Annotated in this window: 102 protein-coding genes, 1 tRNA gene, 2 pseudogenes, 1 riboswitch and 3 other annotated features (2 of these 109 cut by a window edge); of the genes and pseudogenes, 13 read left to right on the forward strand and 92 right to left on the reverse strand. The window is 43.4% G+C overall.

Annotated features, from left to right (window positions below):
* The 17 genes from mreC to AC4E8A_RS17360 all read right to left on the reverse strand — a co-directional run.
* Positions 1-68 carry the 5' end (the start) of a rod shape-determining protein MreC gene (mreC, locus tag AC4E8A_RS17280; protein WP_490194762.1) on the reverse strand. Its footprint begins 811 nt before the window's first position, so only the first 68 of its 879 coding nucleotides appear in the window; the start codon lies at positions 66-68; its stop codon lies off the left edge, out of view.
* Positions 69-305: 237 nt separating this feature from the next.
* Positions 306-1,310 carry a rod shape-determining protein gene (locus tag AC4E8A_RS17285; protein ID WP_490194764.1) on the reverse strand — a complete coding sequence of 335 codons (1,005 nt, stop codon included), beginning with the start codon at positions 1,308-1,310 and terminating at the stop codon, positions 306-308.
* Positions 1,311-1,436: 126 nt separating this feature from the next.
* On the reverse strand, positions 1,437-2,108 hold the full coding sequence (gene radC / locus AC4E8A_RS17290) for a RadC family protein (protein WP_490198923.1): 672 nt from the start codon (positions 2,106-2,108) through the stop codon (positions 1,437-1,439).
* Positions 2,109-2,180: 72 nt separating this feature from the next.
* The gene (locus tag AC4E8A_RS17295; RefSeq protein WP_490198924.1) at positions 2,181-2,747 is read right to left on the reverse strand and encodes a Maf family protein; all 567 of its coding nucleotides are present in this window, start codon (positions 2,745-2,747) and stop codon (positions 2,181-2,183) included.
* Positions 2,748-3,424: 677 nt separating this feature from the next.
* Entirely contained in the window at positions 3,425-4,426 is a 1,002-nt protein-coding gene (locus tag AC4E8A_RS17300) for a hypothetical protein (RefSeq protein WP_490194766.1), read from the reverse strand.
* A 97-nt stretch (positions 4,427-4,523) separates the two neighbouring features.
* Entirely contained in the window at positions 4,524-4,964 is a 441-nt protein-coding gene (locus tag AC4E8A_RS17305) for a prepilin-type N-terminal cleavage/methylation domain-containing protein (RefSeq protein ID WP_490194768.1), read from the reverse strand.
* Between the two features lie 29 nt (positions 4,965-4,993).
* Positions 4,994-5,785 carry a type II secretion system protein M gene (locus tag AC4E8A_RS17310; RefSeq protein ID WP_490194770.1) on the reverse strand — a complete coding sequence of 264 codons (792 nt, stop codon included), beginning with the start codon at positions 5,783-5,785 and terminating at the stop codon, positions 4,994-4,996.
* On the reverse strand, positions 5,785-6,402 hold the full coding sequence (locus AC4E8A_RS17315; RefSeq protein WP_490194772.1) for a PilN domain-containing protein: 618 nt from the start codon (positions 6,400-6,402) through the stop codon (positions 5,785-5,787). The genes AC4E8A_RS17310 and AC4E8A_RS17315 overlap by 1 nt, the downstream gene beginning before the upstream one ends.
* On the reverse strand, positions 6,402-7,361 hold the full coding sequence (gene pilM, locus AC4E8A_RS17320) for a type IV pilus biogenesis protein PilM (RefSeq protein ID WP_490194774.1): 960 nt from the start codon (positions 7,359-7,361) through the stop codon (positions 6,402-6,404). The genes AC4E8A_RS17315 and pilM overlap by 1 nt, the downstream gene beginning before the upstream one ends.
* 18 nt (positions 7,362-7,379) lie before the next feature.
* Positions 7,380-8,129 carry a prepilin peptidase gene (locus tag AC4E8A_RS17325; protein WP_490194776.1) on the reverse strand — a complete coding sequence of 250 codons (750 nt, stop codon included), beginning with the start codon at positions 8,127-8,129 and terminating at the stop codon, positions 7,380-7,382.
* A gap of 19 nt (positions 8,130-8,148) precedes the next feature.
* A complete protein-coding gene (locus AC4E8A_RS17330; RefSeq protein WP_490194778.1) occupies positions 8,149-8,631 on the reverse strand; it encodes a prepilin-type N-terminal cleavage/methylation domain-containing protein in 483 nt (160 codons plus the stop codon).
* Between the two features lie 114 nt (positions 8,632-8,745).
* The gene (locus AC4E8A_RS17335) at positions 8,746-9,957 is read right to left on the reverse strand and encodes a type II secretion system F family protein (protein ID WP_490194780.1); all 1,212 of its coding nucleotides are present in this window, start codon (positions 9,955-9,957) and stop codon (positions 8,746-8,748) included.
* The gene (locus AC4E8A_RS17340) at positions 9,957-11,000 is read right to left on the reverse strand and encodes a type IV pilus twitching motility protein PilT (protein ID WP_490194782.1); all 1,044 of its coding nucleotides are present in this window, start codon (positions 10,998-11,000) and stop codon (positions 9,957-9,959) included. Before AC4E8A_RS17340 ends, AC4E8A_RS17335 begins: the two co-directional genes overlap by 1 nt.
* A 9-nt stretch (positions 11,001-11,009) precedes the next feature.
* Entirely contained in the window at positions 11,010-12,671 is a 1,662-nt protein-coding gene (locus tag AC4E8A_RS17345; RefSeq protein ID WP_490194784.1) for a GspE/PulE family protein, read from the reverse strand.
* A 26-nt stretch (positions 12,672-12,697) separates the two neighbouring features.
* Positions 12,698-14,065, reverse strand: a complete 1,368-nt coding sequence (locus AC4E8A_RS17350; RefSeq protein WP_490194786.1) for a VanW family protein — start codon at positions 14,063-14,065, stop codon at positions 12,698-12,700.
* A gap of 19 nt (positions 14,066-14,084) precedes the next feature.
* Entirely contained in the window at positions 14,085-14,822 is a 738-nt protein-coding gene (locus tag AC4E8A_RS17355; RefSeq protein ID WP_490194788.1) for a PRC-barrel domain-containing protein, read from the reverse strand.
* A gap of 10 nt (positions 14,823-14,832) precedes the next feature.
* Positions 14,833-16,416, reverse strand: coding sequence for an SdpI family protein (locus tag AC4E8A_RS17360; protein ID WP_490194790.1), 1,584 nt, complete (start codon positions 16,414-16,416; stop codon positions 14,833-14,835).
* Positions 16,417-16,530: 114 nt separating this feature from the next.
* Here AC4E8A_RS17360 and AC4E8A_RS17365 point away from each other — a divergent pair, with 114 nt between their 5' ends.
* The 3 genes from AC4E8A_RS17365 to AC4E8A_RS17375 are packed head-to-tail and all read left to right on the forward strand — an operon-like array spanning position 16,531 to position 19,569.
* The gene (locus AC4E8A_RS17365) at positions 16,531-17,049 is read left to right on the forward strand and encodes a type IV pilus modification PilV family protein (protein ID WP_490194792.1); all 519 of its coding nucleotides are present in this window, start codon (positions 16,531-16,533) and stop codon (positions 17,047-17,049) included.
* On the forward strand, positions 16,991-17,584 hold the full coding sequence (locus AC4E8A_RS17370; protein ID WP_490194793.1) for a prepilin-type N-terminal cleavage/methylation domain-containing protein: 594 nt from the start codon (positions 16,991-16,993) through the stop codon (positions 17,582-17,584). The genes AC4E8A_RS17365 and AC4E8A_RS17370 overlap by 59 nt, the downstream gene beginning before the upstream one ends.
* Positions 17,585-17,598: 14 nt before the next feature.
* Positions 17,599-19,569 (forward strand): hypothetical protein, encoded by a 1,971-nt coding sequence (locus tag AC4E8A_RS17375; protein WP_490194795.1) that lies wholly within the window; start codon positions 17,599-17,601, stop codon positions 19,567-19,569.
* A 37-nt stretch (positions 19,570-19,606) separates the two neighbouring features.
* Here the strand turns inward: AC4E8A_RS17375 and AC4E8A_RS17380 are convergent, their stop codons facing one another.
* The 4 genes from AC4E8A_RS17380 to AC4E8A_RS17395 all read right to left on the reverse strand — a co-directional run bounded on the left by AC4E8A_RS17380 (position 19,607) and on the right by AC4E8A_RS17395 (position 28,415).
* Complete coding sequence (locus AC4E8A_RS17380; RefSeq protein WP_490194797.1) at positions 19,607-22,405, reverse strand: vWA domain-containing protein; 2,799 nt, start codon at positions 22,403-22,405, stop codon at positions 19,607-19,609.
* 155 nt (positions 22,406-22,560) lie between these two features.
* Positions 22,561-24,270, reverse strand: a complete 1,710-nt coding sequence (locus AC4E8A_RS17385) for a sensor domain-containing diguanylate cyclase (RefSeq protein ID WP_490194799.1) — start codon at positions 24,268-24,270, stop codon at positions 22,561-22,563.
* 122 nt (positions 24,271-24,392) lie between these two features.
* Positions 24,393-25,688 (reverse strand): bifunctional folylpolyglutamate synthase/dihydrofolate synthase, encoded by a 1,296-nt coding sequence (locus AC4E8A_RS17390; RefSeq protein ID WP_490194801.1) that lies wholly within the window; start codon positions 25,686-25,688, stop codon positions 24,393-24,395.
* A gap of 81 nt (positions 25,689-25,769) precedes the next feature.
* Positions 25,770-28,415, reverse strand: a complete 2,646-nt coding sequence (locus AC4E8A_RS17395; RefSeq protein WP_490194803.1) for a valine--tRNA ligase — start codon at positions 28,413-28,415, stop codon at positions 25,770-25,772.
* Positions 28,416-28,485: 70 nt separating this feature from the next.
* Positions 28,486-28,709: a binding site (T-box leader), on the reverse strand.
* A 163-nt stretch (positions 28,710-28,872) separates the two neighbouring features.
* Between AC4E8A_RS17395 and AC4E8A_RS17400 the strand changes: the two genes are divergently transcribed.
* Positions 28,873-29,064 carry a hypothetical protein gene (locus AC4E8A_RS17400; RefSeq protein ID WP_490194805.1) on the forward strand — a complete coding sequence of 64 codons (192 nt, stop codon included), beginning with the start codon at positions 28,873-28,875 and terminating at the stop codon, positions 29,062-29,064.
* Between the two features lie 15 nt (positions 29,065-29,079).
* On the opposite strand, the gene ysxE is transcribed toward AC4E8A_RS17400, so the two are convergent.
* A complete protein-coding gene (gene ysxE / locus AC4E8A_RS17405; protein ID WP_490194806.1) occupies positions 29,080-30,123 on the reverse strand; it encodes a spore coat protein YsxE in 1,044 nt (347 codons plus the stop codon).
* Positions 30,124-30,423: 300 nt separating this feature from the next.
* Positions 30,424-31,614: a stage VI sporulation protein D gene (gene spoVID, locus AC4E8A_RS17410; protein ID WP_490194808.1), complete on the reverse strand. Its 1,191-nt coding sequence runs from the start codon at positions 31,612-31,614 to the stop codon at positions 30,424-30,426.
* 136 nt (positions 31,615-31,750) lie between these two features.
* Between spoVID and AC4E8A_RS17415 the strand changes: the two are divergent.
* A pseudogene (locus AC4E8A_RS17415) lies at positions 31,751-31,928 on the forward strand (IS5/IS1182 family transposase); the annotation flags it as partial.
* 220 nt (positions 31,929-32,148) lie between these two features.
* On the opposite strand, the gene hemL reads toward AC4E8A_RS17415, so the two are convergent.
* From hemL to hemA, 6 genes are read right to left on the reverse strand one after another with little or no spacing between them, the layout of a single operon-like run.
* Positions 32,149-33,438, reverse strand: a complete 1,290-nt coding sequence (hemL, locus tag AC4E8A_RS17420) for a glutamate-1-semialdehyde 2,1-aminomutase (protein WP_490194810.1) — start codon at positions 33,436-33,438, stop codon at positions 32,149-32,151.
* Positions 33,439-33,489: 51 nt separating this feature from the next.
* On the reverse strand, positions 33,490-34,470 hold the full coding sequence (gene hemB / locus AC4E8A_RS17425; RefSeq protein WP_490194812.1) for a porphobilinogen synthase: 981 nt from the start codon (positions 34,468-34,470) through the stop codon (positions 33,490-33,492).
* Between the two features lie 12 nt (positions 34,471-34,482).
* Positions 34,483-35,235, reverse strand: coding sequence for a uroporphyrinogen-III synthase (locus AC4E8A_RS17430; protein WP_490194814.1), 753 nt, complete (start codon positions 35,233-35,235; stop codon positions 34,483-34,485).
* Between the two features lie 38 nt (positions 35,236-35,273).
* On the reverse strand, positions 35,274-36,206 hold the full coding sequence (gene hemC / locus AC4E8A_RS17435; RefSeq protein WP_490194816.1) for a hydroxymethylbilane synthase: 933 nt from the start codon (positions 36,204-36,206) through the stop codon (positions 35,274-35,276).
* 16 nt (positions 36,207-36,222) lie between these two features.
* Positions 36,223-37,056: a cytochrome c biogenesis protein gene (locus tag AC4E8A_RS17440; RefSeq protein WP_490194818.1), complete on the reverse strand. Its 834-nt coding sequence runs from the start codon at positions 37,054-37,056 to the stop codon at positions 36,223-36,225.
* A 16-nt stretch (positions 37,057-37,072) separates the two neighbouring features.
* Positions 37,073-38,428, reverse strand: a complete 1,356-nt coding sequence (hemA, locus tag AC4E8A_RS17445; protein WP_490194820.1) for a glutamyl-tRNA reductase — start codon at positions 38,426-38,428, stop codon at positions 37,073-37,075.
* 444 nt (positions 38,429-38,872) lie between these two features.
* Between hemA and AC4E8A_RS17450 the strand changes: the two genes are divergently transcribed.
* Positions 38,873-39,358 (forward strand): LiaI-LiaF-like domain-containing protein, encoded by a 486-nt coding sequence (locus AC4E8A_RS17450; protein ID WP_490194822.1) that lies wholly within the window; start codon positions 38,873-38,875, stop codon positions 39,356-39,358.
* Positions 39,359-39,392: 34 nt separating this feature from the next.
* Here the strand turns inward: AC4E8A_RS17450 and AC4E8A_RS17455 are convergent, their stop codons facing one another.
* The 21 genes from AC4E8A_RS17455 to AC4E8A_RS17555 form a co-directional block, all read right to left on the reverse strand.
* A complete protein-coding gene (locus AC4E8A_RS17455) occupies positions 39,393-40,115 on the reverse strand; it encodes an amino acid ABC transporter ATP-binding protein (protein WP_490198925.1) in 723 nt (240 codons plus the stop codon).
* A gap of 45 nt (positions 40,116-40,160) precedes the next feature.
* Positions 40,161-40,808 (reverse strand): amino acid ABC transporter permease, encoded by a 648-nt coding sequence (locus tag AC4E8A_RS17460; protein WP_490194824.1) that lies wholly within the window; start codon positions 40,806-40,808, stop codon positions 40,161-40,163.
* 113 nt (positions 40,809-40,921) lie between these two features.
* Positions 40,922-41,698, reverse strand: coding sequence for a transporter substrate-binding domain-containing protein (locus AC4E8A_RS17465; RefSeq protein WP_490194826.1), 777 nt, complete (start codon positions 41,696-41,698; stop codon positions 40,922-40,924).
* 526 nt (positions 41,699-42,224) lie between these two features.
* Positions 42,225-42,623 carry a hypothetical protein gene (locus AC4E8A_RS17470; RefSeq protein WP_490194828.1) on the reverse strand — a complete coding sequence of 133 codons (399 nt, stop codon included), beginning with the start codon at positions 42,621-42,623 and terminating at the stop codon, positions 42,225-42,227.
* A 126-nt stretch (positions 42,624-42,749) separates the two neighbouring features.
* On the reverse strand, positions 42,750-43,331 hold the full coding sequence (yihA, locus tag AC4E8A_RS17475; RefSeq protein WP_490194830.1) for a ribosome biogenesis GTP-binding protein YihA/YsxC: 582 nt from the start codon (positions 43,329-43,331) through the stop codon (positions 42,750-42,752).
* Positions 43,318-45,651: an endopeptidase La gene (lon, locus tag AC4E8A_RS17480; protein WP_490194832.1), complete on the reverse strand. Its 2,334-nt coding sequence runs from the start codon at positions 45,649-45,651 to the stop codon at positions 43,318-43,320. The genes yihA and lon overlap by 14 nt, the downstream gene beginning before the upstream one ends.
* 278 nt (positions 45,652-45,929) lie before the next feature.
* Complete coding sequence (gene lonB / locus AC4E8A_RS17485) at positions 45,930-47,591, reverse strand: ATP-dependent protease LonB (RefSeq protein ID WP_490194834.1); 1,662 nt, start codon at positions 47,589-47,591, stop codon at positions 45,930-45,932.
* Positions 47,592-48,050: 459 nt separating this feature from the next.
* On the reverse strand, positions 48,051-49,325 hold the full coding sequence (gene clpX / locus AC4E8A_RS17490; RefSeq protein WP_490194836.1) for an ATP-dependent protease ATP-binding subunit ClpX: 1,275 nt from the start codon (positions 49,323-49,325) through the stop codon (positions 48,051-48,053).
* A gap of 277 nt (positions 49,326-49,602) precedes the next feature.
* Positions 49,603-50,889: a trigger factor gene (gene tig / locus AC4E8A_RS17495; protein WP_490194838.1), complete on the reverse strand. Its 1,287-nt coding sequence runs from the start codon at positions 50,887-50,889 to the stop codon at positions 49,603-49,605.
* A gap of 187 nt (positions 50,890-51,076) precedes the next feature.
* Positions 51,077-52,087, reverse strand: coding sequence for a tetratricopeptide repeat protein (locus AC4E8A_RS17500; protein ID WP_490194840.1), 1,011 nt, complete (start codon positions 52,085-52,087; stop codon positions 51,077-51,079).
* A 133-nt stretch (positions 52,088-52,220) separates the two neighbouring features.
* Positions 52,221-52,297: transfer RNA gene (locus tag AC4E8A_RS17505), tRNA-Arg, on the reverse strand.
* 119 nt (positions 52,298-52,416) lie between these two features.
* Positions 52,417-52,926: a metallophosphoesterase gene (locus tag AC4E8A_RS17510; protein ID WP_490194842.1), complete on the reverse strand. Its 510-nt coding sequence runs from the start codon at positions 52,924-52,926 to the stop codon at positions 52,417-52,419.
* The gene (locus tag AC4E8A_RS17515) at positions 52,923-53,531 is read right to left on the reverse strand and encodes an XTP/dITP diphosphatase (protein WP_490194844.1); all 609 of its coding nucleotides are present in this window, start codon (positions 53,529-53,531) and stop codon (positions 52,923-52,925) included. Before AC4E8A_RS17515 ends, AC4E8A_RS17510 begins: the two co-directional genes overlap by 4 nt.
* 225 nt (positions 53,532-53,756) lie before the next feature.
* A complete protein-coding gene (locus AC4E8A_RS17520; protein WP_490194846.1) occupies positions 53,757-54,842 on the reverse strand; it encodes a GerMN domain-containing protein in 1,086 nt (361 codons plus the stop codon).
* Between the two features lie 432 nt (positions 54,843-55,274).
* Positions 55,275-56,081, reverse strand: coding sequence for a glutamate racemase (gene racE / locus AC4E8A_RS17525; RefSeq protein ID WP_490194847.1), 807 nt, complete (start codon positions 56,079-56,081; stop codon positions 55,275-55,277).
* 15 nt (positions 56,082-56,096) lie between these two features.
* Positions 56,097-56,537, reverse strand: a complete 441-nt coding sequence (locus AC4E8A_RS17530) for a MarR family winged helix-turn-helix transcriptional regulator (RefSeq protein WP_490194849.1) — start codon at positions 56,535-56,537, stop codon at positions 56,097-56,099.
* 347 nt (positions 56,538-56,884) lie between these two features.
* Complete coding sequence (locus AC4E8A_RS17535; RefSeq protein ID WP_006838260.1) at positions 56,885-57,109, reverse strand: helix-turn-helix domain-containing protein; 225 nt, start codon at positions 57,107-57,109, stop codon at positions 56,885-56,887.
* 197 nt (positions 57,110-57,306) lie between these two features.
* Entirely contained in the window at positions 57,307-57,777 is a 471-nt protein-coding gene (locus tag AC4E8A_RS17540) for an acyl-CoA thioesterase (protein ID WP_490198926.1), read from the reverse strand.
* A 216-nt stretch (positions 57,778-57,993) separates the two neighbouring features.
* Positions 57,994-58,758, reverse strand: a complete 765-nt coding sequence (sdhB, locus tag AC4E8A_RS17545) for a succinate dehydrogenase iron-sulfur subunit (RefSeq protein WP_490194851.1) — start codon at positions 58,756-58,758, stop codon at positions 57,994-57,996.
* Between the two features lie 2 nt (positions 58,759-58,760).
* Entirely contained in the window at positions 58,761-60,521 is a 1,761-nt protein-coding gene (gene sdhA / locus AC4E8A_RS17550; RefSeq protein WP_490194853.1) for a succinate dehydrogenase flavoprotein subunit, read from the reverse strand.
* Between the two features lie 67 nt (positions 60,522-60,588).
* Positions 60,589-61,197, reverse strand: coding sequence for a succinate dehydrogenase cytochrome b558 subunit (locus AC4E8A_RS17555; RefSeq protein ID WP_490194855.1), 609 nt, complete (start codon positions 61,195-61,197; stop codon positions 60,589-60,591).
* Between the two features lie 501 nt (positions 61,198-61,698).
* Here AC4E8A_RS17555 and AC4E8A_RS17560 point away from each other — a divergent pair.
* Positions 61,699-62,142 carry a YslB family protein gene (locus AC4E8A_RS17560; protein ID WP_490194857.1) on the forward strand — a complete coding sequence of 148 codons (444 nt, stop codon included), beginning with the start codon at positions 61,699-61,701 and terminating at the stop codon, positions 62,140-62,142.
* Between the two features lie 70 nt (positions 62,143-62,212).
* On the opposite strand, the gene AC4E8A_RS17565 is transcribed toward AC4E8A_RS17560, so the two are convergent.
* Positions 62,213-63,457, reverse strand: a complete 1,245-nt coding sequence (locus AC4E8A_RS17565; protein WP_490194858.1) for an aspartate kinase — start codon at positions 63,455-63,457, stop codon at positions 62,213-62,215.
* Positions 63,458-63,721: 264 nt separating this feature from the next.
* A riboswitch (Lysine riboswitch) is annotated at positions 63,722-63,900 on the reverse strand.
* A 243-nt stretch (positions 63,901-64,143) separates the two neighbouring features.
* On the opposite strand from AC4E8A_RS17565, the gene AC4E8A_RS17570 reads away from it, so the two are divergent.
* Positions 64,144-64,293 carry a hypothetical protein gene (locus tag AC4E8A_RS17570; protein ID WP_490194860.1) on the forward strand — a complete coding sequence of 50 codons (150 nt, stop codon included), beginning with the start codon at positions 64,144-64,146 and terminating at the stop codon, positions 64,291-64,293.
* A 71-nt stretch (positions 64,294-64,364) separates the two neighbouring features.
* Here the strand turns inward: AC4E8A_RS17570 and uvrC are convergent, their stop codons facing one another.
* The 12 genes from uvrC to zapA all read right to left on the reverse strand — a co-directional run bounded on the left by uvrC (position 64,365) and on the right by zapA (position 79,283).
* Positions 64,365-66,137: an excinuclease ABC subunit UvrC gene (gene uvrC, locus AC4E8A_RS17575; RefSeq protein WP_490194862.1), complete on the reverse strand. Its 1,773-nt coding sequence runs from the start codon at positions 66,135-66,137 to the stop codon at positions 64,365-64,367.
* A gap of 816 nt (positions 66,138-66,953) precedes the next feature.
* On the reverse strand, positions 66,954-67,268 hold the full coding sequence (gene trxA / locus AC4E8A_RS17580; RefSeq protein ID WP_490194864.1) for a thioredoxin: 315 nt from the start codon (positions 67,266-67,268) through the stop codon (positions 66,954-66,956).
* A gap of 533 nt (positions 67,269-67,801) precedes the next feature.
* On the reverse strand, positions 67,802-68,782 hold the full coding sequence (locus AC4E8A_RS17585; protein WP_490194866.1) for an electron transfer flavoprotein subunit alpha/FixB family protein: 981 nt from the start codon (positions 68,780-68,782) through the stop codon (positions 67,802-67,804).
* Between the two features lie 44 nt (positions 68,783-68,826).
* Positions 68,827-69,600: an electron transfer flavoprotein subunit beta/FixA family protein gene (locus tag AC4E8A_RS17590; RefSeq protein WP_490194868.1), complete on the reverse strand. Its 774-nt coding sequence runs from the start codon at positions 69,598-69,600 to the stop codon at positions 68,827-68,829.
* Positions 69,601-69,708: 108 nt separating this feature from the next.
* On the reverse strand, positions 69,709-70,482 hold the full coding sequence (locus tag AC4E8A_RS17595) for an enoyl-CoA hydratase (RefSeq protein WP_490194870.1): 774 nt from the start codon (positions 70,480-70,482) through the stop codon (positions 69,709-69,711).
* A gap of 25 nt (positions 70,483-70,507) precedes the next feature.
* Positions 70,508-71,095, reverse strand: coding sequence for a fatty acid metabolism transcriptional regulator FadR (gene fadR / locus AC4E8A_RS17600; RefSeq protein ID WP_490194872.1), 588 nt, complete (start codon positions 71,093-71,095; stop codon positions 70,508-70,510).
* 188 nt (positions 71,096-71,283) lie between these two features.
* Positions 71,284-72,981, reverse strand: a complete 1,698-nt coding sequence (locus tag AC4E8A_RS17605; protein WP_490194873.1) for a long-chain-fatty-acid--CoA ligase — start codon at positions 72,979-72,981, stop codon at positions 71,284-71,286.
* Between the two features lie 253 nt (positions 72,982-73,234).
* On the reverse strand, positions 73,235-73,642 hold the full coding sequence (locus AC4E8A_RS17610) for a DUF350 domain-containing protein (RefSeq protein ID WP_490194875.1): 408 nt from the start codon (positions 73,640-73,642) through the stop codon (positions 73,235-73,237).
* 52 nt (positions 73,643-73,694) lie between these two features.
* The gene (locus tag AC4E8A_RS17615; RefSeq protein WP_490194877.1) at positions 73,695-76,052 is read right to left on the reverse strand and encodes an endonuclease MutS2; all 2,358 of its coding nucleotides are present in this window, start codon (positions 76,050-76,052) and stop codon (positions 73,695-73,697) included.
* A gap of 22 nt (positions 76,053-76,074) precedes the next feature.
* Positions 76,075-77,793: a DNA polymerase/3'-5' exonuclease PolX gene (gene polX / locus AC4E8A_RS17620; RefSeq protein ID WP_490194879.1), complete on the reverse strand. Its 1,719-nt coding sequence runs from the start codon at positions 77,791-77,793 to the stop codon at positions 76,075-76,077.
* A gap of 679 nt (positions 77,794-78,472) precedes the next feature.
* Complete coding sequence (locus AC4E8A_RS17625; RefSeq protein WP_490194881.1) at positions 78,473-79,015, reverse strand: CvpA family protein; 543 nt, start codon at positions 79,013-79,015, stop codon at positions 78,473-78,475.
* 7 nt (positions 79,016-79,022) lie between these two features.
* Positions 79,023-79,283: a cell division protein ZapA gene (gene zapA, locus AC4E8A_RS17630; RefSeq protein WP_421385505.1), complete on the reverse strand. Its 261-nt coding sequence runs from the start codon at positions 79,281-79,283 to the stop codon at positions 79,023-79,025.
* 179 nt (positions 79,284-79,462) lie between these two features.
* On the opposite strand from zapA, the gene rnhC reads away from it, so the two are divergent.
* On the forward strand, positions 79,463-80,392 hold the full coding sequence (gene rnhC, locus AC4E8A_RS17635) for a ribonuclease HIII (RefSeq protein ID WP_490194883.1): 930 nt from the start codon (positions 79,463-79,465) through the stop codon (positions 80,390-80,392).
* A gap of 190 nt (positions 80,393-80,582) precedes the next feature.
* On the opposite strand, the gene pheT is transcribed toward rnhC, so the two are convergent.
* The 3 genes from pheT to AC4E8A_RS17650 all read right to left on the reverse strand — a co-directional run bounded on the left by pheT (position 80,583) and on the right by AC4E8A_RS17650 (position 85,181).
* A complete protein-coding gene (pheT, locus tag AC4E8A_RS17640) occupies positions 80,583-82,997 on the reverse strand; it encodes a phenylalanine--tRNA ligase subunit beta (RefSeq protein ID WP_490194885.1) in 2,415 nt (804 codons plus the stop codon).
* Between the two features lie 22 nt (positions 82,998-83,019).
* On the reverse strand, positions 83,020-84,057 hold the full coding sequence (gene pheS / locus AC4E8A_RS17645) for a phenylalanine--tRNA ligase subunit alpha (RefSeq protein WP_490194887.1): 1,038 nt from the start codon (positions 84,055-84,057) through the stop codon (positions 83,020-83,022).
* Between the two features lie 64 nt (positions 84,058-84,121).
* Positions 84,122-84,362: a binding site (T-box leader), on the reverse strand.
* Positions 84,363-84,419: 57 nt separating this feature from the next.
* Positions 84,420-85,181: a TrmH family RNA methyltransferase gene (locus tag AC4E8A_RS17650; RefSeq protein ID WP_490194889.1), complete on the reverse strand. Its 762-nt coding sequence runs from the start codon at positions 85,179-85,181 to the stop codon at positions 84,420-84,422.
* Between the two features lie 152 nt (positions 85,182-85,333).
* Here AC4E8A_RS17650 and sspI point away from each other — a divergent pair, with 152 nt between their 5' ends.
* Complete coding sequence (gene sspI, locus AC4E8A_RS17655; RefSeq protein WP_490194891.1) at positions 85,334-85,543, forward strand: small acid-soluble spore protein SspI; 210 nt, start codon at positions 85,334-85,336, stop codon at positions 85,541-85,543.
* A 696-nt stretch (positions 85,544-86,239) separates the two neighbouring features.
* Here sspI and AC4E8A_RS17660 read toward each other — a convergent pair.
* Positions 86,240-87,325 (reverse strand): M42 family metallopeptidase, encoded by a 1,086-nt coding sequence (locus AC4E8A_RS17660; protein WP_490194893.1) that lies wholly within the window; start codon positions 87,323-87,325, stop codon positions 86,240-86,242.
* Positions 87,326-87,452: 127 nt separating this feature from the next.
* Positions 87,453-87,941: a dUTP diphosphatase gene (locus AC4E8A_RS17665; protein ID WP_490194894.1), complete on the reverse strand. Its 489-nt coding sequence runs from the start codon at positions 87,939-87,941 to the stop codon at positions 87,453-87,455.
* 195 nt (positions 87,942-88,136) lie between these two features.
* On the opposite strand from AC4E8A_RS17665, the gene AC4E8A_RS17670 reads away from it, so the two are divergent.
* Positions 88,137-88,538, forward strand: a complete 402-nt coding sequence (locus AC4E8A_RS17670) for a sigma-w pathway protein ysdB (RefSeq protein ID WP_490194896.1) — start codon at positions 88,137-88,139, stop codon at positions 88,536-88,538.
* A 13-nt stretch (positions 88,539-88,551) separates the two neighbouring features.
* Here AC4E8A_RS17670 and AC4E8A_RS17675 read toward each other — a convergent pair whose 3' ends face one another.
* From AC4E8A_RS17675 to infC, 5 genes are all read right to left on the reverse strand, one after another.
* The gene (locus tag AC4E8A_RS17675; RefSeq protein WP_490194898.1) at positions 88,552-89,124 is read right to left on the reverse strand and encodes a TVP38/TMEM64 family protein; all 573 of its coding nucleotides are present in this window, start codon (positions 89,122-89,124) and stop codon (positions 88,552-88,554) included.
* 52 nt (positions 89,125-89,176) lie between these two features.
* Positions 89,177-89,476: a DUF1294 domain-containing protein gene (locus tag AC4E8A_RS17680; protein WP_490194900.1), complete on the reverse strand. Its 300-nt coding sequence runs from the start codon at positions 89,474-89,476 to the stop codon at positions 89,177-89,179.
* Between the two features lie 402 nt (positions 89,477-89,878).
* Complete coding sequence (gene rplT / locus AC4E8A_RS17685; RefSeq protein ID WP_119548763.1) at positions 89,879-90,238, reverse strand: 50S ribosomal protein L20; 360 nt, start codon at positions 90,236-90,238, stop codon at positions 89,879-89,881.
* A gap of 36 nt (positions 90,239-90,274) precedes the next feature.
* The gene (gene rpmI, locus AC4E8A_RS17690; RefSeq protein ID WP_119548762.1) at positions 90,275-90,472 is read right to left on the reverse strand and encodes a 50S ribosomal protein L35; all 198 of its coding nucleotides are present in this window, start codon (positions 90,470-90,472) and stop codon (positions 90,275-90,277) included.
* A gap of 21 nt (positions 90,473-90,493) precedes the next feature.
* Positions 90,494-90,997: a translation initiation factor IF-3 gene (infC, locus tag AC4E8A_RS17695; protein ID WP_113928485.1), complete on the reverse strand. Its 504-nt coding sequence runs from the start codon at positions 90,995-90,997 to the stop codon at positions 90,494-90,496.
* A 105-nt stretch (positions 90,998-91,102) separates the two neighbouring features.
* Positions 91,103-91,236, reverse strand: a sequence feature (ribosomal protein L20 leader region).
* Positions 91,237-91,427: 191 nt separating this feature from the next.
* Between infC and AC4E8A_RS17700 the strand changes: the two genes are divergently transcribed.
* Positions 91,428-91,913: a YusW family protein gene (locus AC4E8A_RS17700; protein ID WP_490194902.1), complete on the forward strand. Its 486-nt coding sequence runs from the start codon at positions 91,428-91,430 to the stop codon at positions 91,911-91,913.
* Between the two features lie 162 nt (positions 91,914-92,075).
* On the opposite strand, the pseudogene AC4E8A_RS17705 reads toward AC4E8A_RS17700, so the two are convergent.
* The 18 genes and pseudogenes from AC4E8A_RS17705 to AC4E8A_RS17790 all read right to left on the reverse strand — a co-directional run.
* A pseudogene (locus AC4E8A_RS17705) lies at positions 92,076-93,125 on the reverse strand (transposase); the annotation flags it as partial.
* A 468-nt stretch (positions 93,126-93,593) separates the two neighbouring features.
* Positions 93,594-95,525 carry a threonine--tRNA ligase gene (gene thrS, locus AC4E8A_RS17710; protein WP_490194904.1) on the reverse strand — a complete coding sequence of 644 codons (1,932 nt, stop codon included), beginning with the start codon at positions 95,523-95,525 and terminating at the stop codon, positions 93,594-93,596.
* 893 nt (positions 95,526-96,418) lie between these two features.
* Positions 96,419-97,270: a putative sporulation protein YtxC gene (locus AC4E8A_RS17715; RefSeq protein ID WP_490198927.1), complete on the reverse strand. Its 852-nt coding sequence runs from the start codon at positions 97,268-97,270 to the stop codon at positions 96,419-96,421.
* Positions 97,271-97,588: 318 nt separating this feature from the next.
* Positions 97,589-98,521, reverse strand: coding sequence for a primosomal protein DnaI (gene dnaI, locus AC4E8A_RS17720; protein WP_490194906.1), 933 nt, complete (start codon positions 98,519-98,521; stop codon positions 97,589-97,591).
* A gap of 10 nt (positions 98,522-98,531) precedes the next feature.
* Entirely contained in the window at positions 98,532-99,923 is a 1,392-nt protein-coding gene (locus AC4E8A_RS17725) for a replication initiation and membrane attachment family protein (protein WP_490194908.1), read from the reverse strand.
* A gap of 81 nt (positions 99,924-100,004) precedes the next feature.
* The gene (gene nrdR / locus AC4E8A_RS17730; protein ID WP_490194910.1) at positions 100,005-100,460 is read right to left on the reverse strand and encodes a transcriptional regulator NrdR; all 456 of its coding nucleotides are present in this window, start codon (positions 100,458-100,460) and stop codon (positions 100,005-100,007) included.
* Between the two features lie 96 nt (positions 100,461-100,556).
* Positions 100,557-100,910, reverse strand: coding sequence for a cytosolic protein (locus AC4E8A_RS17735; RefSeq protein WP_490194912.1), 354 nt, complete (start codon positions 100,908-100,910; stop codon positions 100,557-100,559).
* A 593-nt stretch (positions 100,911-101,503) separates the two neighbouring features.
* Positions 101,504-101,884 (reverse strand): adenosylmethionine decarboxylase, encoded by a 381-nt coding sequence (gene speD, locus AC4E8A_RS17740; RefSeq protein WP_490194913.1) that lies wholly within the window; start codon positions 101,882-101,884, stop codon positions 101,504-101,506.
* 590 nt (positions 101,885-102,474) lie between these two features.
* Positions 102,475-103,497: a glyceraldehyde-3-phosphate dehydrogenase gene (locus AC4E8A_RS17745; RefSeq protein WP_490194915.1), complete on the reverse strand. Its 1,023-nt coding sequence runs from the start codon at positions 103,495-103,497 to the stop codon at positions 102,475-102,477.
* 164 nt (positions 103,498-103,661) lie between these two features.
* A complete protein-coding gene (coaE, locus tag AC4E8A_RS17750) occupies positions 103,662-104,264 on the reverse strand; it encodes a dephospho-CoA kinase (RefSeq protein ID WP_490194917.1) in 603 nt (200 codons plus the stop codon).
* A gap of 23 nt (positions 104,265-104,287) precedes the next feature.
* Complete coding sequence (ytaF, locus tag AC4E8A_RS17755; RefSeq protein WP_490194918.1) at positions 104,288-104,920, reverse strand: sporulation membrane protein YtaF; 633 nt, start codon at positions 104,918-104,920, stop codon at positions 104,288-104,290.
* A 332-nt stretch (positions 104,921-105,252) separates the two neighbouring features.
* A complete protein-coding gene (mutM, locus tag AC4E8A_RS17760; protein ID WP_490194920.1) occupies positions 105,253-106,077 on the reverse strand; it encodes a DNA-formamidopyrimidine glycosylase in 825 nt (274 codons plus the stop codon).
* Between the two features lie 23 nt (positions 106,078-106,100).
* On the reverse strand, positions 106,101-108,728 hold the full coding sequence (gene polA / locus AC4E8A_RS17765) for a DNA polymerase I (protein ID WP_490194921.1): 2,628 nt from the start codon (positions 108,726-108,728) through the stop codon (positions 106,101-106,103).
* Between the two features lie 150 nt (positions 108,729-108,878).
* On the reverse strand, positions 108,879-109,814 hold the full coding sequence (gene hflC, locus AC4E8A_RS17770; RefSeq protein ID WP_490194923.1) for a protease modulator HflC: 936 nt from the start codon (positions 109,812-109,814) through the stop codon (positions 108,879-108,881).
* Positions 109,807-110,769: an FtsH protease activity modulator HflK gene (hflK, locus tag AC4E8A_RS17775; protein WP_490194925.1), complete on the reverse strand. Its 963-nt coding sequence runs from the start codon at positions 110,767-110,769 to the stop codon at positions 109,807-109,809. The genes hflC and hflK overlap by 8 nt, the downstream gene beginning before the upstream one ends.
* A 460-nt stretch (positions 110,770-111,229) precedes the next feature.
* On the reverse strand, positions 111,230-113,011 hold the full coding sequence (gene pnpS / locus AC4E8A_RS17780; RefSeq protein WP_490194927.1) for a two-component system histidine kinase PnpS: 1,782 nt from the start codon (positions 113,009-113,011) through the stop codon (positions 111,230-111,232).
* Positions 113,008-113,727 carry a response regulator transcription factor gene (locus AC4E8A_RS17785; protein ID WP_490194929.1) on the reverse strand — a complete coding sequence of 240 codons (720 nt, stop codon included), beginning with the start codon at positions 113,725-113,727 and terminating at the stop codon, positions 113,008-113,010. Before AC4E8A_RS17785 ends, pnpS begins: the two co-directional genes overlap by 4 nt.
* 190 nt (positions 113,728-113,917) lie before the next feature.
* Positions 113,918-114,394 (reverse strand): MaoC/PaaZ C-terminal domain-containing protein, encoded by a 477-nt coding sequence (locus AC4E8A_RS17790; RefSeq protein WP_490194930.1) that lies wholly within the window; start codon positions 114,392-114,394, stop codon positions 113,918-113,920.
* Between the two features lie 268 nt (positions 114,395-114,662).
* Here AC4E8A_RS17790 and AC4E8A_RS17795 point away from each other — a divergent pair, with 268 nt between their 5' ends.
* The gene (locus tag AC4E8A_RS17795; protein ID WP_490194932.1) at positions 114,663-114,791 is read left to right on the forward strand and encodes a hypothetical protein; all 129 of its coding nucleotides are present in this window, start codon (positions 114,663-114,665) and stop codon (positions 114,789-114,791) included.
* Between the two features lie 290 nt (positions 114,792-115,081).
* Here the strand turns inward: AC4E8A_RS17795 and mdh are convergent, their stop codons facing one another.
* Positions 115,082-115,343, reverse strand: the 3' end of a protein-coding gene (mdh, locus tag AC4E8A_RS17800) for a malate dehydrogenase (RefSeq protein ID WP_490194934.1). The gene runs 677 nt beyond the window's last position; only the last 262 of its 939 coding nucleotides appear in the window; its start codon lies off the right edge, out of view — the gene reads right to left on this strand; the stop codon is at positions 115,082-115,084.

Consider the following 115,343-nt stretch of genomic DNA (forward strand, 5'->3'; position numbering starts at 1 on the left):
AATGCCACAAGCACGATGATGCTGACAAGTAGGATGATCAATCGTTTATTCAAAAAAAAGCGGGGCATGTAAGACACCTCTATCTTTTACACTTATTTTCTCTCCTGTTGTGATAAAAAATCATTCGACATTTCACTTCTTAATCTACCATTTTTCTCAAAAAGGAAAAAGAGGCATTTTCAAAAAGACCGCAGCATGTCCTCTTCTGAATTCACGGATACATTTACCAATTCACACAAACAAGAAGGGACTGCCCACGATACCGTTCAATGAGTGCAGCCCCATCTGTTGTCAATCAACTACTATTATTTTTTGTTTTTGAAGAGGTCGATATGGTCAAGAGCTTTTCCTGTGCCGATTGCCACACAATCGAGCGGGTTCTCTGCAATCAGGACAGGCATTTTGGTTTCATCACTGATGATCTTATCAAGGTTTCGAAGCAATGCTCCTCCACCTGTGAGAACAATTCCTCTGTCCATGATATCCGCCGCCAGTTCCGGTGGAGTCTTTTCAAGCGTGCTCTTCACTGCATCAACTATGGAATACACAGTATCCCTTAACGCAGCGGCAATTTCTTCTGCCGTTATTTCAATTGTTTTCGGAAGCCCAGTCAAGAGATCACGTCCGCGGATATCAAGTGTATCGACACCATCAGAGTCTCCTGCAGAGCCAATTTCGACTTTTATCGTCTCAGCCGTACGGTCACCGATCATAAGGTTGTACGTTTTGCGGATATAATTGATAATCGCATCGTCCATTTCATCCCCGGCAACACGGATAGACTGGCTGGTCACGATGCCTCCAAGGGATATGATCGCAACTTCTGTCGTTCCGCCTCCAATATCAACAACCATGCTTCCTGTCGGTTCCCATACAGGAAGGTTGGCACCTATCGCAGCAGCAAACGGCTCCTCAATGGTGTAGGCATCCCTTGCGCCTGCCTGGCGGGTTGCGTCGATTACCGCACGCTCTTCAACTGCTGTAATGCCGGATGGAACACAAATCATCACATAAGGCTTGCGGGAAAACGCCCCTTTTCCATTGGTTGCCTGCTTTATGTAATATTTCATCATTGTTGCTGTCGTTTCATAGTCAGCAATGACACCGTCTTTCATAGGGCGCAGTGCCACTACATTTCCAGGTGTCCTTCCGATCATATTCTTAGCGTCATTCCCTACAGCGACGATTTGCTTCGAGTCCGTCTGCAAGGCGACCACTGAAGGTTCACGAACGACAATTCCTTTTCCTTTAACATATACAAGTGTGTTAGCCGTTCCTAAATCTATTCCAAGATCCTTTGTACCAAACATTAATTGTATCTCCCTTTCTAATACGGAATGGGTTCATTCCAATCTATATAAGATCTTTCCCTATATGTCTAATCTTCCAAAAATCACAAACAATATTATAGCCTAACCATCACGAAAAACAAAGCCTCATAAGTATCCTTTTTCCTTTAAGCTCACATATTTCTTCTCACCGATTATCAAATGGTCCAGCACTTCGATGCCAATAATTTTCCCGCACTCGACCAGCCTCTTTGTCACCTCTATATCCTCACGGCTCGGAGTCGGGTCTCCTGATGGGTGATTATGGATACAAATGATGGAGGCCGCGGATCTGCGGAAAGCCTCCTTGAACACTTCACGCGGATGGACTATTGAGGCATTCAAGCTGCCGATAAAGATGGTTTGCTTATGAAGGACCTGATTCTTTGTGTTCAGGTACAGACAAACGAAATGCTCCTGTGACAGAAATCTCATATCATTCATCACATAGTTAGCCCCGTCTTCCGGAGACCGGATGGAATAACGGTCATCAAATGCGAGATTGCTGATCCGGCGGCCGATTTCCACTGCAGCCATGATCTGAACTGCTTTGGCAAGGCCAATTCCATTGATATCAGTGATTTCTTCCAAGGAAGCTTCTTTCAAAAGCCTGAAGCCTTCGAAGGTTGTCAGGACCCTGTTGGATAATTGCAGGACAGATTCGGATTTCGTGCCTGTCCTAAGAATAATGGCCAGAAGCTCCTGATTCGAAAGGCTTGAAGCACCATTTTGAACCATACGTTCACGCGGCCGCTCATCTGTTGGATAATCTCTGATCATCAGTTTCGTTTCAGTCAAATATGCTTACCTCCCAATTATAACGCATGGGAGGAAAAAGAGTTGAAATATATGCTATGGATGGTAGCCCATCTCTTTCAAGCTGCGGTATACCTGGGAAATCGGCAGTCCCACAACGGAAAAGTAATCACCTTGGATTTCTTTCACAAGGAATGCGCCCAATCCCTGTATCCCGTAACCGCCTGCTTTATCGAGCGGCTCACCTGAAGCCGCATACATATCTATTTCCTCTTCTGTCAGCTCCCAAAACGTTACTTCCGTTTTTTTGTAAAACATTTTTTCAGATTGATCTTTTACGATGGATACACCTGTATAGACGGAATGTGTTCTGCCTGAAAGCATTCGGAGCATTTCTTTTGCGTGCTCTGGATCTGAAGGTTTTCCGAGGATTTCACCGTTGTAGACAACAACGGTATCCGACCCAATGACAAATGACCCCGGATGTTTTGCAGCAATGGATACGGCTTTGCGTCTGGCCAGTTCCATTACGACATCATCGGGTGTTTGGCCTTGTGAAAAAGATTCATCGGCATTGCTGATTTCAATAGAAAAAGATAGATGGATTTGTTGTAGAAGTTCTTTTCTGCGGGGGGAACCTGAAGCTAGAATGAGGTTTGACAATTCATACACCTTTCCCTTCTTCCGTAAGATTGGGAGATACATTTCAATCGTACCAAATAGTTGTCCCATTCACAACAAATAACTAAAGCGGAAGCGCCGTTGGGCTCTGTAGAGATTGGAGGGCTTCTGTATGAGATGAAGGAAACACAACAGACATAGTGAGTTGATGTTGACTTATCATTAAAAAGCGCTAAGACCCGGTCAGTAGCGTACGGACTGGACTGGCTCCGCATGAGATAAAGGAAACACGGTAAGCGCAGCGGCCGATGTTGACTTATCGCAAGGAGGGGCCGGGAAGTATGCTGGAGCTGGACGCAGCTAAAGCGAAGCACCTTGGTCAACTCCAACAGGCTTAGGACGAACCGGCGGGAAGGTTGATTTTTGACCTTCTTGACGGTGCGGCTCATGACCCGGGGGGCCAGGCGCTGGGGCTCGCTGACCGAAAGCGGAAAGGCTTCGGTCAGCGGCGTACAAACCGGAAGGCTTCCGCATGAAATGAAAGAATCATTAAGAAGGTTAGCGATACAATGATGCCTTATCGCTAACACCGGTCATTGGGGCTCAACAGATAAAAGTGCATCCGGAAGACCAAGACAAGAAAAAAAGCAGAGTGAACTGCTTCCGCTCTGCCTCTTTCGTATATATTTCCCGGAAAATATCCAATATACCTGATAACTTTACAATTTATGATAAGTTTCTAAGTAGCTTAGCAAGGACTGCTGTGCTCCAACCAGCTTGGAAAGCTCGGAGGAAGATTGGTATTCCTGCAAGCTGGCGCCGGCAGCTGCCAGCTTTTCTTTTAAGCCCGTCATACTTTCACTCACCTTTAATGCTGACAGGTCTTTCATCCCTGTGTTGATTTCTGTCATTTTCTCTTCGTTCACTTTGCCGTTCGTGTAGGCATTTGAACTCTCTCCGGCCAAAGCTGCAAATACGGCTGTGGATTTTTGGATGAATTCGGCATCGGCCTTTGTTCCTTTAATGTTTTTTTCAGGAAGGACAATATCCTTGGCATAGACCTGAACATTTTCAGCCGAGAGTTTTTTGCCCATTGCTTTTGCCCCTTCAAGATCACCAGAGGTTCCAATAAACAAAAGTCTGCTGCCTTCCATCTCAAACAGCACGGCCGGGAGTCCTTTTGCCTCTAAGTTCGCTTTTTCTGCATTTGCTGCATCGGGTGTCGAAAACACACCTCCCTGTACTACTGAAGCAGTCAGACTTTCAAGAGTGATAGTACCGCCGGGAGCAGAGGAAGTGTCTTCACCATCTGAATTTTCGGCCTCCCCCGCTTCCTGAAGCTGCACAGCCGGAATGGATTGCTCCCCATCTGTTATCACATTAAGAATGATGAAGCCAAAAATCAATGAGACCGCAACTGCACCGACCAGTGTATAGATGAGCCTGGCAATACCAGGGGTCATCTGCCGTCCGCTGAAATGCTTTTTCCCTTTCTTGTTCTGTACATAATTAATTTTCTTGAATTCCTTAGGAGCCGGATCTTCATCCGGGAGGACCCAATCAAAAGAATCTTCTTCCGCTCTCTCTTCTGCGGCGGCTGATTCTTCTTCTCCTAATTTCCAATTATGTACAGGCACTTCCTCGTCATAGTTCTTTTGGTCACCGTTAATCTTTATCGTGATCCTGCCGTCTTTCTTTCCCTGCTTGTCCACCTTCATCATCCCCCTCCTCTGTGTCGTTTTTTTTATGCTATCACAGTGCATAAAAAAAAGAACAAGACTTTTGTCGTCTTGCCCCCAGAGGTTTTCGCCATTTTTTTTATTTTGCCGTAATCGCTGATTCATCAATGTTTTTGATTGATAAAGGAATCAAATTCTCTCCATCTTTACCGCATAATTTTTTTGTTTCTCCTATGAAGCAAATCGATTCAATGGTTTCGCCATTTACCACTGCATAAGAGTCATTTGAGTCCGGATCCAGCTGCTTGTTTGTAAATGGATCCTGAATCTTTTCAATCATATTGTTGTCATAAAGTGTCTTATAGGTGATTTTGGCGAGCTCGTTATCTTGCAGGAGAGATTCCTTTGCAAACAAGCTGGCTGCATCTTTAAATGTGTGCGCATTCGCCACGAATGCCTGATGTTTCGATTTCTCAATGATTTGGCCGATTGCGAGCACAGCGATCATCCCTATAATTCCCATGATAACGATGACTGCCAGCAATTCAACCAGTGTCAGTCCTTTTTGATTATGTTTCACATTAATCCAGCCCCTTTGCTGGCATTCATTTATTCATCTTCTTTTTCTTTATCCAGGTCACTGTAGCTGCTGAATGGATTCACCTTGTTTGCCGGAGCTGGCGTCTTCAATCCCGGCATCTCTTCCAACAGCTCCAGCAAATCCGGTAAGTAAAATGCTGCAACTACCAGCTTATAACTGACCTTGTCGTAACTTTCACCTTGCATGGTCGACTCTTCAGGCCCTTCAAAGGCAACCTGCTCGATTTCGGTGATGCGGTCCAGATCTTCGAGGACTTCCAAGAATCGCTCCATTTCAAAATAACTTGGAGATTCTACCGATAAAGTCGCACTAAGCTTTTTTAAGCCTTGTGGAAGGATTTCCTGAGGCTGTGCTTCTGTTTCTGTTCCTGCTTCCGTTTCGCCAGTTTCACCCTCGGCTTCACTGTCATCAGCAGACAGGTTTTCTATATCTTCTTCCGGGCTTTGCGGTGTGAGGGGAAGAGTTACATCTCCTTCAGAAAATTGGATGCTTGAAATGAAGCTGTTTGAAATCGTCTCCGCTTTTTCCAAATCAAGGACCAGCTTTTCCGTCATAGGTTTGACGGGTACCTTTTTTTGCAGAGCAACAGAGCTTTGAAAGGTTTTCTGGTGGATGCTCCCTGACTTCTCTTCCAGAATGGAGATCAGCTTTTCCTCTGTCTCCAAATCCTGTTCACGAAGAGTGATTTCTTGTTGAACCGGATTGTACAACAAAAGATAGACTCCTGCTGAAATACAAAGACTCAGAAGGATGGAGCCTGCAATCAGAAGCCATTCCCTTTTTTCAAATTGGAGGTTCATTATTCATCCCCTCCTTCATTCTCAGTCTTCAGCTCATTTTTAATAACGGCCTGGTTCAATGAAATTTCATACTGGCCAAGATACCTTGGCATCAGTTGATCTTCCGGCAGAACCACTGTTTCTTCAAGGGTATCGCCTTGAGAAGTAGTTTCCAAGGAAGCCAATTTCACGTCGGCTATCCAATCAGAACTTTTTAAGTCGTTAAGAAAGTAGGCCGCCTGCCTGCTCGTATCAAACTGGACATTCAGGTTGATCGTGCCGGCTTCTGTGTAATTGAACTGCCTGAAGAAGCCTCTTTCCGGCAAAAGGGATGTCAGGTGTTCAAGGACAGGAACAGTGTCAATTGGATACTCCTCAGCCCATTGTACAGCCGTCTGCAGCTGCTGAGATCCATCTGAGGATTCGACGCTGCTTACAGCTGCCTCCTGCTGAATTCGGAACTCTTTTTTCATTTCCAGCTCTTTCGTTAAATTATCCAGCTTCAGCTGTGAGATCTGGGTATAAATGATTAAAAAAGCCGATACGAGCAGAGTGATGCACAGTACAGCAATCGCTATATAGACAGGAAGCCTTCGCTTACGCTCCTTCTGCGGCAATAAATTAATATCAATCAGCATTACAGCACCTCTTTCAGTGCCAAACCGATTGCCAGGTCGAATTGACTGGGTACCGATTGTCCACGTGTATCTAGAGCATAGTCCCCCGGAGATTTGTGGACAGGAACATCCAGTCTCTCCTTAAGACTTCCAAAAATGTCTTTCAAATCAGGATGGTCACCTGTCAAGATGACTTTGTTGACGTTGACCTCACCCTTATTCAAAGAATATTTATAAAAGCTGATGACTTTTTCGATTTCTTTAAAGGTGTCTTCTAAAAACAGCAAGGCATTAGACCCAACGTCTGCATTTTCTGTTAACTCCAGGTCTCCTTGCAGAGAAATCGGCCGCAGGAAGATCGGCTGGTTATTATGGAAGATCGAGATCGTCAACAGTTTTTCATCAAATTGAAGAATCATTTCGTGATCCGTGCTTCTCACCATATCCTGATGGTAAAAGTATCTGTACAGAGCCAATGGGGATATGTCTGCCGCCACCGGCTTCAATTTCACTTCATCCAACATATCTCTGTAAGAATGAATGACCTCTTCCGGTGATGCGACAAGCAGGATTTCCTGCTTGTCCTCTTTTTCGCCAAGGAGGACTACATCAAACAAAGGGTCCTCGAACGGAAGATGGATGCTCGTTCCGATCTCCATGAAAAGATATCCCTTCAGCTCGTCTTCCTTGATGTCTGAAGGCACCAGCATCCTTTTAACGATGATCGAAGTGCTGGGAACAATGAAACGGACCATCTGCTTCTTTATTCCCCAATCAGAAATACACTCTTCCAGGATCATGGCCAGGGTGTCATATTCAATGATCTTTCCATCCGCAATGATGCCTTGGGGAAGAAGTTTTTCACCATAGCTGTGCAAAGTCAGCGGAGACTCCATCTTCAAGTCTGCATAACGGATGGCCGTATCGGTGATGACGAGATTTGCTATTCTATTGTTATTGCCAAACAATCCAAATTTCATTGAATATAACCCCTCTGCCTAGAAACCTAGTAAAAGTGATAAATACCAGTCGATGATATTTTCATAGTAAAAATAAGAAATTAATGCACCCGAAGCGATAAACGGTCCGAACGGTATCGGCTTTTTCCTTTCAAAGAACCCTAACGCCAGGCCGGCTATTCCAACTGCCGCTCCCAATAATGTGGCAAGAAAAAAGGAAAGCAGCATCGGTTTGGTGCCCAGTACAAAGCCAATGAGAGCATATAGCTTGATGTCCCCTCCGCCCATTCCGCCTTTGCTGACGACAGCAATCAGAAGCAGCAAGCTGAATCCGATGGCTGCACCTGCTAGAGAGTCCCACCATGGGGATAAGGGGAAGAATACCCTCTCTATTAAAAAAAGCCCCGCGAAAAACAACAGCACTTTATCAGGGATGAGCATGTATTTTATATCGGAAACAAAGATGATGACAAAAAGCGAAACGAGTGTGAGAGCGATAAGAAGTTCCCATTCCCATCCGATGATCCAGTAGGAGAACACAAACAGAAGGCCTGTTGCACCTTCCACTAAAGGATAAAGAGGAGAAATGCGTTCCCGGCAGCGGGAACACTTTCCTCCTTGGATTAAGTAAGATAGGACTGGAATCAATTCCAGTGGTGTCAGTGTATGGCCGCATCCCGGACAAGAGGAACGCGGCTTGACGATCGATTGGTTAACCGGCACCCTGAGTCCGACTACGTTGTAGAAGGAGCCTAGGAGTAGGCCGTAAATAAAAAAGTACATTAACATAATAGTTTTCAACAGCTAATTATGAAGGATTAGTTACTGTCTCAGTTGCAGTACCATCTAAATTAACATCATCACGTGTTAATTTATCAGGATCCTTATTAACAAAGTATCCAGTTGTTGCAGTATTATTGCTAGAAAGAGTAACTCTGTATGAGTAATTTCCGGTTCCGGAATCTTTAGTAACAAAAACAGCAGTTTTATCATCATCGTAACTCTCACCTGAAGGATTATCAACATCTTCTAAGTACCCATCACTAACTAAATCATCTAGAGTGAATGTGGCACTTCCTGAAATGTCCTTTGCGGTTACAGCCATACGAGCAGCACTAACCATCTGCTGAGCATTCGCAATATGAGCATCCTTCTTAGAATTATTGATCAATCCACCAATACTAGGTATAGCAATTGCAGCAATGATTCCAAGGATAACGACAACAGCAAGCAATTCAATGAGGGTCAAGCCTCGTTGGTCTTTCATTTTTTGACCGATTTTCTTAAACATTTCCGTACCTCCTATAAGTCTTTTTAATTAGGTAATTAGTAATTGCTAAGTTTAATTATACATGACAATTTTGTCGTGAAAAGTAGGTAACTGTAAAAATTTTAAAGAAATTGTTTAATAACCTTGAACATTGTTGAAAATCTCGAACATTGGCACCATGATTGAGGTGACTATCGTCCCTACCAACGCGGCCAGGAAGACGATCATCAGCGGCTCGATGAGGGATTTCAGCCTGTCGGTGCTGTTTTCGACTTCTTTTTCATAGAAGTCGGCGACTTTGCCGAGCATGGAATCGAGTGACCCGGTTGTTTCCCCGATGGCGATCATCTGGGTGACGAGCGGCGGGAAGGCCCAATGCTTCTTCATCGGTTCTGTCAAGGAAGTCCCATTCTCCAGTGAGTCCCTGGAATGTCGAAGGACGCGGCCAATGACTTCATTTTCAACAACCTTCTCAACGATTGCCAATGCCTGCAGAATCGGAACCGAACTGGAGAATAAGGAACTTAATGTCCGCGTCATCCTCGCCAAAGCTGCCTTTTGAATCATGTTGCCGAAGATGGGCATACGCAGCATGGCATAATCGAAATAGTATTTCGTTCTGCTGTTCTTTTTCAACACCATGATTCCTGCTGCAACCGCAGCCATACCGGCTGTCACAAGGTACCAGTATTTCTGCATGAATTCACTGGAGCCCACAACAAACTTCGTGATGGCAGGCAGTTCACCGCCAAAGTCAGACAGCATGGTGACAAACGTAGGGACGACTGCTACAAGAAGGAAAATGACAACGGCAATCGCGATCACACCTACAACAGCCGGATAAGCAAGTGCCGAAACAATCTTCTGCTTTGTCATATGCTGTTTCTCATAATGAGTGGCAAGACTTTCAAGCGTTTCATCAAGGCTCCCCGAAGCTTCCCCGGCCCTGATCATATTGATCAACATGGGTTCAAAGATCCGGCGGTGTTTTGCCAGTGCATCTGACAATGGGTTTCCATCCTTCAATTCCATCTGTACTTCACCCAGCGCTTTGCTGAGTGCCTTGCTCTGGGTCTGTGAAGCGAGGATATCCGTTGCATCCACCACCGTGACCCCTGCCTGCAAAAGCGTCGCAAACTGCCTTAAAAAGATGACCATCTGCTGCAGCTTGACCGGGTTCCCTATGGCAATGTCCTTGGTCAGCAAGGTTTCCGGGACCTCATTCATTTCAATCACCCTGATGCCCTGGTTCTTGAGCTTAAGCATTGCTTCCCTGGTTGATCCTGCGGTCAATACCCCTGACTTCTTCCCTGTACGTCCGCGTCCTGTATATTTAAAGCGGGCCATTAGGTCGTCTGCTCCATCTCGATATAAGGAAAGGCGGATTCTCGGGAGATGACTCCTGATTCATATAAGTTCTTGATACTTGAAGACATAAGATGCATCCCCATTCCTTTTGATGTTTGCAGGATATTATCGATTTGATGGACCTTTTCGGAACGAATCAGGTTGGCAATGGCCGGGTTATTGACGAGCAGTTCAGTCGCAGCTTTCCTGCCCTTTTTATCAACTGTCGGGAATAATCTCTGCGACAAGATTGCCACCAGGACAGATGCAAGCTGAATCCGAATCTGCGCCTGCTGTTCCGGCGGAAAAACATCCACAATCCGTTCAATGGTAGCGGCTGCACTGGATGTATGCAGAGTTGCAAAGACAAGGTGCCCGGTTTCCGCAGCCGTGATGGCTGTGTGGATCGTTTCCAGGTCACGCATTTCGCCGACCAGGATAATATCCGGATCCTGGCGGAGGGCACTGCGGAGCCCTCTTGAAAAGTTCTTAGTGTCAAAGCCGACTTCCCGCTGATCTATGATGCAGCCCCCATGTTTATGAAGATACTCAATCGGATCTTCAAGTGTAATGACATGTTTTCTCATCGTCCTGTTGATGTGGTCGATCATCGAGGCGAGCGTGGTCGATTTCCCGCTTCCTGTCGGGCCAGTCACGAGGACAAGACCTTGAGGTTTGTCAGTAATTTTCTTTAAGACTGGCGGCAGTCCCAGATCATCGATGGTGGGGATGCTTGTCGGAACAATGCGGACTGCCAGTGAAGTGCAGGAACGCTGTTGGTAGGCATTGATCCTGAAACGCGAAATACCGGGAATCCCATAGGAAAAATCAAGCTCGCCCTGTTCCAGGAAAACGTTCCAAAGATCCTGCGGGATGATGGATTTCGCCATGCCTTCCGTATCCTCCGGTTTCAGGATTTCTTTTCCATACCGTTTCAAATCTCCATGAAGGCGAAAGACTGGCGGCGCCCCGACCGTCAAGTGGATGTCCGAAGCCTTTAATTCATATGCAGCACGCAGTAAATAATCGATTTTTTCTTTCATTGCTATCACCTATTCCGATATGGCTACCCGAAGAATTTCTTCGGTTGTTGTCAAACCTTGTTTCACTTTCAATAATCCATCATCAACAAGGAAAATGGTTTTATTTTTTACAGCGTGTTCCCGAAGTTTAGAGATCGCCTCTCCATTCAGTATCACTTTCTTCATATCATCATTCATGACGAGGACTTCATGGATCGCCAAGCGGCCTTTGTAGCCTGTCATGTTGCAGGATGAGCAGCCTTCCCCGCGCATGATTTTATCGATCTTCATGCCTCTTTTGGCGAAGATTTCTACTTCCCGTTTACTCGGTTCTTGTTCCCTGCCGCAATCTCTGCATACTTTTCGGACAAGACGCTGCGCCACAATGCCGCTCAATGAGGAGGCAACAAGGAAAGGTTCAACCCCCATGTCAAGGAGCCTTGTCACCGTTCCAAGTGAATCGTTGGTATGGATTGTGCTCAGGACGAGATGTCCTGTTAATGAAGCACGAATAGCGACCTCGACTGTCTCCTTATCACGGATTTCCCCTACCATGATGATATTGGGGTCTTGACGGAGGATCGCCCTCAGGCCTTTGGCGAATGTCAGCCCCACGTTGGGGTTTACACCAATTTGGTTGATGCCCTCCAACTGATACTCCACGGGATCTTCAACAGTGATAATATTTACCTCTTCGCTGTTCAGATGATTCAAAGCCGCATATAGCGTGGAGGATTTACCTGAACCAGTCGGACCGGAAATCAGGACAATACCCGTCGGCTGCTGGATCATGTCCATGAACCGCTTGAAATTGAGCTTGTTAAAGCCAAGTTGTTTTATATCGTTAAGGGCAGAGCTGAGATCGAGTATCCGCATAACGACCTTTTCCCCATAAACAGTCGGCAGTGTCGAAACACGCAAATCGACCGGCCTGTAGTCGACATTGGTCTTGATCCTTCCGTCCTGGGGAACCCTGAACTCGGTTATATCAAGGTTGGCCATGATTTTGATTCTGGCAATCAGCATGCTTTGCATATGTTTCGGCAGGTTTCGCTCGGTTCTCAGCACACCATCGATACGATAACGGATGGATACCTTTGTCTCCTGCGGATCGATATGTATATCACTGGCCTTCTGGGTGACGGCATTTGAAAGGATTTGATTTACGAGCTTTACAATCGGGGAATCCTGATCAACGATAGTCTGCTCCTCAATAGTGCTTCTTTCCTGTTTTTCATTAACCAGCTCTTCAAAGCCTTCTTCCGTGTCATAATACTTTGTAATGGAACGGAGAATGTCATCTTTCGTCGCAATGGCGGTCTCGATTTGAAAGCCGGTTGAGAGTCTCAAGTCTTCTATGGCATAGAAATCCATCGGATCGGACATGGCAACATACAGTTTTTCACCCTCTTTTTTCAAAGGGATCATCAAGTTGCGTTTGGCTTCTTCCTTTGGGATCAAATGAAAAAGGTTCGTATCAAAAGGATAGCGGTATAAGCTGACATGCGGGATTCCGAGCTGAAACTCAAGTACCTCGATCAACTGCTGCTCGGTGATATACCCTTTTTGCAGCAAAGCGTCCCCGAGTTTCTGCCCTTTTTCTTTTTCCTGAAGGGCCATATTAAGTTTTTCTTCTGAGATAAGACCGGCTTCCACTAGAAGATCTCCGAGCCTTTTTCTGGTCTGAACCATACAATCACCAGCTTATTCTTTATAGTTTACTTGAGCTTTTCCTTGTCTTTAACAGCGTTCTGAGACTCCTCTTTAGTCACTGAACCAGTAGGACTGTCTGTGCTTTCAGTATCATTGGACTCCCCGGTTGCGCTATCAGAGTTATTATCGCCGCTTCCGGAATTTGGCTGAAGTTCACTGGTCCCTTCTTCATCAGGATTTTCCGTGTCAGGAAGTGGAGTATCCACAATATCGGTTTCTTTGATATCTTGAGGCGCCTCTTTCAAACTGTGAATCTCGATTCTGTGTACCGGAGGATAGAAGTCTTCCGAAATCAGTTCCTTTTCCATGACTTCCCCATTGCCTCCAATGCTTTGGCGGAACACTTTGATCAAGACCCCTTTACGGCCTTCTTCCTGTACCCGGACAACATTTTTCTCGATGAACGGGTTGTACTGGATAATTTTCTTTGGAGGGAACTCTTCCTTATCTTTCAACGACACTTTATAGTCAGTCGCGAACGGAAAACCGACCAGTTTGCCGTAGATCTGATTATTTAATAGCTCCAACTGAATGACATAATCAGTGCTGTTCGGATTTGCGAATATAAAGTCGAGATTACTGGAGGCGTCCGTTTTCGCTTCATAGCCGAGTTCTACCTGTTTTGGCAGTTCCGGACTTGTATTTCGTTCAATGATCGTAAAATTGGTCTGCAGGATAAGCTTATATAACAGCGATGTCACCAGACTGAGGTCATCACTTGCTGAGAAACCACTATCCTCCAAGTGGCGCAGGAAGGAAAAATCTGTACCCTGCTTGACGGCAATCTCAGGAAACGCTTCTATGAATCTCTTAACTTCAGGAGTCACAGTTATGTCCCCTGATAGGGCTTCTGCTGTCACCTCTTCAACGCTTCCCTGTGGAAAGTAGTCACTCAAGGAAATGATAGAATTGCTTGGCAGCATGGAAACCTGGCTAATCAGATCTTGCTGGAAAGCAGCGGTATCCATTTCTTCTGCTTTTAAATCAGGAAAAGCTGCTTTCAGCCCTTCCATAAGAGGGCCGGCATCTATGGAGACCGCCAATTGATTAGGCTCTCCCTCGTTTACACCCTGTAAACTTTCATCTAAATCAATATGGAAAATCGACAAATCGATAGGGGTTTCTTTACCGGATAATTCAGCTGTCATTTCTGCCGTTGCTTTCCAGTCCGCAACAGCTTTTGCCAGGGCTTCTTTTGCTTCTTCCTCCGGCTGCCCTCCAATATTGATGGAAGCTACCATTGTCGACGGTTTAATGACCGTAGTTTCAGTGAATTTATCTAATGCAAAAGAGCCTGCATGGGAGAAACCGAAAATAAATACGGTGGCAGAGAGCAATGGAAAAAATACTTTCTTAAATGGCTTGTTCTCCATGTCAATTGCTCCTTTCACATTACTCTTCTGTATTCATTGTCAATTCCACAAAAACGGATGGTCCCTCGTTTTGTGCTTTGGCAATATCATCTTCTGTCAGGAGCGTTCCAACCGGAATCAAGGTCTCCCCTGAGATACCGGAAATATCTTTTGTTACCCGTTTGCCTTTCAATAGTTCCGTCTGCTTCGACTTGATATTTTCCAAGTCGTTTGATCCTGCCTCTTCAGGGTCCGTATCTCCTGCTGCCTGATCATCAGAAAGTAGGTCTTCTACTGAATTTTTAAAATGATCCATGGAATCTTCCTGAACAATCAGGATATCTTTTCCGTATGTCAGGATCTGTCCGGCCTCCAGGATCTTTTCATTTTCTTTCACATCAACAAGAATGCCGATGATGTTGCCTGTTTCATCGTCCACGTAATATTCCTTCGCTTCACCGATTAATTGGCCTTTTCTTGACATCACCTTGGTATCAATGATTCTGATTTTCTTGTTTACCAGGGCGTTTGCGATAGGGATTTCATTTAAATCGATGACCGCATTGCCATTCTCGACTGTGACTGCATATTCCCCGATACCGATTACTTTTTTAAAGGGAATAGCCTTAACGCTCACCTGCCAATCTTCATGTTCAATTGTCAGGAAATCCACTGATCCTTTTTCAGGGTTTACAACAAGCGATTTCACACTTCCAATTTCGACTCCATCGTTAATACTAATGATCGGCAATCCCACAATTTCTGCACTTTTTTTCATACCTTTACACCTATTCCCTTCCGTTTTCCATCATTTGTTGTTTTACGATATTCTTCCAGGCGATTTCTTTATAATCATTCAATTCACTCTTCAGGACAGGATAGGAAATGAATCTTTCTTCTATGCCGTCTATGAATAATTTCAACTTCCTGTATTCTTTTGATCCATGGTAACGCTGAATCAATTGCTGGGCGAGAACATAATAGTGGCGGTCGTGCATTTCTGGATGCATGTACTGTCCGACCAATGATTCAAAGTCTTCCAATGGAAGCTTATTTTTATAATAAGAAAGTTCTTCAACGATTGTCTGAATCACGAGCGTTTGAAGTGGAGAGTGTGCCTCTGGTTCCTCAGCAGGATGTTCAGCAGAGAACACTTCTTCCTCTTCTTCCATCGCCACAACTGGAGTTTCAGATATCTCTTCTTCTGGTTCAGTGGACTCAGTTTCAGCTGTTTCTCCTTTTATTTCGTGCGGAAGGTCATCAGCTTCCGATTCAGGAGCTTCATTCGGAGTATCACTTGTTAAAAGCTCTAACTCATCATTCGATAATTCAATCGGCTGTAGTTCATCTTCATCTTCAAACTCCAGCATGTCACGAACTGCCTCATCCTCTTCCAAGGAAACTTCGGTCGATTCAGCTTCTGCTGTTTCTTCCTCTATTTCCTGCGGAAGGTCATCGGCTTCCGATTCAGGAGCTTCATTCGGAGTATCACTTGTTAAAAGCTCTAACTCATCATTCGATAATTCAATCGGCTGCAGTTCATCTTCATCTTCAAACTCCAGCATGTCACGAACTGCCGAATCCTCTTCCGGGGTTGCTTCAGTGGAGTCCTCTCCTTCGTCCGCTTGATGAATCATCAATTCAATTTCACTGAGTGTCTCCAAGCCTCCATCAGGGGAATCATTTCCGGAATCCTTAGGGAAATCCATCTCTTCAAGTGCCTCTTCCAAATCAGGAGCCTCATCCTCAAGATCCAATTTATGTACCGGCTCAGTGTCCTGATTCTCCTGTTGAATCAGCCATTCAATCTCACTTAAGTCTAATTCTTCTTCCGTTACTTGATCTTCAGATGCATCCTCCATCACATCCGGAGCCTCTTCGATAATCACTTCTTCCTGGATAAACAGCTGATCTACGACCTCTTCGGATGTGTTATCCAATTCAGAAGGATTCGGAATTTCTTCTATTTCATCATCATGATGTAATTCTTGTGCATCATCATCGGATCCATTCAATTCTTCGACTGTACTTACAGACATTTTCACATCATCTTCAACAGCAGTGAAGAGAATGCCTTTTGATTCATCTCGTTCTTCTGCCAAAGTGTTCCCATTCTGCGCCCCGCCTTCCGCCAAGAGCTGCGGGCCGAAGCGGTTTCCTATCATCAAGGATGATACAATAACTAAGATTAATAATATTATGGCTACTATCCAAAGTGAATACTGGTTCAATGCGAGCAAGCCCATAAGAGAAATAAGCAGGCCGCCGCCGGCTATCCAAACCTTCCCTTTCTTCGTTATCCCGCCAGGCAGGAAAAACAGCACAGGCAAAAGGACTGCGAAGGCTATCAGAGCAAAGATATATTCCTCCATTCTCCCACTCCCTCCATCATGTATTAAAATTCTATGAAATTAGCACTACTTCTACAATATTCGACTCTTAGATATTGTATAATAAACTTAGGCATTTTGAAAGAAGGTGACGGAGTGAAACTGTCAAATATATTAAAAAATAACCAGGGTTTGACACTTATTGAGGTTTTAGTCTCAGTTACGATACTTAGCATCGTGCTTTTGGTGTTTTTAAATTTTTTCTTCCAGGCAGGTACATACACAAATATGAATCAAAAAAAGACGGTTGCCGTCAATGTTGCCCGGAATGCCCTGATGTTCATGGAGGGGCAGAGTTATTTAGAAATCAAAAAAGAATTTTCTGAAGTAAATAATGGAACTATCGAGCCGGGTGAGCATTCTTTGCAATTGAAATTGTGTGCTGATGGCTATAAGACATTCGAAACCGGACTGACTCCTCCCGCGGATTGCAAAGATATTCCTATCAATGGAACTAATTATGAAGTAGAAATACAATCAGAGTCCGTCTCTTCCTCTCAACAGGGAGAACTTGAATACTATATACCGATTGTGGCAGAAGTGAGGTGGATGACAAATGATCAGGAACACAGTACAACAGTTGATGGAACGGTCAAAAGCGAGGACATCCGCTGAAGATGGCCTCACATTGATCGAGCTTCTATTGACTCTTGCCATTTCAGCCATTCTGCTTCCCGTCATCTACGGAACCTTTTTGACAGGCTATAAAATTTATGAAAAGGTCAGTATCGAGGCACAGCTCAGGGATGATGCCGATTACGTCTCATCCATGATGATGAACAGCCTGTATTCCACTCCCTTTGACTATGTGGAAAAATGCGATGAAGAAGAGAACTGCCTTAAATTTGTGGATAGTGTCGAAACTGCTCAGAATCAATATAATCCAGAAGTAATTGATCAAGATAAACAAAAGACAAGTGAAAGCTACTTTGAAATAAAACTGTCGGATAAAGACGGCCGCAGAGTGTGGTCAAGCGGCCGTTCAATTGTCGATACCCCTTCCGACTTTCGAAATTCCGAAATCTCCTTTAAATGCTCAGACCAAAACAGAAACGGCCAGTGTACGAGCGCCACTATCTTTCTCGAGTTTCGGGTTTCACATACAAATCATACCAAACAACTAAATCTTGAAAGCAGTTTTGGTTTTTAAAGGAGGTGGCTTAAGTGCTGAATAACCAAAGGGGCAATACACTTATCACAGTGATGATTACATCGCTGGTGGTCATTACGCTTGGAATGGCCGTCCTTTCCGCTTCGATCGGCGGTGCTAAAAGGACCGAGGTTAGGGAAACGGATATTGATATAACCTATGACGGGTTGAAATTGATAGATGAAATGACAGCGGATCTATCAGCTAACCTGTCACTTGATGCGTTCAAGGTTCAAAACATATCGGCGGCTGGATTAACAGCAAAGTTAAGCACTTACTTTACTTCCAGACAAGGGCGGTTGGCTGCAGGGGAAAGCATCTCTTGTGTGAATGTTGTGGATGTTACCGCTGACACTCCAAAATATTTGATCACTGGAAGTGAAAATGAGTGCTTGGGAAACGGAATTTCAAGTCTCAAAACCTTTGGCATTGATCCTTCCCTTCAACTAACAAGAGTGTTGGAATTTGTGGTGAAAGTCAAAAATCCAGAAAATCAGCAGGGAAAGGTCAACCGGACCATCCGTAAACGGATCATCCTCTCGCCGATGCCGGGCTTTCTAAAATATGCCGCAGGCGCCGGCGAGGAAACCATCATAAACGGGTCCCCTAATATTGCTGGAAATGTGTTTGGAAAGAAATTGACCATAGACAAAAATGCTCATTATCAATTGACGGATGGAGACGATAAGGAAATGGAGACTCCTTACTCTTCCATCTTTGGGGATATCTACATCGATTCCTCAGAGGCGCAGTATATAGAAGTGATGGATTATCTGACGGCAGATAAATTTTATCATAACCGCCTGCCTCAACTGAAGAATGACAGCCAGTTCATTGAAGTAGACTTCCAAAAAACGATAAATGAACAAATCAATCTAATCCAGCAGAAACAGGGATTCACTCAAACGTCAACCCTTGAGGAGCTGCCAGATGGATTAGGCCAATCGATTAGAAGTGCCTATTCGTTTAACACGGTCAGTTTTCCTGGCAGATCCACATTAGAAGGGCTGGATGGACTGCTTGATGAGGACATCAAAAATGAAGTGGATTCTCTCAGTTATAAATTGATTGACACCAGTACAGCATCGAATATTCAGGTACCTGGGGACCTTGTGATATCGAGTGTTTCTTCCGAGTTGAGCTTTCCCGGGAAAATCATTGCTGATGGAGATATCTATATTATTGGCAATCAGAACATTTCCCTCAACGACATCATTGCCACCGGGGATATTCATCTCATCAATCTCAATGGAGAGATGATGGTCAATGGAAACATCATTTCTGCCGGAAGTATCAATATTCAGGGAAAGAGTACATTTTCATTTAAAAAAGCCAGTCCTGCCGAAGAGACGGGTTATATGCTGGCAGGAACTTCATTGACGATAGAGTCCCTTGATTCTGTTTCCACTATCATTGGTAATATGATTGCAGGAGCAGACCTCTTAATACAGGGCAATAGCAATGAAGGTGACCTTCCTGAAGATGATGAAGTGATCTTTGATTCTGTCATCTACTCCGGCGGGGAAGCATTCATTTCAAACCTGAACATTTCCGGCAGTGAGGAAAATACAAAGCAGCTTATACTGCTGTCCGGCAAGAAACTGACAATGACCAGGATGAATGAGTACAAATATTTTGCTCAGAGCGAAGAAGGGGATGACTTTGACGGCATAGTGACGGATGAGTCCATTAAGCCATTAAAAGCTTTCTTTTATACCGATGAATGTGCAGATCTTTATGGCGTCGGATCTCTTTTTCATATTGACGGCGGCGTTTTTGCCCATGACACCCTTGAGATCAATGCCATCAGAGGAGAGATTTCAAACATCAGGGAAGCCGACCTGTACTCAACCAGGATTGATCAGGACCTTCACTACTCCCGTTTCAATATCAATTACAACCGGGACATTCTTCTGCAGAAAATTGATGCTCTTCCCAAAACGGAATACTTATCACTGTTCAGTGATGAGGTTTCTGTTCAATAGAAAAAAAGCTTTCCCGCACTGGGGAAAGCTTTTTTTGTTACCATCTTCCATCAAGATAAGGATTATCGTCTCCGCCTTCTTTAGGGGTGACGACTTCAAAAACGGCTGAGTCGGTAATCGAATTGTCTTCTTCAGCTGTTACTGTCACGGTCGTAAAGCCGAGCTCTTCGGTTTTGATAAACCATTTACCATTCTCTTCTATCACGCTGATTGCTTCAGAAGAGGAAATCGTTTCTTCCAACTCTTTATTGGTGGCAGTTTCCGGGTTGAAAATCAGGAATCGTTCTATCGGTATTTCCTGATCTGTTAATGGCAAGTTGATCTTGTCCTGTTTGAATCGGATCTCCTCCAGTGCCACATACGGGTCGATGACCGTAACAGGTATGATTTTCTTAATGCCGGAACCATCTTTTGCTTCTATGATTAATTGATCTTCCCCGGCCTTGACACCAAGGATTCGATGTTCCTGTGAACCCCCACCGGAATATTCGGCATTATTGCCATTGCCATTTTGCAGATAAATAGTAAGGCTCTTATCGGCAGCTTCTGTTGGTAAGACTTCAATTTGGAAAGCAATGGATTCATCAACATTGATTTCTATAGGATTAGGTGACACATTTATTTCACTAACTCTTTTGATTATCACAATCTTCTTCGTGATTGGCTGCTGGTTTAAAGTAAATCCGCCTTCAGTTTTCACTTGGATTTCTACTTCTCCACTCAGGTCGCCAGGAATCGCAATAGTATCCTTTGGATTGAATTCAACCCATCCGGAATCCATTTTGCTGGAACTAATCTTATAGCGGTAAATCACATCTTCTCCGCCTACAAGCTTACTGATTTTGAAGGAAGCAGGTCCTGTGGTTTCTTCATTCGTGCCAAGGACTTTATTCGTGTTGTTTTCAACTACGTCAAAATCAGCTTTTAGGTAAATGTCACGGTAGGAACTGTCATTAAAATGAACCCTTATCGTGCTTCCATCCTTTAACTCAAGGCCCTTCACGGGAAGTGGCTTAGGGTTTGCCTCCGCCAATACTTCATTCGTGCCATCGTTTTTCTTTATGAGCTTTCCAGTATGATCCCCAATATAACTGGTACCATCTGTTAGGCCCTTCAAGATGACCTGAAGACCGATGTACCCCGAATGCGAAGTCAGGGTATGGCTTTGGCCACTGAAATTTGTATCATTGTAATAAATGGTGGCCTTTGGCATTTTCACTAAGGACATAGCAAATTCTGCTTGAAGGACGGCTTTTAAATTCAAGCGGCTTGGTGAGAAACTGCTGCCGGAATAATTGATTGTTTTACCTAACGTTATTTCGATTGCCCTTTGCCCGCCTTGGTTAATTTCCTTTACAGATGCCCCTGTGAGAGATCCGCTTACATTCGTTTGCAGGTTTGGGCTCTTCAGGCTGATTCCTTCAGGTAATGGCTGCACAATGCGTAAATCCTTCAGAGCTCCTGACTTATTGGTTTGGAGTACCCCGGATGGCGTTAAATCATACTCAATTGAGAATTCATTATGCTCATTATTTTGCATACCCATCTTAACCAGGTTTTCGGTGCTATGATATTGATTTCCATTGATTTTCACAGCACTTTCGAATTTAGGTGCTGCTTCATCCACGATATTGATGGTAACGTTTCTATGCGTAACCGCAGGCTGTGTTTTCCCGTCAAAGTCCTTATAAATCAAATTGATATTATCAAACACATATTGTCCTCTTTCTGTAAACTCAAGAGGAAGGCTCATCTGTAAATTTGCTGGAGAAGGCTGCTTACCAATCGGATAAGTGAAATTATATTTCATATGCACTACATTCCGATTGTCCACATACGCATCTGAATTGGCTGCGAGCTTCACTTTTCCATTGAATTTGCTTAAGTCGATTTGAATTTCACCGTCAATAGAAGGAGAATTAAATTCCTTTGAGATGTCCGTGAAGACATTTGAAAGGCTGTCCGGATTCGCCTGAATCGCTCTTCCGCCTGTCTTATTCGACATTGTCTCCAGAAGCTGATAGTTTACCTCCCCGGGCTGGGCGAAGGCGATGCTGTACATCTTAACTTCATTGGCACCGAGCTTTTCGGAACTTGCTACAGCTTTCTGTAAGATCGTCTTTTTAACAGTATTATAATCTTCGTAATAATTCCCGATCGAAGCTTTTCCATTCGTATAAAGAGTATACTGCTGATTATTGTATCTAAGGGAAGTCGGTTCACCATCCGTAAGAAAGATGATGTATCTGGAAGCGTCCCTCATTCCTGAAAACTTTGTCAGCGCATAATCCAGAGACTGAGTATAGTTTGTTCCGCCTTCACTGAAGTCATATTCACTGCACCAAATAATAAAACATGACCGGTCCCCATAATCAAGATTCTCTGCCATTGCCTTGATGCTGCTGATTCCTTCAGTCGGCTCGACTTTCTTATTCCCGTTGGACTTGTAACTCACATCACTGTCAAAAGGGACAAAATAATATTTATCATTGCTTTGTTTATTCTGCTCAAAAAATTTAAGAGATTCTTTCAATGCGTTTTCGGCACTGGTCGCTTTTTTGACGCCGCCATATGTATCTTTCATAGAACCTGAGGTGTCATGCACAAAAACGACATCGATCGGCTTCCGTTCCTCATTCGTTGCCTGTCCCCTCGGCGTCAAATCAATGTCCAGTCTGCCCAGGGCATCCCCGGTTTTAGGTTTGACATATTCTGTTGCACTTGGTTGCACGGAAAATTCAATGGAAGGTTGAGCTGATGCGTTAGCCTGTGAGGTATATGATATGAAGCTGAATATGAGTGCAAGAATGATCCCAAAAGAAAATCTCTTTTTCAAATCCGCCCCTCCTTTTTTGTCATTTATTGTAAAATAATAATTGCTATTCACTACTTATCTACTATTATATCAAGCTTATTCCCCTTTACATAGACCAAAGTGCTCAATCCGACGAATTTTTACAAATATAAAAAACCCCGCTGTTCAAAACGGGGTCAGGATGACTTCACATATTCAGCAACCCGGTTCCTTCCCGCCTGTTTCGCCCCTGTGTACAAGGCTCTGTCAGCGTGCCTTATCAGGGACATATTGTCATCGGCGTCAATCGGGGCTGTTGCCACCCCAATACTTGCCGTTACCTTCAGCGAAATGGTCTTTCTCTCGACTTCAAGATTGCTATGTAAAATGAACGGCCTGTCCGCTATTGTTCTGCGTACAATTTCTGCAATAAGGAAGGCATCTTCTTTAGTGGTATCCGGAAGCAGGATGACAAATTCCTCGCCGCCATATCGGGCGACCGTCCCTTCTTCTCCAATTAGTGTTTCCAGCCTTCTTGCCAGGTCATAAAGAATCTCATTTCCACTTTGATGTCCATAGGAATCATTGACTGATTTAAAGTGATCGATATCGAGCATGATTAAGGAAAGGCAGGCGCGATCCCCGCTCTGCATGGCGGTGAATTCACTTGAAAGCAGGTTTTCAAAGTATCTGTAATTATAAAGCTTTGTTAAGGCACAATGTTCACTGTTCCGCTTAGTCATTTCATAATGGCGGGCATTCGCTATGGCGACGCCGAGATACGAACATAAAATATCCACAATCATCAGCTGATATTTTTTGTACGCCCTCTTTTTAGAAGAAGCTAAAAGCAGAACCCCTCTTACCTTTTGATTCCTGACAATAGGAACAGACAGGACACTTTCTACATCCTCAGGCATATACCCTTTGACTACCTCTGTCCAGTCTGATTTTGTATGAAACAGTGCGGATTTCCCTGTTCCCCACACAATTCCGCTGATTCCTTCATTTTTCTTCAAAGGCGGAAGATTAACGGGTTTGTTTTCATTGTTTTCAACCCTTCTCAAGAGAACCAGTTCATCTCCTTTTACATCCAATATGTAAGCATATTGGACCGGAAGCGTCTGGAGGATTTTATCCAAAAACAGCTGAAGCACCTCATTCACTTGAAGGCTCTCAGTAAGCTGATGCCCTATTTCAACTGCTTTTTGCAGATACTGATTGATTTGTTCTGATGAGTTATAGAGCCTCAGGATCATGGCACCAGATATAAACGGCAGGCCGATCAGGAATATTGAAATAGGGCCGATCCCATATTGAAGATAGAATAATCCCAGACCCATGGGAAACATGATCAGCATCGCTGAGAAGTCCCATTTCAGATCGTCACCGAATAACTTGATTTCCCTATTGAGGAAGGCATGGAAGCCTACTAATAATACCTGGTTTAAGAGAATAGCAGAAACCTGATAGATGAGGGCAGGGAAAAATATCGATTCTACAGGCGTATACCCGATGGTGCCGCCAATAGAAAAATACACCAGACCGCTGAATACTGACATAAGGAAGAACATGATCGAGTTCCAAGGCAGCCGGTACAAATCACTTTTCCCTATCCGCAGGCGGATCATATAAGTGAAAATGGCAATCTGCAGCAGAACCACTTCAAAGAACAGGCCGAATTTTAAGAATGCCGCCAGCGAAACCCATTGTATGAGCAGAATCGGAAGGCCATTAATGACTATCGGCATGACCGAAATGATGATCGTAAAGACAATAAACGCCAATATACTAAGTACATCAACGTTAACCGGAGGAAAATATTGATAGGTAAAATAAATCCCTGCAGGAACCAGCAAAGCCCAAACTGCCCATATGATCGTTTCCTGAACCTTAGTAATCGTCATCAACCTCCCTCCTTCCTTCTACTCTGTATAGTAAAATCTACCCATTTTAGTTAAAAAGTCACAAGTTTAAGAATATTTTATCAAACTACACCAGAAAAGTCATGAAAAATTTACAAATACTATCAGTTGTCTACAACCTTCGGCCTCACGGCAGATAAAAAGTACAGCGACCCTGTTACAATCAATATATCTTCTTCCCGGCCATCTGCTATGAAGTTTGCCACATAGGTTTCCCAGTCTCTTACAACGCGGTGATTCCCTCGTTGAAAGTGTGCTGAGAGTTCTTCTGGAGATGCAGCTCTTGGAAAGTCGAAAGTGGTCAACGCGATTTCAGATACTTTTCCTTCAAGCTTCTTAAGCATGGAGGTCAGGTCCTTGTCTTTCAATGCAGCAAATAAGATTTGAACATTCTTCCCCTTAAATCTCGTGTCAATCGTGTTGATCAGTGTCTGCATCCCTTCAGGATTGTGGGCCCCGTCCAAAAAGACAGCTGGAGTGTCATTCACTTTATCCATCCTCCCCGGCCAATGAGCGGAAACCAATCCATTTTCGACGGCTTTCTCTTCGATTTGAAATGAATATCTTTGGTTTAAAAGATAGGCAGCTTGAACCGCGAGGGAAGCATTTTCTGTTTGGTGCCTGCCGATCATTCCGATTTCAAAACTTCTTTTTCCACCTTCACTAAAAAATTCAAATCTCTCTCCGTTCTGAGAAGGGCCTTCGTACTTGATTTCAAAATCCTGATTGAGCATAAATAATTCTGCTTGCATTTCTGACGCTTTAGATATTATTACTTTTTGGGCATCCTCCTGCGAAGCTGCCGTTATGACAGGCTTTCCGTTTTTTATGATTCCCGCTTTTTCAAAAGCGATTTCCGCGATCGTATCACCAAGGAATTGAGTGTGGTCCATTCCTATATTCGTTATGATCGAAATCAATGGGTCGATAACATTCGTGGAATCGAAACGGCCCCCTAGTCCAACTTCAAACAGAACAATCGGGACTGGATTGATGCGGGCAAAATAATATAAAGCCATACATGTAATGACTTCAAACTCTGATGGCCCTCCCCATTCGGTTTCCTCCAGCTCCTCTGCCAGCGGGATGACGACGTTTACCAACTCCACAATTTCCTTATCCGAGATCGGTTTTCCATTGACGCTGATTCTTTCATTGAATACTTCAAAATATGGTGAAGTAAAAGTTCCTGTGTCATACCCTGCGGATTCCAGTATGTTGCGCAGGAATGTCAAAGTGGAACCTTTTCCATTCGTTCCGGCAATATGAACAGCCTTCAGTTCATTTTCAGGGTGGTTCAGTTTTTCCATCATCCACTCCATCCTGCTTAATCCAGGCTTTATGCCAAGCCGTAACCTGGAATGGATCCAGTCCACTGCCTCCTTATATGTATGTGCCATTTTGACCTCCTATCGAAAATCGGGACCGGTCTTACAGACGTTATACCTCGTCCTTGACCAGTCCCGTACTTTCACAAGTTATTATTGACCTTTTAATTCCTTGATTCGCGCTTCAACAGTACTGCGCTTTTCAAGATAATCGGCTTCTTTGGCCCGCTCTTCATCAACAACCTTTTGGGGAGCCTTACTGATGAACTTCTCATTGTTCAGCTTGCCTTGTACCCTGGAAACTTCTTTATTCCATTTTTCCAATTCTTTTTCAAGTCGGGCGATCTCTTCCTCGATATTGATAAGCCCTTCTAATGGAAGAAATAATTCAACACCTGTTGCGACAGCTGTCATGGCTTTATCAGGAGCTTCAATTTCTGTGGAAATCGTCAACTCTTCCGGATTACAGAAGCGCTCGATGTAGCCTTTGTTCTTTTCAAGTGTGTTTAATGTTTGCTCATCTTTCGCTTTCAAAAGCAGCTTGATTTGTTTGCTTAACGGTGTATTTACCTCGGCGCGGATATTCCGTACCGCCCGGATGATTTCAACGAGCAGCTTCATTTCTTCAGCAGCGCCTTTATCCGAGAATTCTTCTTTTACTGACGGCCATTCAGCAACCGTAATAGATTCGCCTTTATGCGGCAGGTTCTGCCATATTTCCTCGGTAATAAATGGCATGAATGGGTGAAGCAATCTCATCGTATTATCAAGAACATAAGCCAGGATCGACCTGGTTGTTTTCTTCGCAGATTCATCTTCCCCATATAACGGCAGCTTTGCCATTTCAATGTACCAGTCACAGAAGTCATCCCAGATGAAATTGTAAAGGATGCGGCCGACTTCACCGAACTCATAGCGGTCAGCTAATTTCGTTACCGTTTCAATGGTTTCATTCAATCGCGTCAGAATCCATTTATCCGCAACTGATTTTTCACCCGTCAGGTCGATTTCTTCATATTTAAGACCATCCATATTCATCAAGGCAAATCTTGAAGCATTCCAGATCTTATTGGCAAAGTTCCAAACAGATTCAACCTTTTCGGTAGAATAACGGAGATCCTGTCCTGGAGAACTTCCTGTAGAGAGCATATATCTTAACGCATCTGCCCCATATTGATCGATCACTTCCATGGGATCGACACCATTTCCAAGGGACTTACTCATCTTACGGCCGTCTTCTGCCCTTACAAGACCGTGGATCAGAACATCTTTGAAAGGGCGTTTCCCTGTAAACTCAAGTCCTTGGAAAATCATGCGTGAAACCCAGAAACCGATAATATCATATCCTGTTACAAGCGCATCTGTCGGATAATAGCGTTTGAAGTCTTCAGCTTCAGTGTTCGGCCAGCCCATTGTAGAGAACGGCCATAACGCTGAACTGAACCACGTATCCAGAACATCCACTTCTTGTCTCCAGTTCTCGATGTCCGCCGGTTCTTCCTTCCCAACGTAAATTTCACCTGTTTCTTTATGATACCAAGCCGGAATGCGGTGTCCCCACCACAGCTGGCGGGAGATGCACCAGTCGCGCGTGTTTTCCATCCAGCGAAGGTATGATGTTTCAAAACGGTCTGGAACGAATGTAACCTTATCTTCTCTATTTTGAAGCTCTATCGCTTTGTCAGCAAGTGGCTGCATCTTAACAAACCACTGAGTGGATAGGTAAGGCTCTACAACCGCTCCGCTTCGTTCAGAATGGCCGACAGAATGCATATGATCTTCAATTTTGAAGAGAACACCGGTCTCCTGCAGGTCTTTAACAATTTGCTTGCGGCAGGCGAATCGATCCATTCCCTGGTATTCTCCTGCATTGCCATTCATTGTTCCATCTTCATTCATAACCAGGATGCGATCAAGATTGTGGCGGTTCCCGATTTCGAAATCATTTGGATCATGGGCTGGTGTAATTTTAACGGCTCCTGAACCGAATTCCATATCTACATAATCATCTCCGACAATCGGAATCTCACGGCCGACGATTGGAAGTGTTACTTTCCTGCCGATCAGATGCTTATAGCGGTCATCTTCAGGATGTACCGCAACTGCTGTATCCCCCAGCATTGTTTCAGGACGTGTAGTCGCAATTTCAATATGCCCTGATCCGTCAGCCAATGGATATTTCATGTGGTAGAAAGCGCCTTGAACATCCTGATGGATAACTTCGATATCGGAGAGCGCCGTCTTCGTTGCTGGGTCCCAGTTGATGATATATTCGCCGCGGTAAATCAAGCCTTTTTCATATAGTGTAACAAAAACTTCTTTAACCGCGTCTGAAAGGCCTGCGTCAAGGGTAAAACGTTCCCTTGTGTAATCAAGTCCGAGCCCAAGCTTAGCCCACTGTGCACGGATGTGTTTTGCGTATTCCTCTTTCCACTTCCATGTTTCTTCAAGGAACTTTTCACGGCCAAGGTCATACCTTGTTTTTCCTTCATTGCGAAGCTTTTCTTCAACTTTGGCCTGAGTGGCGATGCCGGCATGGTCCATTCCCGGAAGCCATAGTACATCATATCCCTGCATCCTTTTCATTCTTGTCAGGATGTCTTGCAGTGTTGTATCCCATGCATGCCCCAAATGCAGCTTGCCTGTAACGTTTGGCGGCGGGATAACGATTGTGTATGGTTCTTTCTCTTTGTCACTTTCTGCTTCAAAAAATTTACCGTCCAGCCACCATTGGTATCTTCCGCTTTCAATCGATTGCGGATCATATTTGGTCGGCATGCTGATTTCATTGTTTTCCATGATCTCATCCTCCTTATAGTTGGTGCCGCTTTGTGGTTTTTTCCAGAAATATAAAAAAACTCCTCTCGTCTAAAAGGACGAGGGAGCTATTCGCGGTACCACCTTTTTACACAGGCTAAATTGACACCTGGCACTTCATTGAGATAACGGCTTTAAACCGGTTTCCGCTACTGGTCTTTCACGGAAACTGCTCAAGGGCGACATTCCTTTGTCTTTACCTGGGAAATCTTTCAGCAGATGATTTCCCTCTCTGGAGGCGAGTTTCAAAGTACTCTTCCCTTTCGTTGCATTTCGAATGTATTAACTATTATTCAATATAGTATAGGATATTAATTCTATTCGTCAATCATTATCGCCCATTTTTTTAAAAATAATGCAAAAAACTTTTCCGGACAAATGCGGAACAATCAAATATTCTTCACATAGAATAATATAAATCATGTTGGGAGGAGATCATTTGCGGAAAAAATATAATCCCTATTTACTGCCTCCTTGGCTTCGGACCTGCAGAAACGTTGGTAAGCAGTTCAGTATCCCATTCTGTATTTTTCAAGGGATCAGGACCATACTCATCCCTACCACATTTGATGTCTTATTACTGGCGATTTTCATCGGCCTTGCGGTTGCCCTTTATTTTGAATGGTTATAAAAAGGAGCTTCTCCCCTAAGAGGATGAAGCTCCTTCTTGTGCTTTCTGCTGCGCTTCTTTTTTCCGTTGTTCCCACTCTTCCCACTTCATCACGATATATTCTGTATTTTTCAACAGCCAGTAGTGATGCTGCAGTTTCCTCAGGAACTTGATTTCATTCCGTTTTTCTTTTGGGGTTTCATGATATTTTTTGACAACGGTAATCAGGCCGCTCGGGTAAGCGAGATAGCTTAAGAATAACAATTTTTCCTCATTCCTGAATGAAAAATGGCTGCAATATGTCATGAGCCAGTCAAAACATTCATCATATGCTTTCGGATACGTCTTCAGGGTTCTAGAAAGGAACGGCAGAAGGTCATGAATCGGAGAAGCGATCCTGGTGTTTTCAAAGTTGGAAAAATAACCTGATCCCCTTTCATCATATAAAAAATGTTCAGGGGAGATCTTTCCGTGTACGACGACACTCCTGACCTTTTCAAGCTCCTTCGTTTCCTCATACCAGCTGTCAAATCTCTTTCTCGCAAATTTCAAAGCCTGCGAGGCGTCCGCGTAATACATACAGTACGTCAGCTGAAATGGTGACATGTACCATTCCTTTTCACACAGCTCGATATACTCCTCAAGGAAATTTTGATCTTTTTCCCACCTGGAATTCAAGGTTTCGTAATGTTCCTCACGCTCCTCTTTCCCTATTTTTTGATCTTTGGAAGAGAGGGTATGAAGCCTGGCCAGCTCCCGGAAAAGTGTCTGATGCCTTTCGAAGTGATTTTCTTTTACCTCGTTTGCCAGCCAGGGCATGACATAATACAAATCATTCTCCTGCCAAATCGCATACCTTCCGTCGAGGGTCGGATAAATCGGCACAATCCTGTGATAACCTGACTGAAACAGATGCTGGACATTCCTGACAAAGTCCACTCCCTTCCCCGCAGGTATCTTTTTGACAGCGAGCGTCCCCTTTTCTGTATACACTTTTTGAATTTTGCCGAAATCCTCGGTAAAATGCGGTTGGACACCATACGGTTTTAAAACAGCAGTTAAATTTTCGTCGTTAGCCATTCCCCTCACCTGCTTTATAGTTTAAACGTTAAGGGCTCCTGTTTGACTCCAGCCTGTTGGGATTTGTAGTTATCCGGAACTAATGGAATTGGGTCTGCTTTTCTGGGCTGTTTTTTTGTCCAACACCGATCGGACCCTACATCGTCCCTTTGCTCTCTCTGTTGGAAAACCTTTTTTTCCATCTCTAAACTTTTCTGTTGCATTAGCTTACCATTTTCAGCATGTCATACAGCTTCAACCTTCTAATGAGTTTCCGGGAAAAAAACAGAAGAGCAAGGATCAGACCCTGCCCACCACAAGTTAATTCTTATAAGCTGCTTCTTCTTTAGGAATATACAAAACCTGACCCTCCGTAACATCCTGATGTGCCTCCAGATGGTTCACACGCAGTAACTGAGGAATCGATAACTCGTACTTGTCAGCAATCAGCTCAAGTGTCTCCCCTTGCTGAACGATACAAACCTTCATTTTCGCTGCTCTTCCCTCGTCTTTGCGGGCAAAGAAATCAGTTAAAGAAATCATCTCTGTTTTTTTCTTAAAAAGAGACTTCTTCTTGCCTTTCGCATCCGGCGAAGAGCTGCTTTCTTCTTCTTCTTCCATAGCTGCATCATTTTCAATCATCTGGACAACTTCAGGGGACTCTTCTTCCTCAAACTCTATTTGCTGCTCTCCTCTTGCGTATTGAAATTCGTCTTCATCATAAGAAAAAACTGGCGGAGATTCTTTTTTCGCTTCATAAGAAATTGGGATGATTACTTCTTCCTCTTCCTCCGGAGCTCTTCTCCCTTCAACCGTAAACGGCTCATAAGTATCTTCATCATCTTCTTCGCCGTCGTCTTCGTATAGTTCTTCATCAACTACTACTTCTGTTTCAACTTCTATTTCAACTTCTGCTTCTTCCTCGCCTCGATCAATTTCGTATTCTGGTTCGTTGAGCTCATCAAATGTTTCTTCTTCCTCTGTTTCCTGAAGAACTTCTGCAGCAGGGGCAGAGCGATAAACTGGTTCAATCACTTGATCCTCAGCCAGTTCAAACGATGCCTGGACCTGCTGTTCACCATAGATACCGGAAATTGTCAGGTCGGCATTCAACTTCAGACATGCATTTTCAGGAACCACATAATCGAATGAATCGACATATACATCAATTTCATTCATGTTGGCAATGCGGTTCTTTGGAATTGTTACATCAACAGGAAAGCTGTGTGTAAATTCGCACTCCCCTTTTTCCCTGAACTCTACATGGTGGACGTACTTCCCATTCTGATGAAAGTCATACCAATTGTCCTGGTCTTCTTCATTTGAACCGCTCGGTAGATATTCACCTGTTAAATCCAGTGTTCCCCGGATAAGTACGTATTGTTCCTGCTCTTGGATCGTTATATGGGGATCTAAAGAGATGGAAAGCAATTCTTCTACTTCCTGTCCTTTTTTAAACCAAACAGCTTCTTCCAATGAAAATCGCAAACACGATTGTTGTTCTTGTGACAAAGAAAACTCCTCCTTTCAATTCCATAACAAGGTAAATCAATGTCATTATCAACTTATGAAGTGGAGGGGAAGAATATGAATTGATTTTAAAAATGATCTTTTCATGACGTTCTATGCGGAAAGTGGGGATCCAAAATTTGAACAGATTTTATACCGTATCTTGAAAAAGTTTGGTTAACGCTTTCGTTGTTTTCATTGATTCAACGTATGTAAAAGCGAATGCCAACAAGAAGAAATTTGAGAAGAAAGGAATTCGAGTCGAAACGAGGAGTTACCAGGGTCATTGGGATGAAGAGATTAATATCGATCGCGAATAACACGAAAAAAAACAATCGAAGGAGTTTTGGCTGAGACAAAAGAGAAGCATGGCATGCGCTGGAGGACCTTGAGAGCTTAAAAGAGTCTCAATACAGGCGATGCTTACGTTTGCTGTCATGAATCTTCAAAAATTAACAAACCCCACTCCATCCTCTTGGGGGTGGAGTGGGGTTGTCTACGGTCTGGGACAAAGCCAAGTATATGGCTTTGTCTGTTTTATCCTTTAATGCGTTGGAAGGCTTTTTCTGCTGCCTGGAGTGTTTTCTCGATGTCTTCGTTTGTATGGGCGGTAGAAAGGAAAAGCCCTTCAAATTGAGATGGCGGAAGGAATACTCCTTCGTTTGCCATTTCACGATAGTAAGCAGAGAATAGCTCAAGGTCCGAGCTCTTTGCTCCCTCATAGTTCTTCACTTCGTTGTCGGTAAAAAAGATCCCGATCATCGAACCTGCACGATTGATTGTATGAGGGATATCATATTTTTCAGCAGCTGCATGAAGGCCTTCTTCCAGCCGATCTGCTTTTCTTTCAAATTCTTTATAACTCTCAGGCGTTAGCTGGCTGAGCGTTTCATAACCTGCCGTCATGGCAAGAGGATTCCCGGAAAGGGTACCCGCTTGATAAATTGGACCGCTCGGCGCAACTCTTTCCATGATTTCAGCTTTTCCGCCATAGGCACCGACAGGCAGCCCGCCGCCAATGACTTTTCCAAGGCAAGTCAAATCCGGCGTTACACCGAAGTACCCTTGTGCACAATTGTATCCCACACGGAAACCAGTCATGACTTCATCAAAGATCAAGAGAGAACCGTGCTTCTCAGTGATTTCCCTTAGTGATTCAAGGAATCCAGGCAGTGGAGGAACAACTCCCATGTTTCCAGCAACCGGTTCCACGATGACACCGGCAATATCATCCCCGAATTGTTCAAAGGCATAATTCAAGCTTTCTATATCGTTATATGGAACGGTTATCGTATTTTCTGCGACACCGGCAGGTACTCCCGGGCTGTCCGGCAAACCAAGAGTCGCAACACCTGAACCTGCTTTGATCAGCAGTGAGTCACCATGCCCATGATAACAGCCTTCGAATTTAACAATTTTGTTGCGTCCTGTATATCCTCTGGCAAGGCGCAATGCACTCATCGTCGCTTCAGTGCCTGAAGATACCATCCGGACAATTTCAATGGAAGGTACACGTTCAATTACAAGCTCTGCAAGTTTGTTTTCAACCAAAGTAGGTGAACCGAAGCTTGTACCAAGTTCTGCAACTTCCTTAATTGATTCAACCACTCTTTCATTTGTGTGGCCAAGGATTAACGGACCCCATGAAAGAACATAGTCGATGTATTCATTTCCATCGATATCGTAAATCTTTGAACCCTTTCCTCTCTCCATGAAAATCGGATCCATATCGACTGATTTAAATGCACGGACAGGACTGTTCACCCCGCCAGGCATTAATTTAACTGCTTCTTTGAATGCCTGCTTTGACTGATCGTAATTGCGCATGATACGTTCCTCCGTTTCTACTAAATTCGCTGTAAATCACCTGAAAGGGGGCTATTCGCCTTTAATCCAGGCTGCTGCATCCTTCGCTGCATATGTGATAATAAGATCGGCTCCTGCTCTTTTCATGCTTATAAGTTTTTCCATGACCATCGCTTTCTCATCAACCCACCCATTGGCTGCTGCTGCTTTAATCATGGAGTACTCGCCGCTCACATTATAGGCAACGACTGGGGCGTTGAATTCATTTTTGACATCACGGATGATATCCAGGTAAGACAGTGCAGGTTTTACAATCAGAAAATCTGCCCCCTCTTCCATATCCGATTGTGCTTCCCGCAGTGCTTCTTTTCGGTTGGCAGGATCCATTTGATATGTTCTGCGGTCGCCAAACTGTGGTGAACTGTGGGCTGCATCCCTGAATGGTCCATAGAAGCTTGAAGAATATTTGACTGCATAGGACATGATCGGTACATCGATGAATCCAGCTTCATCCAGCCCTTTTCTGATCGCTGCTACAAATCCATCCATCATGTTGGATGGTGCTATGATATCCGCCCCGGCTTCTGCCTGGCTTACAGCTGTTTTGGCCAACAGATCAAGTGTAGGATCATTGAGGACTTTTCCACCTTCTACAATCCCGCAATGTCCATGGTCCGTATATTGGCACAGACAGGTATCAGCAACAACAACCATTTCCGGATAGTATTCTTTTACAAGGCGAGTTGCCTGCTGGACAATCCCGTTGGCATCGTAAGCACTTTTTCCAAGCTCATCCTTTTCTGCGGGCACACCGAACAGAATAATGGAATAGATGCCCAGGCTGTTTAACTCATCTAATTCTTCTCTTAGAAAATCCAAAGAAATCTGAAAAACACCCGGCATGGATGCGACAGGATTCTTTACATTATCACCTTCCACTACAAACAGGGGATAAATTAAATCTTCCGTCCTTAAAAAGTTTTCACGTACCATCGCTCTTAAGTTTTCTGATTGGCGTAGACGGCGGTGGCGGTTGAATTTCAAGTCTTTCATACTTGTTCCTCCCTACTCTTCATTCAAAGAGATGTAATGTATTGCTAACTTCTCTACCATATCTTCAACTGTATACCTTTCCGGGACAGCTTGTACAGTCATACCATTCCGGACAGCTGTTTTCTCCGTTACAGGTCCTATGCAAGCAACGGTCAAACCTTTCACTGCCTCTTCCAAACGGTGGTCATTCACAATTTTCACAAATCGCTTTACCGTTGAAGGACTGGTAAAAGTTGCTGCCGATACTTTCTTTTCCTGAAGTAATGCGGCCAGACTTTTTTCACTTTCTTTTGGAAAGCAGGTTTCATAGGTTATCCACTCATCCAGCATCTTATTTCTCTTATGAAAGAAAGAGGCGATGGTGTCTCTTGCCAGATTCCCTTTAGAGAGGAGAACCCGTCCTGCTTCGGGGAACTTCTGAATGAACTCCTCAGCAAAATCTGCACCCGTATAGAAGTCAGGGATAAAATCAACCTCCACACCATGACGCTCCAGCTCTCTACATGTTTTCTCCCCGACAGCGGCAAACCTGATTCTGCTTTTCTTAAGTGAAAGGTTATGCTCCTCTAATTGATGAAAAAAGAAGCGGACACCATTTTTACTAGTAAAAAAAATCCAATCATAGGATTTCAGTCTTTCTAAATATGTACGTTCATTTTTATCTTGAAATGGCCTGAAAGAGATAAGCGGAATAATATGGGGGACACCGCCATATTGCCTGATGATATCCGCCATCCCTTTCGCTGCCTTTTCTTCTCTGGTCACGAGAATTTCTCTACCTTTAAGGGGTAAAGAGGAAATCATTACTGGTCAAGCTCCTCTTTGACTTTGTCGATCAGAGCTTTAGCACCTCTTTCAGTCAACAGTGCAGCAGCTTCCTCGCCAACTTGAACAGGATCTGATCCCGAAACAGTTTCCTTATAAATATCTTTTCCATCTGGAGAAGCAACCAGTACAGTAAGCGTTATGTCCTGCTCTTTATCCAATACCGCATATCCCGCAATTGGAACTTGGCAGCCGCCTTCCATTTTATGGAGGAAAGCACGCTCGGCAGTTACCGTTTTGGTCACATGTTCTGAAGCAAACTTACTCAATAGTCCCAGGAGCTCATCGTCATTTTCACGGCATTCTATAGAAAGAGCACCCTGTCCGACTGCAGGCAAACATACCTCGGGCTCAAGGAATTCTGTCACTACATTGGATGTCCAGCCCATTCGGGATAATCCTGCAGCAGCTAATATAATGGCGTCATAATCTTCGTTTTCAAGTTTGGCAAGCCGGGTGTCTATATTTCCTCTGATCCATTTGATTTCAAGATCAGGACGCTTGGCAAGGATCTGCGCTCCCCTTCTCAAACTGCTGGTACCGATGATCGATCCCGCAGGAAGATCACTAAGCTTCACATGATTTTTGGAAATGAACGCATCGCGATGATCCTCTCTCACAGGGATACAACCGATACATAACCCCTCAGGAAGCACTGCCGGCATGTCTTTCATGCTGTGGACGGCCATATCGATTTCCTTGTCGAGCATCGCCTGTTCAATTTCTTTAACGAACAAACCTTTTCCGCCCACTTTTGATAATGTCACATCAAGTATCTGATCCCCTTTTGTGACAATTTCCTTTACTTCAAACTCAAACGAAGGATCCAGTCCTTTCAACTGACTAATGACCCAATTTGTTTGTGTTAATGCTAGTTTGCTTCGACGTGAACCTACTATAATTTTTCGCATTACGAACCTCCTAAGCTTATGAATACCAGAAATGGAATGACGACAGACGGCTGGCAAGCAGAAAATTAATCAGGATTACCAGAAATGCGCCTATATTCAACAGAGCTAAATTCTTGCCATATACCTCTTTCCGTACACGTAAATATAAAAACACACTATAGATGATCAATAAAATGAATGAACCTATTATTTTCGGATCGTACCAAATAAAATCAGGCAGTTTGATGATTGCCCACTGCAAGCCGAGAATCAATCCCAGCAAAAGCATTGCGACCCCTACTGCATTCAAAATATAGGCTCCTTTTTCCAGTTTCGACAAATCACTGATCCGCCATAACCTCTGTCCCCACTTTTTCTCTTTGAGAAGCTTAAATTGCAGAAGATAAAGAAGAGAAAATACAAAAGACAGGGAAAAAGCACCGTAGGAAAGAATCGCCATTGTGATATGGATCAGCAGCAATTCCGAAACAAGCTGCTCTGCCATCGCATTGGATTCAACCTGCACAGGCACAAACGTATGGATGGCCATGATGATGAATCCCAATATATTCGTAAAGAACACTGTGAAATCCACACGGAGAACCCGGTTTATCGCAAGAGACAGAGTAATCAGCACCCATGCATAAAAATAAAGCCCCTCAAAAATGGTGAGGACCGGAAACCTGCCTGTACGCATCATGTATAGAAACAAAAAAATTGTTTGAAGAGCCCAAACAATTGCAAGAATCCAGAAGGCAAACATATTTGCCTTCCGGTTTTTGTTTAAGAAATCTATGAAGTAAAAAAGAATGCTCATAGCATACAGAACAATCATCAGTTCGTGCAGCCTTGTCATTGTTTGTTCAAACATCGATTTTCAACCTCGCTTATGATTGAAAAGAGGGTTGGAGTTTCACTGGAGCAGCTCCCATCTTTTCTTTCCCCTTGCTCTCAAGTGCATCTGCCTGTGGGTGCAACTGTTCCTCGATGTTGAAAATTTTGATGAATAAATCAAGTTTCTCCTGGCCATCCGGCAATGCTGCCAGTTCTTTCACTTGAAGAATCGGATCTTTCAGTAACTGATTGATGATGCTTTTCGTATGTTTATTTAAGACCTTCCGCTCACGGTCAGTCATGTCAGGCATTTTGCGTTCAATACTTTCCATCGTTTGCCCCTGAATCATCAGCGCTTTTTCTCTGAGAGCCGAAATGACCGGTACGACACCAAGCATATTCAGCCATTCTTTGAAGGCGACAATCTCAGCCTCAATCATGATGCCGATGGACTCTGCTGCTTTTTGTCTTTCAGCCATATTTGCTTCGACAATGCCTTCCAAATCGTCAATATCATACAGGAATGCACTGTCAAGGTTTCCAATGTCCGGATCAAGGTCCCTTGGCACGGCAATATCCACCATGAACAATGGGCGGCCTTTTCTCATTCGCTCAACCAAAGTCATTTGGTCTTTAGTGACGACGTAGTCCTTTGCACCTGTAGAGCTGATGAGGATATCCGCTTCCACCAACGCGCATTGAAGTTCCTGTAATGTCTTGGCATTCCCTTTGAACTTATCCGCCAAAGAAACAGCCTTTTCAAACGTACGGTTGATGACCGTCACCTTCGTCGCACCACTTCCATGAAGGTTCTTGATCGCCAGTTCACCCATTTTGCCCGCACCAAGAATCAGAACATGCTTGCCGCTTAAATCACCAAATATTTTCTTGGCAAGCTCTACAGCAGCATAGCTGACTGAAACAGCATTTGAACCGATCTCTGTTTCTGAATGAGCTTTCTTTGCCATCGTAATCGCCTGTTTGAAAAGGTGATTGAAGACAGTTCCTGTTGTAGCGGACTCCTGGGCAGACAAAAAGCTTGACCTGATCTGGCCAAGAATCTGTGTTTCACCGACAACCATGGAATTCAAGCCGCATGTGACATTAAATAAGTGCTCCACAGCACCATCCTGTTCATAGATGAACAAATAAGGAGAGAACTCCTCTTTATCAATATCAAACCATTGAGACAAAAATTCCTTAATATAATAACGACCTGTATGAAGCTGATCTACCACCGCATATACTTCCGTCCTGTTACAAGTAGAAACGATCACATTCTCAAGGATACTTTTCTTACCCTTAAGTGCTTCCATCGCTGTTTGCAGGTCTGCTTCATTAAAAGATAAACGTTCACGAATCTCAACAGGGGCCGTTTTGTAATTTAAACCGACTGTGATTATGTGCATGACAGAAATACACCCCCAAATTAATCATTAATTCCAGTATAACATGTACGACAAATGGACCATCCAAATAAATGTGAACAGAAAATGAAACCTGTGGTAACATTAAAAGTGGAGTCGGCTTGATCAGGCCCGACAGGCGTTGATGCCTTTCCACAGATGAGGACGTCCTTTGTCCTCGGCGGTGGAAAGCATAACGACCCGAGGGCCTAGCCGACGGAACTGGATAACATTAAGTGTGCAAGCGGCTCGTTCAGGTCCGACAGGCGTTGATTCTTTCACCAGATGAGGACGCCCTTTGTCCTCGGCTGTGGAAAGCATAACGCCCCATCCATATGTGAACCATTTAATATAAATATTACATAAACTTATTATTTTCGACATAGTTTCCTATGTTAGATTAACAAAATACACCCCATTATTCAAGTTTACAAATTGGAGGCTTTTATGAAAGGACAACGACTCTTTCCAGGGATGATATTGATTGGGTTTGGCATCTATTTTTACCTTCAGCAATCCACTATAACCATCTTCCGGGAATTTTACACTTGGCCTACACTATTGATCATTGTAGGGGCAGCATTCCTTGTTCAGGGATATAAAGGAAGAGAGTATGAATCGATACTCCCTGGAACCATCCTCACCGGATTTGGCTTGCATTTTCACATCTTGAACAAGATCAGCATCTGGCCGGATCACATGGGAGTATTCATTCTCATCATTTCACTTGGTTTTCTTCTAAGATACCAGAAATCGGGGAATGGCATGTTTCAGGGTGTGCTCTTTCTTATTCTGGCTATAATTCTCTTGTTTTATGATAAAGTCCTGAAGTGGCTGGGTTTTCTTCAAGGTGGCGTGGATGTCATCCGTGAATTCTGGCCAATTATTATTGTACTGATCGGTGTTTATCTGCTGCTTATTAAGAAAAAATGAAAACAGGAACCGGCGGCCGGTTCCTGTTTTTGTTCTATAATATAGAATCAAGAAATTCCTTTGTCCTCTGCTCCTTTGGATTTCCGAACAGCTCCTCTGGCGGCCCTACTTCGACGATCCTGCCATCGTGCATATAGATAACCCAATCTGCAACTTCACGGGCGAACCCCATTTCATGTGTTACAACGACCATTGTCATTCCTTCCTCAGCCAATTCTTTCATGGTTGCCAGTACCTCACCAACCAGTTCAGGGTCAAGGGCGGAGGTTGGTTCATCGAACAGCATGATGTCCGGTTTCATGGCAAGGGCCCGGGCGATTGCCACTCGCTGCTTCTGCCCGCCGGATAATTTGGAAGGATATACATCTGCTTTATCCTCCAACCCTACCTTCTTTAACAGATCCATTGCGTCTTTTTTCGCTTTGTCCTTCGCAATTTTTTTAACCTGGACAGGTGCCTCCATCACATTTTGGATCACTGTCTTGTGGGGGAAAAGATGGAAGTGCTGGAACACCATTCCTACCTTCGCCCGGATTTCATTTAAATCATGAGAGCCTCTATTTACTTCTTCGCCTTCAATGATGACCCTGCCATCATCTTTTATTTCCAAATAATTCAAACACCTAAGCAATGTGCTCTTGCCTGAACCACTTGCACCGATCAAGCAGACAACATCACTTTCTTTAACGTTCATATCAATATCCTTCAGTACGTGTAAGTCACCAAAGGATTTATTTAATTTTTCTACTTTAATCATTTCCTGACTCAAATCTATCCCTCCATCCATTTTGGAAGTGTTTAATTAATCACCGAGCGACATGCGCTTCTCAACCAAATTCACCAGCAATGAGAAAATCAATACTAATACAAGGTAATAAACCGCTACAATCAACAAGTAGGTCATATAGTCAAAGTTATTGGATCCGAGTGTCGTTGCTACACTGAATAACTCAAACATACCGATGAACGATGCCAGTGAGGAATCCTTCAAAGCTATGATGAATTGATTGCCAAGAGGCGGCAGCGCGCGTCTGAAAGCCTGCGGCAGAATGATCCTTCTCATGGTCAATCCGGAAGACATACCGAGAGATCTTCCCGCCTCCATTTGTCCTTTGTCAATGGATTGGATGGTCCCTCTGAAGATTTCGGCAATATAAGCTCCGTTATGGAAAGCAAGTCCCAATACGACGGACCAGAAATCCGAAATCTGCAGGGCTGTCAATCCAAAATAGAAGATGAATATCTGCACAATCAGCGGCGTTCCCCGAACAACGAAGATATAAATATCCGCAATGATTTCAAGAATTTTAATTTTTGATATTTTTAAAAAGGCAAAAAATAAGCCAATAAATATTGCGACGAATACTGAGATTACTGTTAATTGAAAGGTTAACAGCATCCCTCGCAGGAATACATCATACGTGTCTATAAATGTATCAATAAGATTCAAGTTTTTCCCTCCAATTGGTAAGATGTAGAGTTTGGGAGTTTTAGTGCATTATTGCAGAAAAAAAGCGAATGCGCTCCAATCCGCACACCCGCTCCCTTCACACTGAAGTATTATTATTCCTCCGGTTCGGTCGTGATGTCGTCGCCGAAATATTTTTCACTGATTTCAGCTAAGGTTCCGTCTTCTCTTAAGGCTTCCAACGCTTTATTAATTTTCTCCAGCAGTTCTTCATTATCCTTAGCAACGGCAATCGCCTGTTCACTTCTTCCCAGCAATTTACGGGCTTCTAGTTCCAGCCCTGCATTGATTGCTTCTTTCCCTGTAACGAAATCAGTGATGACCGCATCATGTTTGCCTTTGCTCAATGCTTCAAGAGCCACCACATCACTGTCGTAAGATTGGATTTCGTCCGTTACCTCGCTTGCTGTGTCTGCATAGGTAGAACCTTTTGAAACAGCAATTTCCATCCCTTCAAGGTCTTCCAGCGTTTGGACAGAACTATCAGGACGCACGAAAATTTGAGGACCTGAATAGTAGTAAGGTGTTGAAAACGCCACTTTCTCTGCTCTCTCTTCTGTTATGGTATGGCTTGCGACCGCTGCATCAAAACGGCCGGACTGGACTCCTTCTACAATTCCGGAAAATTTGAACTTCTTCTGTTCAGGTTCCATTCCCATTTCTTCTGCAACAGCTTCAGCTACATCAATATCAAAACCGGTCATCGTTCCATCACCGCTCGTAACACTGAATGGCTTGAACTCACCGGATGCTGCATATGTAAATGTTTCCCCGTCGCCGGATCCTTCCCCATTCGCACTGTCGCTTGTACCGCAGGCTGAAATCATAGCCGCAGCAGTTAACAATACTAATAAACTTTTAATCTTTTTCATGTTTTTTTTGCCCCCTCAGTTTTTTCTTAATTATTATGTTAGCAAACTATTTAATTATTCTCAAAACCCCAATATACTAATAATTCTGTATATTACACCCCTTTTCATTGTCAGATTAACTGAACCCGCACATACCTTTAAATGCAACGGAATACCTCTATATCCTTTAATTTCCTTTCCCCTCTTGATAATAGTTGAAACATAAATAAAACAATTCGTAAGATTATTCATAAAAAAATGAACATTCACCAGGAATGGCCTCTTAGAGCGTAGACAAACCCGACTTCAATCCACTGGTTGACGTCGGGTTTGTCTTTTTGAGGATAAAACCATAAATAGTAGATTGGACATAGCCCTACCCGTGTCCAGTTTGCCATTCTCTTAAAATTCCTGGCAGCAAATGCAGGCATTTCCTGCATTGACACGTTTTTAGACTTCTCATGGTCGGCCAGCGCCTGCCATGCTTCACTTTCGCCTCAGCAAAGTCTCTTTCGATTGCTTCTTTTCGCTTTCAAACCAGTGTACCTCAGATTTGATTCCTTCCATCTTCTAGATGCTTAAATAACACAGATTGTTTAAAGGTTTTTGTGTCAAAACCAGCTTTTGTTGACAATGGAGTGATCGGAGCGGAAGGCGTACGACCTCCTGCGGGATTAGCAGGACTCGTTCGGTTCCAACGGCCGGCAACTAGCAGATTTAGGTCTCTCTCTTTATGAGTCCAGCTCCAAAGCCCCGCTGCTAGCGTACTTCCCGGCTCTAGCGTTAAATCATCCTCGAAATCGCTCCACTCTTTGTGATCCTTTATCTCATATGGGAGCCAGTCCAGTCCGTACGCAGCTGATCGGCCGCTTCCACTTTTTAGTTCGCGGCCAGTCCTGCGGAGTCGTGCACTTGTAGGGGAAAACCACTTTTCCTTTTCATTCAAATCACCAAAAATTTCAGGTAAACAGTATTTAACTTAATATACAAAAAAAGCCTGTAGACAGGGTCCATTTTTAGGATTTTGTCTACAAGCTGAAAGGACATTCACAAGGAATATCCTCTTTCGTTATTATCTTCTTCCATTAAGTGCGGCCCAGACCTGGTCTTTCCCCAAACCGGTCTCGGAGGAGAAGAGGATAACTTCATCTCCCTCTTCTATAGCCAGTCCCTCCTTTGTTGCTTTCAAATGCTTCTGCCACTTTCCTTTAGGAATCTTATCGGCTTTTGTAGCAATGATGACACAGGGAATCTCGTGATGCTTTAAGAAATTATACATCATGATGTCATCCTGTGTCGGCGGATGGCGCAAGTCGACGATTTGAATGACCGCTTTGAGCTGTTCCCTCATCGTGATATACGTTTCAATCATTCTTCCCCATGCTTCGCGTTCTGATTTTGATACTTTGGCAAACCCATAACCGGGAACATCGACAAAATAAATGCTTTCTTCAATCTTGTAGAAATTCAACGTTTGGGTTTTTCCCGGCTTGGATGATATCCTTGCCATGCTTTTACGGCCGATCATCCTGTTAATGAACGAGGATTTTCCAACGTTAGATCTGCCAGCCAGGGCAAATTCGGGCAAGAATTCCCCCGGATACTGCTCTGGTCTTACAGCGCTTATTACGAGTTCAACATTATTTACTTTCACTGCTCTCACCTACTAAAGCTGTTTCTAATACTTCTTCTATATGGGAAACCGGAACAAACTTCAGATCCTTTCTGACACTCTCAGGGATATCATCTATATCCTTTTCATTATCCTGTGGAAGGATGATGGTTGTAAGTCCGGCACGGTGTGCACTCAGCGTCTTTTCCTTCAGCCCGCCAATCGGCAGCACCCGTCCCCTCAGGGTAATTTCCCCTGTCATACCCACTTCGCGCCTGATCTCCCGTCCTGTCAGCGCGGACACAAGAGCCGTTGCAATCGTAATACCGGCTGATGGACCATCTTTTGGAACAGCGCCTTCCGGAACGTGGATATGAATATCATATTTTTCATGGAAGTTTTCCTCAAGCTTCAATTCAACTGCTTTTGATCTCACATAACTGAATGCTGTTTGAGCTGATTCTTTCATGACATCACCTAATTTACCCGTTAGAACAAGTTTGCCTTTCCCTGGGGACAGAGAAACTTCTATTTGCAGCGTATCTCCGCCTACTGAAGTGTAAGCTAATCCTGTAGCAACCCCTACTTGGTTTTCCGTTTCGGCCTGTCCGTAGCGGAATTTCTTCTTGCCAAGGAATTCTTCGATGTTCTTTTCGGTGATGACCACTCTCTTTTTCTCGCCTGATACAATCACTTTGGCTGTCTTACGGCAAACTGTTGCCAGCTGCCGTTCCAAGCCACGGACCCCAGCTTCCCTCGTATAATAACGGACAACTGACTGAAGGGCTTCCTCTCTCACTTGAAGCTGCGCTTTTGTTAAGCCGTTTTCTTTAATTTGCTTTGGAAGCAGATGGTTTTTAGCGATATTGACTTTTTCAAGTTCCGTATAACCGGCGATTGTAATGATTTCCATCCTGTCACGCAGCGGACCTGGAATTGTTGAAAGATCATTGGCTGTTGCGATAAACATGACTTTGGACAAATCATAGGTTTCCTCAATGTAATGGTCACTGAAATTGGAGTTCTGTTCAGGATCCAGCACTTCAAGCATGGCTGAAGACGGGTCTCCCCTGAAATCACTGGACATTTTATCAATTTCATCCAAAAGGAAGACAGGATTGATGGTTCCCGCTTTTTTCATGCCTTGAATAATGCGGCCGGGCATCGCTCCAACATACGTACGTCTATGACCGCGGATTTCTGACTCATCCCGCACTCCGCCGAGGGAAACACGGACAAAGTGCCTTCCCAGTGATTCAGCCACAGATTTTGCAAGGCTGGTTTTACCCACACCAGGAGGTCCTGCAAGGCAAAGGATAGGGCCTTTCAGTGATTGTGTCAGCTTTTGAACAGCCAGGTATTCCAGGACACGTTCTTTTACCTTTTCAAGGCCAAAATGGTCCCTGTTCAAGATTTCTTCCGCTTTTTTAATATCAAGATCGTCTTCTGTCTGGGCAGACCATGGCAAGGAGACAAGCCATTCAATATAATTCCGGATGACAGAGCTTTCTGCTGAGCTTGTCGGTACTTTCTCATATCTGCCAAGCTCTTTCAAAACGGTCTTCTCCACAGATTCAGGCATGTCTGCTTCGGCAATCCGCTGTGTCAGTTCTTCAATTTCACCGGTTTTGCCTTCTTTATCGCCTAGTTCTTTCTGGATCGCCTTCATTTGCTCTCTCAGGTAATACTCTTTCTGTGTCCGTTCCATCGAACGCTTCACACGCTGACCGATTTTCTTCTCAAGGTTCAGCACTTCTTTTTCATTGTTGATCGTCTGGATCACAAGCTGAAGACGTTCTTTGATATCAAGCATTTCAAGGACGTTTTGCTTTTCCTTCATTTTTAACGGCAGGTGGGACGCGACAATATCAGCAAGCCTTCCAGGTTCATCGATATCTGAAACGGTTGAATAGGTTTCAGCCGATACCTTCTTAGAGAGCTTTATGTATTGTTCAAAATAATTTAACAGCGTCCTCATCAGCGCTTCTATCTCGGATGCTTTTTCCTCACTGTCCTCATGCGTAAAAGCGTTTACTTCATAAAACTTTTCTTCATTGGTAAAACTGCTGATTTCCGCTCTCTGGATACCTTCCACAAGTACCCTGATCGTTCCATTGGGAAGCTTCAGCATTTGTTTGACCTTGGTCAGTGTTCCCATCTTGTAGAAATCATCTACACCTGGTTCATCTATATTCATATCCTTTTGAGTAGTCAGAAAAATATATTGGTCGCCAACCATTGCTTTCTCTAAAGCTTGGACTGACCGGTCACGTCCCACATCTAAATGAAGGACCATAGTTGGATAAACAAGCAAACCTCTTAATGGGAGGAGGGGAAGAGTTATTTCTTTTTGTTTTGCCATAATTACACCTCCAAATATTCTCGCCCTTTTGCATCTCATAAGCCTTTGTACAATTCTATCTTATTTACATAGAGGTGTCCATTTTATTGGGATGGAGTCCTCTATGTAAGAAATACACTTTAAACCATTACCTATTTTCAGAAGTGAAGAGGGAGAACCGAAGACCCCCCTCTCTTTCATTTTACCTATAAAAGCTCTGGACTTCATGAATTATGCTTACCGTATATTCTTTGTTTCCTCTATAGAGGAAGGATTAAACCGCTATTATCATCAATCGATTATACACTTTTTTTGTTGATTTTATCATTAAATGTTATTTCTTCATCCATTTTCTCTTTGTCCAGAGCGATATTGAACACTTCCTGCAGATGTTTGACCGGCTTGACCTCAATGCCATCAATTTCATGGAGGAGAGCTCCCATATTTTCATACGGAATGATAGCTGCTGAAGCTCCGGCAATTTTGGCCGCTTTCACTTTTGGATACACTCCGCCCACTGGTTTTACAAACCCGTGTATACTGATTTCCCCTGTCAGTGCAATATCTGATTTCACGGGGATGCGGTAGATTGCAGAGTAGATGCCTGTTGCCATTGCAATCCCTGCGGATGGGCCATCAACAGGAATACCTCCTGGGAAGTTGACATGAATATCAAACTGCTCTGCCGGGACACCCATTGAGCGTAAAACCGTAAGGACATTTTCAATGGATCCCTTCGCCATACTTTTTCGTCTGATGGATTTCCCTTTGTCACCGATACTCTCTTCCTCAACAATCCCGGTTATATTAATGCTGCCCTTTTCATTCGCAGGGATGACTGTCACTTCAATCTCCAAAAGTGAACCTGTGTTAGGGCCAGTGACAGCCAGACCATTCACGAGACCTATCTTTGGCTTTCCGCCAATTTTCCGGTCCATTCTTGGAGAAAGCTGACTGGACTGAATCATCCACTCAATATCTCTATCATCAATGGACTCTCTTTTCTCTGTGATCGCCAGCCCGGCAACGATCTGTACCATGTTCACTGCTTCCCGGCCATTACGGGCATAGGATGCAAGGAGCTCGACACCTTCATTGCTAATTGGAATATTTACTTTTTCAGAGGCTTTCTGTGCGATCTGAGTGACCTCTTCTTTATTCAGTTCCCTGAAAAACACTTCCATACACCTTGAACGGATGGCTGGAGGCATTTCATTGGGCGTCCTGGTTGTGGCACCGATTAAACGAAAATCTGCGGGGAGCCCGTTTTTGAAAATGTCGTGGATATGTGTGGGAATCTGGGTATTTTCTTCACTATAGTAGGCACTTTCCAAAAAAACTTTCCGATCTTCAAGCACCTTAAGTAATTTGTTCATTTGGATGGGATGCAGTTCGCCGATTTCATCTATGAATAATACACCGCCATGAGCATTTGTCACAGCTCCCTGCTTTGGCTGCGGAATTCCGGCCTGGCCCATTGCGCCCGCTCCCTGATAAATCGGGTCATGCACCGAACCGATTAATGGGTCGGCAATCCCTCTCTCATCAAACCTTGCTGTGGTTGCATCCAGTTCAACAAAGATCGAGGACCGTCGAAACGGAGACTGCATTTGTTCTTTTGCTTCTTGCAGTACGAGCCTTGCTGCCGCAGTTTTTCCTACACCAGGCGGTCCGTATATGATGACATGTTGAGGATTTGGGCCGCACAGGGCAGCCTTTAAAGATCTGATGCCGTCTTCCTGTCCGACGATATCTGCGAAGCTTTGCGGTCTTACCTTTTCTGACAATGGTTCTGATAGGGAGATGGAACGCATTTTCCTTAATTGTTCCATTTCTTTTTTTGACTCACGGTCAATTGAGACTTTTTGTGATCTTTGGCTTTTTAATAAATTCCAAAAGTATAGTCCGATAATCACCCCGAAAAACAGTTGGATGATCAGTGCAATTCCTGTCCAACTCATGCCTTTCCCTCCAGTAGTAACTTGTTGTTTAAAAATTAGTATCTCCTCGACTTTGGAGGAATAAACAAGTTTTTCTAAGGTGGGGGAAATCGGGGTGATTACTTTTATTGTAAAAAAAACTTGGTGTATGCTTGATTTCCGCTCCAGGGGAACGACTCCGCGGGGCGGGCGTTGAGCCTCCTCGGCTTCGCCTGCGGGGTCTCACCTGTCCCGCTGCTCCCGCAGGAGGTCGTTACCCTTCCGCTTCAATCAATTTAACGTTCTAAATTCTTTCTAATAAAGAGAACCAAATATAACTAATTACTGCCCTCGGAAAAAAACTTGTTTAAATTCAAGGCCATTTCTAGATTAAGGCTTGTAATTAGGTAACTAAAGACAAATATCGCATTACCAAAAATATCTCATTAGAGTAAGAAAAAGGTCCTTCCCATTAAACAGGGAGGACCTTTTTATTTATCATTATGCAGATGTTTTTTCTTCGTCGTTTCCTTCTATTACTGTACCGTCTTCCAACAGAAGCTTTGGCGGCTCGTTGTCTGTTACTGTACCTGGTGTGATGATACATTTCTTGATATCATCTCTTGATGGAAGGTCGAACATCACTTCAAGCATGATGCTTTCGATGATGGAACGAAGACCGCGGGCACCTGTTTTGCGTTCGATTGCTTTGTTGGCAATTTCTCTAAGGGCATCTTCTTCAAATTCCAATTCAACCTGATCCAGTTCAAGCATTTTTTGATACTGCTTAACCAAAGCATTTTTCGGCTTTGTCAGAATTTCCACAAGGGCATCCTCATCAAGCGGCGTCAGGCTGGAGATAACCGGCAGACGTCCGATGAATTCAGGAATTAAGCCGAATTTCAATAAGTCTTCAGGTACTACCTTTGCCAGCAACGATTTATCGTTATCGACATTGACTGTCTTCGGATCGGAACCAAAACCGATGACTTTCTGGCCTAAGCGGCGTTTGACAATCTGCTCGATGCCATCAAAAGCACCACCACAGATAAATAGAATATTCGAAGTGTCAATCTGAATGAATTCCTGGTGTGGATGCTTTCTTCCACCTTGAGGAGGTACACTCGCAACGGTACCTTCAAGAATTTTTAGCAGGGCCTGCTGAACACCTTCACCAGAAACATCCCTGGTAATCGACGGATTCTCGGATTTTCGGGCCACTTTATCAATTTCATCGATGTAGATGATTCCACGTTCCGCTTTTTCTACATCATAGTCAGCAGACTGAATCAGTTTCAGCAGGATGTTTTCAACATCTTCTCCTACATATCCGGCTTCTGTAAGTGATGTGGCATCCGCAATTGCAAATGGTACATTCAGGATACGGGCTAACGTCTGGGCTAGAAGTGTTTTACCGCTTCCTGTTGGCCCGATCATCGCGATATTACTTTTTGATAATTCAACATCATCCACTTTGCTGTTTGAATTAATTCGTTTGTAATGGTTATATACGGCTACGGCCAAGGATTTCTTCGCCTGTTCCTGACCGATAACGTACTCATCAAGGATTTCCCTGATTTCTTTTGGTTTTGGCACATCCTTAAACTCAACTTCTTCTTCTGTCCCAAGCTCTTCTTCAACAATCTCAGTACAAAGCTCGATACATTCGTCACATATATATACACCTGGTCCTGCTACCAGCTTGCGGACCTGATCTTGTGTCTTACCACAAAAAGAACATTTCAACTGTCCTTTTTCATCGTTAAATTTAAACAATGAAATTCACCCCTTATAAAAAGCTATGTCGTTTCAATTTCAAGTTATGTATTGCATTTTATCATATAATATGTCCGGAAAGGAAATCAAACGATTTTCTCGATAATCTGCCCGCTTATTAAGCTTTATCCAAAAAACGTACATCCTATTCCCAATTTCGTGATTATGTAATTGTATTGTAATGTTTTTTCCAAAGGGTAAGCCGATAGGAACGCTAAATTTTCTATTTTATAAAACAAGGCACGATTTAACTCGCGCCTTGTCTCTATAGTTATTATTATGCAACAGTCTTGCTGTTATCCACAAGAACTTCTACAGCTTTGCGGATTTTAAGATCTGCTTTCAGGTTATCAAGACCGCCAAGAGCTTGCTTGATGTTGTCCGCAGCCATGTTATATTGCTCAGCAAGTTTAGTTACTTCTTCTTCAGCTTCTTCGTCAGAAACTTCAAGGTTCTCTGCATCTGCGATTGCTTCAAGAGTCAGGTTAGTACGAACACGCTTTGCAGCATCCTCTTTCATTTGGCCGCGAAGGTCTTCTTCTTTTTGGCCGGAGAATTGGAAGTAAAGTTCCAAGTTCATTCCCTGCATTTGAAGGCGTTGTTCGAATTCCTGCATCATGCGGTCAACTTCAGTGTCAACCATTGCATCCGGAACATCCATTTCAGCATTTTCAGAAGCTTTTTCCACTAGCGTATCGCGAAGTGTTTGATCCGCTTCATTTTTCTTTGACTCAACAAGACGGTTTTGGATTTTTTCTTTCAGCTGATCAAGAGATTCAACTTCTTCGTCTGCATCTTTCGCAAATTCATCGTCAAGCTCAGGAAGTTCCTTCGCTTTGATTTCATGGACTTTCGTTTTGAATACTGCAGGCTTACCAGCAAGTTCAGCCGCATGGTATTCCTCAGGGAACGTTACTTCAACTTCTTTCTCAGCTCCAGCTTCAACGCCTACCAGCTGTTCTTCGAAACCGGGGATGAAAGAATTAGAACCTAGTTCAAGGGAGTAGTTTTCAGCTTTGCCGCCTTCGAATGCTTCGCCATCAACGAACCCTTCGAAATCGATTACGACTGTATCGCCGTTCTCAGCTGCTCCTTCTTCTTTGACAGCAAGTTCAGCTTGTTTTTCCTGAAGTGCTTTCAATTCGTTCTCTACATCTTCAGAAGTAACTTCTGTGTCCATCTTCTCCACTTCAAGCCCTTTGTATTCGCCTAGTTTCACTTCAGGCTTAACCGTAACTGTAGCAGTGAAGATAAGCTCTTTGCCTTTTTCCATTTGCTCTACGTCGATTTCCGGACGGTCAACAGGCTGAATGCCCGTTTCTTCGATCGCTTTTGCATAAGCTTCCGGAAGAATTACATCAAGAGCATCCTGGTATAGAGATTCTACACCAAAACGTTTTTCGAACATACCGCGAGGCATTTTACCTTTACGGAATCCAGGTACGTTTACTTGCTTAACCACTTTTTTGAATGCAGCGTCCAAACCATTGTTTACTGTATCTGCATCTACTTCAATTGTAAGAACCCCTTGGTTCCCTTCTTGCTTTTCCCATTTAGCAGACATACTTTTCCCTCCAACAATCTATAATTGATTATAGTTATTACATACTAAATTTTTAGATAGGTTTGCCTATGTAACAAAAGCACTATCTCTTCGAATATGAAAAATCTTCACATTGCAACCACTATATTATAACATATGGAATCCGTCTTTCAACTCATAGCCGTAAAAACAAGTTTCCTATATTTGCTTACAGAACCGGGGAGCTCACCTTTTCCAGTTCATGTATGAATGATTGAAGGGATCTCAGTACTTCTCCATCAGCTCTTGTATTTCCATCCAGCCCCAGGACATCCGGATTTTCCCCATAGAGATGCAGGCCGTAAATAAGGTAGGCGAGGGCCGTTTTTTCAGGCTGCCACTCCAACTCTATCGGATAGAGCAGGAAACAATGGCGGGTGAACGTTTCAGTCACTTGTTGAAGCAAAGTCGGATTCCGCTGTGCGACCAGGTCTTCTATCCCTTCAGCCACTTCCTTGAAATAAGGTGTTTGGAACACCTCATCAAGCTGTGCCGGGACACAGGTCAGTTCCCTGCCGAATTTCTTGATCGCAACTTCTTCATTATATCCATGTTCCCTGAGCACATTGACAATCATGGTCTGTATGAATGGATGCGTCCCTTCACCTCCCAGTGCAGTCAGCAGTTCCGAAAGAAAGGGACGAACATTGCGATTGACCAGCTCCGCCAGAACAAATGTCTGCTCCTGCAGATCTTTCCCTTCAAGGATCAGCTGGTTCCCTTCAACAGTCTCCGGTTCCGGATCTGATACCGGTTCCGCATTTCCTTCTAGAACCCGTCTGCTGAAAGACAAAAGCTTGCTGAAGTGTTCTTCCTTATCCGCTGGCACCTCTTTTTCATCAAACAGCGCACTGATTGTGTTCACTACTTCGTTATGGTCGTTTAACTGTATAAGGATCATCAAGTACAATTCGACAACCTTGAAGTAATCCCCTTGTCCCTCGAGAAGCAGCTCTTTACAAATTTCTTTTGCACGCTGATTTTGTTTGGTTTCATATAGCGCGAGGACCAGGGCTGATCCAACCTCTCCATCTGAGGGATCGATTTCATAGGCCTGCTCAAATAAAGAGACGGCTTCAGACAGATTGCTGCTTTGAAGCATGTTTATCCCTTTTTCGAAAAGCCTCTCTTTCAAGTGCGGGAAATATACAATTTTATTATCTTTACTTCCTTTATCCATAGATGTAACCGCCCTATATTAATGATTGATTTCAGTGTAGCAAATCTGCGGGGAATAAACAAAAAAAGCCCCTTGATCCATTAGGGAACAAGGGGCTTCGCGCTCGGTTCTAAGACCGTTGTATGTAGTATAATGGCGTCCCAGGAGAGATTCGAACTCCCGACCGACGGCTTAGAAGGCCGTTGCTCTATCCTGCTGAGCTACTGGGACTTGTTTCAGCGACATTATTTATTATATTCGCATAACAATCATAAGTCAATACTTTTTAATGACTTTTTCGAAAAGATTTTCAGCCTTCAAAATAGAAGGCGGTGTTTGCCGCCTTCCTATTATACAAAGAAGTTACGGGATAAATCAACAATCTCTTTATGATTGTGATCAAAAAATTTCACTGAAACGGATTTATCCATTTTCTCGACAAGGGCATACGTCCGGTCTTTCCTCCCTCTTGGCAGCAGGATACTGCCGGGATTCACATACAGCACATCCTCGATCTGCTCCGCCCCCAACTGGTGGGAATGACCGAAAAACACCATGTCAGCCTGATTTTCTTTTGCCAGGTAATGCAGGTTCATCAGCGTCATTTTCACATTATACAGGTGCCCGTGAGTAGCTAGGATTTTGGTGTCAGGAAAGTCCTCTGTAAGTACTTCCGGATAGGAGGGATCCATGTCACAGTTACCGCGCACAGCAAGATACCCTTCCATTGCCTGGTGGCTGGACTTTAATTCAGAATCTCCGCAATGCACAAAGCCATCCACTTCCCCTTTATAGGCTTGATAGATGCCGGCGATTTCTGATTCGGATCCATGGCTGTCACTTACTATGATAAGTTTCATTGATCTTCACCCAGCAATGCTGGTAAATTTTCTTCAAACTGCTTTAGAGCATTTCCTCTGTGGCTGATTGCTGCCTTTTCTTCTGATGTCAGTTCGGCCATTGCTCTGTCTTTGTTCTCAACCAGGAAAATCGGATCATATCCAAACCCATTCGTCCCGCGGCGCTCTTCAAGGATTTTACCCTCGCATGCACCAGAGTAGGTACTGGTTTCCCTATTGGGTCCGGCAATAGCCAGCACACAGTAGAAACGGGCGCTCCTATCAGTAAAAGGGACTCCATCCAGTTCGGAGAGGACTTTATCTATATTGGCATTATCATCTTTCTTTTCCCCGGCATAACGGGCAGAATAAACACCAGGCCTTCCACCAAGTGCATCAATGATCAGACCTGAGTCATCCGCAATCACCAGTTCATTCAAAACAGCAGATGCTTCTTCTGCTTTTAATACCGCATTTTCTTCAAACGTCTCCCCGGTTTCCTCGATGTCTTTGAAATCAGGGAAATCCAACAGTGTTAAAACCTCGTACCCTTTTGGTTCGAGCATTCGTTCAAATTCTTTTGCTTTGCCTTTATTCTTCGTCGCAATAATGACTTTCCTTTTCATGAAGCAACAACTCTCCTCCGCAATTTTTCTATTTTTCAGTGATCGTTCCAACGCTTTTCTTTATTTTTCAAAAACCCTTTAATTCCGGCAGCGGCCGAGCCCGGCATGTCCTGAAGTTCTTCTGAAGAAAAAACCGCTGCTCCATCATACGTTATGTACAGCAAAAATTAAGAGGCAGTTTCAGCTGCCTCTTTTCTTAGTTATAGTATATCAAAAATTGATTTATTAAAAACTGATTGTGTTCACATTCTCAGGACGTGTCACCGGTTCAGTCAACGTTTCCCCTTTTTCGTTGACCAGTTCTGCTTCGCCATTTACCATGACCGCTACACTATCAATGTTTTCCTGTTCCGTAAGTGATAGTACGAGCGAGTTCATAAAATGCTCTGATACAATCTTTTCTTCAAAACTGCCATATACACCCTCATTGAAGTTCAGAGTCACCTGACCATCTTTTACAGAAGGCTCATCCAGCAGGGCTACGCCTGTAAAGTCACTTAGAAGGTTCTTTTGAGAACCCGGACCATCAATCAACTGCTGAACCACTGCCTCAATTTTATTATCAGTTTTGTTGCTTACACGCTTGGTTACCGGTACATAGTACGTGTCATCTCCATTTTGAGAAACGAAATACACGGTTACCGGATGCGTATCCGTCACATCCACGATTCCCGATGTATCTATATTGATCCCGACTTTCCTGGATAAGGTATTTTGAGTAATCGGCGTTCCATTGACCGGCATTTCTGTCAGTTCGTAACCATTGACCCGGAGTTCGACCTTTTCAACTGATTCGAATTGGGTCAAAGTCCATGTAACGGACTCGAGTATCTTCTGTTCGTCTTCCGGCTGATAATTTTGGAACTCACTTGAGAAATCAGCTACAGCTGTACCCTCTTTGATGTTGACACTGACTTCAGTACCAGCTGGAAGAACTGCTCTGAAACCATTAGGCAGCATATTTTGAACAGGGCCATCTGCTACAAGATATTCTAGAGCTTGTTTGGCAATGCTCTCGGTTTTAGGCAGGGCCAGAGTTTGAGACACCACATAACCGTTTGAGTCGATCAAGTATAATTCGGTCATTACACTTCCTGCTGTTTCTTCCTCTTCTGTTGAAGTGGAAGAGGTCACTTCTCCTTCGCTGTTCTCTTTGACCCCATCTACCTTTTCGCCCTCTTCGAGATATGACACATCAGCCGGCGGATCAATTTTGGCTTTCTCTCCGCCTCCCAGCAACCCGCACCCTGACAGGTAAACGGATGAAGTAAGTACAGTAAGGGCTATTGCAGCTTTAGTTTTCTTTGACATAAGGGAACCCTCCTCAGACAGTTTGTACTATATGTATACGGGCTCTTTTCAAAATTAGACCGAAAAATTTTTACAAGCCCTAGCTCTTCAAGAAAAACATGATTGGTTTTCTAAAAGTAGAGAGGGGATCTCGCCTCCACGGAACTGGCAGTGAACTAAAAAACAGAAGGGGCTGTCCAATGAAGTACAGACTGGGTCCTTGCATCAGATAAAGAAATCAGATCATGTTGAATGAAGAGAGTTGCAGCTACTGATCTTCAGAATGTGGAAAGGCTTGTTATATGGACTGCACGGACTCCACATAAGATAAAGGAAAAATAACGGGTACCAGAGGTTTTCTCTCTTAGCAGGGAGAGTATGGCCATTTTTTTATCCTGCTAAAGTTTAAGAAAAACCTTTAAAAAATAAAGAATTGAATAAAAAAAATCCTTCTTAGGAATTATTCCCGAGAAGGATCGTCTGGGTTTCGATTTGATTTAGTTGCAGCCAATCCAGCGCTATCTTTGAAAAAATCCGCGCGGAACCCGTTGTAAAGAAGGTGTGCTGCGGCTTGGAATTCTTATTAGTAAGCATTCCTTGATAATCGAGGATAGCACTTACTTCACTTGCCGTTTCATCACCAGAATTGATCACCTTTACGTCTTTTCCCATCGCCTCCTGGATAATTGGCTGAAGGAGAGGGTAATGAGTGCATCCCAGGATCAATGTATCGATAGGTTCTTTTCTCATATCAATAAGCGTCTCATTGACAATTTCCATTGCCCACTTGCTGTCATACTCTCCACTCTCTACCAGTGGGACAAACTTGGGGCAGGCAAGTGAAGTGACTTCTATTGATTCATTTATCGAATGAATGGCTTTATCATACGCCTTGCTGTTGACAGTCCCGACAGTGCCAAGAACGCCAATCCTGCCATTATAGGTGTTCTTCAGGGCAGCCCTTGCACCCGGCTGGATGACGCCAACGACTGGAATCGGAAGCATATTCTGCAGTTCATCCAGTACGACAGCCGTCGCCGTATTGCAAGCAATCACCAGCATCTTGATATTGTAGTTCATTAAAAAGGCCGCCATTTCCCATGTGAATTTCTTCACTTCTGCTGCTGTCCTCGGACCATATGGGCAGCGGGCGGTGTCCCCAAGATAATATATCGTCTCATTAGGAAGCTGACGCATGACCTCTCTTGCAACGGTCAAGCCTCCAACACCTGAGTCAATAATTCCAATAGGCTGTTTCACGCATTTCCCTCATTTTCATTTCATTTCTTGGTGTAATTTTGATAGATTGGCATTCAGGGTCTTTATTTCATCAAATGAAAAGTTTTTGAGTATTTCCTGCAGATATTTCTGCCTCTTCACAATAACCTCTTCAATGATCCGTTCTCCTTCTTGGAGGAGATGAATCCTGACTACACGACGATCTTTATTATCTTTTACCCGTTCTACTAATTCTGTTTTTTCCATTCTGTCCACAAGATCAGTCGTGGTACTGCAAGCTAAATACATTTTGTTTGATAGTTCCCCAATCGTCATATCTCCGCCTTCAAACAACCATTGAAGGGCAACGAATTGCGGCGGGGTTATGGAATACTGATTTAAAATTTCTCTTCCCTTTTGCTTTATTATAGATGATATGTAACGCAGATCTTTCTCGATATCAGCAAAAACATCCATCTCCTGCTGTTTATTGTCCATACATGCCACTCCTATCAATACCTTATCGTACGAGTTATATACTTAGCATTGTCCCTTTTTTCCCGGGATATTTCAAGTAACTTTTATAGGTATTTGCTTTGTTCCGATTTTCGACATAATTTTAGGTTAATAGTAAACTTTGCTGCCATCCAATATGAATGTTAAATACTATTTTAGTACACACCGGATATCCCTCTGTAAGCAGGAAAGAAAAGAGCTACTCTCTTTTTCGAGGAAAAATCCGGCTCTTGGGATTTTTCCAAAAGCAACAATGAATGCGAAAGCAGCCCTTAATAAAAACAAGATAAAGTAAAACCGGCTGTCCACTGTGGACAAGCCGGTAATTTTTAAAGCTTGAGTTCCCCCATGCGAAGAAGCTCTACAACAGCTTGAGAACGCCCCTTCACTCCAAGCTTTTGCATGGCGTTGGAAATGTGGTTTCGAACTGTTTTTTCACTGATGAAAAGTTCACCAGCGATCTCTTTAGTCGTTTTATCCTGGACTAACAGTTCAAACACTTCTTTTTCTCTTTTGGTAAGCAACGGTTTGTGTGTAAATTCATTGTCCTTCAATTATGGTAACCCTCCTTGCCTTCGCCAGCTTTAAACTGCGGGGATGGGTATTGTCGGTCGTCACGATATCATATGTGAACTTTTGGTGCAGAGTGACATAGAGAAGGCTCTAAATAGTAAAATAGGCAAGGATATTTTTAATTGAATGACAGATTTCGTTTTCCTCTTTCCATCACGCAGCCAGCCTGCTGTTTACGTCAACAGCTTTTGGCCATATTCACGCTATTCGACAACTTCGACTTCATCTCGTCCGTCCAAGGTACTCCCTTTCCAGTCTTCTTGGAAATCTGCACCATCGTTCCTCTGCCAGTAAAGCAAACTCTATCTTGTTCATCCATTCCCAGGTAATGAAGATCAACCGAGGATGATCCAATCTTCTGTGCCTTTACAAATACCCTTATGGTTTGATCAAAAAATACCTGCCTTAAAAAATCGCATTGTAGGTCAGCTACAACCGGAATCGTATCATTTTCCGGTTTGACCCAGTCCTGCATGAAACCTTTATTCTTGAAAAATTCAATTCGTGCTTCTTCAAAGTACGTGAATGGAACTGTATTGTTCAAATGACCAAACATATCGGTTTCAGAAAACCTGACTTTGATCCCGATAAAAAAATCAAATTGAGCCTTCCATTGCTCCATATCTTCAATATATGTAATTCTCATGATTTTGCGCCTCCTATTCATTGCTTCACTAAGGCGATTCACTTTTTTTGAACCGCTAAAAATGAATGAATGTTCATTCTTTTCATACTATTATATATTCTTCCGATTGAAGAAGAAAGGGTTTTGTGTTATAAGAGTTCGTCAATTCCGTTTTAAAAAAATTTGATATATATACAAAAAAAACCGCAAGCTCAATGCCTGCGGGTTTTTTTGTATATATCACACCATATTGTCGCTTCCGAAGAAGTTCTTGAACATTTGGAAGGATGTATCACGGTTCAGGGCAGCGATTGATGTTGTCAATGGAATGCCTTTAGGGCAAGACTGTACACAGTTTTGAGAGTTACCACAGTTGGATAGCCCTCCATCACCCATGATGGTTTCCAGACGTTCATCTTTATTCATTGCCCCTGTTGGATGAGCGTTGAACAAGCGAACTTGTGATAGTGGAGCAGGTCCGATGAAGTCTGATTTAGAGTTCACGTTCGGACAAGCTTCCAGACAAACACCACATGTCATACATTTAGACAGTTCATAAGCCCATTGACGCTTTTTCTCAGGCATGCGCGGCCCTGGTCCAAGGTCATATGTTCCATCAATCGGAACCCAAGCTTTAACCTTTTTTAAAGAATCGAACATTCTGCTGCGGTCAACGATAAGGTCACGAACGACAGGGAAGGTTTTCATAGGCGCCAAGCGGATCGGCTGCTCCAGTTTGTCGACAAGAGCCGTACAAGACTGGCGCGGCTTTCCGTTTATGATCATGGAGCATGCACCACAAACCTCTTCAAGACAGTTCATTTCCCAGTTTACCGGAGTTGTTTTCTCCCCTTTAACATTTACAGGATTTCTGCGTATTTCCATCAGTGCAGAAATGACGTTCATATTCGGACGGTAATCCAGTTCAAATTCTTCAGAATAAGATTCAGTGTCAGGGCTGTCTTGACGAGTAATGATAAAGCGGACTGTTTTATTTTCACTCATCTTTATTTACCCCCTTTTTTCTTAGTGTAGTCGCGCTTACGCGGCGGAATCAACGATGTATCTACCTCTTCATAGTGGAATTCAGGTGCATTTGTTTCAGCGTTATACTTCGCCATTGTGGTCTTCAGGAACTCCTCGTCATTACGATCCGGGAAGTCTGGTTTATAATGGGCACCACGGCTTTCATTCCGGTTCAACGCACCGATTGTGATGACGCGAGCAAGCTGAAGCATGTTGCCCAGCTGGCGTGTGAACATAGCCCCCTGATTGCTCCATTTTTGAGTATCATTGATATTGATATTTTTATAGCGTTCCATTAATTCAAGGATCTTTTCGTCTGTTTCTTTAAGCTTATCATTGTAACGAACAACTGTAACGTTATCTGTCATCCACTCACCAAGCTCTTTGTGGATAACATACGCATTTTCAGTTCCATCCATTGACATGATTTCGTTCCACTTTTCTTCCTCTTGCTGAACATAACGGTCAAACAATGAAGAAGGAAGCTCGTCCACGCTTTTCTCAAGTCCCTTCATGTATCTGATGGCATTAGGACCCGCTACCATACCGCCGTAAATCGCAGACAGCAGGGAGTTAGCTCCCAGACGGTTTCCTCCATGCTGTGAATAATCACACTCACCAGCAGCGAACAATCCTGGGATATTTGTCATTTGATCATAATCTACCCAAAGACCGCCCATTGAATAGTGAACCGCAGGGAAGATTTTCATAGGAACCTTGCGAGGGTCATCTCCCATGAATTTCTCATAGATTTCAATGATACCGCCCAGCTTAACATCAAGCTCTTTAGGATCCTTATGGGAAAGATCAAGGTATACCATATTTTCACCATTGATACCCAGCTTTTGGTTAACACAGACATCGAAGATTTCACGTGTGGCGATATCACGAGGTACAAGGTTTCCGTAAGCAGGGTATTTTTCCTCCAGGAAGTACCATGGCTTACCATCTTTGTATGTCCATACACGGCCGCCTTCACCACGGGCAGATTCACTCATGAGGCGAAGTTTGTCGTCTCCGGGAATGGCTGTCGGGTGAATTTGGATGAATTCTCCGTTTGCATAGTATGCACCCTGTTGATACACGATGGATGCAGCCGAACCAGTATTGATGACAGAGTTCGTGGATTTACCGAAGATGATTCCAGGTCCTCCTGTCGCCATGATGACTGCGTCTGCAGAGAATGATTTGATTTCCATTGTTTTAAGGTCCTGTGCTACGATACCGCGGGCAACACCTTCGTCGTCAACAATCACTCCAAGGAATTCCCAGCCTTCATACTTGTTTACAAGACCAGCCACTTCATGCCGGCGTACCTGCTCATCAAGCGCATAAAGAAGCTGTTGGCCAGTCGTTGCACCAGCGAATGCTGTACGGTGATGCTGAGTACCGCCGAAACGACGGAAATCCAAAAGGCCCTCTGGAGTACGGTTGAACATGACGCCCATACGGTCAAGCAAATGGATAATTCCCGGCGCCGCTTCTGTCATCGCTTTGACAGGAGGCTGATTGGCAAGGAAGTCCCCGCCGTATACTGTATCATCAAAGTGTTCCCAAGGAGAATCTCCCTCACCTTTGGTATTAACCGCTCCGTTAATTCCACCTTGTGCACAAACTGAGTGAGAACGCTTAACAGGCACTAATGAAAATAGGTCTACTGGCGCTCCTGCTTCTGCTGCTTTTATTGTAGCCATCAAGCCGGCCAAACCGCCGCCGACGACGATGATTTTTCCTTTACTCATCGAGACTCACTCCTTTTCCTACAAAAATACCTTATTCTAATCTAGTAATATCTAATAGTGTGTAAAATTAAACAAAAGCATATAGCGCCCTGATTCCAACTATGGAAAGAGCAACGAAGATTCCGATTGTAACGTAAGTAGCGATGACTTGAGAACGAGGAGAAACTGTAATTCCCCAGCTCACAAGGAAAGACCACAAACCGTTAGCAAAGTGGAAGATAGTAGAAATGACACCAACCATGTAGAACGCCATCATGAATGGATTTGAAAGAATGTTTTCCATCATTTGATAGTTAACTTCTGCACCAAATGCAGCAGCTACCCTTGTTTCCCAAACGTGCCACGTGATGAAGATCAGTGTGACAACCCCGGATATACGTTGAAGAAGGAACATCCAGTTACGGAAATACCCATACCTGCTTACATTGTTCTTTGCTGTAAAAGCTATATATAAACCATAAATAGCATGAAACAACAATGGAAGAAAGATGATGAACGTTTCTAATACAATCCGGAAAGGTAAACTTTCCATAAAATGTGCTGCATCATTAAATGCTTCTTCGCCGCGAGTGGCAAAGTGGTTGACTACTAAGTGCTGAATTAAGAAAATCCCAACTGGAATGACACCTAGCAGTGAATGCAGCCTGCGATAATTAAATTCTTGATTTCCAGCCAATGATATACCCCCCTTAGTGATGAAAAAATGCATAAAATAAAAAATCGTCAATACTAATTAAGGTATGAACCTTCTGCAAATTTTCATATTATAACAAAAATGTGACAAGTTCATTTTACTCCCATGTAGCAGGTGCGTCAAGAAAACGGATACATAATTTTTGATGATACCGCAAAAATATTTTCAATATATTGATAATATTTCAAGGGGAGATTTACTACTGAAACAGGGATCGGACTCACTGTTATCACACAAATCAAGATTCGGAAGGCAAATGAATCATTATCTCGGTAAAACATTCCATCTATACTATTTTTGAATTACCGATTTATATTTTACCCCTACCTTGTTTATAATAGATTAATAGAAGATTGTTGATGCACTGGAAATATTTAAAACTGTTTTCATCAATAGGATTATCTTAACTATTCAGTGGAAAATAATCACATAACAACTCTCTTACTACGAGCGAGAGAGCCATATAGAAAGAGGGGATTACATTTGGAAAGCGGCAGCGAACAAAAGAACAGGGAAATAGAAGCCTTCCCCCTGTTCGGATATGAATTGATGAGGGATATACTCCTGCCTGAGATCCTGGGCAAACATACAACAGATATCCTGTATTGGGGCGGCAAAGGACTGGCACGTAAATTTCCGCTGGTTTCATTGGAAGAAATGGAGGCATTTTTCCTTGAAGCCGGTTGGGGAAAGTTGAGCTTGGCTGACGATAAAAAAGATGAACAGATTTACACCTTGTCCGGACCCTGGGTCGAGAGAAGGCTGGGGTTAAAAACGGACATCTCTTTCAAAATGGAAGCAGGATTCCTTGCTGAACAAGTACAGAACCAGAAAAAGGTGGTAACAGAAGCCGCCGAAGAAATCCATAAAAAATCGAAGACCGTAAAAATCATCGTACGCAGTGATTTGAAGGATACAATTGATTGAGCATTGATACAGCGCGTTACCTATAAAAAAGCTCCCTGGACGTTTACTGGTTCGGGGAGCTTTTTGTTCTTTATTTCACTGATACCTTTTGCGGCTTTTCTGCTTTATCCAGATTGAATTCGGTATGAAGAACTTCCGCAGCCTTCAACATCTGCGATTCATCAACCACTGCCGAAACCTTGATCTCAGAAGTACTGACCATCTTGATCGGAATATCATTATTGGCCAGGACTTCAAACATTTGAGCAGCGACACCTGGGTTGGAAATCATTCCGGAGCCGACAATGGATACCTTCGAAAGCCCGCTCTCATGCTCGATTGAACTGAAACCAAGCGCCTTACGATTATTTTGCAGAACCTCGATCGTTTCCTCCAGGTCCTCTCTTTTAATGGAAAATGAAAGATTGATGCTTTCTGTCTCTGTTTTACTCTGAATAATGATATCGACATTAATGTGGTGTTTCGCAAGGGTCGTGAAGATCGAGGATAGACTAGTAATTTCATTTTGCAGCCCAAACACCGTCATCCTGATAACTTCTTCTTCAAACGCTACTCCTCGAACGATCAAACCTGTTTCCATTGACACTTCCTCCTCAATAATGGTTCCGTCCAGCTTTTCTAAACTAGATCTTACCGAAAGCGGGACACCGTAATTTTTTGCAAATTCCACCGCGCGCGGGTGAAGCACACCAGCACCAAGATTAGCTAATTCAAGCATTTCATCATAAGCTACGGATGCAAGTTTCCGTGCTTTTTTTACATAACGCGGATCAGATGTATAAACACCATCTACATCTGTATAAATATCGCATCTTTCCGCTTTAAGGGCAGCGGCAAGCGCAACCGCCGTGGTATCAGAACCTCCACGGCCTAAGGTAGTGATTTCCTGACTTTCTGCTAAACCTTGGAATCCTGCTACCACAATAATCCTGCCTTCAGATAAATTGCCATTGATTTTATCGGTATTGATATTCGTAATCCTGGCGTTCCCATGAATGCCTTCAGTTTCAATCCCGGCCTGCCAGCCAGTCATGGAAACCGCATCATATCCGGAATCCTGCAACGCCATCGCCAATAGGGAAATCGTAACCTGTTCTCCTGTTGTCAGAATCATATCCATCTCTCGTTTACTTGGCTTGGAAGCTGCCTGGAAGGCCAAATCCACAAGCCCGTCGGTTGTTTTCCCCATCGCAGAAACGACCACCACTACATCATTGCCGTTCTTTTTTTCATCAATGACACGTCCGGCAACATTCTTGATTCTCTCTATATCACCAACTGAGGTGCCTCCAAATTTCTGAACAATCAATCCCACATTCTCGTCCTCATTTCCCATTAGTTTAAGTGCTTGTTCAAAAAGCAGGACCAAAAGAGATTTCTGAAGTCCAAGGAAGTGGAGCCATGAGCACCTGCATGTATGCTTTGATCCATGAGGGCATGAGCTTTTTTCCAGGCTTTTCGAACATCCTATTTAAATATAAGTTCAAGAATAACGGTCGAACGCAAAACAAACCTCATTAAAAAAGGCAATGAGATAAGTATCTCATTGCCTGTGAAATCGCAAAGTTATGCAGGTTCCACGTGAGATAGCTCTCCAAGACTGTTAATCTTGACAATCCTGCATCTCTTAAACGCAGAACCAGCAAAAACAGCCATGAGCCTGCTTCCGCTTCGGCGAATTCCCCTTTCAATACCTGTCATAAGAGCCCATACTCCTCAAAGCATCTACTGATGAAAGTCCGCACCTCTATCACCACTTGTATATAAAGTGATAACTTATAAAATTTTCATTTATTTTAACACAGAAAAAAATGGGAGGCAATCATTATTTTGTGATTTGCTAAGTATCTGGATTGCGGGGCTTGAATGGCCGCAGGGCCTTTCTTTATATCAGAGTGGGATAAGGTGCCGTTGAAACTTCTCATTTTCCTAAGAAAAGCGTCCTTGGAAAATGAATATCATTCTCTTACAAAAAAATTCATATAATGGGGGTTTTCTTGTATGAATGATGCTTATTACGGCATCATGCTGATTGATTCTTTTTTCATGCATGAGAAGCGGCTCTGTTCATCTCTTCAAACGATTAATTTCTTGAATGAAGATTCATCCATTCTTGAGACCTTTTGCCCCTGCCTATCTTTTTATGTATGAACTGGAAGTCTATAAAGGGTAACTAGAAGATTCATAAAACCCCTCCTCAAGAGAGAAAGGGGAGAATCGTATTAATCCTTCAATTTCTTCATAAGTTCTTCAGCCGCTGCCGGTGGCAATCCGGCTGCTGTCAAATCCTCACGGGACGCTTCTTTCATTTTTTTCATGGATCCGAAAGTTTTCAACAGCTGCTTCTTCCTCTTCGGACCGATGCCGCTCACTTCATCAAGTATGGAAGAAAAGGCGGTTTTTCCGCGGAGCTGCCTATGAAATGTTATAGCAAATCGGTGGACTTCATCCTGAATTCTCTGAAGAAGATAGAACTCCTGGCTTCTTTTCTCCAGCGGAACGATTTCAAGCGGGTCCCCGTAAAGCAATTCAGAGGTCTGGTGCTTATCATCTTTTGCAAGTCCGGCAACAGGAATTTCAAGGTTCAATTCCAGCTCCAGTACTTCTTTTGCCGCACTGATCTGCCCTTTTCCTCCATCGATGACAATCAGATCCGGAAGCGGGAGACCTTCTTTCAATACTCTGCTATACCTTCTTCTAACCACTTCGCGCATAGAATCATAATCATCAGGGCCTTTTACAGACTTGATTTTATACTTGCGGTACTCTTTCTTTTCTGGCTTTCCGTCAAGAAATACAATCATCGCTGAAACCGGGTCGGTTCCCTGGATGTTGGAGTTATCAAACGCTTCAATGCGGTGCGGTGTATAAATGCCCATAGCTTCCCCGAGCTTATCCACTGCAAGAATCGTCCTCTCCTCATCTCTTTCAATCAGAGAAAACTTCTCCTTTAACGCAATCTCTGCATTTTTGCCGGCCAGTTGGACGAGATGCCTTTTTTGGCCTCTTTGCGGCCGGGTCGTTTTGACATCAAGAAGTTCAGAAACAATGGCCTCGTTAATACCTTCCGGAAGATTGATTTCTTTCGGCTTAAAATGATTGGTCTTTGAATAGAACTGCCCGATGTACGTGAGAAACTCCTCGGTCGGCTCATCATATATCGGAAACATAGATACATCACGTTCAATCAGCTTTCCTTGGCGGATAAAAAATACCTGGACACACATCCAGCCTTTATCCACTGCAAACCCAAAAATGTCCCTGTCAGTGAAATCCGTCATGGTCATGGTCTGCTTCTCCATCGTTGCTTCGATATGCTGAATTTGATCCCTGAACTCCTTTGCCCGTTCAAATTCAAGGTTCTCTGCAGCCGCAGCCATCTTCTCATTCAGTTCTTTCTTAATATCTTTATAACCGCCATTTAGAAAGCGGGCAATTTCATCTGTCAGCTTTTTATACGTTTCAGGTTCTACCTCATTCACGCACGGTGCAAGACACTGGCCTAAGTGATAGTACAGACAGACTCGGTCAGGCAGATTATCACATTTTCTCAGTGGATAAATCCGATCAAGGAGTTTCTTGGTCTCGTTTGCTGCCCCCGCATTCGGATAAGGCCCAAAATATTTCCCTTTATCTTTTTTTACATTCCGGGTAATAATGAGTCTTGGATGTCTTTCCGCTGTAAGTTTTATAAATGGATAGCTTTTATCATCCTTCAGCATGACATTATATTTAGGATCATGTTTCTTAATCAAGTTCAACTCTAGAATTAACGCTTCCAAATTGGAAGCAGTGACAATATATTCAAAATCCTCAATCTCGCCGACGAGTCTCTGGGTCTTTCCATCATGAGAGCCCGTAAAGTAAGACCTTACCCTATTTTTCAACACTTTTGCCTTTCCGACGTAGATGATTGTTCCCTGCCTGTCTTTCATCAGATAACAACCAGGCTGGTCCGGCAGCAGTGCAAGCTTATTTGATATGACCTCGTTCATTTACTCTCACCCCCTGCTTCCTAAAAAAATGAACGGAATTCAGTAAACTTCTTCAATAATCATAGGCAATTAGTCGAATAAGGTCAACTATAGGGCTGCTGGGAAAATGATACAGCTCCATTCAATTATTTCACTGTCCGATTCACAATACCGATGTATCTTGCTGAAAATCGGTCTTCGCGCTAAATTAACAAGAATCGTTTGGTGTTTCATTAACGATTAAAGCGGATCATGAGCGCTTTATAAGACCATTTTGCCGTCCATATAAGGATTAGGGTGTTGCTTGAACGCTTTATAAGACCACTTTCCCTTCCCTTTAAGGATTAGGGTGTCTCATAAGAGCTTCATAAGACCAGTTTGCCGTCCATTTAAGGATTAGGGTGTCTCAGGAGCGCTTTATAAGACCACTTTTCCTTTCCTTTAACGCTTTGGGTGTCTCATGAACGCTTTATAAGACAACTTTCCCGTCCCTTTAAGGATTAAGTGGCGTCATGAACGCTTTATAAGACCACTTTCCCTTCCCTTTAAGGATTAAGGGGCGTCATGAACGCTTTTAAGACCACTTTCCCGTCCAGTTAACGATTAGGGGGCCTCATGAGCGCTTCATAAGAACTTTTTCCGTCCCTTTATTGATTAGCGTGTCTATGAATCCTTAATAACACCTTAATAAAACCCAGCTATCTCATGGAGCCCTCCTATCCACCATTTTTATTTTATTGCCTAAAAGAGCGGATAAGAATGCTCCTTACAAGAAAGATGGCCCAGACACAAACAAAAAAAACGAGCCCGAGGGCCCGTTTTTTTTAGCTTATTCCATTAAGCATGTTTGTTCAGTAATTCAGCAAGAGCTTCTTTCGGCTGGAAACCGATAACTTTCTCAACCACTTCACCGTCTTTAAGAACAACCAATGTCGGGATGCTCATGACACCAAAGTTTCCTGCCGTTTCCTGGTTCTCGTCAACATCAACCTTAACGATTTTGACTTTATCGCCCATATCAGTATCAAGTTCTTCAAGTACCGGTGCAATCATTTTACAAGGTCCGCACCATGGTGCCCAGAAATCTGCAAGTACTAAACCTGAACTTACTTCGTTTTGGAATGTTTGATCTGTAGCATGTGTGATAGCCATATATATTCGCCTCCAATTATCTTTAAAAGTTATCGTCAGTATATCATCGTTCAAATGATGATGCTATAAATATGCCTCGCAGGTAATTTACCCTGTTTCCCCCTGTTTATTCAAGAAGGTTTTCACTCCAAATGCGCAGCTCCGCTTACAGATAGGAGGGTTCTCGCATGAGATAAAGGAAACACAACGAACAACGTGAGTTGATGTTGACTTATTGCAAGGAAAAGTCAGGAAGTACGCTGGAAGCTGGATTCGCTAGGAGAGAGAACGAAATCTGCTAATCGTTGTCTGCTGGAGCCAGACGATTCCCGCTAATCCAGCAGGAGGGCCGCACACCTTCCCTTCCAATCAACACCTGCTCAAACAAGGAGAAGGTTTAATACTCTCTCTATTCATTAAGTAAACAGAGTAACCCTTAGGACCATCATCTTAAAATTCAGGCGGGTATATCATAGTATTACCCGCTGAAAGGTTTTGTGCAATCTCCTGAAAAAAATTCAGCAGCTGCTCTGTTAGAACAGCTGCTGTCATGCTTAAGAAGAAGAAACTTTTAATTTTTTGAATTCTTCCGTCAGCATAGGGACTACTTCAAACAAATCTCCAACGATCCCGTAGTCAGCTACATTGAAAATGTTTGCTTCAGGGTCCTTGTTGATGGCGACGATTACTTTTGAATTGGACATCCCCGCTAAATGTTGTATCGCACCGGAAATACCGCAGGCAATATAGAGATCTGGTGTCACCACTTTACCGGTCTGTCCGATCTGCAGTGAGTAGTCACAGTAGTCTGCGTCACAGGCACCGCGGGAGGCTCCCACTGCTCCACCCAATACTTCGGCTAATTCTTTTAGCGGTTCGAAACCATCTTCACTTTTCACTCCGCGTCCGCCGGCAATGACGACTTTAGCTTCGGAAAGATCGACACCTTCGCTTGCTTTGCGCACAACGTCTTTGATGATGGTACGAAGATCTTTAATCTCTGCAGATACTGAACTCACATCGCCGCTTCTTGCTTCATCCTTCTCAAGCGGATTGATGTTATTAGGACGAATGGTTGCAAAGATCAAACCATCTGTCACGATTTTCTTTTCGAAGGCTTTACCGGAGTAAATCGGACGGGTAAATACAAGGTTACCGCCTGCTTCTTCCAGTGCTGTAGCATCAGAAATTAATCCCAAACCTAATTTGCTTGCAATTTTAGGAGCAAGGTCTTTTCCTAGAGCTGTATGTCCAAAGATCATCCCTTCTGGACTTTCCTGATCAATGACAGCCATCAATGCTTGCGAATAACCGTCGGATGTGTACTGCTCCAGCTTTTCGTCTTCGACAACAATCACACGGTCGGCTCCATACTGAATCAGCTCATTCCCTAAAGCGCTTACAGAACTGCCCAATAAAATTCCGACTACTTCGCCGCCTTCTGCAACTGTTTTACCAGCAGCAACAGCTTCAAAAGAAACGTTTCTTAATGCATTATCACGTACTTCACCAAGTACCAATACTTTTCTTGCCATGTTAGATTACCTCCTGAGTGAATGATCTGTTGACTGTCTATTTATTAAACGACTTTGGCTTGTGTGTGAAGAAGCCCTACAAGTTCTTTTACTTGGTCATCAAGCTCACCTTCAAGGACTTTGCCCGCTTCCTTCTCTGGCGGCAGGAAGATTTCAATTGTTTTTGTCTTTGCTTCAACATCTTCTTCTTCAAGATCTAAATCATCAATTTCAACTTCATCTAATGGCTTTTTCTTCGCTTTCATGATACCAGGCAAAGAAGGATATCTTGGTTCGTTCAATCCTTGCTGTGCAGTTACCAATAAAGGAAGTGATGTTTCAATCGTCTCGGAGTCACCTTCCACATCGCGAACTACAGTTACTGTGCTGCCGCTGATTTCAAGGCTTGTGATCGTCGTTACGTAAGGGATGTTCAACTGTTCTGCTACACGAGGTCCAACCTGGCCCGATCCGCCGTCAATTGCTACGTTCCCCGCAAGAATCAGATCCGCTTCCTTATCTTTCAGATACTCTGCAAGAATCTTGGCAGTCGTAAATTGGTCCCCATTTTCAACATCATCTTCTGTATTGATTAAAACAGCTTTATCGGCTCCCATAGCAAGGGCTGTCCTCAGTTGTTTCTCTCCTTCTTCATCACCCACTGTCACGACTGTCACTTCTCCGCCGTGTTCGTCACGGACTTGAATCGCTTCTTCAATCGCATACTCATCGTATGGGTTAATGATGAATTCAGCGCCGTCTTCACTGATTTGTCCGTTGGAAATACTGATTCTTTCTTCAGTATCGAAAGTTCTTTTCATAAGTACATAGATGTTCATTTCAAATTCCCTCCTAAAATTTCAAACTTTCAATTGGTTAAAAAGATTGAGAATATTCAAAGCAAAAAAATTAACCTGAGCCACAAAGGCAAGCCGGGGAGACCGGCTTTATTTACCTTTGAATTCCGGGGTCCGCTTCTCGATGAACGCTTTGATACCTTCCTGGCCATCCTCGGACATGAAAACATCGCCGAAAAGCTCTGCTTCCCGTTTGACCCCTTCATAAAAACGGCCATGCTTGGTATAACGTAAAAGCTCCAGGGCAGCTTTCATCGCGACCGGACTCTTCTTGGCTATGCTGAACGCCAGTTTCTTCGCTTGATCAAGAACTTCTTCGTCAGGATATGCTCTATTGGCCAATCCCCATTTAACGGCTTCCTTGCCGCTTATCGGTTCACTTGTCAGCAGCATTTCCGCTGCTTTCGCAGAACCGACAAATTTAGCGAGCCTTTGCGAACCGGCAAATCCCGGTACCAAACCAAGCTGCAGTTCTGGAAGACCCAGCTTGGCATTATCCCCGACAATGCGGATATGGCACCCCATAGCAAGTTCCAGGCCCCCTCCTAATGCAGCGCCATGAATGGCAGCAATAATCGGCTTCGGGAAGTTATCCATACGCTCAAAGAGATCTTGGCCTCTTTTCGAAAGCTTAGAGAAATCTTCCCCGTTTTCCACTTTCGTGAACTCTTTGATATCGGCCCCGGCAGAAAAAAACCTGCCCTCGCCGTGCAGCAGGACAACTCTTACTTCTTCGTTCGTTTCCAGCTCATCCATCAACCCGTCCAGTTCAATGATCAAGTCACTGGCAAGGGCGTTTGCAGGCGGACGCTGAATTGTAACGAGTGCTGTCTGACTTTCAATTTTGGTACTCAAATACTGCATCTGGATTTCCTCCTTGCGCAAGTCTTCAGTTCCTGGGACCACAGCCATTAAGCAGCAGTTTATGTATGGCAGGAACTTGTGATGACAAATCATATTTTTGTTCATTCATGACCCAGTTGGTGAGCATCTCATCAATCGTCCCAAAGATCATTTGCCGTGCCAGGCGGATATCGAGGTCTGAAGTAAATTCCCCCGATTCAATACCCTCAGACAAAATCTTATCAATAACCAAGAGGTACCCTTTCAACACTTCGTTGATTTTCAAACGGATATCTTTGTTGGACTGCCTTAATTCGAGCTGGGTAACAATTGCCAGATGATGATCTTCCGACAAGATCTTACAATGATTTTCAATCATCACTAATAACTTCTCCGCCGCAGTTCGTTTTCCTGCAATAACTTCTTCAATTTTTCCGACAAACATTCCCATTTTCTCACGGAAGACGGAGATCAATATATCTTCTTTGTTTTTGAAGTAAAGATAAATGGTTCCATCGGCCACCCCGGCCTGTTTCGCTATTTTCGAAACCTGGGCCTGATGATATCCATTTTCAGCAATCACCACTACAGCGGCATCGATAATTTGTTTATATTTCGGTTTGTCTCTTTTCATTTTATGCCCTGCCTCTTAGAAATAATGAATGACTATTCATTCATAATTTAATGATAAATTGCTTGAGAAAAAAAGTCAAGAGGATTATCCTTGTCCCACTCTTTTTCAAAAAGAAAGGCCGGACGGCAGCCCAATGGTCTTTTCCCATTTCTATTCTAGTATGAATTCAATTGTTTTCCAAACATTACTCACCCGAGTTTTTCATCTTGATCTTTCAGCTTATTTTTCTCTTCATCCACAAGTGCCCTTCTTAAAATCTTTCCTACAGCCGTTTTAGGAAGTTCCTCCCTGAACTCATATAGCCTGGGAACTTTATAAGCAGCAAGGTGTTTTCTCGCAAAAGCATTTAAATCTTCTTCGGTGACTTTGGCGTTTTCCTTTAAAACAACATAGGCTTTGACCGTTTCTCCCCGATAAGGGTCAGGGACACCGGCAGCGACAACCTCCTGGACATCCGGATGTTCATAAAGGACTTCCTCAATCTCCCTCGGATAAATGTTAAAACCGCCTGCTATGATCATATCCTTCTTGCGGTCCACAACATAGAAGTATCCCTTCTCATCCATGTAGCCAAGGTCTCCTGTCAGAAGCCAGCCATCTTTCAAGGTCATTTCAGTCTCTTCAGGACGGTTCCAGTATCCTTTCATCACCTGCGGACCCTTCACACAGATTTCTCCAATCTCATTTGGCGGCTGCTTTTCCCCAGTCTCCATTGAAAAAACGGCAGCATCTGTGTCCGGCCAAGGAATTCCTATGCTTCCTTTCACTCTTTCCCGGTCCCACAGGAAGTTGGAATGAGTTACTGGTGAGGATTCGGTCAATCCATATCCTTCCACTAGCTTTCCGCCTGTGATTTCTTCGAATTTCTGCTGGACTTCAACCGGCAGCGGTGCAGATCCGCTTATACAGGAATCAATTGAGGATAAGTCATATTTCCTTATGTCAGGATGATTCAATAAACCGATGTAAATGGTAGGCGCTCCGGGAAACAATGTAGGTCTTTGTTTTTGTATCGTTTTCAATGTCGTCTCCGCATCAAACTTCGGAAGCAATACCATTTTATATCCCTGCATGACAGATAGAATCATAACGGTTGTCATTCCGTACACGTGGAAGAACGGCAGGATACCCAACACAATCTCTTTCCCTTTTTCGCACTTGTAAAGCCAGGCATCACACATTACCGCATTGGACACAAGGTTCTTATGGGTAAGCATGACTCCCTTAGGAAAACCTGTTGTTCCGCCAGTATACTGAAGCAGTGCTAAATCTTCCTCAAAATCAAACGGGATATCAATCGGTTTGTTGTGAGACGTTTTCATGATATCCGTAAACAAATGGATTTTATCAGAAGGTTCAACCTTCACCACTAATCCATACTGCTTCTTTTGGATGAAAGGATATATCAGGTTCTTCGGGAAAGGAAGGTAATCTTTGACAGCGGTTACAATAACATGTTCAAGGGAAGTCTCTTTCATTACTTTCGTAACTCTTGGAAAAAGTATGTCCATGGTAAGGATGACCTTAGCACCAGAATCAATCATTTGATACTCAATTTCCCTCTCCATATACAAAGGATTGGTTTGAACAACCACTGCGCCGGCATAAAGGCTGCCATAATAGCCGATGACTGACTGAGGTGTATTCGGGAGCATGATTGCTACACGATCCCCTTTTTCAACTCCCAGCTCCTTTAGGTAATTGGCAAATTTCAAGGCAGAATCGTATAGATCCCTGTAATTGATTTCCTTGCCCATAAAATGAATCGCAACCTTCTCTGGGTACAGCTCGGCTGCCTTGGTCAGGTAATCCTGGAGCGGTGCAGGAGTATAATCCAATTCCTTTTTAACTTCTTCCGGATACAATTCAAGCCACGGTTTTCCCAAAACATTTCCCCCCCTTTAAAAATTTTTAGAAAATTGTAACTCTTTATACTATTATAGTATATCTTTACTACTGATACAATTCGAATTCATTTTTCTAAGTTGTTTTACATCATGTAAATTAAAGGAGAGCAGCTTGGCCGCTCTCCTTTTTTCATACCCTTATACAAAAAAGACCAGATAAAGAATGCCCACCACGATGAACAGGGCACAAAGTCCCAATAACACTTTCGCTAATGTTTCCATTTCTCTCTCCTTATGAGATGCCTGCCCCGATTACATAGGACAAGCCGACTGATATGACAAGGGAGATAAAGCCTACCGCCCGATTGTCTTTCTCAATTTCTTCATCGATTTTAAATTTTGGTGTTAAAAATTCATAAATAAAGTATCCTGACAACAGTAAAATAAATCCGAAAACTCCCCAGCCTATTGTAGTCAGCAGTGTATCATTTTCGGCGATCGAATGCCTGAAGATATTAGCGATCCCAAATATTTTGCCCCCGGTGGCCATGGCTACAGCCATATTACCTTTTTTGATTTCTTCCCAATTTTTATACTTTGTCACAAGTTCAAAAATGGCAAGAAACAGGACAAGAAACAGGACAACTACACTGTAATTACCTGCTGTCTGAACAAAATTGTTTTCCCAAAAGTTCTCCATCCCGAAACTCCCTTAAATTTTGTTGATTTACCATTAAACTTCAAAATAACCCTTATTTAAATTCCGCTACACTGACACCCGTACCGCCTTCCCCGGCTTCTCCAAGGCGGACGCGTTTAACAGAACGATGATTTTTCAAGTACTCCTGCACTCCCTGCCTAAGGGCGCCGGTGCCTTTCCCATGGATGATGGAAACCCTCGGATAACCGGCAAGCAATGCATCATCAATATACTTTTCAACTCTTGAAAGCGCATTTTCGAATCGTTCCCCTCGGAGATCAAGTTCCAGCCCGACATGAAAATCTTTCCCTTTCACTGTTGCGAGCGGCTTTGTTTCCACCTTTTTCTCCGCTTGAATGAACTGCAGGTCCGATTCCTTCACCTTCATCTTCATGATCCCCATCTGTACCTGCCATTCCGTATTCGAAACCTTATCAACAAGATGCCCTTTCTGATCAAATGACAGCACCTTTACTTCATCACCAGGTTTCAGTTCCCGCTTCTGGCTTGTGTTTGCTTTTTTCGGCTTGCTTCTATCTAATTCAGGTGCCGCTCCTTCAATACGCTTTCTCGCTTCAATAAGTTCATGTTCCTTAACTTCAGCGCTTTTTTCAAGCCTCATTTTCCTCAGGTCGCGGATTACGCCTTCTGCTTCCTCTTTAGCCTTCTCGACGACTTGAACAGCTTTTAGTTCTGCCTTCTCATAAAGGCTGTCACGCTTCTCATAGAATTCCATCATTTGCTTCTGCATATCTTTGTGCATTTTGTCAGCCTGCTTCAGAAGTTCATGCGCTTCATCGTAATCAGCTTCGGCATCTTTCCTGCTTTTCTCAAGGGAAGCAATCATGTTTTCAATTTCTTTGCTGTCTGTCCCGATATGCGATTTCGCCCGCTGGATCACTCTGTCAGCCAGCCCCAGCCGTTTCGATATTTCAAAGGCATTGCTCCGCCCCGGCACACCAATCAGTAATTTATACGTCGGGCTCAGCGTTTCCACATCGAATTCCACACTGGCGTTGATGACACCTTCCCGATTATAGCCATAGGCTTTCAATTCAGGATAATGGGTGGTGGCGACAACCTTTGCCCCCCGCTGATGCACTTCATCCAGAATGGAAATGGCAAGCGCTGCTCCTTCCTGCGGATCTGTTCCTGCTCCCAGCTCGTCGAAAAGAACAAGGCTTTCGTGATCGACTTTGCCGAGGATATCCACAATGTTCACCATGTGTGAAGAAAACGTACTCAAGCTCTGTTCAATCGACTGTTCGTCACCAATGTCTGCATAAACATTTTGGAATACACCCATCTCTGATCCATCAAGCGCCGGAACCTGCAAACCGGATTGGGCCATCAGTGTCAAAAGACCGATTGTTTTCAATGTGACTGTCTTACCACCGGTATTCGGCCCAGTGATTACAATTGAACTGAAGTCCTTCCCCAGTTCAATATCATTGGCAACAGCTTCCTCGATCGGGAGCATAGGATGGCGCGCCCTGTTGAGCCGTAACACTTGATTGCCATTGATCTCCGGTTTCGTTCCTTTAATGGACTTTCCGTATTTTGCTTTCGTGAACATGAAATCGATATCAGCAAGGATCGATACAATCAGCAACAGATCTTCTGAATAGACACTGACTTCCACTGTCAGTTCAGTAAGAATTCGTTCAATTTCCTGTCCTTCTTTCAGCTTGAGTTCACGCAACGCATTATTCAGTGAAACAATGACCTCTGGTTCAATGAACAGGGTTTGGCCTGATGAAGATTGATCATGTATGATGCCCCCGTAATTACCGCGGTATTCTTGTTTTACCGGGATGACATATCGATCATTCCTGATCGTGACAATCGCATCCGAAAGCATTTTCTGTGCATTGCTGGAACGAATCATTCTCTCCAGCTTCTCTCTGATGCGGCCTTCATTTGCCCTGATTTGCGAACGAATCTGCCTTAAAGAATCACTGGCAGAATCAAGGATTCCTCCATTTTCGTCAACCACAGCTTTTATTTTATGCTCAAGGGGAGTCAAAACAGCCATCTCGCTGACTTTCTCTGTTAGGATCGGCAGCTCGATTTCTTCCTCCTCCAAATCTTCCATGAACAGCCTGAAGTTCCTGCTTGCGCGGATAGTGCTGGCTGTTTGGACAAATTCCTGCGGACCCAGCATCCCGCCGATTGTAGCTCGTTTAACAGCAGGGCGGATATCGAATATCCCTCCCAGCGGCGCATGGCCTTTTATTCTTAGGATATTAGCCGCTTCGTCGGTCTCTTCCTGTAATCTAATGACTTCTTCCAGTGAGATGGAAGGCAGAAGCCCAGCCACTTTTGCCCTGCCGAGTGCAGATGCAGCAAACCCTGCAAGAAGCTCTTTTACTTTATTGAATTCAAGTGTCCTTAGTACTTTCTCATTCACGGAGTATACCCCTCCCTATCTATCAATCATTTCTTTTTAAAAATTTCAGTAACTCATCGCTTTCATACGTATTGATGACAGAACTTGCTTTTACCCAGCCTTTTCTGGCAGCTCCGACTCCCACTTCCATGAATTCTAAATGGTCAATGCTGTGTGCATCTGTATTGATGACAATCTTGACTCCTGCTTCCTCCGCCTTTTTAATATTCTCAGAGGATAAGTCGAGCCTGTTTGGATTGGCATTCAATTCGAGTGCTGTATCTGTCTCTTTTGCTAACTCATTCAGCATATCGACATCCACATCGTACCCATCCCTTCTGCCTATAATCCTTCCCGTCGGGTGGGCGATGATGTCGACATGTGCATTTTTTAACGCTGTTTTCAACCGGTCCATGATTTTATCTCTTGATTGAGTAAAACTGGAATGGATCGAGGCTATCACCAGATCCATCTGCTCCAGAACCTCATCTTCATAATCCAGTGTTCCATCTGGAAGAATATCCATTTCAATACCAGAAAGAATGGTAATATCATCATATTTATCATTTAATGTACGGATTTCATCCCGTTGTTTTAACAATCTTTCGGCCGTCAATCCGTTGGCAACCTTCAAATACTGTGAATGATCGGTAAACGCCATATATTTATATCCCTTTGCCCTGCATGCCTCTACCATTTCTTCCAATGAATAGGCACCGTCTGTCCAAGTTGAGTGCATATGCAGATCGCCTTTGATATCCTTCAATTCGATCAGACCATGGTCCTTCGAATAGCTATCGATTTCCCTGCCGTCTTCTCTCAGCTCAGGCGGGATCCAAGGAAGCCCGAAGTGGCCGAAGAATTCTTCTTCAGAACGGAAGGTCGTCACTTCACCGGTCTCTGCATTTTCCACTCCGTATTCGCTGATTTTCTCGCCTCTTTCTTTGGCAATCTGCCTCATGCGGACATTATGATCCTTTGAGCCGGTAAAATGATGAAGGGCCGTTGCATACTCTTCCGGTTTCACCAGCCTGAAGTCAACGGATACTTCCCATTCATACAGGAACGTAAGCGAGATTTTCGTATCACCGGCAGCAACGGAATCCTTGATGTCCGGTAAGTCGAGTATCTGCTCTTTAACTCCTTGGACATCCTCCACCGCAATAATGAAATCTAGATCCTTGACGGTTTCCCTCATCCTTCTCAGACTCCCAGCACGGGAAAATCCCTCTACACCTTTCATTCGGGAAAGAGCATTTTCAATCTTTTCTGCAACAGGAAGCATATAGGCAATCGGAAGCCGCTCCGGCTGAGAGCCGGCATTTTCGATGGCCGCCAGGATTTTTTCTTCCGTCTTTTTGCCGAAACCTGAAAGCGAAGAAACTTTTCCTGCCTCACATACTTCCTTCAGCTCTTCTATATTTGTAACATTCAGTTCCTGATATAGCTTGGCAATCTTCTTCCCTCCTAAACCAGGCAGCTTCAAGAGGGGAACCAGTCCTTCCGGAACCTCTTTCTGAAGCTCATCAAGAACACTTGATTTCCCTTCCGATATGTATTCCTCAATGACAGAAGCCGTTCCCTTACCGATACCATTGATGGCCGTGAAGGAATCAATCTCATTCAAGCTCCTGTCATCGGTTTCCAACGCATTGGCAGCTTTACGAAAAGCCGATACTTTGAATGTGTTCTCACCTTTCAACTCCATATATATAGCAATGGTTTCAAGTAATTTTATAATATTTTTCTTATTCACAGTCATTCGATCACCCTCATGTATGAATTTTCAGAGTAATATTCATTCGCGGGACTATTTTTTCAGCCTCCACTATTAATACTATCAGAATACCTGCCTAAAAGGAAAAAGATAGACAGGGGAGGAGGCATTCAAAGATTAATGTTCAATCCGTTTACACATTTTCAAACCTGATTTCCATCATTAAGAAAGAGGTTGATTGGGTGATACCTCCTGTGAGACTAATGTGACCCATCTGCATCGGAGTAAGTCCAGTCGATACTCAGGTGACTGGACTTTCCACTTTTTCATGATGTCATCAACAACAATCTTCGTTCATTGAAATTCCTTTACCTCATGCGGTCCCCCCCAACCCGGCAGGTGCTGTGCAGCTGCTTCGGCTGATTCGTTCACCGCTCCCGTGGATTCAGATACTTGCAGCGTAACCATTACCTTAAACTAACGGCTGTTTTCGTGATTGTTGCTTCTGGAAAAATCCCATGGCCCGGATTTCCCCTTGGATACTAGGGCTTTTCTATCTGAATGGAATGGAAGAGCAGCTCTTTTCTCTCTTTCTTTTCGAGATATTCCCGGTGAAAATCGGGCATATCTTGGCAATTCATGTTAAATGGCAATAAAGTATACAAAGAAGGCAAAACAAAAAGAGGGACTGGCCCAGGTTTAACGGGCCAGTCCTCATGTAATATTATTCCCCCACGTAATTGATCCACCATTCTTGCACCTGGTCTGATAAAAACGGCGTATGGGTGATCATGAATTCAGCAAGTACTGAATCGTTCAGCAGTGTCTGCACCACAGCGATCGGCAGCAGAGCTGCAATGTATAATAGGATAAAGATGACAATATATGTTTCAATGAACCCGAGTATCCCGCCGCCAAGAGCATTGAATTGCTTCAATATCGGCAGGTGTGCAAGGAAATCGAGCATGGAACCGATGATTTGAAAAAGAATCCGGGCAGCAAAGAATATGATGGCAAATGCGATGACCCGATAATAGGATTGATCCAGATTCGTTGCTTCAAAGAGCATGTTCAATGCAGACTCTTCATCAAGCACGGGGAAAGGAATCCACAGCGTTAATTTTGGGGCCAACTGATCATAATAAATGTAGGCAATGATAAAAGAAATGATAAAGCCTGTCATATGTACAAGCTGAAGGATAAACCCTCTCCTCAATCCGACAAAGAACCCGAAAATGAGGATAATCAATAGTGCTAAATCAAGCATAATATTTTCAATCCTTTAATTTTTTTAATTCCTCTTCCAGACTTTCACAGTACTCTTTCAGTTTTAGATTATCGTGAAGAGTGTTCACTGCCGTCAGTACTGCAAGCTTGCTTTTATCCAGGGAAGGATTCATGGAGCTGATCTCTCTCATCTTCTCGTCTACTAAGGAAGCGACAAGGCGGATATGACTGGTAGATTCAGTTCCTACAATGACATATTGCGTCCCATAAATATCCACAGTTGTACGGTTTTTTTGTTCTTGAGACAACATGAAAGCCCCCTATCATAAGAATCCTAAACATTATCATAACATGAAAATATTTAGAATGGGAAAGAATTTGTCATTTTCAGTCTAATTTTGTTAACAATTCTAAAAGCAAACAAAGTCTGATATGATTTAGGTTCAACCATACATACGAAACACTTTACGAGAAGGGAGTGGGCTTTGTGGCAAACACTGTTTTACAATGCACCGCAGCAAGGATGAATGAAATGAAAGCATATTATAAAAATAGTCTTCAGGATAAAATGCCTCCTGGGTCAGTCTTTACAGCAAAAGTACCAGGCTGCACCATTACCGCCTATCGTTCGGGAAAGGTCCTGTTTCAAGGAGGGAACGGGCAGGATGAAGCGGGAAAATGGGGAACTGCTCAAGCCTCAGCTCCATCTAAAAGCGGCAAACCCAAAACGAATCCAAAATTGCCGGCCAACATCGCTGAAATGTCTCTCATAGGATCAGATGAAGTAGGGACAGGAGACTTTTTCGGCCCTATCACAGTTGTTGCAGCGTATGTAAAAAAAGAGCAGATTCCGCTATTGAAGGAGCTCGGTGTCAAAGACTCAAAGAACCTGACAGATGATAAGATCATCGCAATTGCGAAGGACCTGTTATCCGTCATCCCATACAGTCTCCTCGTCTGCCATAACCCGAAGTATAACGAATTACAGGAAAAAGGGATGTCCCAGGGAAAAATCAAAGCACTGCTGCATAACAGGGCCATTCTTAATTTGCTTCAAAAACTCTCTCCGGAGGAGCCAGAGGCAATTTTGATCGATCAGTTCGCCGAAGAAAACATCTATTATAAATATTTGGCTGGCCAAAAAGAGATTCACAGAGAAAAAGTTTTGTTCAGCACCAAAGGCGAGAGCATACATCTCTCCGTTGCAGCAGCCTCCATTCTTGCACGCTATGCGTTTGTGAAAGAAATGGATAAACTCAGCGTCTCCGCAGGCATTACCCTCCCTAAGGGGGCAGGAAAGCAAGTGGATATCGCCGGGGCCAAAATCATCCGGAAGCATGGTACAGCAGAATTGAAGAAGTTAACGAAGTGGCATTTTGCGAATAGTGATAAAGCGCAGAAACTGGCACGGGGATGAGATAATGGATGAAGGGACGTTTCAGGTGATTGTTTAGAACCTCTCTAGACGCCTTTGAGACTGGTGCTCCCCTTCTTTTTGGACTCTGGAACCTCTTAATGGTTCGTTCCGCTCCAAAACTTAACCACTTCAACTGACGAAACAGAAACGCCCCCGCAAAGACAGCTTTGCGGGGGCGTTTCATTTGTAATTATCCTCTTAATTCAGCTCCAGCTTTTTCTTTCACTGCGTCAAGGACTTTATTGTGCGCCTTGACCACTTCATCGTCCGTCAGTGTACGGGCAGGGTCGAAGTATTTCAATGAATACGCAAGAGATTTCTTTCCTGGCTCCATGTGCTCGCCTTGATAAAGGTCGAAGATGGATACCTCTTTCAGCAGCTTGCCGCCTGCTTCCTTAATGATGGACTTCAACTCGCCTGCTTTGACATCCTGGTTGACCACAAGTGCAACATCTCTTGTAATGGATGGATATCTTGGAATGGGTGAGTACTGAAGTGCCGGCAGATTGTAATTGAATACAGGGGCTGCTTCCATTTCAAATACATACGTTTCGTTAAGGTCCATATCTTTTTGAACCTCAGGATGTACCTGTCCGGCGAAGCCGATCAACGTGCCATCCAGCAGAACTTCTGCCGTACGGCCAGGATGCATCCCATCACGTTCAGCTTGGCGGAAGCTGATGTGTTCCGCAACACCCAGTTCCTCAAACAGGCCTTCCAGAATTCCTTTTACAACAAAGAAATCAACCGGCTTCTTTTCACCCTGCCATGGATGGCTGTTCCACAAGCCAGTGACTGCACCTGCAATATGCTCATGTTCAGAAGGAAGCTCCTGATCTTCTTCTTTCAAGAAGACCGAACCGACTTCATAAAAAGCAAGAGAATCGTTCTGACGGGCTATATTATATGACAATGCTTCCAGCAATTGCGGAACGATACTTAGACGCAGGTTGCTTCGCTCTTCACTCATCGGCATGAGTAAACGGATTGGTTCACGCTTATGAAGCGCAAACTGTCCTGCTTTTGCATCATTTGTGAGTGAGTAAGTGATGGCCTGCATCAGACCGGCACCTTCAAGATTGCGTCGTGTTGCACGGCGTTTATTTTGGAATGGTGTCAGGCTGCCTGCCGTTGCATCACCTTCTGGCAATGTCATTGGCAGGTTATCATAACCATAAAGTCTGGCCACTTCTTCAAGAAGGTCTTCTTCGATTGTGATGTCCCCTCTTCGTGTCGGGACTGTCACTTGGAATTCACTTCCTTGGACAGCAACTTCAAACCCAAGTCGGTTGAAGATTGATTCCACTTCGTCTGCACTGATATCCGTACCAAGTACAGAGTTGATTTTTTCCAAGGTGATGGTCACGACAGCAGGCTCTGCTTTCAGGTTATCAACTGTAACGGAACCTCCCATTACCTCGCCGCCGGCATACTGTACCATCAGGGATACCGCTCTTTCGGCTGCTTCTCTTACCCGGTTTGGATCTACTCCTTTTTCATAACGTGAGCTCGCTTCGCTTCGCAGGCCATGATCCTTGGATGCTGTACGAACAGGATTGCCGGCAAAGTAAGCTGACTCAAGTAAAACAGTCGTAGTTTCTGAACCTACTTCAGAGTTCGCGCCGCCCATTACACCAGCTAATGCAACGGGTTCTTTTCCATTTGTAATGACCAAATGGTTTTCGTTTAATTTTCTTTCTTCATCATCCAATGTGACAATCACTTCGTCCGGTTTTGCTCTTCTCACAAGGATTTCCTTGGATCCCAGACGGTCATAATCGAATGCATGAAGCGGCTGGCCATATTCAAGAAGGATATAGTTCGTGATATCCACCACATTGTTATGCGGTCTGATCCCAGATGCAATCAGCCGGTTCTGCATCCACATTGGTGATGGCCCGATTTTAATGTTTTTAATAATCTTAGCCACGTAAAGAGGATTATCTTCAGTTGCTTCCACTTTTACTGAAATGTAATCGGAAGCTTTCTCAGAGGACTCCACAACTTGAATTTCAGGCTTTTTAACATCACGGCCCAAGATGGCTGCAACTTCATAAGCTACACCCAGCATGCTCATGGCATCTGCTCTGTTTGGTGTCAGTCCTAACTCCAGAACCGCATCATCCAAATTAAGTTCCGCTACCGCATCAGAACCAACCTCTGCATCGTTTGCAAAAACATAAATTCCTTCTGCATGCTCTTTTGGGACAAGTTTGCCTTCAACACCAAGCTCCTGCAGTGAACAGATCATCCCATTGGATGCCTGACCGCGCAGCTTCGCTTTTTTAATTTTAAAATTGCCCGGCAGTACTGCGCCTACTTTTGCAACCGGCACCTTCTGGCCAGCAGCTACGTTTGGAGCACCACAGATGATTTGAACCGGTTCCCCTTCACCCACGTCCACCTGGCATCTGTTTAGTTTATCTGCGTCTGGATGAGGTTCGCACTCCAGTACGTGCCCAACCACTACATTCTTGATACCTTCTCCGATTACATCGACACCCTCTACTTCGATTCCGCTTCGGGTGATTTTTTCAGCCAGCTCTTCGGGATTGATGCCGGAAAGATCTACATAATCCTGCAGCCACTTATATGAAACAAACATTTTCCTGCCTCCTTAAGCTCTTTTATTCTTGAATTTGAAATTGATTTAAGAAACGAACGTCGTCTGTATAGAAATGTCGGATATCATCAATCCCATATTTAAGCATCGCAATTCGTTCAGGTCCCATACCGAAAGCAAACCCGGTATATTTTCCAGAATCGAATCCGGCCATTTCCAGGACATTTGGATGGACCATCCCAGCTCCTAAAATTTCAATCCAACCGGTTCCTTTACATACTCTGCAGCCTTCGCCGCCGCACATCTTACATGTGATATCCATTTCAACAGAAGGCTCTGTGAAAGGGAAGAAGCTCGGGCGCAGGCGTATTTCTCTGTCCTCACCGAACATTTTTTTGGCAAATGCCTGCAGAGTTCCCTTCAAGTCACTCATGCGGATATTTTCACCGATCACAAGCCCCTCAATTTGCATGAACTGGTGGGAATGCGTCGCATCGTCATTATCGCGGCGGTACACCTTTCCTGGACAAATGACCTTGATCGGCCCTTTTCCTTTATGCTTCTCCATCGTTCTAGCCTGCACAGGTGAAGTGTGGGTTCTAAGTAAAGTTTCCTCCGTAATGTAGAAAGAGTCCTGCATATCCCTTGCCGGATGCCCTTTCGGAAGGTTCAATGCTTCAAAGTTGTAAAAGTCCGTTTCCACTTCGGGACCTTCGGCAATGCTGTACCCCATTCCGATAAAGAGATCCTCAATTTCTTCCACGATTTTCGTCAGTGGATGTTTGCTTCCTTTCTTGACTGGCCTGCCAGGAAGGGTTACATCAATGGTTTCTGCTGCAAGCTTTTTGTTGACAGCTTCTTTTTCCAACTTTTCATTTTTTTCTTCCAGGCGTTCAGTGACTGCGGCACGCACTTCGTTTGCAAGAGCTCCCATTTTTGGACGCTCTTCCGCCGAAAGCTTGCCCATTCCTTTCAATACTTCGGTAATTGGTCCTTTTTTCCCGAGATAGGCGACACGGATATCATTGAGCTCTTTAAGCCCCTCTGCTGCTTCGATTTTTTCGAGAGCTTCCTCTTGCAGCTGCTTTAATTTTGCTTCCATGCAAATGGCCTCCTTAGCTAATTTTGGCAATTTATTTTTTACAACAAAAAAACCTCATTCCCAATCAAGGGACGAGGTTATCGTCGCGGTACCACCCTTATTAAAACACATGGACTTAGTCCTGTGTCCTCTTCATTGGGATAACGGCTTTTCGCCGGGGCATCTTTCGGTTTCACCAGAAACGGTCCCGATGCCAACTCAAGAGGTGAACGTTCACAATGCTGTCCATAAGAGTACTTTCAGTCCGGATACTCTTTCCCTGAAATGGTTACAAACATGCTACTTTTCTCTATCACTGTTTTTACTATATGTGCAATCTATTATAGAAAACATTGAGGCTGTTTTCAAACCTTTTCGTAAAATTAATGCGCCTTTTTTAAATGATACATTAAAATACCGGCTGCAATGGCGACATTCAAGGATTCGCTCTTACCATAAATCGGCACATAAAGGTTCTGATCAGTGGAATTTAATATGGCCTTTGAAACGCCATTTCCTTCATTTCCGAGAATCAGCGCAAATGATTCCGAACTGGATATTGTATTGTACTCAACACCATTTTCTAATGCTGTTCCGTACACAGGAATTCCTACAGCTTTCAGTTGCCCTATCCAGCTTGAGAGCTCCCCTTTGATGATCGGCAGGTGAAAGTGGCTTCCCTGTGCAGACCTCAGCACTTTGGGATTATAAAGATCAGCTGAACCCTCGCCAAGGATGATATGATTGATTCCTGCAGCATCTGCCGTCCGGATGATGGTCCCTAGATTTCCGGGATCCTGCACTTCATCCAGCAGCAGAAATGTCTTGCCCTTGAGGTCAAGGTTTCCCTCTTCTTGTTGATGACAAACAGCGAATACCCCCTGACTTGATTCCGTTGCAGAGACTGCTTTTGCTGCATCTTCTGAGAGGGTAGTAATCCAGACATCATCCATATTCCAGGCGGAAGGGAGATCTACACCTTCTTTTATAAGGACTTCTTTGACAATCCCTTTATATTTCAGGGCTTCTTCAACAAGATGAAAGCCTTCAACCATATATGTACCTGAGCGTTCCCGCTCTTTTTTCGTATGAAGTTTTTTCCATTGTTTCACTTGCGGATTTTTTGCAGATTGGACGTATTTCACAGTTTAATCTCCTTGTGAACGATTTAGCAGCCTTTGTTCGTTATATGCCGCTTTCGAATTTACATTATACATCAGATTATATACATAATAAACGCTCAGTGAGGAGAAGATATCCTTGAAAACATTACTATCAGGGTAAAGGAGCGTTTTAAATGGGCTTAAACTTACGTAATGCGATTATCCATAATGTATCCGGAAACAATCAGGATCAGTTAAAGGACACCATCGTTGACGCGATTCAGGGCGGAGAAGAAAAAACACTTCCTGGTCTTGGCGTTTTGATGGAAGTATTCTGGAATAATGCAGATCAACAAGAGCAGAAGATGCTTTTGGAAACGATTGAAGAAGGCTTGAATAAATAGTGGATGCGGATGCTTACCGGGCATCCGTTTTTGATTTGAATATAATAAAATTTCCGCTCCAGGTGTACTATTCCGCGGGGCTCGCGGTGAACTATAAAGCGGAAGCGGCCGCTCAGCTCAGCACCGTACGAATTGGAGGGATCCCGTATGAGATAAAGGAATCACAACGAACAGAGTGAGTTGATGATGACTTATCGCAAGGAGGGAGACCGAAATCCGCTAGGTGTTGGCCGCTGTAGCTGGGTTGGCCACCTCAGCTTCACAAAAAGCGGAATGGCCCCGCTCAGCGGCGTACGAACTGGAAGGCTTTCGCATGAGATAAAGGAATCACGAAGAGCGTTAGCGATTCGATGATGGCTTATCGTAAGGAGGAAGACTGAAGTTCGATAGCCATTGGGGCCTTGTAGCTGGCTTCGCCTGCAGGGTCTCACCTGTCGAGATTCCGCAGGAACTCGTACACCTTCCGCTCCAATCTACCAAAAAATTAAATTCATCTCCCTCATGTTCACTTTCTGCTCACACAAACGCCTTAAAACCACCTTTCAAGTACATCACTTCAACCCCCTTCTCCCAGTTCTGCCTTGACTCCACTCTTCAAGTACATCAAAACCACTTTCGCCCTCCAAAATGGCCTTGAAATACACACAAACCTAACACAATCAAAAAGAGACCCCAAAAAGGAGTCTCCTTAACAAATCAATCAAATGTAATTTTAGCGACTGTATCTTTATCAAGACGCTTGATGACTTCAGTGATTAATTTAACGGCATTTTCATAATCATCACGGTGAAGCATCGCTGCATGTGAGTGAATGTAGCGAGTTGCGATTGTGATGGACAATGCCGGGACACCGTTAGCAGTCAAGTGGATGGCACCTGAATCTGTACCGCCCCCAGCGATGGCATCAAATTGATAAGGGATGTTGTTTTCATCAGCAATATCAGTTACGAAATCACGCAGTCCTTTGTGAGATACCATGGATGCATCATAAAGAATGATCTGCGGGCCTTCACCCATTTTGCTTTGTGCTTCTTTTTCAGAGATTCCAGGAGTATCCCCAGCAATACCAACATCGACACCAAAAGCAATGTCAGGGTTGATTTTTGCAGCAGAAGTTCTTGCTCCGCGAAGACCAACTTCTTCCTGGACTGTTCCAACACCATAAACGACGTTTGGATGATTTTCACCTTTCAATCCTTTTAGGACATCGATGGCAATCGCACAGCCGATTCGGTTATCCCACGCTTTAGCCAAAAGCATCTTTTCATTGTTCATTACAGTGAATTCAAAGTACGGAACAACCATATCGCCCGGCTTGACACCCCACTCTTGGGCTTCATCGCGGCTGGATGCACCGATATCGATGAACATATCCTTGATATCGACCGGCTTCTTGCGCGCTTCAGCAGGAAGGATATGTGGTGGTTTGGATCCGATAACACCTGTAATATCGCCCTTCTTCGTTACTATTGTCACACGCTGTGCCAGCATTACCTGTGACCACCAGCCGCCGACTGTTTGGAAGCGGAGGAATCCTTTGTCATCAATTTGCGTAATCATAAAGCCGACTTCATCAAGATGGCCAGCTATCATGATCTTCGGACCGTTTTCATCGCCGACTTTCTTAGCGATCAAGCTTCCTAAGTTATCGGTTGTAATTTCATCAGCGAAAGGTTCTATGTATTTCTTCATTACGTCTCTTGCTTCCCGTTCGTTACCGGGCACACCTTTAGCATCTGTCAAATCTTTCAGCATGCTGAGCGTTTCATCTAATTTCGCCATTATTTCGACCCCCTAATGATTTTATGTACCGCTAATAATCATATCAAATTATCAGAATTTATTCAAAAGATTAACATCGATTACTGAACGGTCTTGTTAGGGTTCCTCTTTCCCCAGTGGATATTCCTCAGTATCCTTCCTGCTGACGCTTGTAATTCACTTCATTTTTCTCTTTATAAGCTTGTACTACATCTTCGTGAGAAAAACCAAGGAGTTCGCCTAAATAGAAATACTGATGAACAAGCTGGTCATACTCGGTTACAGATCTCTTCACTTTCAGATCGTGGATGGAGTTGAATATTTCAATGAATTGCTTCGTAACATCTTCTTCATGGTAGCTTGCCTCTCTAAGCTCAAAATGCTTGATTCCAATATTTATTCCTAATGACAGAATGAAATGAACACCATCCACGAATTCTTCAAGGATTACCTTCTTTTCTGATGATGGCTTTTTGCTCCAAAATTTAAAGCACCTTGTCTCATTTGCCAGCTCGCCTACTTCTACGAGAAGGGCCAACACTTTCTCATTAAAGAGATCCGCTTCTTCCAAGCCATGCTCTTTTTCAATGTATGAATCGAGTTCTCTCTGCATTTCAAATAAATGGTTAATATTCATTCCTACAGCTCCCTTTCATTATTCCATCCTTTCTGTACCCTCATAAAATCATTGAATGGCAACGAATACTATAACACACTGCATCGTCCTCATAAAAAAGTTTCATTTTTTTCCTGAAAAAATGAAACTTTTTCAAGACTCGATCGTATAGAGGAACAGATGGATTATGCTTTGTAATTGTCTGGAGGTTGTTTTGTGCTGATATTGATAAGAATACTGATCTTTTTCCTTATTATTTACCTATTATACCGTGCGTTCAAATACATTGTGAATCCTAAACGCAAGCTGGAATTAGCGATGGAACAAAAGAAGTTCTACTTCCTGGACGATCAGGAAAATGTCCGAAAAAACTTTCTTGTCACTTATAAAGGAATACTCTTTCAAGGCGAAAAATACCTCGGAACAACCGACCAAGCCTTTGACGTCATCTCCATTTTTGTATGGGTTGAAAACTCCAGCTCGTTAAAAGGAATCAGCTTTGAAGACCTGAAATATGTGGAGACGGAAATCTTGGAAAGATACCCGAATGCTGCAATTGATTGGAAAAGCCCTTTGAAAGAATTCATAAACAAAAAGAAGAAGCCGGAAATGGATTGACCATTTTCGGCTTTTATGATGGCTGATGGAAAAATTCACGCCATTTGATGACCCTCACCTTTTCCCTCAATGTATAGAATAGAATGAACAGCCCCAGTAAAATCAGCATGATGATGCCTGGAGTAAACTCTGAGATGAATTCCCCAAATACAGTATAAAAGAATGCAAGCGGCAGATTGGCGAGGAAGGAGCTTTTCACGTAATCTCCAAGGGCTGGCTTTCTTTCCATAAGACAGACATTCAACAGTTGATAATGTACAAATGGGACAAGCCTCAGCACAGCAATCTGGCCCACAGTCAACTTGGCTCCATACCCAAACCATTTTTGCTTTAAGTTTAATAGTTTTTGATTCAAAGCCGGGAACATTTTTAAGATGAAGTAGGATCCGGCTGATAACAGCGTTAATCCAATAAGTGAGTAAATGGTTCCAAAAACACTTCCAAATAAGATTCCACCGATAATGCATACAAGAACAACCGGAATAAAGATAAACTGCCTTAGAATATGAAATAGAATAAATGCCAGGGGAGCCAGCCATCCGCTTGATTCAATGAAAGCAAATACAAAGGCATATCTCTCGTCCATGCTCCCACCTCGTTTCAACAGTTTACTACAGCATATACAATAGTACGAGCTGTTAGAACAAGGCTTTATTCTGTAAAATAATGAATGCCAGCCCGGCATATGTGATTAGTTCGATAAGGGATAAAGCAGGAAGCCCGTACTTAAAAGAAGAATGCTTCGTCTTGTGCCGGTATATTTTCATTCCTGCATAACAGCCGACCGCTCCCCCAAGGATGGCTGCCTTCCAGATCGAACTCTCTCTAATTCTATATTTATTCTGTCTAGCCCTGTTCTTGTCATTTACCATGATGATCAATCCCATTAGATTCACAGCAATAAAATAAGCAAGAAGAAATAGTAGTGGTGTGCTCATTATCAATGCCTCTTTTCATAGATTTGTATTCACCCTAAGTATAAAGCATCAAGTCCATGTAATGGTATCGAATACACTATTCTAGGAATATAGCGGGAACAATATGATTGTGATCACATTGGCACTATTCTTGAAGTTGTTGAGCGGAACGAAGGCTGTGCGATTTACGGTACACATCCAGCTCCCAACCATTAGCAGAACATAGGTCAGCTTCAACTCACTTCGTTCCTGGTATATCCTCCACCTCATGTGAAGAACCCAACCTGTATGGCGCTGAACGGCTGTTTACGCTTTATAGCTCACTGTCCGCCAGGCGTAGCTGTATAGCTGCAGCGGGTAATAACCATTCCTTTTAAAAGCAAAAAAGCCATCCTCCAAAGAGAATGGCTTAGGGCAGCAATATTACTTGTTGTTTTGAGATTTTGCAGCTTCTGCTAATTGAGCAAATGCTTTTTCGTCGTTAACAGCAAGATCAGCAAGCATCTTACGGTTCACTTCGATACCTGCAAGTTTAAGACCGTGCATCATGCGGCTGTAAGAAAGACCGTTCATGCGTGCAGCTGCATTGATACGAGTGATCCAAAGCTTACGGAAGTCGCGCTTTTTCTGGCGACGGTCACGGTAAGCATACATATAAGATTTCATAACCTGCTGGTTAGCTACTTTGTATAATGTATGTTTTGATCCGAAAAACCCTTTTGCTAATTTAAGAACTCTTTTGCGACGTCTGCGTGTTACTGTACCGCCTTTTACACGTGGCATATTATTTCCCTCCTAGTGTGGTAAATCTATTTCGATTTATAAGTTGTCAAGCATGTGACGAATGCGCTTGAAATCACCTGCAGAAACAACAGCGCCTTTACGTAGCTTACGCTTTTGCTTCGTAGATTTGTTAGCGAATAAATGGCTTGTATAAGCATGAGAGCGTTTTAATTTTCCAGAACCTGTCTTTTTAAAACGCTTAGCTGAGCCGCGGTGAGTTTTCATTTTTGGCATGTGAAATTCCTCCTCGATCCATTACTTTTCATTAATAGGTGCTAATACTAAGAACATACTGCGTCCTTCCATCTTTGGCTTCGATTCTACTGTAGAAAGATCTTTACATGCTTCAGAGAAACGATCCAGTACGCGTTGGCCGATTTCTTTATGAGTAATGGCACGGCCTTTAAAGCGGATAGAAGCTTTTACTTTGTCCCCTTTTTCAAGGAACTTGCGAGCATTGCGAAGCTTTGTGTTAAAATCATGTTCTTCGATACCAGGGCTCAGGCGAACCTCTTTCAAATTGATGATTTTCTGGTTTTTGCGAGCTTCTTTTTCTTTCTTCTGCTGCTCGAACTTATACTTACCATGGTCCATGATACGGCCCACCGGTGGTTTTGCATTCGGAGCAACCAATACAAGATCAAGATTCACACGTCCAGCGATTTCTAATGCTTCATTTTTGGATTTAATTCCAAGCTGCTCACCGTTTTGGTCAATCAAACGGATCTCACGAGCACGTATGCCTTCGTTAACGAACATGTCTTTGCTAATAGTCAGCCACCTCCAAGGTTTATTAAGAATACGAAGTTTGGGTCAAGATCAGCATAGAGCAAATAGCTGCAGGGCAGAATGCATATTGGTTTTAGCCATAAAAAAATGCCGGTGGCAAAAGCACACCCGCATTATAAGACGTAAACGTCATAAAGTACATTTCGTAAAACCTGCCAACTGCCTAGTGCGTCAATCAGGTGAGAAGCGGGTAGCTCCTTCTTTACCGCAAACTGTATTCAATTACCTTAGTTACTATATCATAATCAGTATTACACTGTCAAATGATCGCTTTCTTTTGCAACAAGAATTATCTTATCAAAAGTCTGCCCATAACGCAATAGCTTTCTTTTAAAAATGTTTAAAAAGTCTATTTTGAGGCTAAAGAATAGTAGCAGAAATTATTAAAGGAGTGTTTTTTGTGAAAAGATTATTCACCATCGGTACGGCACTTTCTTTAACACTCGTTTTGGGAGCATGTCAAGGGTCCGAGGAAGCGCAGAACCAAGAGGAGAATCAAGCGGAGAATAATGCTGTTGAAAATCAAAATGAAGACCAAACTCAAGCTGACAACGAAATTGCCTATGATTACTTTGGTTTAGAAGTGGATTATCCAGATCTGGATGAGGCTTATGCTGTTGAATATGAGAAACAAGGCGATGGCCAGGATGTTGATATTACAGATAAACTCACTGATAAAGAATACGATGCCGAAGATGACAGCTTGGCTTTTGGAGAAATCCAGCCGGCTTTCGATAAACTGGACTTTAATGAAGATACATCAGATGAAGAAGTTGCACAGCAGCTGGTTGATGCGTTTGGACTTAGAGAAGATTACAAGAAGATCGAGTTGGAAGTAGACTTCTCTGATGGAGGAGAAAAACAGTTCACAATTGAAAATTCCTAATCCATTTACATCGATAAAAAGGCCGCACCTGCAAAGGAGGGCACTGAAAATCTGCCGTTTTCTAAACTATAATTAATAAAGAAAAAGCCAACCCTTCTTCCTATACAAGGAAGAAGGGTTGGCTTTTTTCTTGGATATCCCGTATATGCTGCCCTTTTATTATCATATTAGTTTTAGGATCCTTTTAATTTTTACCGCAAATATTGCCATGGCACCTTGTAATTCCATGCCAATTAGACCCGAGGATTCTGCTACATCATACCCGTGTCTGTGTTTTAGTTCACTATTTTTCGCTTCAATTTTATATCGTTCCTTTGCCTTTTCCTTAAAATACTCGCATTCCTGGAACTTTGCCTGAGAGGAGTGCTGATCGGACTTTATAGTAACGGAATACGTCTTACTTTTGGCTCCTTCCTGGTAGCACCCTTCTCTCAGTGGGCATCTCTTACATTTATCCACGTCAAAATAATAGGTGTCTGCCTGGTTTTTGCCTACTTCTTTTTTACCTTGCCTAGCTTTCCGTATAGTCATATGTCCTGCCTTGCAGACAAACATACCCGCGTCCTTATTGAACTCGAATTCGTCTTCTTTTTTTCGAGACCCCTGAGTGATTAGAGGATTCAATTTTGAAACCAGTTTGATTTCATTTCCTTCGCTATATTCAATGTTATCTTTTTCCCAATAGACCGTTATCCCCAATAATCGCCTTAACTTCCATGCCCGCACTTTTACTTTTTTCAATGAGTGTCTGAAGTTCTTTTCCGTCACTATTTTCTCCGGTGGTAATGGTTGCGGCGGTAATTATACGCTCTTCACTCATCGCAAGATGGGTTTTGTAGCCAAAGAAGGAGGAGTCAGCTGTCTTGTGTCCTACTTTGGCATCCTGATCATTCATGTACTGGAGCTGCTCAATATCATCGGCTACCGTTTCTTTCAGGAGATTTAGCTGCTCCTTTACTTTTGGGTATTCTAAAAGGGTCTCTTCCTTTTCTATCATCTCAATGAGCTTTTGTGAGTAGGCGATCTCATCTTCCAGCACATCACTTGTGGGTTTCAAAGGGAATTTGTCTTTCATATTTTCGTTTATCTTATAATCGATTTCCTAAGATTCTTCGATCGCTCCACAAGAATTTCTTTTGGTTTCATTTGATTATACCGCGCCTTGGTATGGGTCGCATCCACAATACTGGACTTACTTTTTACGATTTTAATGTTCTTTTTTCTCAACATTGATTGGAGTGGAAGGTGCGCGACCTCCTGCGGGACTAGCGGGACAGGTGAGACCCCGCAAGGCGAAGCCGAGGAGGCTCAACGCCCGCCCCGCGGAGTCGCGTACCTGGAACGGAAATCAACATTTTTTCGTAAGGCTGTTTTCGCATATATTGTTGCTTTCTGAAAAATCCCAAGTGCCGGATTTTCCCCCCTGTATTCATAGGGTTTTACTCTCGAAAAAGAACGGGCAGCTCTTTTCTTTCCTGCTCACCGCGGTTTTGACGACGATTTACCAGGATATTAGTTGAAATTTATATTGAATAGCAACAAAGTTTACGAAAAGAGCCTTTCGTAAAACATGAAGTGAAAAAGGCAGAATCGCTCTTTGAAGTGAGCGATTCTGCCTTTTAGAACTTTATTGGACTTTTTCAGTGCCCTCCTGCAAAGGTACGGCCTTTCTTATGTTTATTATCGATTGACTTCTTCTGTCACTTTTTGAATGAAATCAGAGAGTGGGACTGTTTCAGATTTTTGCTCGCCATATTTCCGAACGTTGACGGCTTCTTCTGTAATTTCATTGTCACCCACTACAAGCATGTATGGTATCTTGCTCATTTGTGCTTCGCGGATCTTGTAGCCGATTTTTTCATCGCGGCTGTCAAGTTCAACACGCAGTCCCTGTGCTTGCAGCTCTTCCTGGACTTTTTTCGCATAATCGAAGTGTACATCCGGGGAAACAGGAATCACCTGAACCTGAACAGGAGCAAGCCAAGTCGGAAAAGCTCCTTTATATTCTTCAATCAGGAATGCGACAAATCGTTCCATTGTCGATACTACTCCACGGTGAATAACGACTGGACGATGATGCTTACCATCTTCCCCGATATATGTTAAGTCAAAGCGCTCAGGAAGCAAGAAGTCAAGCTGTACAGTGGAAAGTGTCTCTTCCTTGCCCAACGCTGTTTTCACTTGAACATCCAATTTAGGGCCATAGAAAGCGGCTTCCCCTTCTGCTTCGAAGTAATCGATTTCCATTTCATCCATTGCTTCTTTCAACATTGCCTGTGCTCTTTCCCACATCTCATCATCATCAAAATACTTTTCAGTATCCTGGGGATCACGGTAGGAAAGCCTGAAGGAATAATCGTTGAGATCAAAGTCCTTATAAACCTCAAGAACCAGACGGACTACACGTTTGAACTCTTCCTTAATCTGATCAGGACGGACAAAAAGGTGGGCATCGTTCAGAGTCATCCCTCTTACACGCTGCAATCCTGAAAGTGCACCTGACATTTCGTAGCGGTGCATTGTGCCGAGTTCCGCGATACGGATCGGCAGTTCACGATAGCTGTGAATGCTGTTTTTGTAAATCATCATATGATGCGGGCAGTTCATCGGGCGAAGAACCAATTGTTCGTTATCCATATCCATGACAGGGAACATGTTCTCCTGGTAATGATCCCAGTGTCCGCTTGTTTTATAAAGATCGACACTTCCCATTACCGGAGTGTAAACATGGTCATAACCAAGTTTTTCTTCTTTATCAACGATATAGCGCTCGATGATGCGGCGGATTGTCGCCCCTTTTGGGAGCCACATTGGAAGGCCTTGTCCGACTTTTTGGGAATTCATGAATAAGTTCAGTTCTTTTCCGATTTTACGGTGGTCGCGTTCCTTTGCTTCTTCAAGCAGGCGCAAGTGCTCTTTTAAATCTTCTTTTTTGAAGAAAGCAGTGCCATATATACGCTGCAGCATTTTGTTATCGCTGTTTCCGCGCCAGTAAGCCCCTGCCACACTCAGCAGTTTGAATTCTTTGATTTTGCCTGTTGATGGTACATGGATTCCGCGGCATAGATCAAAAAAGTCACCTTGCTCATAGATGGAAACCTGCTCGCCTTCAGGAATTGCCTCGAGAAGCTCAAGCTTATATTCATCCCCGATGTCTTCGTACATTTTCTGAGCTTCATCACGGCTGACATCTTTTCTGACAACCTCAATGTTTGATTCAGAAATCTTTTTCATCTCTTTTTCAATTTTAGGCAGGTCCTCGGATGTGATACTGTGTTCCGAATCGATATCATAGTAGAAGCCGCCTTCGATGACAGGACCGATGGCAAGTTTTGCATCCGGATACAATCTTTTCACTGCCTGCGCCATCAAGTGTGCTGTACTGTGGCGCAGCACTTCAAGAGCATCATCATGATCAGGTGTAACGATTTCAATCGGTCCATCCTCTTTAATCGGTGTTCTTAGATCGATCAAGTTTCCGTTGATTTTTCCTGCCAATGCTTTTTTCTTCAAACCTGAGCTGATGGATGAAGCAATTTCTTCAGTTGTCGTTCCTTGAGGAAACTCCTTTACTGCTCCATCAGGAAAAGTAATTTTTAATGACTCTGACATAGTGATGTTCCTCCTATTTTTTATGGTTAGTGTCCGCGGGGATTATAAACATTTTTAGAAAAATAAAAAAACCCCGTCTCTTCAATAAATGAAGGGACGAGGTTTTGTCATAATAATCTCGTGGTTCCACCCAACTTCTCATTTGTTTCATAAAATGCTTTATGAGTACAAATGACTCCGGATCATATAACGGCTGCTGCCGTCAACCAATACTGACGAACGATAAGCGGCGAATTTCTGCGTCGACTTCGCTCGTTCGGATCCTCACGTATTAAGATACGCTCCGGTCCTCTCTCCCTCTTCTCCTTGAACTTCTTGCTTCTCGTTCGTCAGGGGAGGAGAGATCGCGGCGAATTTCTGCGTCGATTTCGCTCGTTCGGATCCTCACGTATTAAGATACGCTCCGGTCCTCTCTCCCTCTTCTCCTTGAACTTCTTGCTTCTCGTTCGTCAGGGGAGGAGAGATCGCGGCGAATTTCTGCGTCGACTTCGCTCGTTCGGATCCTCACGTATTAAGATACGCTCCGGTCCTCTCTCCCTCTTCTCCTTGAACTTCTTGCTTCTCGTTCGTCAGGGGAGGAGAGATCGCGGCGAATTTCTGCGTCGACTTCGCTCGTTCGGATCCTCACGTATTAAGATACGCTTCGGTCCTCTTTCCCTCTTCTCCTTGAACTTCTTGCTTCTTGTTCGTCAGGGGAGGGGCGTTCGTTTTCCTGGTTGAAGTTCAGAGGCGGTAAGTATTTCAATCGTGTTGGGAAGTTCCAGCCGATGCTTCCCTCTCTGTGAACCGTTATGGAATACTGTTGTCCTCATCATAACCTTGATATATGAAGTTAATATGTAGGTTATTATAGTCGGTTAGATGAGGAAAATCAAGCGTCTCGCTGTAAAATGTTATTCGTTTGCAGCATCCGGAATGGCTGATAGGACCTTTCCCGGGAATGCTGACAGCGGCAGGATTCTGACCCGCTCTTCGAATATGTTCTGTATAGTCCGGATTAATTTTAATTCAGGTTCACTGCAATATACATTGATAAGCTTCGGGGCCATTGACAGCAAAGGGGCAATGGTATATGAATCCACATAGACCGGATGGTTTGTCAAAAGCCGTTTATCCACCACACTGAACAAATCATTTCGTGTCATTTCCTTTAAGTCTGCATTGAAAAACAGCAAGTCTGTCCTTGAAAAGTATAAATGAATACTTTCTTGCTGATTATTCTTACTGGCCAGATAATCCCTCAGCATTTGAACGAACATCTGGTAGTCCTGCTCCAGCTTGTATTCATCTATAGCCTTTTCCACATACAAAATCATTCGTTCATAAAGACCTTTCAGCCGAAACTTTACAAAGGAATCAAAATGAACAGGCTCGTCGTTCTGTAGTAAAGATACCAGGTTTTCATTGAGGAATGCCGTTTCATCCCATTCATTCAGCAAGCTGATCAATTCATCCCTATCACCAGAAAGCATCTCGCCAACAATGGTCAGTATCTGTTCCTGTTCATGGAAGTCTTTATAAAAGTAGTATTCTGATAAAGCATAGGCAGCCCATTCCAACCGCTTGATATTCATAATGAACCTAAACAGCCCATCTAAGATGACTTGTTTATTATCCTGGTTTTTGATTGTTACAATATATTGCAGTTGATTCTGAAAAAGAGTTTCATGCACCAGAGTGGTACACGACTCTTTTTCTAAGAAATTTTGGAGATTCTTTGCGTCTCCTTTTTGTTTGAAAATCATTTCAAACAAATCCGCTCCCCCCTTTAAAGCCAAATCCCTGCTTTATATATATGGGGGGCTGGGACAAATTAGAAGCAGCTAGTCCAAAATTCCTTTAAAAAGCGTTTGAGCTTTGCTGTATTTAGAAACAGGATAATCATTTCTCCCGCATCGGTGCGGTTCTCAGGGGGCGGCATAAAAAAAGCATCCGGAGCGGAGATCAACAGAATACATTTCAAGACCACCATATCCAAGAAGAAGAGTACAAAATAAAAACGATTCACCTGCTCCTTTCTTTAATAATCAATATAAATAAAAGCAGGAAATAATCTCCTGCTTTTATTCTCTCCTATTGACACCATCCAGCAGGACGGGCTTTGTCAGATACCTGATTCTTTCCATAATTCTTGCGGCCTTCATCTTTTCCTCTTCACCACGCTGGGAATATGTCAGGTGGTGCTTTAGGCCGTCATAATCAAAGTTTGAGGTGAAGAAAGTCGGGAGGTTCTCAAGCATGCGGAACTGTAGAATGGTTCCAAGTATCTCGTCTCTCACCCAGCTTGACATCGTTTCAGCACCTATATCGTCAAGCATCAGTACAGGTGCCTTCTTGACTGCGTCCAGCTTTTCATCCATCGAGTGATCGTTAAGGGATTGTTTCATTTCCCTGACAAACTCAGGCATGTACACCAAGAGGGAAGACACTTTTTTCTCTGCAAGCTGATTGGCTATAGCACCGAGAAGATAAGATTTCCCGACTCCGAATTTACCATGCAAATAAAGGCCCTTTTGAGTCCTTCCAGCTTCATAGTTCTCAACAAACTCGTTGGCAAGATCAACTGCTTCAAGCCTGCCGGGCGAATCAAGCTCCACATTTGAAAAGGAGGCCATCAAAATATCTTTTGGGACATAAAGGCTTTTAATGAGCTTTTCTGATTTCCGTTTTTCGTCATCCATTTCTTTCCGCGGGCAAATATGATACTCGATATCAATCAGGCTCCCCCTGATGACCAGATGGGGATCAAAGCCTTTCATCATATTTTGACATTGGCCAAGACTTGGACAATCCACACATTGTTTACTTTGAGAAATGTATTCATATAATTTCATCATACTGTTGTCTATCATGGTCCTAGTGACTTTTCCCTGATTAGTTTCAAGAAAATGCTTAACATAATCGTCCCGCAAAATCTCCTGTCTCATCTTTTCGTATCTTTCTTTAAAGGCCTGTGAGCCGGCAAGCTTTTTCAGGGTTTGATTGATGGGTTCCACTTTTCTCCACCTACTTTCGGTATTTCTTCAGTTTTTCTTCCAGCTTACGTCTCTGTTCTTCAAAATCAGCATTACCTTGGGCTGGGTCATTTGTTTCTTTTGCTGAAGTTTCCTCGAACCAATCCGGCAGTTTTTCAGTACGTACAGGTTTTTTATAACTCTTTTTAGTATTCTCTTTTTTCCCTTCCGCCCACTCAAGATACTGTCTATGTTCATTTTTTGCAAGGTCCATGGCCTCTTTGGCTGACGCAACCTTTTTCCGCACCCAATGGGAAGCGATTTTTTCCAGATATCCTTTTGTAAGCTTCATGTCGGTTTTCAGTAAGACATACTGTAAAAGAACATTGGTCACCCCTGTAGAAAGCTTTTTGGAAAACATGACCTCCTCTATGGCCTTCAAATCGCTTTTCGCAGGTTCAATCCCGCCTGAGATATCTTTCAGCACATCTGTAGGGGAAGTCGTTTCCAGGTATTCGATCAATTCTTCTTCCTTTGATGCAGGCTGCTTTTTGGAAGAAGCTTGTGCCTTTTGTACTTTTGGCTGCAAATCCGGAAGGGGATCACCTGCATTCTGCAGCTGATACCAATCCCTTGCCGCTTTCCGAAGTTCTTCAATATTAATCTCATCTTCTTCGGTTAAAGCACTCAGCACCACGTTTTTCATTTGCAGGGGATCGATACTGTACAAGCAGCTAAGCTTGGCCACTGTTTCTTTGACATTAGGTGTAAAAGCCCGCCTTGGGACCATGTTCTGTGAGAGCCCGGCCATCAGCAGATCGAAATCAAAGTCGATAGTATCAACCGGAACCCCTGCAGGGCTCTTCGGATCTGTGAACTTTCCTTCCGCAGGTAATGAGCTTGCCTTCTCTGCATCTTCATCAAGCAAGTTGATGGATTGACTTGAAGCATAAACATCCTGAAATGATCTTGTGACATCTTGGTATAAGGAATAATCAATGTCCTCATCACAGAAGAAGTTCTTCAAGCGGTTAAAATGGGTTTTGCCGATTTTCCGAAAGAGGTAGACATTCAGCATACCATCTGTAAAAAACTGCTGCGGGGAAAGCGGCGGCTGAACCTCATAGATGAATTCCCTCGGGTCACCTTCCTGTTTCACATAAGTCTTCAACAGCCCAATTCCTTCTAACTTTAGGCGGGCTTCGTAAATATCAGGCAAATTGGAAGATAGAAAATTCATCAGGTGATAATGTGTAGATTGTTCCGAATTCAACCTGTATTCCTCTACTTCGCTCAAAAGGGTCATGTACAAACTGAAGCAAACCGGACCTATTAAAGGCTGATACAAGAAGGTAACTGCTTTCCGCTCGTATTCCTGAATGATTCCATTCAAACAGACAGTATACCGGTCAACAGGCTGAATTTTATTCCAATGATTCATCATTCTAATCTCCCTTACTTTTCCGAAAACAATGACTTGCAACAAAGAGAAAAAGAGCCAAGTTGTCCCTCAGCTCAAACATAATCAGTCTTTTTTAATTAAATCCTTCAATTCATCTATAAATACATTAATGTCTTTAAACTGACGGTAAACTGATGCGAAACGGACATACGCCACCTCGTCCACTTTAGCCAGCCTGTCCATCACAAGTTCACCGATTTTTTCGGATGGCACTTCCGAAGAACCTTCGTTCCTCAATTCTTTTTCAATATCGCCAGTAATGCTGTCCAATGTATCCAGGGAAACCGGGCGCTTTTCACACGCTTTGACAAGACCCCTCAGCATCTTCTCGCGGCTGAATTCTTCCCTCGTCCCTTCCTTCTTCACCACAATTAGAGGAAACTCCTCGACTTTTTCAAATGTGGTAAACCGGTAAGAGCACACCTCACATTCGCGCCTTCTTCTGATTGAGCGTCCTTCATCAACCGGACGTGAATCCACAACTCTGGTTCCATTATATTTACAAGATGGACATTTCATAATATCAGCTCCGATATTCTTTGTAACAGTCGGACTGTCTTATTCTATTCTCTACTTAAATAATATAAAATTGAGCCTGTATGCACAAGATGGGATCTATACCCTTTTCAGTCTGCTGTTCAATACATTGTAATAAGAAATAATTTCCTGTCTCATTTTTGCATAGGAGCCGGGCACCTTCTTCTCAGCGCTGATTTTGAAATCAACGGCAGATTCAAACGGGGCAACATTAATGGCTGTAACCACGATGAAATATCCCGGGAAACCGCGTTTCTCCACAGTCACCTCACCGCGCTCCCTCGACTCTCCAATGACTCTATAGTCACTTGCCGAGAACAAATCCAGCACAGCCTGGAATACCTTGTCCTGGGCAGATTTATAATAATGCGTTTTCAGTTCCTTATCTGCAGTTGAATCAGATGTTTCGATGTCTGATTTGAAAATAGTCATTATGGATGAAAATACTCCCAAGTTCCTTCCCCCGCAATCTTCATTAAGCCTCACCTGTTTATGTTCTGAGACTTATCTATTTTTCCGAAAAAACATTCCTATCCTTATTGTACCTAAATTCCTTAGTTAAAAAAAGCATTCACTTCACAAAGAAGGAATACGAAACGTTTTTCTGATAGTGTAATGTCCTTTAAGTCAAAAACACAGGGAACAATTGCCAGTAGGATTGGGGCGGAAGGTGCTTGATCTCATGCGAGAGGCCACCAATCTGTACGGCGCTGAACGGCCGCTTGCGCTTTTTATCAATCCAGCTTCACCGCCTAGCCCCTCGGGGTCATAAGCCCATCCGTCAGGAAGGTTAAAATGCAACCTTCCCGCCGGCTCGTCTTATGCCTGTCGGGGCTGATCAAGGCGCTTGCGCTTTTTATCAATCCAGCTCCACCGCCTAGCCCCTCGGGGTCATAAGCCCATCCGTCAGGAAGGTTAAGTGCAACCTTCCCGCCGGCTCGTCTTATGCCTGTCGGGGCTGATCAAGGCGCTTGCGCTTTTTATATAAAAAAGAGCCGTTCTATTCAATAGAAGGCTCCGTGATTTTATAATGCATTCACTTTTGATTGTTTGACTTGCACAGGACCCATGCCGCGCGGTAATTCGATATTCTCACGCGTTTGTGCATTTAGGGCTTCAGCAATATAATCAGCAGCGATATTAGGATCAAGTTCTCCGCATGTATATACATCAATGCTGGCATAACCATGCTCTGGGAAGCTGTGGATTGTCAAGTGAGATTCTGAAATGATGACCACTCCGCTTACACCTTGTGGAGCAAACTTGTGGAAAGCCACCTCACGAACTTCTGCACCTGATTTCAATGCAGCATCTACAAACGTTTTTTCAATCTCATTTACATCATTTAACTTGTCAAAATCGCAACCCCATAATTCAGAGATTACATGTCTACCCATTGTTTCCATTTGTTGTTTCCCCCTTTGACATAATTTTTTTCGTCAAAATGAACCTATCCTTCAGCAACATAATAACTACCACGGGGGAAAGTTAGTCCGAAGAGGTCCTAACCCTTTAAGTAGTTAACAATATTTACAATTGCGTTCAAGAAGTTCACGAAAAATAGTATACTTTGTTTATTTCAGATTTGCAATAAAAAACGCAATTATTTTCCCGCAAAAATTTTTCTTCAATCAAGGACCTCTGAAGGCTTATTCTGAAAGGCTTTTTAAGCATTCAACGCTGACTTGACTATCGGCTTCCTGCGATTCTCCCCGTTTCATCAGCACCCTCAACATGGGTTTCCCTCTTAAAAGTACTACACGCTTTTATTTTTCTATTAAACTACGAAAAATGGCAATCGACCTATTATTGAGAAGTTTCTTAGTTTCTGTTACTGAGGGTTTCCTTCTTCATTACCCGATTTTATTTCCGGTTATCCACTGTAACATGGTGTTTCAGTACCAAGCCGGCTTTTTACACGTGAATCTTACCAGAGAGAGTCCACATTTCCTGTGCACACAAAAAACCGGGGAGATCCCCGGTTCATCAAGATGTCTTATACGTTTACACTTGCTTTCATTTGTTGCGCTACAAATTTTGTAAGGTCGACAACCCGGCAAGAATAGCCCCACTCATTGTCATACCATGCAAGGACCTTTATTTTACGGTCACCGATGACCATTGTCGACAAGCCGTCAATTATGGCCGAATGCGGATTTGTGTTGAAGTCAATCGACACAAGCGGTTCTGTCGTGAATTGCAGGATTCCCTCAAGAGAACCTTGTGATGCTGTAATTAGCGCTTCATTGATTTCTTCAGCCGTGACGTCCCTCTTCACGTCTACAACGAGGTCGACAAGAGATACGTTCGGTGTCGGAACGCGCAATGCCATGCCGTGAAGTTTTCCTTTCAATTGAGGAAGAACCAGCGACAAGGCTTTAGCAGCACCTGTAGTCGTCGGGATGATGGACTGCCCGCAAGCTCTTGCTCTTCTCAGGTCTTTATGGGGATTATCAATGTTCTTTTGATCATTCGTGTAAGCGTGTACGGTTGTCATAAGTCCATTTTCAATACCAAACTGTTCATCGAGCACCTTCGCAACAGGCGCAAGGCAGTTTGTTGTACAGGATGCATTTGAAATAATGTCATGGTCTCCAATTTTTAGAGCGCTTTCATTTACACCCATAACAATTGTTATGTCTTCATTTTTGCCAGGTGCAGTCAGGATGACTTTTTTCGCACCAGCTTCAAGATGCAAGCCTGCTTTATCTTTAGAATTGAATTTTCCAGTTGCCTCTATGACGATATCAATCTCAAGTTCTTCCCAAGGAAGTTTTCTCGGATCACGATTATTGATTAACTGAACACGTTTATCATTCACAATGATGGCGTCCTCTTCTGTCGATACATTAGCATCGAATATTCCGTGATTTGTGTCATACTTAATAAGATGAGCAAGAGTCTCGGCAGGATAACTTGCATTAATCGCTACAATATCAATATTTTCATCCAGAACAGCCTTTCTGAACACCATTCGACCTATACGACCAAACCCATTTATTGCAATTTTCGCCTTCATTAATCTGGCTCCCCTCTATATAAACGTTATACTGTTTGTGTGTATCAATTAGCAATAGTATAACATATTCACAAAAAAGGTGAATGATAAATTCGCATATTTTAAATGATTAATTATTCTGATTTTTGATATAAAAAAATAAAAAAGAAGCATCTCAGCTCCTTTTAAGGTTCCAGGTTCCAACTGGCAATCAATTCATCCAGCTGTTCTTCTGTGTATTCAATAGTGCCCCTGTTATCCAAAACAGTTTCGGCAAGCCCCTTTTTCTCCTCTAAGGACATTTGGGATTCTATCCGGACGATTGCTTCTGCCTCCTGCAGGGAGTTTCGCTTCATCAGCCTGGTTAACTGGGTTTCCCGATCAACATACACCACTATGGTTTTATCAACCATCCAGCTTAAGTTACTTTCATACAGCAGAGGGATATCCATGATGACTGTCTTCTTTCCGCTTTTAAAAGCTTCATCCTTTTCATCCAGCATGTGTGCTCTCACAGCGGGGTGGACGATGCTGTTCAGTTCTTTTCTCCGTTCTTCATCATGAAAAATAATATCACCGAGTGCTGCACGGTTTAACGTCCCATCGGGATAGAGGATGCTCTTGCCGAATATCTCAATGATTTTTCCGAGTGCAGGTTCCCCAGGCTCAACGACTTTCCGTGCAGCCTCGTCAGCATCTACTACTGTAAACCCTTTTTGAATAAGAAGCTTTGATACCGTGCTTTTTCCACTGGCAATTCCTCCAGTAAGGCCGATAATTGACTTCATTATCAGTCATTCCTTTCTTTACTTCAAAACCGCAGCACGCCAATTAATATTAAGAGCACTCCGGGTAAAAAGGAAACTTTTTGTACCCATCCCATATGGGCGAAACTCTTTCCGATTTTTAAACCTGCCGACAAAAAGACCATGCTCATCACCATCACCGTTAAAGCAAGCAATAGTGGGGAATATCCTAACAATGCTGCACCGAGGCCGGCACCAAATGCATCGAGGGAAAGGGCGAGCCCCAGCATCACTGCTTCCACACCTGTGATTGTTCCTGACCTGTCAAAATCAGCAGCCGTCGGCCTTTTAAAAATATTTATGACGAGCCCGATCGATTCGATTTCAAAGTTAAATAAGATTTTCTCTTCATCAGCAGCAGATTCTTTGCCTGACCGAAAAAATTGCAGAAGGACAAAGGCGCCGAGGGCAATTAGAATGAGCCCGCCAATCTTATCTGCAATTCCTTCAGGGAGGATATTTTCCGCCGTCCCTCCTATAGCCATGGCGGCCAGAAGCGTTCCTGCAGAACAAAATGAAATGATCAAAATGGATCTTAATGGAATTTTCATCTTTCTTAGTCCATAAGTAAGCCCCGTACTAAAACTGTCAAGACTGACCGCAAACGCAAGCATCAATAACAATAGTGCTCCACTCATGTTGAAAAGCTCCTCCTCCGTACACGATCAGGAGTGTAAAAAAACAGGAAACTCCTCCTGCTTTTAAGTAACCCTCCATACGCTAAAAACTACGATAGTATATGGAGAGAGCTTATCAATTGTTAAGAACATATTTTATTCTGCACAGCAGAGTGGCGGTACGGCCATCAGGGTCTCTTCAAATCATACCCTTTAGGGGCATTATAGTGCTGAGATCAAAGGGCATATGCCTATAGTACTTTCTTATTCGCCCATTCGCATTTGATCTCCCCGGGTGAAGTGCTAGAGGTGAAGTGCTATAGTACTTCCCTCATGCCGCTCTATACAGCCCTTTACTTTTGGCAATTTGAACAAAAGTGGGTTCCCCTGCCTGCCGTGACGTTTTTTTCGATAGGTTTGCCGCAGTTTCTGCATTCTTCATTCTTTCGGCCATAGACATACAGCTGCTGTTGGAACATACCAATTTGGCCTTGTGAATTTACGTAAGAACGAATGGTACTGCCGCCTTGTTCCACCGCTTCGCTTAATGTATCAATAATTTCTTTGTGAAGCCTCTTCATTTCTGTTTTTTTTATCGATGTTGCCTTTCTCGCAGGATGAATCCCGCTTCGGAAAAGCGCCTCATCCACGTATATGTTTCCAAGCCCCACTAAAACAGTCTGGTCCAGCAATACTGCTTTGACAGCACGCTCCGTTTTGGCGAGTTTTCCAGTCAGGTATTCGACAGTGAATTCAGGAGAAAATGGTTCTGGCCCAAGCTGGGATAGAGGCAGGCTCAGCCTCTCTTCCCCTTTTGGAAATAAGTGCATGGTCCCAAACTTCCGGACATCCTTATACCTTAATTCTGAGCCATCTTCAAAATGGAAAATAACATGAGTGTGCTTCTCTACTGGTTCATCACTTAGGAACACTCCATACCTGCCTTCCATCCTCAAATGGGAAACAAGGGAAAAATTGTCTGTTTGCAGTACAAGGAATTTCCCCCTGCGGTCGACCCCCTGAATGGATTCACCTTGAAGGGACAACTTGAACTCTTCCGCTTCATCGGGAAGCTTGACCATTTTCGGCCAAAAAACAGATACGGTTTTAATTCTTTTACCTGTAACCAATTCCGCCAGGGTTCTCCTGACGGTTTCCACTTCTGGCAGTTCCGGCACTCAGTTCACCACCCAGTTTTTCATTATTTTGCATCATACCAAGTAGGTCCGTATGAATAATCCACTTTCAATGGTACATCCAGTTCTACTGCATTTTCCATTACATCAGGTACAATTTCTTTTAATCGTTCAATTTCTTCTTCCGGCACTTCAAAAATTAATTCATCGTGCACCTGCAGCAGCAGGCGCGTCTGAAGATTCTCTTTTTCCAGTCTATCAGCCATATCTATCATTGCTTTCTTGATGATATCCGCGGCACTTCCCTGGATTGGAGTATTCATCGCTGTCCTTTCAGCAAAGCTGCGGAGATTAAAGTTGCGGCTGGTGATTTCCGGTATATATCTGCGTCTGTGCAGCAGGGTTTTGACGAATCCTTTTTGTTTCGCTTCACTGATGATGTCATCCATATACTCCTTGACTCCAGGGTAACTATCCAGATACCTCTGAATGAACTCTCCCGCCTCTTTCCTGGTGATGCCCAAGCTTTGGGAAAGACCGAAATCACTAATACCATAGACAATCCCGAAATTGACGGCTTTAGCATGCCTTCTCATATTGGAAGTGACACTGTCTGCCTCTACATGGAAAACATCCATGGCTGTTTTCGTATGAATATCCATCCCTTCGTTAAAAGCCTGAATTAATTTCTCATCTCCCGCAATATGAGCCAGGACACGCAGTTCAATCTGTGAATAATCAGCGGCGAACATCAGCCAGTTTTTCTCAGATGGCACAAATGCCTGCCTGATTTTACGGCCTTCTTCAAGGCGGATAGGAATGTTCTGCAGATTCGGATCCGTAGAACTCAGTCTCCCCGTTTGAGTCAGAGCCTGATTAAAGCGGGTATGGACTTTGTTGTTGTCTTCATGAATCACTTTCAATAGGCCTTCAATATAGGTTGACTGCAATTTACCGAGCTGGCGGTAATTCAGGATATGTTCGACAATTTCATGCTTGGACTGCAGTTTTTCAAGAACATCTGCTGACGTAGAGTACCCAGTCTTTGTCTTTTTGATAGCCGGAAGCTCCAACTTTTCAAAAAGAATGACACCTAGCTGTTTCGGTGAATTGATGTTAAATTCTTCACCGGCTAATTCATGGATTTTCTTTTCCATCTCATCAAGACGGTTTGCGAGCTCCGTCTTCATTTTTTTCAAGCGGTCCACGTCCACAGCGACACCCGTATATTCCATATCAGCCAGAATGATGGCCAGCGGAAGCTCGAGGTCCGTAAACAGCTGGTACTGATCGTTTTCCTTCAACGCAGCTTCGCATGTGCTCTTCAGTTCAAAGACAACATTCGCTTTTCGTGCCAGATGCTCTGCCAGTTTTTCTTCAGCTGGCACCTTCCGTTTTGCCCCTTTGCCGTATACTGCTTCGTCCGATTCAATGGCAGAAGCACCGTGCCTTTTGGCAACAGAGGCGAAGTCATCGGCTGATTCAGCCGGATTGAGGATATAGGATGCAATCAACAAGTCGAAATCGACACCATTTAGTTGGACACCCTTACGTCTTAAAGACACGATGGACCTCTTGGCATCATATACCGACTTCTGGATGGTTGCATCAGCGGCCCACTCTTTGAATGCTTCGGAAGAAAGAGCCGTTTCCAGTGTGAAGAAATAATTGCCTGTTTTATTTCTCATGCTGATTCCAACAATATCACCATTGAAGTAATTGTCTTCCATTACCTCAATATACAGAGATGACTCTTCTTTTAGGTGATCCTCTTTTACTTCAGTTACTATTTCAAAAGAAACATCCTGCAAATCCTGCTCTTCTTCCACCGTTTCGCCCATTTTCTCCAAAAGCGAGTTGAAGCCTAATTCTTTAAAAAACGCTTTAAGCTTCTTATCATCGCTTCCTTCGTAATTGAGTCCCTCTACAGTGACCTCTATCGGAGCTTCCCGGAGTATGGTGGCAAGTTCTTTACTCATGATGGCCTGATCTTTGTTTTCCTCAAGCTTTTCTTTTAATTTCTTACCACTCACTTCGTCAAGGGATTCAAGAAGTTTTTCAATTGTTCCAAACTGCTTCAGCAGCTTTATCGCTGTTTTTTCCCCTACACCGGGTACTCCTGGAATATTATCGGAGCTGTCACCCATCAAGCCTTTCATATCAATGATTCTGTCTGGAGTGATTTCCCACTTCTCCATGATATGTTCAGGTGTATACATTTCAATATCCGTGATCCCTTTGCGTGTGATGCCCACTGTTGTGGTTTCAGAGCTTAGCTGCGTCAAATCCTTATCCCCGGAAATGATTTTAACTTCGTAACCGTCTTTTTCTGCCTCCAAGGAAAGGGTCCCGATAATGTCATCAGCTTCATAATTCTCAAGTTCGTACCTTGGGATCTGATAGGCATCAAGCAGTTCCCTGATATAAGGGAATTGCTCCGAGAGTTCCGGCGGCGTCTTCTGCCGGCCGCCTTTGTATTCGCCAAAGGTTTTATGTCTGAATGTGGTCTTCCCCGCATCAAAAGCGACCAGAATATGTGTCGGTTTTTCTTCTGACATGATTTTCTGCAGCATAGTGGTAAAACCATAAACGGCATTCGTATGTACCCCTTTATCATTGTTCAATAAGGGCAGTGCAAAAAAGGCACGGTAGGCAATACTGTTCCCGTCAATCAGAACTAATTTTTTTTTCATAATGAACCTCCCTGGTAAAGGTTTTTGTTTGTTGAAAAATACGACAAAAAAACCGCTATATTTCCTTCATTCTATCATGTTCAGAATAGAAAGGAAAAATAACGGCCCTGCTGCCGGCATGGACGCCGGCTTACCTATTTAGTTAATTTTTTATTCTGTATACCCTTGCAGCAGTTTGGCATAAGGGGAGTCAGATGGAAGGACCAGGACAGTTTCTCCATCCACTGTTTTCTTATAAGATTCAAGAGTCCTGAATAATTGATAGAACTCAGGATCCTTGGAGAAGGATTCATTATAAATCTTGGCAGCCGCTGATTCACCTTCAGCTCTGATGACATTCGCATCCGCCTTTGCCTTGGCAAGCAATTCAGTGACTTCCCGGTCAGTATCCGCCATGATTCTCTGCTTTTGGGCATCCCCTTTGGAGAGATACTCCTGAGCGGTTTTTTCCCTTTCCGAAATCATCCGTGTGTAGACAGAATTTTCATTTGCTTCCGGTAAGTCCGTTCGTTTCATCCTGATATCTGTTACAGTGATTCCATAATCCCCATTATCAAGAAGGTCATTCACTCTTTCCGTCACTCTGTCGTTAAGGCTTCCCCTGGCAGATTTCTCATCATTGATGACTTCTGCATAGTTCAACTTACCCAGCTCAGCACGGACAACCGAGTAAATGAACTCTTCCATTCTTGTTTCTGCATTGATGACATTCCTTGCATTGGAAATCATTTTAATCGGATCTTCAATTCTCCACACAGCATAGTTATCAATCAGCATTCTTTTTTTGTCTTTCGTATTGATCTCAGCTTCAGAGACATCATACGTCATTTGATATTTTGGAAGAGTTGAAACGGTTTGGATAAACGGGATCTTATAATTCAGCCCCGGTTCCTCTTCAATCCTGACCACTTCACCAAACTGCCGTACAACCCGGTATTCCCCTTCCTTAACGATAAATACATTCAGCAGTACCAGCAGCAATACAGCTATTACAGCTATCAAGAAAATGCCAATCTTCGTGTACTTCCTCCATTCAATCTCCGGTTTCTTTTTATCATTCAAGTTGGTAATAATGGAATCACTCATTTTCAGCATTCCCTTCTTGACCTTGGACAGGCTTTTCTTTTTCTAATGGACGAATCGGGAAGTATTTCATTGTGTTTCCGTCGTCATTCATGATATAAACTTCGGCTTCCGGTAAAACCTGCTCAAGAGTTTCCAAGATTAAACGCTGTTTTGTAATTTCCGGATTCCCTTTATATTCAGCATATAATTTATCAAAGACAGCTACATCTCCACGAGCCTGCTCTATTCTTGCCGATTTGTCACCAGTTGCCTTGGAAACGATCGCATCCTTTTCACCTTGTGATTCATTCAGTCTCTGGTTCTGGTATTTCTCCGCTTCATTGATTTTAGTGTTCATCGTTTCGCGGGCATCCGTTACATCAGTGAATGCCTTCCGGACATCATCATTCGGAAGCTCAACATCCTGAAGCTTAACTCCGATAACAGAAATACCAATATCATACTTATCGACTAACGTCACGAGAAGGTCCCTGACATCAGCTTCAATTTCCGCTTTCCCGGAAGTCAATGCCTCATCAATTTCAGTGCTCCCGATGATACTTCTTAAAGAAGAAGAAGTTGCATCGTATAGTATTTCTTTAGGATCTTCTGCATTGAATAAATATTTTTCAGGGTTTGTAATCTTCCACTGAACGACTAAATCCGCCAGTACAATATACTCGTCACCAGTGATCATCTTCGTTTCTTTAGGAAACTCGGTGATTTTCCCATCTTTTTCTTCATAGCCAAACTGAAGGCTGTAAGTTTCCTTTGATAATTTTTCCACTGTCTGAATCGGCCACGGCATTTTGAATTTCAAACCGGATTCTGTAATCGTCTCCCCGGCCTCCCCAAATGTCAGGACGACAGCCTGGTCGGATTCATCAACAGTGAACCAGGATGTAAACAGAATCAATAGCAGAACAACAGCTCCTGCTACCATTCCCGCAACCTTATAGATTTGCTTCAGGCTCATTCCCATTCCCCTTTCAATCTCGATACCTACTATACGGTGCAAATAACAAAAAGGTTTCATTTATATTACGAAAACGAAAATACCAATCGAAACGCCACGGTCACCGCCGTACAAACTGGAACGCACCCGTCTTTGACATAGGAATCACCGTCAAAACAATGTTCAACTGGGTACGGATGGGAGAGTCTCGATTCATTTGCACCTTTGAATCACCCACCACATGGAAGGCATTCCAGGACTGAGCAAATTGACAACTCGAAAAGATGAACCTGGGAAATAAGAAATTGTATCATGATAAGAGGAGAGGCAGATTAAAGAAGTAACCCAATAAATAGAAAAGGTGAGAACGGGGTCAGTTCTCACCTTTTCATGGCTCCTTGGATGAAGGGGTTTTCACTTAGTATAGTAACACCCATTTATTAAGCTCCATTGAAAGAATTGTAAAGCTAATGTAAAGTTACTAGTTTTCTGCAAAACCATCCTCCGGCATCCTTTTTAGCAGAGTAACTGTAAAGAGCGTGCCTTCATTTACTCTGCTCTCCACTTCTATATTTCCACCATGTGCCTCTATCAGGTGTTTTACAATGGCCAATCCCAGCCCGGTCCCCCCAGAGTCGCGGCTTCTGGCTTTATCGACCCTGTAGAACCTTTCAAAGATCCGGGGGATTTCTGTTTCCTCTATTCCGATGCCGCTGTCACGGACCCTCATGACCACAGTTGAATCCGTTTGGCTTAATGAAACCAAGACTTCACCGCCTTCTGGAGTGTACGTAAGTGCATTTCCAATCAAATTGATGAATACTTGTTTGATTCGGAAACTATCCACCTCAGCCACCGCAGGCTCATCTGCATGCAGTTTAAGCTGGATTCCTTTTTTCATAGTCTTGTTCTCAAGGATCGTGATGACCTCTTTCAACGTCTCACTGATATCGGCTTCTGCTAGATTAAGTTCAAACCCCTGCTTTTCCATTTTCGAAAGATCAAGCAAATCAGTAATCAATGATTGAAGCCTGTCGCTTTCACTCAAGATGATGTTCAGGAACATTTTCAGTGTTTCTTCGTCATCCATTGCTCCGTCCAACAATGTTTCACTGAATCCTTTTATGGAGGTAATCGGTGTCCGAAGTTCATGGGAAACATTAGCCACGAAATCTTTCCTCATTTGCTCGAGCTTTTTTAGCTCTGTGATATCATGAAAAACAAGCACAATGCCTTTCCACTCTTCCTTCATGCTTATGATCGGTGCACCATAAACCTCAAAGTGCCGTCTTTCTATTTTAAGAGGAAGAAGAAGCTGCTTGCGGATCTTTTGCTCCGTCATAAAAATCTCTTCTACTAATTTATTCACCTCAGGAAAGGTGATGAGGTCGTAATATCGTTTATGGTTAGTCCGTTCAGAATCTATGGCAAAAAACTCTTTGAAAGCCTTGTTGGTCAAAACGGCAAAGCCTCTATGGTCGATCAACAGCAGTCCGCTTCCCATACTTTCAATGAGTGTCGTCAAGCGATTTTGCTGGATTTCCTGGGCTGAAGTCATGTCCTGGAGGTTTCTGGCCAATATATTGATGGACGTACTCAACATACTGGTTTCATCCATCCGATCCTCATACGTCCTGGCGCGATAGTTTCCTTTAGCCAGCTCCATCGCCACCTGTGTGGCAGAATCAATCGGTTTTGTATAACGTGAGGTGATTCTTGCCCCGAGCATGATAATGACTGCAAGGGCAAGACCCAGTGATATCGATAACACTGCCCAAATTTGCTTGTAGCCTGCAATCAGTATATCTACACGGGAGCTCAATATTAATAAGGAAGAATCCTCACCGGATCCAATCGGCTGCCAGTAATACACCACATCGCTGCCGCTTTTGATCATTGTATTTTGAGCCTGTCCGCTATTCCACTCTTCCGTGATTTCTGAAATGGCATTCCTTTGCTTTTCCTCATCCATATCAGTAAATGGACTGCTGTCCTTCAGGATTTGGCCATCCGGTCCCGCAATAGTGACCCTGATATCCAGCAAACGGCTGATTTCCTCTATCTGATCCTCTGAAACGGATTGCGGCTCCTGGTCGGTAATGACCTCATTCACTACTAGTTTCGCCTCTTTTTCAATTCTGTTATTAAAAGATTGGAGATAGTAGCTCTTGAACATTTGTCCCAGCAGCACTCCGAGACCAATAAGCACCCCAATGATCAACATAATGAGAGCAAACAGGAGCCGGGATCTGAATTTGATCATGAACCTCTCTGCTCTTCCAGCTTATAGCCCAAGCCCCTGATTGTTTTTATATAGGAAGGTTTCTTCGTATTTTCTTCAATCTTTTCCCTTAAGTGGCTGATATGTACATCGACTATCCGTGTATCACCGGCAAAATCATAATTCCAGACCGCGCTAAGCAGCTGGTCTCGAGTCAAAACCCTGCCCCGGTTCTCTGTTAAATATAATAGAAGTTCAAATTCCTTTGGCGTCAGTTCCAACAAGCTGCCAGTAAAGTAAGCTTCATATTGTTCAGGATATACTTTCAGTTCCCCTACTTGCAGATAATCCTTTTGTTCTGCACGCAGATGTTCTGCAGCATCAATGACAGCCTGGCTTCTGCGCAAGATGGCTTTTACCCTTGCCATTACTTCTCTGGGGCTGAACGGTTTAGTCATATAATCATCGGCACCAAGCTCAAGCCCCAATACTTTATCAAATTCATCGTCTTTTGCGGTGAGCATCAGAATGGGAATCATCACTTTTTGCTGACGGATCTGTTTACACACTTCAATCCCGTCCATTTTTGGAAGCATCAAGTCAAGGATCATTAAGTCAGGTATATGTTCCAACGCCAAATCTCTACCTTCTTCACCGTCATATGCCGTGATAACTGAATAACCCGCCTGCTCAAGATTGTACTTCAGAAGCGTGACAATTGAATGCTCATCGTCGACTATAAGAATCTTTTTACTCATAAAGTGTTCCTCCGTCTACCCGTATTAAAAACCCCAACATCCAAAAATATTTAATTATGATTTTATTATAATATAAATAATCCCCACAATCCCGTACCAATCATATAAATTCCACTTTAGATTCCTTTACGGCCAGGAATTTTGGATAAAAAAAGACCAACCGGCATACCGGTCAGCCTAGCTTCGCCTATTAGAAATTTTCAAGTGTACTGCCATTCATCTTTTCAAGCTTATGAGGAGGACAAACGTCGATCGACCCTTTTATGACCGTCTCTTCCTCTTCATTCGTCGCAATCACATCCACCGTAACCAAGTGACTTTTGCTGTCTATATTCTTCACTTCAAAAAGAAATTGGACGGTATCATAATGATATACAGGTTTTGGAAACTCAAGAACCTGCTTCATGATATGGGAACCTGGACCCGGCAGATATTTTGAGATAGCTGAGCTGATGATGCCTGTCAGCATAACTGCTGGAACCAACGGTTTCTTGAATGGAGTCTGTGAGGCATAATCATGCTGTATGTATAAAGGATTGGCGTCGTTGGTCAGTCCCAAATACAGAAGCAGATCTTTGTCTTCTATCTTTTCTGTCAATGTCAGTTTCTCACCAACTGAAATATCTTCAATCTTTCTGCCCGGCTTACGTTTTTTACCTAATAACATGCTGGCGCACCTCCGTTGTAACCGATTACAATTAAGAATAGAATAAATACTCTTTATTGTCTGTCTATTTATATATTACCATTTATAGTATGACCTTACAAAGGGGAATTTTTCAGGAGAATTGAAATTAGTGTCTTTAATGGCCGGCTCTTTTCGTATAGACCCTTGCTATTAGGAAGAGGTTGTTGAGATTAGCCAGGTAGGTGCAGGCGCTGAATTAAAAAGCCGGAGCGGCCGTTCAGCGGCGTACAGATTGGAGGGCTTCTCCATGAGCTATAGGTTCTCAACGAACAGAGTGACTTATGAAAGAATGGAGACCGAAATCTGGCAGCCGCTTGGCCTTGGAGCTGGATTCACAAGCAGAGAGACTGAAAGTCCGCTAGGCGCTGGCCGCTGAAACTAGATGAGTCCCGCAGGAGGACGCAATTATTTCACGTATATAGATCTAGCTATCTTGCACAAAACAAACTTTAAAAAGGCCTATATAATTTACTGTTATTGTGAAAGCAAGTTCGCGACAGCTTTTTGAAAGACTGAATCTCCAGCTTGGAATCTTATTCAATTAGATGTTATAAGTAAGGCTGATCCCAGGATCAGCCTCTCCCGTATTTACTACCCACCTGAATGTTCTGTTAAAAAACAAAAAAACCGAACTCAGACACTCGAATTCGGCTTCTTTCTTTACAGTTATTTTAAAACATCCATTACATTTTTGACAGAATCTGCAGACTTTGAAAGTGCTGCCATTTCGTCTTCTTCCAGTTCCAGTTCTATGATTTGTTCAAGTCCATTTCCGCCCAGGATTGTCGGTACACCAAGGTAGATTCCTTCAAAGCCATACTCTCCTTCCAGATAAGCGATTGCCGGGATGACTCGGCGTTGATCCCTGAGGATGGCTTCGATCATTTGAACAAGGGAGGCAGCAGGTGCATAATACGCACTTCCGTTT

The organism is Bacillus sp. SRL337 (assembly GCF_984799155.1).

What these genes read in the sequence shown, in the direction of transcription:
- AC4E8A_RS17385 (WP_490194799.1), bottom strand. Translation starts at nt 24,270, where the DNA reads ATGACGATTACTAAGGTTCAGGAAACGATCATATGGGCAGTTTGGGCT.
- lonB (WP_490194834.1), bottom strand. Translation starts at nt 47,591, where the DNA reads ATGAGTTGGACAGGAATTGCACTGATCATCCAACTGTTTTTCGGGGTG.
- AC4E8A_RS17510 (WP_490194842.1), bottom strand. Translation starts at nt 52,926, where the DNA reads ATGAAACTTATCATAGTAAGTGACAGCCATGGATCCGAATCAGAAATC.
- sspI (WP_490194891.1), top strand. Translation starts at nt 85,334, where the DNA reads ATGGGCTTAAACTTACGTAATGCGATTATCCATAATGTATCCGGAAAC.
- hemA (WP_490194820.1), bottom strand. Translation starts at nt 38,428, where the DNA reads ATGCACATAATCACAGTCGGTTTAAATTACAAAACGGCCCCTGTTGAG.
- AC4E8A_RS17300 (WP_490194766.1), bottom strand. Translation starts at nt 4,426, where the DNA reads ATGATGAAGGTGGACAAGCAGGGAAAGAAAGACGGCAGGATCACGATA.
- pheS (WP_490194887.1), bottom strand. Translation starts at nt 84,057, where the DNA reads ATGGAAGCAAAATTAAAGCAGCTGCAAGAGGAAGCTCTCGAAAAAATC.
- AC4E8A_RS17315 (WP_490194772.1), bottom strand. Translation starts at nt 6,402, where the DNA reads ATGCTGATTGATATTAATTTATTGCCGCAGAAGGAGCGTAAGCGAAGG.
- AC4E8A_RS17715 (WP_490198927.1), bottom strand. Translation starts at nt 97,270, where the DNA reads ATGATTTTCAAACAAAAAGGAGACGCAAAGAATCTCCAAAATTTCTTA.
- AC4E8A_RS17595 (WP_490194870.1), bottom strand. Translation starts at nt 70,482, where the DNA reads ATGCAGTATTTGAGTACCAAAATTGAAAGTCAGACAGCACTCGTTACA.
- rplT (WP_119548763.1), bottom strand. Translation starts at nt 90,238, where the DNA reads ATGCCACGTGTAAAAGGCGGTACAGTAACACGCAGACGTCGCAAAAGA.
- hemC (WP_490194816.1), bottom strand. Translation starts at nt 36,206, where the DNA reads ATGCGAAAAATTATAGTAGGTTCACGTCGAAGCAAACTAGCATTAACA.
- AC4E8A_RS17680 (WP_490194900.1), bottom strand. Translation starts at nt 89,476, where the DNA reads ATGAGCACACCACTACTATTTCTTCTTGCTTATTTTATTGCTGTGAAT.
- AC4E8A_RS17745 (WP_490194915.1), bottom strand. Translation starts at nt 103,497, where the DNA reads ATGAAGGCGAAAATTGCAATAAATGGGTTTGGTCGTATAGGTCGAATG.
- AC4E8A_RS17625 (WP_490194881.1), bottom strand. Translation starts at nt 79,015, where the DNA reads ATGCTTGATTTAGCACTATTGATTATCCTCATTTTCGGGTTCTTTGTC.
- AC4E8A_RS17350 (WP_490194786.1), bottom strand. Translation starts at nt 14,065, where the DNA reads ATGGAGAACAAGCCATTTAAGAAAGTATTTTTTCCATTGCTCTCTGCC.
- hflC (WP_490194923.1), bottom strand. Translation starts at nt 109,814, where the DNA reads ATGAGTGATTCCATTATTACCAACTTGAATGATAAAAAGAAACCGGAG.
- ysxE (WP_490194806.1), bottom strand. Translation starts at nt 30,123, where the DNA reads ATGGCTAACGACGAAAATTTAACTGCTGTTTTAAAACCGTATGGTGTC.
- lon (WP_490194832.1), bottom strand. Translation starts at nt 45,651, where the DNA reads ATGGCAAAACAAAAAGAAATAACTCTTCCCCTCCTCCCATTAAGAGGT.
- AC4E8A_RS17450 (WP_490194822.1), top strand. Translation starts at nt 38,873, where the DNA reads ATGAAAGGACAACGACTCTTTCCAGGGATGATATTGATTGGGTTTGGC.
- AC4E8A_RS17665 (WP_490194894.1), bottom strand. Translation starts at nt 87,941, where the DNA reads ATGAATATTAACCATTTATTTGAAATGCAGAGAGAACTCGATTCATAC.
- AC4E8A_RS17795 (WP_490194932.1), top strand. Translation starts at nt 114,663, where the DNA reads ATGAGCTATAGGTTCTCAACGAACAGAGTGACTTATGAAAGAATGGAG.
- sdhB (WP_490194851.1), bottom strand. Translation starts at nt 58,758, where the DNA reads ATGAGTGAAAATAAAACAGTCCGCTTTATCATTACTCGTCAAGACAGC.
- pheT (WP_490194885.1), bottom strand. Translation starts at nt 82,997, where the DNA reads ATGTTTGTTTCATATAAGTGGCTGCAGGATTATGTAGATCTTTCCGGC.
- polA (WP_490194921.1), bottom strand. Translation starts at nt 108,728, where the DNA reads ATGAAAAAAAAATTAGTTCTGATTGACGGGAACAGTATTGCCTACCGT.
- AC4E8A_RS17340 (WP_490194782.1), bottom strand. Translation starts at nt 11,000, where the DNA reads ATGAAAGAAAAAATCGATTATTTACTGCGTGCTGCATATGAATTAAAG.
- AC4E8A_RS17735 (WP_490194912.1), bottom strand. Translation starts at nt 100,910, where the DNA reads ATGACTATTTTCAAATCAGACATCGAAACATCTGATTCAACTGCAGAT.
- AC4E8A_RS17440 (WP_490194818.1), bottom strand. Translation starts at nt 37,056, where the DNA reads ATGTTTGAACAAACAATGACAAGGCTGCACGAACTGATGATTGTTCTG.
- AC4E8A_RS17660 (WP_490194893.1), bottom strand. Translation starts at nt 87,325, where the DNA reads ATGGCGAAATTAGATGAAACGCTCAGCATGCTGAAAGATTTGACAGAT.
- fadR (WP_490194872.1), bottom strand. Translation starts at nt 71,095, where the DNA reads ATGAAAAGAGACAAACCGAAATATAAACAAATTATCGATGCCGCTGTA.
- AC4E8A_RS17500 (WP_490194840.1), bottom strand. Translation starts at nt 52,087, where the DNA reads ATGGATAAAGGAAGTAAAGATAATAAAATTGTATATTTCCCGCACTTG.
- speD (WP_490194913.1), bottom strand. Translation starts at nt 101,884, where the DNA reads ATGGAAACAATGGGTAGACATGTAATCTCTGAATTATGGGGTTGCGAT.
- nrdR (WP_490194910.1), bottom strand. Translation starts at nt 100,460, where the DNA reads ATGAAATGTCCATCTTGTAAATATAATGGAACCAGAGTTGTGGATTCA.
- hemL (WP_490194810.1), bottom strand. Translation starts at nt 33,438, where the DNA reads ATGCGCAATTACGATCAGTCAAAGCAGGCATTCAAAGAAGCAGTTAAA.
- coaE (WP_490194917.1), bottom strand. Translation starts at nt 104,264, where the DNA reads ATGAAGTCAATTATCGGCCTTACTGGAGGAATTGCCAGTGGAAAAAGC.
- AC4E8A_RS17610 (WP_490194875.1), bottom strand. Translation starts at nt 73,642, where the DNA reads ATGGAGAACTTTTGGGAAAACAATTTTGTTCAGACAGCAGGTAATTAC.
- AC4E8A_RS17325 (WP_490194776.1), bottom strand. Translation starts at nt 8,129, where the DNA reads ATGTTAATGTACTTTTTTATTTACGGCCTACTCCTAGGCTCCTTCTAC.
- sdhA (WP_490194853.1), bottom strand. Translation starts at nt 60,521, where the DNA reads ATGAGTAAAGGAAAAATCATCGTCGTCGGCGGCGGTTTGGCCGGCTTG.
- AC4E8A_RS17370 (WP_490194793.1), top strand. Translation starts at nt 16,991, where the DNA reads ATGATCAGGAACACAGTACAACAGTTGATGGAACGGTCAAAAGCGAGG.
- rpmI (WP_119548762.1), bottom strand. Translation starts at nt 90,472, where the DNA reads ATGCCAAAAATGAAAACTCACCGCGGCTCAGCTAAGCGTTTTAAAAAG.
- AC4E8A_RS17285 (WP_490194764.1), bottom strand. Translation starts at nt 1,310, where the DNA reads ATGTTTGGTACAAAGGATCTTGGAATAGATTTAGGAACGGCTAACACA.
- AC4E8A_RS17455 (WP_490198925.1), bottom strand. Translation starts at nt 40,115, where the DNA reads ATGATTAAAGTAGAAAAATTAAATAAATCCTTTGGTGACTTACACGTA.
- AC4E8A_RS17785 (WP_490194929.1), bottom strand. Translation starts at nt 113,727, where the DNA reads ATGAGTAAAAAGATTCTTATAGTCGACGATGAGCATTCAATTGTCACG.
- AC4E8A_RS17345 (WP_490194784.1), bottom strand. Translation starts at nt 12,671, where the DNA reads ATGGTTCAGACCAGAAAAAGGCTCGGAGATCTTCTAGTGGAAGCCGGT.
- AC4E8A_RS17590 (WP_490194868.1), bottom strand. Translation starts at nt 69,600, where the DNA reads ATGAACATCTATGTACTTATGAAAAGAACTTTCGATACTGAAGAAAGA.
- AC4E8A_RS17675 (WP_490194898.1), bottom strand. Translation starts at nt 89,124, where the DNA reads ATGGACGAGAGATATGCCTTTGTATTTGCTTTCATTGAATCAAGCGGA.
- pnpS (WP_490194927.1), bottom strand. Translation starts at nt 113,011, where the DNA reads ATGATCAAATTCAGATCCCGGCTCCTGTTTGCTCTCATTATGTTGATC.
- AC4E8A_RS17570 (WP_490194860.1), top strand. Translation starts at nt 64,144, where the DNA reads ATGAATGATGCTTATTACGGCATCATGCTGATTGATTCTTTTTTCATG.
- AC4E8A_RS17790 (WP_490194930.1), bottom strand. Translation starts at nt 114,394, where the DNA reads ATGTTATTAGGTAAAAAACGTAAGCCGGGCAGAAAGATTGAAGATATT.
- AC4E8A_RS17585 (WP_490194866.1), bottom strand. Translation starts at nt 68,782, where the DNA reads ATGGCAAGAAAAGTATTGGTACTTGGTGAAGTACGTGATAATGCATTA.
- trxA (WP_490194864.1), bottom strand. Translation starts at nt 67,268, where the DNA reads ATGGCTATCACACATGCTACAGATCAAACATTCCAAAACGAAGTAAGT.
- AC4E8A_RS17520 (WP_490194846.1), bottom strand. Translation starts at nt 54,842, where the DNA reads ATGTCAAAGAAAACTAAAGCTGCAATAGCCCTTACTGTACTTACTTCA.
- ytaF (WP_490194918.1), bottom strand. Translation starts at nt 104,920, where the DNA reads ATGAGTGGAGCACTATTGTTATTGATGCTTGCGTTTGCGGTCAGTCTT.
- AC4E8A_RS17335 (WP_490194780.1), bottom strand. Translation starts at nt 9,957, where the DNA reads ATGGCCCGCTTTAAATATACAGGACGCGGACGTACAGGGAAGAAGTCA.
- tig (WP_490194838.1), bottom strand. Translation starts at nt 50,889, where the DNA reads ATGTCTGCTAAATGGGAAAAGCAAGAAGGGAACCAAGGGGTTCTTACA.
- hflK (WP_490194925.1), bottom strand. Translation starts at nt 110,769, where the DNA reads ATGAGCCTGAAGCAAATCTATAAGGTTGCGGGAATGGTAGCAGGAGCT.
- AC4E8A_RS17530 (WP_490194849.1), bottom strand. Translation starts at nt 56,537, where the DNA reads ATGGACAATAAACAGCAGGAGATGGATGTTTTTGCTGATATCGAGAAA.
- AC4E8A_RS17395 (WP_490194803.1), bottom strand. Translation starts at nt 28,415, where the DNA reads ATGGAAAACAATGAAATCAGCATGCCGACCAAATATGATCCGCAATCG.
- pilM (WP_490194774.1), bottom strand. Translation starts at nt 7,361, where the DNA reads ATGAAATTTGGATTGTTTGGCAATAACAATAGAATAGCAAATCTCGTC.
- AC4E8A_RS17725 (WP_490194908.1), bottom strand. Translation starts at nt 99,923, where the DNA reads ATGATGAATCATTGGAATAAAATTCAGCCTGTTGACCGGTATACTGTC.
- AC4E8A_RS17465 (WP_490194826.1), bottom strand. Translation starts at nt 41,698, where the DNA reads ATGAAAAAGATTAAAAGTTTATTAGTATTGTTAACTGCTGCGGCTATG.
- uvrC (WP_490194862.1), bottom strand. Translation starts at nt 66,137, where the DNA reads ATGAACGAGGTCATATCAAATAAGCTTGCACTGCTGCCGGACCAGCCT.
- AC4E8A_RS17515 (WP_490194844.1), bottom strand. Translation starts at nt 53,531, where the DNA reads ATGAAAAGGAAAGTCATTATTGCGACGAAGAATAAAGGCAAAGCAAAA.
- thrS (WP_490194904.1), bottom strand. Translation starts at nt 95,525, where the DNA reads ATGTCAGAGTCATTAAAAATTACTTTTCCTGATGGAGCAGTAAAGGAG.
- AC4E8A_RS17355 (WP_490194788.1), bottom strand. Translation starts at nt 14,822, where the DNA reads ATGAAAAAAAGTGCAGAAATTGTGGGATTGCCGATCATTAGTATTAAC.
- AC4E8A_RS17310 (WP_490194770.1), bottom strand. Translation starts at nt 5,785, where the DNA reads ATGAACCTCCAATTTGAAAAAAGGGAATGGCTTCTGATTGCAGGCTCC.
- hemB (WP_490194812.1), bottom strand. Translation starts at nt 34,470, where the DNA reads ATGAAAGACTTGAAATTCAACCGCCACCGCCGTCTACGCCAATCAGAA.
- AC4E8A_RS17330 (WP_490194778.1), bottom strand. Translation starts at nt 8,631, where the DNA reads ATGTTTAAGAAAATCGGTCAAAAAATGAAAGACCAACGAGGCTTGACC.
- AC4E8A_RS17390 (WP_490194801.1), bottom strand. Translation starts at nt 25,688, where the DNA reads ATGGCACATACATATAAGGAGGCAGTGGACTGGATCCATTCCAGGTTA.
- AC4E8A_RS17360 (WP_490194790.1), bottom strand. Translation starts at nt 16,416, where the DNA reads ATGGAGGAATATATCTTTGCTCTGATAGCCTTCGCAGTCCTTTTGCCT.
- infC (WP_113928485.1), bottom strand. Translation starts at nt 90,997, where the DNA reads ATGTTCGTTAACGAAGGCATACGTGCTCGTGAGATCCGTTTGATTGAC.
- radC (WP_490198923.1), bottom strand. Translation starts at nt 2,108, where the DNA reads ATGATCAGAGATTATCCAACAGATGAGCGGCCGCGTGAACGTATGGTT.
- polX (WP_490194879.1), bottom strand. Translation starts at nt 77,793, where the DNA reads ATGACTGTGAATAAGAAAAATATTATAAAATTACTTGAAACCATTGCT.